The organism is Paracoccus sp. PARArs4 (assembly GCF_947311865.1).
GTDB classification, from domain to species: domain Bacteria; phylum Pseudomonadota; class Alphaproteobacteria; order Rhodobacterales; family Rhodobacteraceae; genus Paracoccus; species Paracoccus zeaxanthinifaciens.
The window spans coordinates 55,613-166,285 of record NZ_CAMZMW010000007.1 but is presented as its reverse complement, the minus strand read 5'-3'; the positions used below and the strand labels follow the sequence as shown (position 1 = coordinate 166,285).

The following is a 110,673-nucleotide window of genomic DNA, read 5'->3' as shown; positions in this document are numbered from 1 at the left end:
CGTCGATCTCGGCTTCCTTGGGCGCCTTCACGGCCTTCACCTTGCACTCGAAGGTGGCTTCCTTGCCGGCCAGGTGCGCAGCGCCGTATTCCTCGGGGAACTTGACGGTGACGGTGACGTCCTCATCGGCCTTCGCGCCGACCAGCTGGTCCTCGAAGCCGGGGATGAAGCTGTTGGAACCCAGGACCAGCGGATAGTCCTCGGCCTCGCCGCCTTCGAACGCTTCGCCGTCGACGAAGCCCTTGAAGTCGATGACGACCTGGTCGCCGTCCTTGGCCTTGCTGCCCTTGCGGCGGTCTTCGAAGTTCTGCGCCGACTTGGCCAGGTTCTCCAGCGCTTCGGTGATCGCGGCGTCCTCGGCCTCGACCTTGAGACGCTCGAGCTTCAGACCCGACAGGTCGATCTCGGGGATCTCGGGCAGTTTTTCATACGAGACGTTGACGACGACGTCGTCGCCCTCTTTCCAGGTCTCGCCGTTCTCCATCTCGACCGCGGGCTGGGTCGCGGGACGGTCGCCCGATTCCTCGAGATGCTTGCGCAGCGCGCCGTCGACGGCTTCCTGCATCGCATCGCCCAGCACGCGCTGGCCGAACTGCTTCTTCAGCATGGCCATCGGGACCTTGCCTTTGCGGAAGCCCTTCATCTCGACTTCGGGCTGTGCCTCTTTCAGCTTGGCGTCGACCGTCTCGGCCAGCTCGGCGGCGGGCAGGGTGAACTGATAGCCCCGCTTCAGACCTTCGTTCTGGGTTTCCTTGACCTGCATCATCGTCCTCATAGCAAGAAGGGCCACCGGACCCGGCGGCCTGAGAATTTGCGCCGTTCTAGTCGCCACGAACCGTCCCTGCAAGCAGATAGAGCGTGGCCCGCTGGAACAGCCCACGATCAGCGACTATGTTCCGCCCGAAACCACCGGAGAGCATCATGCCTGACACCACCCTTTCCGAACCGCGCCTGACCTCGCTTGCCCATGGCGGCGGCTGCGGGTGCAAGATCGCGCCGGGGGTCCTGTCGGGCCTGCTGCGGGGCAGTGCCGCCCTGCCCGTGCCCCCGGAATTGCTGGTTGGGATCGAGACCTCGGACGATGCCGCGGTCTACAGGCTGAACGATCAGCAGGCGCTGGTGGCGACGACCGACTTCTTCATGCCGGTCGTGGACGATCCGCATGATTTCGGCCGCATCGCGGCGACGAACGCGATCAGCGACGTCTATGCCATGGGCGCGACGCCGATCTTCGCGCTGGCGGTGGTGGGCATGCCGATCAACGCGATCTCGCATGACACGATCGGGCGGGTCCTCGATGGCGGCGCATCCATCTGCCGCGAGGCGGGCATTCCCATCGCGGGCGGCCACACCATCGATTCGGTCGAGCCGATCTATGGCCTCGTGGCGCTTGGGATCGTGCATCCCGACCGGATCGCCAAGAACGCCGCCGCGCGTCCGGGCGATGTCGTGATCCTGGGCAAGCCGCTTGGCGTGGGCTTCATGTCCGCCGCGCTGAAGAAGGGCCTGCTGGGCGAGGACGATTACGCCCGCATGATCGAGGTCACGACCAGGCTGAACCGCCCCGGACCGGATCTGGCCGCCCTGCCCGGCGTCCATGCAATGACCGACGTGACCGGCTTCGGCCTTGGCGGCCACACGCTGGAGATGGCGCGCGGGTCGGGCTGCGATATCCATCTGAACTGGCCCGCCGTTCCGCGCCTGCCGGGCATCGACGCGCTGATCGCGGCGGGCAACGTCACCGGCGCTTCGGGGCGGAACTGGGACAGCTATGGCAGCGGCGTGGTCCTGCCGGACGGCTTCGCGGATGCGGATCGCGCGCTGCTGACCGACCCGCAGACCAGCGGCGGCCTGATGGTCGCCTGCGCCCCCGAGGCCGCCGACGAGGTTCTGGCCGTCTTCGCCCGTCACGGCTTCGCGGATGCGACGGCCATCGGGCGCGTGGGCGAACGTTCGGACCAGCCGCGCGTCCGGCTGGACTGATCCGCGCCCCTGCGGTGAACCTCAGCCGAGGTTCACCAGCCTGTCCATGCGGCCCGCAAGCTCGTGGTTGTGGGTCGCGATCAACGCCGACAGCCCCGTTTCCCGCACCAGGTCCATCAGCACGCCGAACACCTTGTCCGAGGTTTCGGGATCGAGGTTGCCCGTAGGTTCGTCCGCCAGCAGCAGCGCGGGCGCATTGGCAAGCGCGCGGCAGAAGGCCACCCGCTGCTGTTCCCCGCCCGAAAGCTGCGCGGGACGGTGGTCCGCTCGATGCGACAGCCCCACCCGCGACAGCAGATCAGCCGCGCGCGCCTGCGCCTTCTTGGCCGACACGCCATCGGCCAGCTGCGGCAGGACGATGTTCTCGGCCGCGCTGAATTCGGGCAGCAGGTGGTGGAACTGGTAGACGAAGCCCAGCTGACGGCGGCGGGCCTCGGTCCGGGCGCGGTCGGGCAGGCCCGTCATGTCGCGCCCGTCCAGCCAGACCTTGCCGCGATCGGGCGTGTCCAGCAGCCCCGCGATATGCAGCAGCGTGGACTTGCCCGCACCCGAGGGCGCGACAAGGGCCACGACCTCGGCGCGGGCGACATGCAGGTCCAGCGCCGACAGCACCTCGACCGGCGCGGGGCCGTCCGCGTTATAGGTCTTGCCGATCCCCTCCAGCCGCAACACGTCATTCATAGCGCAGGGCCTCCACCGGGTTCATGCGCGCGGCACGGCGCGCGGGAAAGATCGTGACGACGAAGGACAGCGCCAGCGACAGACCCACCGCGCGGGCAAGATCCCATGCCCGCAATTCGGCGGGCAGGCGATAGATGCCGCGCACCTCGGGCTGCCACGCGCCGCCATTCGTCAGCGTGTTCAGCAGCGCCATGATGTTCTCGACGTTCAGCGCCAGCGCGACGCCCAGAACGACGCCCGCAAGCGTGCCGATGACGCCGGTGAAGGCTCCGCACAGGAAGAAGACCCGCAGCACCGACCCCTCGGTCAGGCCCATGGTGCGCAGGATGCCGATGTCGCGGCCCTTGTTCTTGACCAGCATGATCAGGCCGCTGGTGATGTTCATCGACGCAATCAGCACGAGCACCGACAGGATGACGAACATCACGTCATCCTCCATGTCCAGCGCGGACAGGAAACTGCCCGAGGCGTCGCGCCAGCTCCAGACCTGCGCGCCGACACCTGCGGCCTGCAGCAGCGGGACGGTCAGGTCGTCGACCTTCTCGGGGTCGGCGACGAAGACCTCGATCTCGTCGGCGACGCCCTCGCGGTTGAAATAGCTCTGGGCCTCGGCCAGCGGCATGTAGATGCGCGTCCGGTCGATGTCGTATCGGCCCGCGCTGAAGATATAGGTCACCTCGTAGGCCTTCACGCGCGGCGTCGTGCCGAATGCGGTGCGCGCGCCCTCGGGGGCGATCAGCCGGATGCGGTCGCCCACATCCAGCGCAAGCTCGCGCGCGATGCCCGCGCCGATCGCCACGCCATCGCCGAAGCGGGCGATATCCCCCTGCGAGGTTTCGGGGTCGGCGATGCTGGGAATGGCGGCCAGGTCCCCGTCCGAGATGCCGAACACCTCGGCCACGTTCGAGGCGTCGTTGGCGCTGGCCATCACCTGCCCCTTGACCACGGCGGCCGTCCGCTCGACCCCCGGCACCTCGGCCAGGCGGGCGGCCATTTCGGCGTAATCCTGGATCCGGCCCGCGCTGACATAGGTCTCGCCGGTGATCTCGTTCTCGATCCGGTTGGGGACCATGTAGACCGAGGTATGGGCATTCGCGCCCAGGATCGTGTCCACGAATTCGGCGCGGAAACCCGCCCGCACGGCCAGCGTCGCGATCAGCGCCATCACGCCAAGCGCGATGCCGATCAGGCTGATCCATGTCATGACGCTGACGCCGCCCTCGGCGCGTCTTGCGCGCAGGTAACGCCACGCGATCATGAATTCATAGCGTGAGAAGGGTCCCGTTCCGGCCATCGCTTCCGCCCGTTCCTTAAACTTCGGCGGACCCTGACCGCAGGGCGGGCGAATATCAAGCCGACATTGGCGTGAGTTGCCGTCTTGCGGCACCCGCGCGGCGGTGCCACAAACGCGGAATGCCGAAACCTACCACCGTCTTCACCTGCACTGCCTGCGGCGCGACCCACAAGAAATGGGCCGGACGCTGCGACGCCTGCGGCCAATGGAACACCATCGTCGAAGAGGCCCCCCTGTCGCAGGGACCGGGGCGCGGCCTGGGCGCGGTCAAGGGCCGTGCGATCCCGCTGTCGAACCTGCAGGCGCACGAGGCCCCGCCCCCGCGCATCAACGCGGGCATCGCGGAGCTGGACCGGGTGCTTGGCGGCGGGCTGGTACCCGGATCCGCCCTGCTGGTCGGCGGCGATCCCGGCATCGGCAAATCGACCCTGCTGCTGCAGGCGGCGGCCGCGTTCTCGAATGCGGGCAAGCACGCGATCTACATCTCGGGCGAGGAAGCCAGCGCGCAGGTCCGCATGCGCGCCCACCGGCTGGGCCTGGCCGAGGCACCGATGCGACTGGGCGCCGAGACGAACCTGCGCGACATCCTGACGACGCTGGACGCCGAGCGCCCCGATGTCGCGGTGATCGATTCGATCCAGACGCTGTGGTCGGACACGGTCGAGGCCGCGCCGGGCAGCGTCTCGCAGGTGCGGGCGTCCGCGCATGAACTGGTGACATTCGCCAAGCGGCGCGGCGTGGCCGTGATCCTTGTCGGCCACGTGACCAAGGAAGGCCAGATCGCAGGCCCCCGCGTGGTCGAGCACATGGTCGATACCGTCCTTTACTTCGAGGGAGAGCGCGGGCACCAGTTCCGCATCCTGCGCAGCGTCAAGAACCGCTTCGGCCCCGCCGGCGAGATCGGCGTCTTCGAGATGACCGGCTCGGGCCTGGCCGAGGTCACGAACCCCTCGGCGCTGTTCCTGTCCGAACGCGGCCAACCCGTCGCGGGCAGCGCCGTCTTCGCGGGGATCGAGGGCACGCGCCCCGTCCTGACCGAGGTGCAGGCGCTGGTCGCCCCCTCGACACTGGCAAGTCCCCGCCGAACGGTCGTCGGGCTGGACAGCGGGCGGGTCAGCACGATCCTTGCCGTTCTCGAGGCGCGCTGCGGGATTCCCTTCGCGGGTCTCGATGTTTTCCTGAACGTTGCCGGGGGGATGAAGGTCGTCGAACCGGCGGCCGACCTGGCCATCGCGGCGGCCCTTCTGTCCGCGCGCGAGGACAGCGCCCTGCCCGCCGATGCGGTGCTTTTCGGCGAAATCAGCCTGTCGGGCGCGCTACGTCCCGTCGCTCAGGCCGAAAATCGGTTGAAAGAAGCGCAGAAACTTGGTTTCACACAAGCGATTTTGCCCGACGCCACGAAGGTCGAGGGTAACGACAACGAACGTGGCGGGATGGGTTTCCGAAGGATCGCGGACCTGACCGGCTTCGTGGGCGAGGTCTTCGGCGCCGGCTGAACCGCCTGCAACAAGATGAACAACCGGCGCGAGGACAGTTAATATGGACGGTTTCACGATCATCGACGCGGTGGTGGCCGGCGTCATCATCCTTTCGGCGATCCTGGCGTGGTCGCGCGGCTTCGTGCGCGAATCGCTGGCGATCCTCGGCTGGATCGCCGCGGCCATCCTGGCGTTCCTGTTCGCGCCCGCCGTGCGCCCGATGATCGCCCAGATCCCGGTCCTGGACCGCTTCATGGGCGACAGCTGCGAGCTGGCGACCATCGCGGGCTTCGCCGTGGTCTTCGCGCTGGCGCTGGTGGTCTTCTCGATCATCACGCCGCTCTTTTCCTCGGTCGTGCAGCGTTCGGCGCTTGGCGGGGTGGATCAGGGCATGGGCTTCCTGTTCGGCGTGGCGCGCGGCATCCTGCTGGTGGCGATCGCCTTCATCATCCACGACCGCGTGATGACCAGCCAGGAACTGGCCATCGTCGAGGAGAGCCGCTCGGCCCAGGTGTTCGAGCGCATGCGCGGTTCGATGGACGAGCAACTGCCCGAGGATGCGCCCGGCTGGATCGTCACCCGCTATGAGCAGATGGTCCGCGCCTGCACCGCCGACGCGCCCGCACCTGCCGCCACGGCACCCGCATCGAACTGATTTTTCGGCAGCCTGCACGGGTTGCGACGGAAAGATGACGAAAAAACGCCCTCGCCTCTCGGCGGGGGCGTGACTTTATGGGATGATGGCACTACACCACCCGCGACAGCCCCCAGCCATCAGGACGTGCCGATGCAACCCTTTCTGGCCCATCCCTTCGATTCCGATCGCCTGCATGAAGAATGTGGGATCTTCGGGGCGATAGGTGTCGCCGATGCCTCGAACTTCGTCGCGCTCGGCCTGCATGCTCTTCAGCATCGCGGGCAGGAAGCGGGCGGAATCGTGGCCTTCCACCCGGAATACGGTTTCAACAGCGCGCATCGCTTCGGCTATGTCCGCGACAACTTCACGAAGCCCGACGTGATGGAGACCCTGCCCGGCCAGCTTGGCATCGGGCATGTGCGCTACTCGACCGCCGGGACCAAGGCCGCGACCGCGATCCGCGACGTGCAGCCCTTCTTCGGCGAATTCTCGATGGGCGGTTGCGCCATCGCGCATAACGGCAACATCACGAACGCCGCCGCCCTGCGCCGCGAACTGATCGAACGCGGCAGCATCTTCCAGTCCAGCAGCGACAGCGAATGCATCATCCACCTGATGGCGCGTTCGATCCAGCGCAACATCCCCGAACGGATGAAGGACGCCCTGCGCCGGGTCGAGGGCGCGTTCAGCGTCATCGCCATGACCCGCACCAAGCTGATCGGCGTGCGCGACCCCCTGGGCGTGCGCCCGCTGGTGCTGGGCCGCGTGGGCGAGGACGGCTATGTCCTGGCATCCGAAACCTGTGCGCTGGACATCATCGGCGCCGAGTTCGTCCGCGAGATCGACCCCGGCGAGATGGTCGTCATCTCGAAGGGCGAGGTCGAAAGCTCTCGTCCCTTCGGTCCCTCGACCGGGCGTTTCTGCATCTTCGAGCATGTCTATTTCTCGCGTCCCGATTCGATCATCGGCGGTCGCTCGGTCTATGAGACCCGCCGCCAGATCGGCGTGGAACTGGCGCGCGAAGCCCCGATCGAGGCCGACCTGGTCTGCCCCGTCCCCGACAGCGGCACGCCCGCGGCCATCGGCTTTGCGCAGGAATCGGGCATTCCCTATGGAATGGGGATCATCCGCAACCAGTATATGGGCCGGACCTTCATCGAGCCGACGGACCAGATCCGCAACATGGGCGTCCGCCTGAAGCTGAACGTGAACCGCGCGCTGATCGCGGGCAAGCGCGTCGTGCTGGTCGATGACAGCGTCGTGCGCGGCACCACCAGCCGCAAGATCAAGGACATGATCCTGGATGCCGGGGCGGCCGAGGTGCATTTCCGCATCGCTTCGCCCCCCACCGCATGGCCCTGCTTCTATGGCGTCGACACCCCCGACCGCGAGAAGCTTCTGGCCGCGAACATGTCCCCCGAGGAGATGCGCGACTGGATCGGCGTGGACAGCCTGTCCTTCGTCTCGCTCGACGGGCTCTATCGCGCCGTGGGCGAGGCAGAGGGCCGGAACGCGAAATGTCCGCAATATTGCGATGCGTGCTTTTCGGGCGATTACCCGGTCGCGCCCTTCGACCAGCTGGAGCGCGGTTTCGCGATGAAGCCCGGTTCGGAAACCGCGAAGAAGGTCGCGGCAGAGTAACTCAGCCTACGATCCGCTCCAGCGGGTCGTAATGGGCGGCGGTGCTGTCCCAGATCAGATCGATCAGGCTGTCGGGCTTGTAGCGCAGGCCCGACAGTTCATCCCGATCGACCCACCGGAAACGGTTCACCACACCTTCGGGATCGTCCAGAACGACATCCGCGCCGCCCGACAGGACGGCGCGGAAATGCAGCTCTATCTGGTGAAAGCCGCTGGCGGGATCGTGGAATTCGTTCACGAGGAAGGGCGGACCGATGACGACCCGCAGGCCGGTTTCCTCGTGGATCTCGCGCGCAAGGTTCTCGGTCAGGGACTGGCCACGTTCGACCCCGCCGCCGGGCAGGCACCACAGGTCGGACCTCTCACCCGGATAGGCGTTGACCATCAGGACCCGGCCCTCGTGCAGGATCGCGGCGCGAACCGCGATACGGGGCCGGGCTTGGGTCATTGCGTGATCCGGTTGGCATGCCCCATCTTGCGGCCCGGACGCGGATCGCCCTTGCCATAGAGATGCAGCTGCACCTTCGGTTCGGCCAGCAGCGCCGGCACGCGGTCCAGATCGTCGCCGATCAGGTTCTCCATCACCACGTCGGCATGGCGCTTGCCATCGCCAAGCGGCAGCCCCGCGACGGCGCGGATATGCTGCTCGAACTGATCGACGGCGCATCCCGCCTGCGTCCAATGGCCGGAATTGTGGACCCTCGGCGCGATCTCGTTGACGATCAGCCCGTCGGGGGTCACGAACAGCTCGACCCCCAGGACCCCGACGTAATCCAGCGCATTCGCGATCTGCGCGGCCATCAGGACCGCATCGGTCGTCACGCTGGCCGGTTGGCCGCAGGGGATGGTGGTCGTGCGCAGGATGCCGCCCTCGTGGACGTTCAGGCCCGGATCGAAGGCCGCGACCTGCCCGTCCGCGCCGCGCGCGATGATCACGCTGATCTCGGCGCTGAAATCGACGAAGCCTTCCAGGACCGACGGTGCGCCGGTCCATTCGGCGGGACCGTCACCGATCCGCACCTGCCCCTTGCCGTCGTACCCCATGCGCCGGGTCTTCAGGATCGAGGGGCGACCGATCCGGTCGATCGCGGCGGCAAGTTCGCCTTCATCCTCGACATTGGCGAAGGGCGCGGTGCGCAGGCCGATCTGCTGCAGGAAGGTCTTCTCGGTCAGGCGATCCTGCGACACGGCAAGCGCGCGCCGGTTGGGCCGGATCGGGCGCAGGCTTTCCAGCAGGTCCAGCGCCGAGGTGGGCACGTTCTCGAATTCATAGGTGATGACATCCACGGATTCCGCGAATGCCCGCAGCGCGGCCTCGTCCTCGTAGGGGGCCTGCGTCACTTGCCACGCGACATCGCCCGCGATGCTGTGGCCGGGTTCGTAGATGTGGCAGCGAAGCCCCAGGCGGCTGGCCGCGACCGACAGCATGCGACCCAGCTGGCCGCCGCCGAGGATGCCGATGGTGCGGATCTCAGTCATCGGAAGGCTCCTCGGGGATCGAGGCCGACAGCGCGTCGCGCCAGGCATCCAGCCGCGCGGCAAGATCGGCGTCGGACACGGCAAGGATCCCCGCCGCCATCAGGCCCGCATTCGCGGCACCCGCCGACCCGATCGCCATCGTGGCAACCGGAAAGCCCTTCGGCATCTGAAGGATGGAATAGAGCGAATCTACGCCCGACAGCGCGCGCGTCTGGACCGGCACGCCGATCACCGGCACGCGCGTCTTGCTGGCCATCATGCCCGGCAGATGCGCCGCGCCGCCTGCGCCCGCGATGATGACCCGAAGGCCGCGCGCGACGGCGGTCTTGCCGTAATCCCACAGCCGGTCGGGGGTGCGATGGGCGCTGACGATCTTCGTCTCGTAGGGGATCGCAAGCTCGTCCAGGATGGCCGCGGCCTCGCGCATCGTCGACCAGTCCGACTGGCTGCCCATGATAATTCCGACCGGTGTATCCATCGCCATTTCCCCGTGCGTTAGCCTGTGCACGCCATAGCGCGTGAGGCCCCTGCCCGCAATCAGGCGATGATGTCGGGGGTCAGTTCGTCTTCCAGCCGCGCGATGCGGTCCTTCAGCACCAGCTTCTGCTTCTTCAGCCGCTGAAGCGTCAGCGTGTTCGCCGTCCCCTGCCCCTGCAGCGCCGAGATCGCCTCGTCCAGATCCCGATGTTCGAAGCGCAGCGCCGCAAGGCGGGCGCGGACGATCTCTTCGTGGTTCATGGAGTGCTGCATGTTCATCGGGCGTCTCGGGGCTTGCTGGATGCTGTTCCGCCCGATCATACCGCTTTGCCGCCCGCCTGTTAACAGTTCTTGCACGATCTGCGGAAGAAACAGCGCGGACTTGCGCGGATGGGTTCCTGCACACATATTGAAACCTGAAGGGGTTGCCGCTTCGGGACCCCGGACGACCAGTCGCTTAACCTTCGAAGGGCTGACATGACCAAGATCTCACTGGGCTCGCATCCCTATCTGCTGGGCTTCGACCAGCTGGAACGCATGGCGGAACGCGCCGCCAAGGGGGCCGAGGGCTATCCGCCCTACAATATCGAACATATCGCGCCGGACGGCTTCCGCATCACGCTGGCCGTGGCCGGTTTCGCCGATGACGACCTGTCGGTCACGACCGAGGATCGGCAGCTGGTCATTCGCGGTCGCATGCCCGAAAGCGACGGCGAACGCGTCTTCCTGCACCGTGGCATCGCCTCGCGCGCGTTTCAGCGCAGCTTCGTCCTGGCGGACGGGGTCGAGGTCGTCGGCGCCGCGATGGAGAACGGGCTGCTGAACGTGGACCTGAAGCGCGTCCAGCCCGAGCAGGTCGTCCAGAACATTCCGATCAGCCGCAAGTAAGGGGGTCACGATGAACCACGAATATGATTTCGGCGATACGAAGCAGACCGTCTATGTGCGCGAAGTCGCGCCCGAAACGCTGCCGGACGATGTCCGGGAACAGATCGGCGATGTCGCGACCATGTACGCGGTCCACGACACCGATGGCGAAAGGCTGGCGCTGGTTTCGGACCGCCGCATGGCCTTCACGCTGGCCCGCCAGAACGAGCTGAGCCCGGTCAGCGTTCACTGATCCGTTTCGGGCGCGTATCGCATGAAGGCGAATGCGCGTCCGTCGGGCGACCAGCAGGGCACGTTGATGCTGCCCTGCCCGCCGAACAGGTCGAACAGCTTGCGCCTGCCCGATCCGTCCGGTGCCATCCGCCAGATGGACACGTCCAGGTCCCTCGGGTGCCCCAGGGTTCCCGGAGGATAGGACAGGTAGATCACGTGCCCTCCGCAGGGCGAGGGATGGGGGAACCAGTTCACCCGCTCGTCCCGGAACACGGGGGCGGCGTCGGTTCCGTCGAGGCGCATCCGCCAGATCTGCGCATGCCCCGTGGCGTCCGAATTGAACCAGATCCAGTTTCCGCAGGCTGAGAAATCGGGCCCGTCGTGATGTCCCGCCCAGTCCGTCAGCACCGTTTCGGTTTTGCCATCATGCACCGCGATCCGGACGACGCGATCGCCGCCCCGGACGCAGGCATATGCAAGATGCTGCCCATGCGCACCGTGCCACCAGCTGGGCCGCGGCTGGGGCAGCGTCGTCAGCCCGTCAGGGCCGAACACATGCATCCCTGCTCCCGTCCCGTCATGGGCCGAGAAGACGATCCGTCCATCGGGCAGAAAGCCATGATCGTTGTTGCACCGCTCGGCGCTGCCTGTCTCGATGGCGGTCAGACCATTGGCGTCGGCGCGCCACAGACGACCCTCGCCATTCACCAGGAACCAGCCGTCGGGATGCCAGTTCGGTGCCTCGATCAGGCGGTCGCTGCGCAGCACGACATGCGTCCGACCCGTTTCGATATCGCAGACCTCCAGCGAGGAACGCCAGCTCATGTCCGGCGTCCGCGAAGGGCGATGGCCCGCAGCCCCAGGATCGTCAGGATCGCCGCGAACACCACGATCTGATAGCCGAGCGCGTGGTGCATCGCCTCGGAATAGCCCTGCGCCTGCAGCCTGACGAAGAACAGCCCCGAGATGATCGCGATGCCGATTGCCGCGCCGACCTGCTGAAGCGCCTGCATCGTCCCCGTCGCGGCACCTGCGATGCGGCCCGGAACATCGCGCAGGACCAGCTGGAACAGAGGAGAGATCGCAAGCCCCATCCCCAGCCCGTTGACGGCCAGAGGCGGCGCGAAGGTCCAGATCTGCAACCCCTCGGGCGGCTGGCCGGTCATCATGCGGAACCAGGTCATCCCGCACAGAAGGATGGCGGCCCCGGTGGCGATGCGCCACGGGATGCCCTTCGTCCCGAAGCGCCCCGTGATCCAGCTGCCGGTCATCACCCCAAGCGGGAACGGAGCGGTGGCCAGTCCGGATTCCAGCGGCGTGAACCCGAACCCGGTCTGCAGATAGATCGCGAAGACCAGGAACATGCCCGGAATTGCCGAGAAATGCAGCATCACGATGCTGATGCCCGACAGGAACCCGCGATCATGCAGCAGCGACACCGGCAGCAGTTGCGCCTGGCCCCGACGCTCCAGCCCGATCTGGCGGCGCAGGAACAGCGCCCCCACCGGCAGCGCCGAGACGAGGGCTGCGATGGACCAGGCGGGCCAGCCCAGCAGCGGCCCCTCGATCACGGGCAGCACGACCAGCGTGATCGTCAGACCGAACAGCAGAACGCCCGGCCAGTCGATGCGCATGGTGCGATCCGGGTTCAGGCGCGGGATCAGGCGCATCCCGGCCAGCACGACGACGATGCCGAACGGCAGGTTCACCAGGAAGATCGGCCGCCAGTCCAGCCCGCCCATGTCGAAGGTGATCAGCACGCCGCCAAGAAGCGGTCCCGTCACCGCGCCGAGACTGATGATGACGCCCGCCAGCGCGAAGGCCCGGGCCTTTTCCTCGGGGCGGAAGATGACATGCATGATCGCCATGACCTGCGGCACCATCATCGCCCCGCCTATCCCCTGCAGGGCGCGCGATGCGATCAGAACCTCGACATTCGGGGCAAGCCCGCAGAACGCCGATGCCAGCGTGAACAGCGACACGCCCGACAGGAAGAGCCGCCTGCGACCCAGCTTGTCGCCGAAGCGCCCGCAGGGCAGCAGCCCGACCGCGAAGGTCAGCACATAGGCCGCCGAGATCCACTCGATCTGCGTTTCGGACGCCTGCAGGCTGTCGCGGATCGAGGGCAGCGCGACATTCACGATGCTGACATCGATCAGGTTCATGAAATTGCCCATCAGCAGCAGCACGGTGGCGGCCCATGGGTTCGGCGTGGTCTGCGTTTCGGTCGTCATGCGCCTCGGTTCCGTGGATGAGCGTGGGCAACCCGCCCCGCGCGGAAGGGTTCCCCCGCGACGAAAAAGGCCCCGGCGATTGCCGGGGCCCCTTTCTTGGTCACGCGTGGATCACGACAGGCCGATCAGGCCCATGCCTTCCAGCTTCAGCAGCACCTGATGCGCTGCGCCGTCGACGTCGATATCGGTCGTGTCGACGACCAGCTCGGGGTTCTGCGGTTCCTCGTAGGGATCCGAGATGCCGGTGAACTCCTTGATCTTGCCTTCGCGGGCAAGCTTGTAGAGCCCCTTGCGGTCACGACGCTCGCATTCCTCCAGCGGGGTCGAGATGTGGATCTCGACGAAGGCGCCGCCGGCCTCGACCATCTCGCGCACGGCGCGGCGGGTCGCGGTATAGGGGGCGATCGGCGCGCAGATCGCGATGCCGCCGTTCTTCGTGATCTCGGACGCGACATAGCCGATGCGCTTGATGTTGATGTCGCGGTGCTCCTTCGAGAAGCCCAGTTCCGACGACAGGTGCTTGCGCACCACGTCACCGTCCAGCAGCGACACGGGACGACCGCCCATCTCCATCAGCTTGACCATCAGCGCGTTGGCGACGGTCGACTTGCCCGAACCCGACAGGCCGGTGAAGAACACCGTGAAGCCCTGCTGGGCACGCGGAGGCGAGGTGCGGCGCAGCTGCTTCACGACCTCGGGGAAGCTGAACCATTCCGGGATGTCCAGGCCTTCGCGCAGACGGCGGCGCAGCTCGGTGCCGCTGATGTTGAGGACGGTCACGCCTTCCTCGATCTCGTCGGCGGGCTCGTACTGGGCGCGCTCCTGCACATAGACCATGTGCTTGAAGTCGACCATCTCGACGCCGATCTCGTCCTGGTGCTTGCGATACAGGTCCTGCGCGTCATAGGGGCCGTAGAAATCGTCGCCGGCGCTGTTCTTGCCGGGGCCTGCGTGGTCGCGACCGACGATGAAGTGCGTCGCGCCGTGGTTGCGGCGGATCAGGCCGTGCCAGACGGCCTCGCGCGGGCCGGCCATGCGCATCGCAAGGTTCAGCAGCGACAGCGTGGTGGTGGCCTGCGGGTACTTGTCCAGCACCGCCTCGTAGCAGCGGACGCGGGTGAAGTGGTCCACGTCGCCCGGCTTGGTCATGCCGACGACCGGGTGGATCATCAGGTTGGCCTGGGCTTCCTTGGCTGCGCGGAAGGTCAGTTCCTGGTGCGCACGGTGCAGCGGGTTGCGGGTCTGGAAGACCACGACGCGCTGCCAGCCCAGCTTCTTGAACTGCGCGCGCAGTTCGTTCGGCGTGTTGCGGCGGGCGCGGAAATCGTAATGCGTCGGCGCCTGCAGACCCTTGATCGGGCCGCCCAGATAGACCGGGCCCGCGACGTTGTGCAGGTAGTTGACGGCCGGGTGTGCCAGATCATCCGCACCAAAGACCTTCTCGGCTTCCAGCGCCTTGTTCGGGACCCATTTGTCGGTCAGCGACATGATCGCCAGGATCACGCCTTCCTGGTCGCGCAGCGCGATGTCGGTGCCGGGCGCGACGCCCTCGGCGAACTTCTCGCTGACATCCAGCGTGATCGGCATCGGCCACAGCTCACCCGAGGTCAGGCGCATGTCGCTGACGACGCCGTCGTAATCGGCCTCGGTCAGGAAACCCTTAAGCGGGTTGAAGCCGCCGTTCATCAGCAGTTCCAGATCGCAGATCTGGCGCGGGGTCAGGTCCCAGCTGGGCATGTTGCCGGCTTCGTCCTTGAGGGCGGCGGCGGCGTCAGCCGAGACATAGAGCTCGGGGATCGGGGTCTGGTTGGGATGCGTCATATCTCGGGCTCGGGTGGTTGCGGATGAATACGAAGCCGCGCGGCCACCGGATGACCACGCAACGCATTCGTCCCATAGCCGTCGGAAAACCGATATTCAAGTCTGGGAAAACGCCTTGGCGGATTCTTGGCGCCCTGATGCCGATGGGGCACAAGACGCCATGAAAAAGGGCAGGACGCGAACGCCCTGCCCCATTGTTCCGGCCCCCTGGACTGGTCAGCTTATCTCGGCCACCAGGTTCTCGGGGGCAACCTCGACCTCGCCCTGCGCGGCCAGGAAATGCTCGGCATCCAGGGCGGCCATGCAGCCCATCCCGGCGCTGGTCACGGCCTGGCGATAGACGTGATCCGTCAGGTCGCCCGCGGCGAAGACGCCGGGGATCGAGGTGCGGGTCGTGCCAGGCTCGACCTGGACATAGCCGCCATTGTGCAGCTCCAGCTGGTCGGCCACCAGTTCCGACGACGGCGCGTGGCCGATCGCCACGAAGACGCCATCCGCCGCGACCTCGCGCGTCGATCCGTCCTTGGTCGAGGTCAGCGTGGCGGCGTTGACGCCCATAGGATCCTCGGCGCCATGCACCTCGGTCAGCTCGTGGTCCCAGATCACCTCGACCTTGGGGTTCTTGAACAGGCGGTCCTGCAGGATCTTCTCGGCACGCAGGCTGTCGCGGCGATGGACAAGCGTCACCTTGCTGGCGAACTTGGTCAGGAACAGCGCCTCCTCGACGGCGGTGTTACCGCCGCCGATCACCAGCACCTCGCGGTTGCGATAGAAGAAGCCGTCGCAGGTCGCGCAGGCGCTGACGCCGAAGCCCTTAAACTTCTCCTCGGAGGGAAGGCCCAGCCAGCGGGCCTGCGCGCCGGTCGCAAGGATGACCGCATCGGCGGTCACGACGCGGCCGCTGTCGCAGGTCGCCGTGAAGGGACGCTTCTGCAGGTCCAGTTCGGTCACCAGGTCGGTCACGATTTCGGCACCCATCGCGCGGGCGTGCTCTTCCATCTTCACCATCAGCTCGGGGCCCTGGATCTCGGTCTCGCCGGGCCAGTTCTCGACTTCGGTGGTGATCGTCAGCTGCCCGCCGGGCTGCATCCCCTGGATCAGCATCGGCTCCAGCATCGCGCGCGATGCATAGACGGCGGCGGTATAGCCTGCCGGACCCGATCCGACGATCAAAACTTTCACATGGCTGCGTTCGGTCATCTTGCGCCTCATTCCCGCTTTGTGCATGAGGTAGTCCCTCCGGAGCGTAACTGCAACGCATCCCGGACCTGCCGCATTTTCAGAAAGAATGTTGCGCGGACCGGCTGCCCATTGTAGTTTCCGGCAACGCCTGAATTGAATACAAGAAAGAGCAGCATGGCCGGCGCCAAACTGGACGACATCGACCGCAAGATCCTGGCCGAACTACAGGCCGACGGCCGAATGACCAATGTCGAACTGGCGCGCCGCGTCGGCATTTCCGCCCCTCCCTGCCTGCGCCGCGTCCGCGCGCTGGAAGAGCTGGGCTATATCCGCGGCTATCACGCGGATATCGACGCGCGCGAACTGGGATTCGAGGTGCAGGTCTTCGCGATGGTCCGCCTGGCCCAGCAATCCGAACGCGACCTCTCGGCCTTCGAGGCCTGCGTCCAGAACTGGCCGCTGGTCCGCGAATGTCACATGCTGAACGGCGAGATCGACTTCATCCTGAAATGCGTCTCGCCGGACCTGTCGACCTTCCAGCGCTTCCTGACGGAAAAGCTGACGGCGGCGCCGAATGTCGCAAGCGTCAAGACCTCGCTGGTGATCCGCGGTGCCAAGGACGAACCCTCGGTCCCGTTCGAGGTGGTCGAGGAACGGATCCGCGAAGCGGGCTGAGGCGATGCCTCAGCCAAGCGCGATGGCCGAGATCAGCCGCCCGTAATCGGCCTGCCCTTCATGGGTGGAACGGCGATAGCTGAAGAACCTGTCCTGATCGGCATAGGTGCAGTGGCGCGACCATTCGGCTGTCGCGCCCGCCTGTCGCAGGCGCATCAGTCCGAAGGCGGGCAGATCGAACATCGGCCTGCCGTTCGGACCGCCCGCGAAGAAGCGTTCGCTGTCTGGATCGAGGGACAGGAACTCGTCCATGAACTCGTCCCCCACCTCGTAATTCGCCTGCGAGATCGTCGGTCCGATCACCGCGCGGATATGGGTCGCACCAAGGGCGCGCATCGCCTCCACCGTGGATTCGATCACGCCGCCGATGGCCCCGCGCCAGCCTGCATGGCAGGCACCGATCACGCCCGCATCGGCATCCGCCAGCAGGATCGGCTGGCAATCCGCCGTCAGCACCGCCAGCGCCACGTCGCGACGCGCGGTCACGATTCCGTCCGCCTGGACATCGCGCGTAGCGACCGGATCGGCCGCATCGTCCAGCGTGACCACGTCCGGCGAATGCACCTGCTTTACGGTCGCAAGCCCCGCTTCCGGCACGCCCATCGCCTGCGCGACGCGGGCGCGGTTCACCTGCACCATCTCGGACTGGTCGGAGGATCGCCTGCCGCAATTGAGGCCCGCGAACAGGCCCGACGACGCGCCCCCCTTGCGGGTGAAGAAGCCGTGGCGCGTGCCTTCCAGCAGCGGGTGGGTCAGGATTTCAAGCGTGGTCTGCATGTCACTCCAGCGGGGTAAAGCCGGGGACCGCGGGTGCCCCCTTCGGCCAGATCGCGATTGCCTTGAACAGGTGACCCATTTCCTGCGGGTCGGTCAAGCGGTGAAGCGCGGCGGCGGCCCCGGCGTCGCCCGCGCGGGTCAGGGCATTTGCGCGGGCCTCGATTCCCAGCAGCTGCAGCCAGTCGCCCTGGTGGATCGGTCGAGACACCTGCGCGCCCGCGTCCAGCGCGGCGGCGGCCAACGGCGCGAAATCGACATGGGCGGTCAGGTCGGCCAGGCCGGGATTGGCCAGCGGATCCTCGGGGGCATGGTCGCGCAGCGCCTGGAAGCTGTCGCCATACCCGTTCCAGCCGCCGTAATCGACGATGATCGCGGCGCCGCCATGCGCGGCGATGCGGGAGGCGATGCTGCGGATCGCAGCCACGCCTTCGGGGCATTCCTCGACGATATCTCCGGGGCGGCCCTTGCGGCCAAGCGGGACCACAGGCCCCAGTCCCATCGCAAGGGTGCCAACGTCGGACAGGCCGACCAGCCTTTCGTGCCAGCCGTCAGCGCCCATCTGGTACTGCCGGATGGGCAGCGCATCGATGAACTCATTTGCCATCAGGAACAACGGGATGGCAGGCAAATCCTCGACGCTGTCGAGATGCGTGGCCTTAGGCACGCGCTGCGCTTGGACCTTGCGCAGATGGGCCGAGGCCTCGATCAACGCGACCTGGGCAGCCTCGGACATGCCGGGGGCCAGCCGGATCGCGCGCAGCATGTCGGCCATCAGCGTGCCGCGCCCAGGGCCGGGCTCGGCCAAGGTGAACGGCGCGGGGCTGCCCTGGTCCATCCAGGCCTGCGCAAGGGCAAGGCCGCAAAGCTCTCCGAAGATCTGGTGGATCTCGGGGGCGGTGGTGAAATCGCCCGCCCGACCGAAGGGATCGCGGGTGGCGTAATATCCGTGACGGCCGTCCAGAAGACAGATGCGCATGTATTCCGGCAGCGGCATCGGCCCCGTCGCGCGGATGCGCATCGCGATCTGTTCGGCCAGCGGCGTCATGCGGCGACGGGGGGGCGCGACCGCGCCCACAGGATCAGCGCCAGGCCGATCACCACCATCGGCAGCGACAGCACCTGCCCCATCGTCAGGCCGATCACCGGCCCGCCGATCACATGGCCAAGCGGATTGTCGGGCGTGATGAACTGCGCATCGGCCACGCGGAACAGCTCGACGAAGATGCGCGCCAGGCCATAGCCCAGCAGGAACACGCCGAAGGCGGTGCCCGGACGGCGCAGCGCGCCCATGCGGACCAGCCCCCACAGGATCAGGCCCAGCAGCAGGCCCTCAAGCCCTGCCTCGTACAGCTGGCTGGGGTGGCGCGCGCAAAGCCCCTCGATCCCAGGGCAGGACTGCGCGGCCTGCCCCGGAAAGATCACGCCCCAGGGCAGATCGGTCGGACGGCCCCACAGCTCGGCGTTGATGAAATTCGCGACCCGCCCGAAGAACAGCCCGATCGGCGCGACGACCGCCATCGCATCCGCGATGCGCATGACGGGAATGCCGTTGCGGCGGGCATAGATCCATGTCGCAAGGATGACGCCCGCGAAGCCTCCATGGAAGCTCATCCCGCCTTGCCAGACCTGAAGGATCTGGCCCGGATTCGCCATGTAGTATGCAGGCTCGTAGAACAGCACGAAGCCCAGCCTGCCGCCCAGGATCACGCCCAGGATCACCCAGGTCAGCAGATCGTCCACCTTGTCGGCCTGCATCGGCGGAGTGCCGCCCCAGATCGCGGGCCTGCGCATCATGGCGACGATCAGCTGCCAGCCCAGGATCAGCCCCGCGATATAGGCCAGCGCGTACCAGCGCAGTGAGAACGAGAAACCGCCAAGCTGGATCGTGAAGATCTCGGGCGAGATGTCGGGAAAGGGGATCATGTGGCCTCGGGATCGAAGGGGCGGTGCAATTCGGCGCGCACGCTAGTGTCGCAGCAGGGCATGTCAACATTGAACCCCGCCACGATGGCGGCCATATAGGGCCAAAGCCAATACAGGGAACTTGACGCCCATGACCACCCAGAACCGCTTCTTCGACGACATGTCCAAGCTGATGACGAACGCCATGGGCGTGGCGCAGGGCGCCCGCTCCGAGGCCGAGACCGCCATGAAGGGCTGGATCGACCGCTGGCTGGCCGAACGCGATTTCGTGACGCGCGAGGAATTCGAGGCCGTCCGCGAGATGGCGATCAAGGCCCGCACCGAGAATGCCGAGCTGAAGGCACGGCTGGACGCGCTGGAAGGCAAGCCCGAGGCCTAAGGCGCGATCCGGTCCTGCAGCGCGCCTGCACGGTCGAACAGCAGCACCTCGCCCGCGTCGGTGACGACGACGATCCAGTCGCGGGCGAAGGTGACGGCGGCAGGTGCGGCCCCTTCGGGCAGCGCGATGTCGTCGGGCAGTTCGGGCAGCGCAGGCTGGTTCAGCCGCACCCACAGCATCGCGACGACCGCGATCATTCCCAATCCCATGACCAGCGTCAGCCCCGTGACCAGCGCCTTCAGCCAGCGCAGCTCGGGGACGGCTTTCGCCGCGTCCTTCCAATCGGTATCCTCGTCCCTCATGTCGCACCTTGATGTCATCATTCCGGCAAACCCGCCCGAGCGGCTTGATAAGGCGCTTGCCGTCGCGGTGCCAGAGGAAGCCGCCCTGTCGCGGTCGCGCCTTGCCCGCCTGATCGCCGGCGGTGCCGTCAGCGGCCCCGAAGGCGTCGTCACCGATCTCAAGGCCCGCGTCTCCGAGGGGCAGGTCTTCCGCATCGCCATCGAACCCGCGCAAGAGGTCGAGACCCGGCCCGAGGCCATCCCGCTTGTCGTCGTCCACGAGGACGATGACCTGATCGTGATCGACAAGCCCGCCGGAATGGTCGTCCACCCCGCCCCCGGCAGCCCCTCGGGCACGCTGGTCAACGCGCTGCTGGCGCATTGCGGCGAATCGCTGTCGGGCATCGGAGGAGAGAAGCGCCCCGGCATCGTGCACCGCATCGACAAGGACACCTCGGGGTTGCTGGTCGTCGCGAAATCGGATCGCGCGCATCACGGCCTTGCCGCCCAGTTCGAGGCGCATACCGCCAGCCGCCGTTATCTGGCGCTGGCGCATGGCATCATCGACCCCGCCGATCCGCGCCTGCGCGGCACCCGCGGCACGAATTTCGAGGATGGCGCCGTCCTCAAGATCACCACCGGCCTTGCCCGCCACCCTTCCGACCGGCAGAAGCAGGCGGTCTATTTCGACAAGGGCCGCCACGCCGTCACCCGGGCGCGCCTGCTGGAGGCCTTCGGCACCCCGCCCACGGCGATGCTGGTCGAATGTCGGCTGGAAACCGGGCGCACCCACCAGATCCGCGTCCACATGGCCCATGCCGGCCTGGGGCTGATCGGCGATCCGGTCTATGGCGGTGCGCGCAAGGCATCGACCAAGGCGCTTGGCCCCGCCGCCGCCGAGGTTGCGGCATTCCGTCGCCAGGCGCTGCACGCGGCGCATCTGGGGTTCACCCATCCGGTGGACGGTCGGCAGATGGCCTTCGACAGCCCGCTTCCCGATGATATGCAACGACTTCTTGAGGCGCTGCGCCAGACATCTTGACGCGGATGTGAGCGATCCCCAGATGACATCCCCTGCCGCAGGCGTCAGAATTGACCCCATGCGGCTGCCCGCCACGGACCGGTCCTGCGGAACCGGCGGGTTTCGCATGGCGTTCGACGGTCTCTGGGAAAGGCAAGCATCATGGCAAATTATGGCAACCTTCCGGCCCCGAGTCCCGAACAGGGCCTGAACCGCTATCTTCAGGAGATCCGCAAGTTCCCCCTGCTGGAACCCGAAGAGGAATACATGCTGGCCAAGGCATGGGCCGATCACGAGGACAGCGAATCCGCGCACAGGCTGGTGACCAGCCACCTGCGGCTGGCCGCCAAGATCGCGATGGGCTATCGCGGCTATGGCCTTCCGCAGGCCGAGGTCATCTCGGAGGCGAATGTCGGCCTGATGCAGGCGGTCAAGCGCTTCGATCCCGAGAAGGGCTTCCGCCTTGCGACCTATGCGATGTGGTGGATCCGCGCCTCGATCCAGGAATACATCCTGCGGTCCTGGTCGCTGGTGAAGATGGGCACGACCAGCGCGCAGAAGAAGCTGTTCTTCAACCTGCGCAAGGCGAAATCCCGCATCGGCGCGCTGGAAGACGGCGATCTGCGCCCCGAGAACGTCGCCCAGATCGCGAACGATCTGAACGTGACCGAACAGGAAGTCATCGACATGAACCGCCGCCTGTCGGGCGGTGACGCGTCGTTGAACGCCCAGGTCGGCGCCAGCGATGGCGACAGTTCGGCCCAGTGGCAGGACTGGCTGGAGGACGAGGACGCCAACCAGGCCGACGCCTATGCCGAGAGCGAGGAGCTGGACACGCGCCGCCAGATGCTGATCGCCGCGATGGACGTGCTGAACGACCGCGAGAAGGACGTGCTGATGGAGCGTCGCCTGCGCGACGATCCCATGACGCTGGAAGACCTGTCGGGCCGCTACAATGTCAGCCGCGAACGCATTCGCCAGATCGAGGTCCGCGCCTTCGAGAAGCTGCAGGAGCGCATGCGCGTCCTTGCGCGCGAAAAGGGCATGCGCATCGCCGAGACGATGGACTGACACGCCCGATTGACGCGGCTGGCGGCAACGCTATGGTCGGCACTGTGACCTTCAGTTCCAGAGCCGACCTTCGACCATGACTGCCTTGACGGAATTCCAGCGGCTCGAGGCGCAGGGATCGTGGCGTGCCACGAATGCGAAGGACGCGCGCGACGTGATCGTGTCCCTTGGCGAAGCGACGCTGACGCTGATGGAGCCTACGACCGACCGTCCGCTGACCCATTGGTCGCTGCCTGCGGTGACGCGGCTGAACCCGGGCAAGCTGCCCGCATCCTATACCCCCTCATCGGTCGATCGCGACGAGACGGTCGAGATCGACGATCCGCTGATGATCGAGGCGATCGAGCGCGTGCAGCGGGCAATCGCCAATCACCGCTCTCGTCCCGGAAGGCTGCGGGGCGCGCTGCTGCTGATCATGGCCATCATCGGGATCGGCGTGGCGGGGGCGATGTGGCTGCCCGACGCGCTGATCCGGCACGCCGCCCGCATCGCGCCCCCCGCGCAGGCACAGGCGGTCGGCATGGCGGTGCTGCACGACCTGTCGCGCAGCGGCGGCGCGGTCTGCCGCCGCAAGACCGGCCAGCAGGTTCTGGATTGGCTGGCCCCCCGGCTTCTGGGCGAGAACGCGCAGATCTTCGTCATCCCCGGCCCGCTGAACGGCGCGCGCCGCCTGCCCGGCGACATCTATGTCATGGGCGAGGACATGCTGCTTGCCAGCAACGGCCCCGAGGCGGCCGCCGGGCATCTTCTTGCCGCGCAGCAGGCGCAGAACCCCGAGCCGGTTACGCTGGACGCGCTGCGCCATGCGGGGCTTCTGACCAGCCTGCGCATGATGACCATCGGCACCGTCCCCGAGGGCTCGGTTCCCGGCTATGGCGCCGAGATCCTTGCCGAGCCGCTGCCGCGCCCCGATTTCGATGGTCTGCCGCAGGTCTTCGCCGCCAAGGGCGTCCCGACCACCCCCTATGCCCGATCCATCGACCCGACCGGCGCCAGCGTCATGTCGCTGATCCAGAACGATCCCGCACCCGCCAGAAGCATTCTGACGGATGAGCAATGGCTGGCATTGCAGCAGATCTGCGCGGGCTGATCCCCCTAGACGAACTGTTCGCGCAGCAGCCGTTCGTCCAGACCGTGCCCGTTGTCGAACAGCAGGCGGTGGGCGATGGTTGGCACGCTCTCGATATCGACCTTGATCACGTCGCGGACCGAACGGCTGTCGGCATCCGCCATGACGGGTCGGCGGGCGGGGTTCAGGACCTCGACCGTGACGCGGGCGGCCTTGGGGATCAGCGCGCCGCGCCAGCGACGCGGACGGAAGGGGGCGATGGCCGTCAGGGCCAGAACCTCGGACCCGATGGGCAGGATCGGACCATGCGCGGAATAGTTGTAGGCCGTCGAACCGGCAGGGGTCGAGACCAGCGCGCCGTCGCAGACCAGCTCCTCCATCCGAAGGCGGCCATCGACATGGATGCGCAGCTTGGCGGCCTGCGGACCCTGGCGCAGCAGGCTGACCTCGTTGATGGCAAGCTCCTCGTGGCAGATGCCGTCCCCGCAGGTCGCGCGCATCCGCAGGGGGTTGATCACCGTCTCCTCGGCCGCGGCAAGGCGTTCGTGCAGCCCTTCCTCGGAGAAGTTGTTCATCAGGAAGCCCACCGTGCCGCGGTTCATCCCATAGACCGGCAGGTTCCGCCCCTTCATCGCGTGCAACGTCTGCAGCATGAAACCGTCCCCGCCAAGTGCCACGACGACATCAGCCTCGGGCAGCGGAACCGAGCCATAGCGTGCTTCCAGCCGTTCATGGGCCATCAGCGCGGCCTCGGCCTGGCTGGCGGTGAAATGGATCTTCCGCGTCATCTGCCCGTCTTGTCCCCCGGTTCGCAGTGGCGAAGCATCGGACGGCATCTTCGCGATGACAACCCCTGTCGAGGTCGCCCCCTGCGCATGGCGGGTCGTTTTGTCACTTTCCGCAACGCGAACCTTGCGCTAGAACGCGCCCCATCTGCAGCCCACAGCCATAAAGGACGCGCGACATGAACGCCCCGACCCGCGACACTGGCTTCTTCACCGAAACGCTTGAAACCCGCGACCCCGAGATCGCCCGCGCCATCACCCAGGAACTGGGCCGCCAGCGCGACGAGATCGAGCTGATCGCATCGGAAAACATCGTCAGCCGCGCCGTCATGGAGGCTCAGGGCTCGGTCCTGACCAACAAATACGCCGAGGGTTACCCGGGCAAGCGCTACTATGGCGGTTGCCAGTTCGTCGACATCGCCGAGAACCTGGCGATCGAACGCGCCAAGGAACTGTTCGGCTGCGAATATGCCAACGTCCAGCCCAACAGCGGCAGCCAGATGAACCAGGCCGTATTCCTGGCGCTGCTGCAGCCGGGCGACACCTTCATGGGCCTGGACCTGAACTCGGGCGGTCACCTGACCCACGGTTCGCCCGTGAACATGTCGGGCAAGTGGTTCAACGTCGTCAGCTATGGCGTGCGCCAGCAGGACCAGATGCTGGACATGGACGCCATCGCCGAGGCCGCGCGCCAGCACAAGCCGAAGCTGATCGTCGCGGGCGGCACCGCCTACAGCCGCGTCTGGGACTGGGCCGCCTTCCGCGCCATCGCGGACGAGGTCGGCGCATACCTGATGGTGGACATGGCCCACATCGCGGGTCTGGTCGCGGGCGGTCAGCACCCCTCGCCCCTGCCCCATGCGCATGTCGTCACCTCGACCACGCACAAGTCGCTGCGCGGCCCGCGCGGTGGTCTGATCCTGACGAACGACGCCGACATCGCCAAGAAGATCAACAGCGCCGTCTTCCCCGGTCTGCAGGGCGGTCCGCTGATGCATGTGATCGCCGCCAAGGCCGTCGCCTTCGGCGAGGCCCTGCGCCCCGAGTTCAAGGACTATGCCGCGCAGGTCGTCAAGAACGCCGCCGCCATGGCGGATGAGCTGATGAAGGGCGGGATCGACATCGTCTCGGGTGGCACCGACAACCACCTGTGCCTGGCCGACCTGCGTCCGAAGGGCGTGACCGGCAAGGCGACCGAGGCCGCCCTGGGCCGCGCGCACATCACCTGCAACAAGAACGGCGTGCCCTTCGACCCTGAAAAGCCCTTCGTGACCTCGGGCATCCGCCTGGGCGCACCGGCTGGCACCACCCGCGGCTTCGCCGAGCCCGAGTTCCGCCAGATCGCCCGCTGGATCGTCGAGGTCGTGGACGGCCTTGCCGCCAATGGCGAGGAAGGCAATGCCGCGGTCGAGGAAAAGGTGCGCAACGAAGTGACCGAGCTTTGCGCGCGCTTCCCGCTGTACCAGGGCATGTGATCTTCGGAAGATGACGAAAGGCCCGCCGCGTTCCGCGCGGCGGGCCTTTTCATGTCCGCCTCAGCTCTGCCAGCTTGGGGCGCGCTTGTCGAAGAAGGCCGTGATCCCCTCGACCGCCTCGGGGTCTTCCCACGTGGCGACAAGCCGGTCGATGCTGTCCTCGATCACCTGCGCGTCGATGCGCGGCCCAAGCGCGCGGCATTGCGCCTTGGCGGCAGCGACCGCGCGCGGGGCGGCCAGAAGATAGGGCGCGATCTCGGCCTCGACCGCCGCGTCCAGATCCCCGGCAGGCAGCACACGCGTCGCAAGGTTCAGGTCCCGCGCCTCGGCCGCGTCGAACAGCCGCCCCGAGAAATAGACCCGCCGCGCGCGATCCTCGCCCATGCGGGCCATGACATAGGGGCCGATGGTGGCGGGGATCAGGCCCAGCTTCACCTCGGTCAGGCCGAAGCGCGCCTGGTCCGCGACCAGCGCCACGTCGCTGACCGCCATCATCCCGACCCCGCCGCCGAAGGCATTGCCGTGCACACGCGCGATCAGCGGCTTGGGCAGCAGGTTCAGCGCCGACAGCATTCCCGCCAGCGCATGGGCGCCGGCGCGTCGCGTGGCGGCATCCGCGTCGATCTGCTGGCGCATCCACGCCAGATCGCCGCCTGCGCAGAAGCTGGGCCCCTCGGCGGCCAGCACGACCACGCGGACGCTGTCATCGGCGGCCAGCGCGGTCGCGGCCTCGGTCAGTTCGTCCAGCATCTGCCGCGACAGGGCATTGTGCTTCTCGGGGCGGGCCAGCCACAGGGTCGCAACGCCGCGGTCGTCGTGCTGGATACGGATCGTCTCAGGCATGCTCTGCCCCCCTCATGCCGCGCGCAAGGGCGGCAGCCTCGTTCAGGATTGCCGGGTCCAGCCCGGTGTCGTGGCCCAGTTCGGCCAGCCTTGCGGCGACGGCCTCGGTCGCGACATTGCCCGCCGCGCCGGGCGCATAGGGGCAGCCGCCCAGCCCGCCCACTGCCGCGTCGAAGACCCGCAGCCCGCGTTCCAGGCTGACCTCGATATTCTGCAGCGCAAGGCCGCCGGTGTCGTGGTAATGGCCCGCCAGCCGTTCGGGCGGTGCGACGGACAGCACCGAGGCCAGCATCGCGTCGATCCGTTCGGGGGTGCCGCGCCCCACCGTGTCGCCCAGGCTGATCTCGTGACAGCCCATCGCGATCAGTTCGTCCACGACGCGGGCCACCGCGCCCGGATCCGTCGGCCCGTCGAAGGGACAGTCGGTCACCATGCTGACATAGCCGCGCAGGGGGATGCCGTCCGCGCGTGCGGCCTCGGCCACGGGACGGAACCGCGCAAGGCTCTCGTCGATCGAGGCGTTGAGGTTGGCGCGGCTGAACCCCTCGGACGCGCTGGCGAAGATCGCGACCGCATCGGCCCGCGCCTGCCGCGCCGCGTCATAGCCCTGCATGTTCGGTGTCAGCACGGCATAGGACACGCCCGGCTGCCGCCTGATGCCCGCAAGCACCTGCGCCGCATCGGCCATCTGCGGCACCCATTTGTGGCTGACGAAGCTGGTCACCTCGATCCGGCGGAAGCCCGCGCGCGACAGCGTATCCACCAGCGCGATCTTGTCCTGCGCGGGGATCAGGCGCTTCTCGTTCTGCAGCCCGTCGCGCGGGCCCATCTCGAATATCTCGACGGGATCAGCCATCGGCATCCTCCAGCCGGATCAGCGGGGCGCCGGCCTCGACCTGCTGGCCCTCGGTCGCCAGAACCTCGGCCACGATGCCGTCGCGGGCGGCGGTCAGGGTGTGTTCCATCTTCATCGCCTCGAGGATGGCAAGCCGGTCGCCCGCCGCGACCGCCTGCCCCGCCGACACGTGGATCGCGCGGACCAGCCCTGGCATCGGCGATCGCGTCAGCCCGTCGCCGCCATCGGCGGCCCCCTGTCGGTCCAGCGGGTCCTCGGCCATCAGGATCAGCGTCGCCTGACCGAAGACGCCGATGCCCCCGTCGAAATGGCGGATCGCATCGGGACGGGCCGCGCCATCGACCAGCCAGCGGCCACCGGCGCGGGTGACGTCACGGGCGGTGCCGTCGATGGTGACACGCGCATGATCGCGGGCCAGAACCTCCAGCACTGCCTCGCCGCCCTGCCAGCCGATACGGCGGCGCAGGGGCTGCCACAGCGTCGCGCCCCATTCCGCGTCCGGCAGATCCAGGCCCGCAAGCCCGATCACGGCGAGCGCAATCGCCGCGGCATCCGCATCGCAGGGCGCGGTCAGCGCATCCAGATCGCGCTCGATCAGGCCGGTATCGACATCCCCAGCCCGAAAGCCCGCGTGACGCGTCAGCGCGATCAGGAAATCGAGATTCGTGACCGAGCCCGCAACCTCGGTCCGGGTCAGCGCGCGATCCAGCGATTGCATCGCGGCCGCACGGGTCGGGCCGTGGGTGACGACCTTGGCGATCATCGGATCGTACCACGGGCTGATCCGGTCGCCGGTCCGCACGCCTGTCTCGATCCGCGCGCCTGCGGGGAAGTCCAGATGCGCAAGCTGACCCGTCGCGGGCAGGAAGCCCGCCGGGACATCCTCGGCATAGAGCCGGGCCTCGAAGGCATGGCCGCGGATCGACAGATCGGACTGGCGGGCGGGCAGATCCTCGCCGCTGGCGACGCGCAGCTGCCATTCGACCAGGTCCACGCCGGTGATCGCCTCGGTTACGGGGTGCTCGACCTGAAGGCGGGTGTTCATCTCCATGAACCAGAACCCATCGGGGCGCAGACCGTCGCTGCCATCCACGATGAACTCGATCGTGCCCGCCCCCTTGTAGCCGATGGCCTCGGCGGCGCGGACGGCGGCGTCGCCCATGGCCTGTCGCATCTCGGGGGTCATGCCGGGGGCCGGTGCTTCCTCGATCACCTTCTGGTGGCGGCGCTGCAGGGAACAGTCGCGTTCGAACAGATGCACGGCGCGGATGCCGTCCCCGAAGACCTGCACCTCGATATGGCGGGGCTGCAGGACGTATTTCTCGATCAGGACGGCGGGGTTGCCGAAGGCGCCCTTCGCTTCGGACTGGGCGGATCGCAGCGCGTCGGCGAAACCCTCGGGGGCATCGACTCGGCGCATGCCCTTGCCACCGCCGCCCGCAACCGCCTTGATCAGCACCGGATAACCGATGTCGCCCGCCTGCTGCGCCAGATGCGCCGCGTCCTGTTCCGCCCCGTGATAGCCGGGAACGACCGGCACGCCCGCCTTCTCCATCAGCGCCTTGGCGGCATCCTTCAGGCCCATCGCGCGGATCGCATCGGCGGACGGACCGATGAAGACCAGCCCCGCCGCCTGCACCGCATCGACGAAATCGGGGTTCTCTGACAGGAAGCCGTATCCGGGATGGATGCCCTGCGCGCCGGTCGCCAGGGCGGCCTCGATGATGGCATCCCCGCGAAGATAGCTGTCGGCGGGTGCGGGACCGCCGATATGGACGGCCTCGTCGGCCATGGCGACATGGCGGGCATCGCGGTCGGCATCGGAAAAGACGGCGACGGTCGCGACGCCCATCCGGCGGCAGGTGTCGATGACGCGGCAGGCGATCTCGCCCCGGTTCGCGATCAGGATCTTGTCGAACATGGCGGCCTCACATCCGGAACAGGCCGAAGCGCGTCGGCTCGATTGGGGCATTCAGGCTGGCACGCAGGGACAGGGCCAGCACGTCGCGGGTCTTGCGCGGATCGACGATGCCGTCGTCCCACAGCCGCGCCGAGGCATAGAGCGGGTGCGACTGGCGATCGAACATCTCGATGGTGGGGCGCTTGAACTCGGCCTCTTCCTCGGGGGACCAGGTGCCGCCCTGCCGCTCGATCCCGTCGCGCTTGACGGTCGCAAGGACGCCCGCGGCCTGTTCGCCGCCCATGACGCTGATGCGGCTGTTGGGCCAGGTCCACAGGAAGCGCGGCGAATAGGCCCGCCCCGCCATGCCGTAATTGCCCGCGCCGAAGCTGCCGCCGACCAGCATGGTGATCTTGGGCACGTTGGTCGTGGCGACGGCGGTGACCATCTTGGCACCGTGGCGGGCGATGCCCTCGTTCTCGTATTTGCGGCCGACCATGAAGCCGGTGATGTTCTGCAGGAACACCAGCGGGATGCCGCGCTGGCTGCACAGTTCGACGAAATGCGCGCCCTTCTGCGCGGCCTCGGAGAACAGCACGCCGTTATTCGCGACGATGCCGACCGGGCAGCCCTTCACATGCGCGAAGCCCGTCACCAGCGTTTCCCCGAAGCGCGCCTTGAACTCGTCGAAGCGGCTGCCGTCGACGGTCCGCGCGATCACCTCGCGGATGTCATAGGGGGTGCGCAGGTCAGCGGGAACGACGCCCAGAATCTCGTCGGGGTCATAGGCCGGATCCTCGGGGGATTGCCAGTTCACCGTGTCGGGCATCCGGCGGTTGAGGCTGGCGATGGCGCGGCGGGCCTGGGCCAGCGCATGGGCGTCATCCTCGGCCAGGTAATCCGCGACGCCCGACAGGCGGGTATGCACGTCGCCCCCGCCCAGATCCTCGGAGGACACGACCTCGCCCGTCGCGGCCTTGACCAGCGGCGGACCGGCCAGGAAGATCGTGCCCTGATCGCGCACGATGATCGTCACGTCGGACATGGCGGGCACATAGGCGCCGCCTGCCGTGCAGGAGCCCATCACGACGGCGATCTGGGGAATGCCCTTCGCGCTCATCCTGGCCTGGTTGTAGAAGATGCGCCCGAAATGGTCGCGGTCGGGAAAGACCTCGTCCTGGTTGGGCAGGTTCGCGCCGCCGCTGTCGACCAGGTAGACGCAGGGCAGATGGCATTCCTCGGCAATTTCCTGCGCGCGAAGGTGCTTCTTGACGGTCAGCGGGTAATAGGTGCCGCCCTTCACCGTCGCGTCGTTCGCCACGACCATCACGTCCTGGCCGTGGACGCGCCCGACGCCCGCGATCACGCCCGCGCAGGGGGCCGCGCCGTCATACATCCCGTGCGCCGCGACGCCGCCGATCTCAAGGAAGGGGCTGCCGGGGTCCAGCAGGTTCGCGACACGTTCGCGCGGGGGCATCTTGCCCCGCCCGACATGGCGTTCCTGCGCCTTGGGACCGCCGCCCGCGGCGGCCAGGCGCGCGGCCTCGGCGGTCTGTTCGATCAGGGCAAGATGCGCCTTGCGGTTGGCCTCGAACGTCTCCGAGCCGGTCAGGGCGTTGCTGTTCAACTTCATGGGCGTTCTCCGATCGGGCGTCAGTTCGGCTGCATGTCGCGCAGCTGCAGGGTCCGGATGGCGGTGTGGCGCAACTGGCAATCGGCGGCGGCGATCGCCCGCATCGAACCGCCGTTGTGGATGTCATAGGCCATGGTGCAATCCGCATCGCGCAGCGCGATCCATGCACGCTGCGCGTCCAGCAGCGTATCGGCCTGCGCGGGGCGTGCATCGCGCAAGGCGTTGTATTCGTCGTTCAGAAGATCGTCCCAGGCGGCGGCCTCGGCCATCAAGCACTGGCTGATGGCAAGGGTCGTGTCGGGCTGGGAATGGGCCCGCTGGCAGGCCTGCGCGGCCAGGCCGATGCAGTCGGGCGCGACATCCCCATGCGCAGCGCCGTCACGGCAGGACGCCACCGAAGCCGCATCCACCGGCACCGTCTGCGACAGCGCGGGCAGCGGCATCAGGGCCAGGATCAACGCAAGCGTCCTCATTCGGCCTCGGCCAGCTTGCGCAGCTCGCGGCGCATCACCTTGCCCGTCACGGTCATCGGCAGCGTCTCCATGAAGGCGATCTCTCGGGGATAGGAATGTGCCGCGCTCAGGCGCTTGGCATGGTCCTGCAATTCGGCGGCCAGCGCGTCCGAGGCCGCATACCCGTCACGCAGGACGACATAGGCCTTGACCAGTTGCGTGCGCGTCGGACAGGGCTTGCCCACGACGCCCGCCTGCGCGACGGCGGGGTGGCGCAGCAGGCAGTCCTCGATCTCGGACGGGCCGATGCGATAGCCGGCGCTGGTGATCACGTCGTCGTCGCGCCCGACAAAGCGGATATAGCCGTCCTCGATCACGCCGCGATCGCCGGTCAGCATCCAGTCGCCGCAGAACTTCTCGGCGGTGGCATCCGGACGGTTCCAGTATTCGAGCATCATGCTGCCCGCACCGCGCCGGATGGCGATGTCGCCCTCGGACCGGACGGGGGTGCCGTCATCGTTCACGACCGCGATGTCGAAGCCCGGCACGGCACGTCCGATCGCGCCGGGGCGCACCGGGAACAGGCACGAGGCCGAGGTGGCGACCATGTTGCATTCGGTCTGGCCGTAGAATTCGTTGATGGTCAGGCCCAGAGCCTCGCGGCCCCAGTCCAGCATCTCGGCGCCCAGAGTCTCGCCCCCCGACGCGACGCTGCGAAGGCCACCGATGCGGATGCCCGACGCCTTTAGCATCTTCAGTGCGGTCGGCGGGAAGAACACGTTGCGGATGCCGCATTCCGCGATCATGCCCGCGACGGCCTGCGGATCGAACTTGCCCGCACGCGCGGCCACCAGCGGCACGCCAAGCGCCAGCGCGGGCATCGCCACGTCGAACAACCCGCCGATCCAGGCCCAATCCGCGGGCGTCCAGATCATGTCGTTCGGCTGGCCCAGCAGATCATGGCTGAGACAGACCCCCGGCAGATGCCCCGTCAGGCAGCGATGCCCGTGCAGCGCCCCCTTGGGCGCGCCGGTCGTCCCCGAGGTATAGATCAGCACGGCCGGGTCGTTCGGCCCCGTATCGACCGAGGCGAACCGCCCGGCATCCGGCACGCCGTCCTCGGGGACGATGACGTTCAGGTCGGGGAAGTCGCGCAGCATCTCGCGCCCCTCGGGGTCGGCGATGACGGTGCGCACGCCCGCATCGCGCAGGCGCAGGGCCAGTGCATCGGGGCCGAACAGCTTGAACAGCGGGACCGAGATCGCGCCCGATTTCCAGATCGCCAGATGGGCGGCGGCGGTCCAGGCCGATTGCGTGCGCAGGACGCCCACGCGATCGCCGCGACCTGCCGCCAGCAGATGCGCCAGATCGTCGGTCATGGCCGTCAGCCGCCCGAAATTCACGCGTGCGGGCGTCGCCCCGTATTCCAGGATCGCCAGCCGCGAGGCCGGATGCGACAGGCACTGGTCGGCCATGTTCAGCCGCGCCGGAAAGTCCCAACGGAACCCCTCACGCATGGCCTGCCAATCGGGGATGCCGCTGAAATCCATCAGACGAGGCCCATGAGTTCCCGGCCGATCAGCATCCGGCGGATCTCGCTGGTGCCTGCGCCGATCTCCATCAGCTTGGCGTCGCGGAACAGGCGGCTGACCACGCTGTCGTTAAGGAAGCCCGCCCCACCGAGCGCCTGCACCGCCTGATGCGCCTGCACCATCGCCTGTTCGCTGGCATAGAGGACCGCACCCGCCGCGTCCTGCCGCGTCACGCGGCCCGTGTCGCAGGCGCGCGCGACCTCGTAGACATAGGCGCGGGCGGTGTTCAGGGCGACATACATGTCCGCGATCTTGCCCTGCATCAGCTGGAAGGACCCGACCGGCTGGCCGAACTGCTTGCGTTCCGCGACATAGGGCAGCACCTGGTCCAGGCACGCGGCCATGATGCCGGTGCCGATGCCCGACAGCACGACGCGTTCGTAATCAAGCCCCGACATCAGGACGCGGACGCCGCGCCCCTCCTCGCCCAGAACGTTCTCGAAGGGGATCTCGCAATCCTCGAAGATCAGCTCGCCCGTGTTCGATCCGCGCATGCCCATCTTGTCGAAATGCGGTCCGGTGCTGAAACCCTTCATGCCACGTTCGACGATGAAGGCGGTGATGCCCTTGCTGCCCGCATCGGGGTCGGTCTTGGCATAGACGACCAGCGTATCGGCATCGGGGGCGTTGGTGATCCAATACTTGTTGCCGTTCAGCACATAGCGGTCGTTCTTCTTGTCCGCCCGCAGCTTCATGCCGACCACGTCGCTGCCCGCGCCCTCCTCGGACATGGCCAGCGCGCCGACCGCCTTGCCGCTGCACAGGTCCGGCAGATAGCGCGCGCGCTGTTCGTCGGTGCCGTTCAGCTTGATCTGGTTCACGCACAGGTTCGAATGCGCGCCATAGGACAGGCTGACGGACGCGCTGGCCCGCGCGATCTCCTCGGTCGCGATGACATGCGCAAGATAGCCCATGCCGCTGCCGCCATGTTCCTCGGCGACGGTGATGCCCAGAAGGCCCAGCTCGCCCATCTCGGTCCACAGGTCGTTCGGAAAGGCGTTGGTGCGGTCGACCTCGGCGGCGATCGGCGCGACGCGGTCCTGCGACCAGCGGTGCACCATCTCGCGCAGCGCATTCACGTCTTCGCCCAGATCGAATTCCATCCCCCGCGTGAACATGGCGGGCCCTCCCAAGCCGTTATTGAACACTTGTTCATTTCCTACAGCGCCACCCCTCGCCGCGTCAAGTCCAAGGCTGCGCCCGTCGGGATATTCCGTCAAGCGGGCTTGCCAAGCCCGGACCGCGACGACAGACAGGCCGAAAGGAGATCACTCGATGCGACTGGCCATCATTCGACATGCACCCCCGCTGCACGGCGGCAGGCTGGCGGGACGCCGCGACGTGGACGCCGATTGCACGGACGACGCGGCCTTTGCCACAATGCGCGCGGCGGTCGCCCGACGGATGGCGGGTGCCGCGACCGTCAGCAGCCCCGCGCTGCGCTGCGTCAAGACCGCGACGACGCTTGGGCTGTCGCACCGCACCGACGAGACGCTGTGGGAACAGGATTACGGCGCGTGGGAAGGGCTGCCCTTCGACCAGCTGCCCGATCTGGGCGCCCTGCCCCCCGCCCAGCTGGCCCGTCACCGCCCCGAGGGCGGAGAGAGCTTCGACGACATGTGCGCCCGCGTCCAGCCTGCGTTGCGAGCGCTGAGCGGCGATACCGTGGTCGTCGCGCATGCGGGCACGGTGCGTTCGGCGCTGGCGATGGTTGTCGGGCCGTCGGCCCTGTCGTTTCGCGTCGCGCCCCTGTCCCTGACCATCCTGACGCGCCACGGCGACGACTGGGCGGTCGAGCTGTCGAACCTGACAGCATGAGCGCGCTGGCCGCGATCGCCCTGCTGATCGACGTCGCGATCGGCTGGCCGGATGCCGCGCTTCGGCGGATCGGGCACCCGGTGATCTGGCTGGGGCGCCTGATCTCGGCGCTGGACGACCGCCTGAACAGGGGGCCGCACCGGCACGCCAAGGGGGCGCTGGCCGTCGCGCTGACCGTGCTGGCGGCAGCCCTTCCGGCAATGGTGCTGCAATCGCTGCTGGGGCCTTGGGTCGCAGCGGTTCTTGCATGGCCGCTGGTCGCCTCGCGGTCGCTTCACGATCACGTCGCGGCGGTCATGCGGCCGCTGGCGCAGGGCGATCTGGCCACGGCGCGGCACACGACCTCGATGATCGTCGGGCGCGACGTCACCCGCGCCGACGAGCCGACGCTGGCGCGCGCCGCGACCGAGAGCCTGGCCGAGAACGCAAGCGACGGCGTGATCGCGCCCCTGTTCTGGGCGGCGGTCGCGGGTCTGCCTGGGATCGCGGCCTACAAGGCGATCAACACGCTGGATTCGATGATCGGGCACAGGACGCCGCGCCATGAACGCTTCGGTTGCGTGGCCGCGCGGCTGGACGATCTGGTGAACCTGATCCCCGCGCGGCTGACGGCGCTGCTGTTCGTCGCGGTGTCCGGCAAGGGCGGGCGGATCGTGCTGCGGGACGCGGGCAAGCACCGCTCGCCCAATGCCGGCTGGCCCGAGGCCGCGATGGCCGGCGCGCTCGGGGTGCGCCTGTCGGGGCCGCGCGTCTATGCCGACCGCATCGCGGAAGAGCCATGGCTGAACGAGGCGGCCCGCGACCCGCAGGCCGAGGATCTGGCGCGAGCCCTGCGCATCTATCGCAGGGCCGTCGCTTTGGCCGGGGTGCTGCTGATCCTTCTGGCGATCAGCTGACGGCGACGCGCAGCTTGGACAGCTGTGCGGGGCCGGTCGTGGTCAGGAAGGCCACGTCCGTCGCATCGCGCCCGACCGCGATCACGGCCAGCCTGTCCGCATCGGACATTCCCGTCGGATCGACCAGGTGCCACGCGCCGTCCAGGAACACCTCGACCACGGCATGGAAATCCTGCGGGTTCACCTCGGAGCCATAGGCGCTGACGATGCGCGCCGGGATCTGCATGGCGCGGCACATCGCGATCATCAGGTGGGCATAGTCGCGGCAGACCCCGCGCCGGTCGAGGAAGCTGTCCCCTGCCGTCGTCTCGGTCGTGCTGACGCCGGGGACGTATTCCATGTTGCGCTGGATCCAGTTCTCGATCGCCTTGACCAGCGCCCCGCCGGTCAGGCCCGCGAAACGGGTCGAGGTGAAATGCAGGAACCGCTCGACCTCGCAATATCGCGACGGCATCAGGTAACGCAGCGCCTCGGCGGGCAGCGCGACCAGCGGCGTCGCGGGAAGCGAGGCCAGCGCGACGCGGGGCCGGTCCACCGAAACCTCGGCGCGCAGGCGGCAGCTGAGACGGTCGTCGACATCCACGATCAGGCGTTCGCCGATGCCCTCGTCCGCGTCGCGGCGCACGATCAACGAGGGGGAACCGAACTCGACCTCGCAATTCTCGACGGTCTGGCCCGCGGTCGAGGCGGGCTCGATCATCAGGATGGCCGTGCCCGGCAGCGACAGCCGATAGTCGAGCGTGACGTCGATCACCATGCGCATCGCGCAGCTCCTTCCGAAACGGTGGGAAAGGCGGCCAGATGGACCCGAAGGCCCGGCATGTCAATGGGTCGCGACAGGCTCGGGGCGGATGACCGCGCGGAACATCGCGCCGCCCAGATCCGAGCGGCCATGTTCCAGCCGCCCCTGCATCTGCTGGACATAGGTCAGGCAGATCTGCATTCCCAGCCCGTCCTGCGCGGCGGGGTCGAACCCCTCGGGCAGACCGGGGCCATTGTCGCAGACCTTCATGGACAATCCGTCGCCCACCAGGTCGAGGCAGATCACCACGCGCGCCCGCCGGTGGCCACCGGAATGCTTGACCGCATTGCCCACCAGCTCGGCCAGCACCTGCCCGATGCCCGCGGCCTGCGTCGCGCTGACCCGCAGGGTCGAGGCGGGCGTGTGCCCCATTTCCACCCGCGCGTTCAGCGCCTGCCCCAGATCGCTGGCAAGCGCGCCGACATAGTCGATCAGCGGCAGGTCCGGCGCACCGGGATCCAGATGCAGCTGGTCATGGACACGCGCCAGCGTCGCGATCCGCGTGGCGGCATCCGTCAGCGCTTGCCCTGATGCGTCGTCGCGATGCCTGCGCGCCTGCATCCGCAACAGGCCCATCACGGCGGCAAAGCTGTTCTTCACCCTGTGGTCGATCTCTCCCAGCAGCAGCTTCTGGCGGCGCAGCGCGTCCTCCTTGGCGGCGACCTCGGCGCGCAGCGCCTCTCGGGCGCCGACCAGCTCGGATATGTCGCGAGAGGTCACGAGGATGTTGTCGATGCCGTGCGTGCCCCTGATCGGGGCCGCGGTCACGTGCCACCACCGCGGCTTGCCCAGGGCGGTCGGGCAGAACGCCTCGAAGATGCGGGTCTCGCCATGCAGGGCGGCCTCGATCGCGCCCTCCAGAAGGGAATGCGATTCGGCAGGCCAGAGCGACGGCCAGGGACGGTCCGCCACCGCGCCGAACTCGGCGATCTCCATCGCGCACATGCCGTTGCGGTTCATGAAGACCAGACGGCCATGGCGGTCGAGGATCTTGATGCAGTCGGGCGAGCTGTCGAGGACCGAGAGCGCAAACCCGCCCTCGACCCCCGCAAGAAGGTCGCGCGCCGCGTGATTGGCTTCGAGCATGTTCATTGGGGGGCGTCTTTCATGACCGCCGCGCAGGATCGCCACAGGCGTCCATTGGGGATCGCAGCCGAGGGGACGACCTGTCAAGGCAATTCCCCCCGGCAAAAAAAGATCAATCCCGCAAAGGTTGTGTCCGGGACAGATCGGACGCCTGTGCGGACAGGCCGCGCGCAAGGGGCAGAAGATCGGCCTGAAGCGCATGATAGATATCGGGTTTTCCCGCGAACTGCGTCACCTGCGGACGGTCGTCGGGGCCGATCTCGGGGAACCATCCGCCGTGGTCTTGGTCGATGAACCGCTCGGCGGCGAATTGCCACATCCGGCGATACCAGGCTTCGGTCTGATCGGTCGGATCGACCTTCTGCAGGGCCGCCAGCGCGCCGATCGCCTCGGTCACGGGCCACCAGTAGCGGTCGGCGATGTCCACCGCGCCATCCATCTGCAGCGTATAGGCAAGCCCGCCCTGCGCGGGGTTCCAGGCATCGGCCAGCGCGGTATCGACCAGCGCACGCGCCTGGGCGACGGCATCCCCCGCCGGGCGACCTGCGGCATCCCACCATTGCAGCAGCAGGCGGGCCATCTCGAAGCTGTGGCCGGGGGTCGTGCCTGCCGGACGGAACATCGGATCGCCGGCATAGGCGGTGTCCGGGCTCCAATCCTCGTGGTAATGCTCGGGGATGCGCCAGCCATGCGATGCGGCCTGCCCCGCGATGAAGAAACGCAGGATCCGGCCCGCACGGTCCAGGAAGACCGCCTCGCCCGTGGCCTCGTGCGCGGCCAGAAGCGCCTCGACCCCGTGCATGTTCGCGTTCATCCCGCGATAGCCGGAAAAGACCTGCCAGTCGCGCGTGAACTCGTCGGGGAACAGCCCGGCCCCGTCGTCCCAATAGTGGCGGTCCAGAACCTCGGTGATGTCGGTCAGCAGGCGGTCGGCATCGGGATGCCCCGCCAGCTTCGCGCTGGATGCCGCCAGCAGCACGAAGACATGGCCATAGGCCAGCTTCGGGCGGTCCATCGGGATGCCGTCGTCCAGCCCCCACAGGTAACCGCCATGCTGCGCGTCGCGGTGATGCGACCAGAGGAAATCCATGCCCCTGTCGATGATCCCGGCGCGGTCGGGCCGCCCCGCCAGCAAGGCCAGCGCATAGGAATGGACCAGCCGCGTCGTCGTATGGATCTCCTGCACCTGCGATGCCTGGGGGGCACCTTTCAGATCCAGGACATGGAACCCTGCCCCCTGGCGGGCCGAGCGGTCGAAGAAATCCAGCGCGCGTTTCGCGTCATGGACCAGGAAGGCGCGGTGCATCGCATCCTCCAGCCAGGGTGCGGTCGCATTGGGGTCGCCTACTTGCATCACGTGATCCTCAGCGGCGCTTCAGGGCATCGGCAAGGGCCGCGCCGAATGCGCCCTGCTCGGGTTTCGGGGCCGGGCCGCGCTGCGGCTTCGGGGCATGGGCGGGCTTGCCGCCGCGTTGAGCCTTGGGCGCATCGCCGCCATCCTTGCGCATCGACAGGCCGATGCGCTTGCGCGGGACGTCCACCTCGGTCACGCGGACCTTGACCACGTCGCCCGCCTTGACCACCTCGTGCGGGTCCTTGACGAAGCGGTCGGCCAGCTGGCTGACATGGACCAGGCCGTCCTGATGCACCCCGATATCGACGAAGGCGCCGAAGGCTGCGACATTGGTCACGGTACCTTCCAGCATCATGCCGGGGCGCAGGTCGGTGATCTCCTCGACCCCGTCGGCAAAGCTGGCGGTCACGAAGGCGGGGCGCGGGTCGCGGCCCGGCTTTTCCAGTTCCGCAAGGATGTCGCGGATGGTCGGCAAGCCGAAATCGGTCGTCACGAAATCCTCGGGGCGCAGGCTGGCCACGGCCTTGGCGTCGCCCATCAGCTGGCGCAGGTCGCGGCCGCAGGCCTTCACGATGCCGCGTGCTACGCCATAGGCCTCGGGGTGGACGGCGGACGCGTCCAGCGGCTCTTCGCCGTCGCGGATGCGAAGGAAGCCGGCGCATTGCTCGAACGCGCGCGGCCCGAGACCCGCGACCTTCTTCAGCGCCTTGCGCGACGGGAAGGCGCCGGTCGCATCGCGATGGGCCACGATGTTCTGCGCCAGCGACGGACCCAGGCCCGCGACATGCGCCAGAAGCGGGGCCGAGGCCGTGTTCAGATCGACGCCGACCGCGTTCACCGCATCCTCGACCACGGCCTCCAGCGCCTTGGACAGGTGGCGCTGATCCACGTCGTGCTGATATTGCCCGACGCCGATGGACTGGGGCGGCACCTTGACCAGCTCGGCCAGCGGGTCCTGAAGCCTGCGCGCGATCGACACCGCGCCGCGCAGCGACACGTCGAGGCCCGGAAACTCTTTCGCGGCCAGTTCCGAGGCGGAATAGACCGAGGCACCGGCTTCGGACACGACCACCTTGGTCGGCGCCTTCGCGCCCTTGGGCAGGCGTTTGAGGATATCCGCGACCATGCGCTCGGTCTCTCGGCTGGCGGTGCCGTTGCCGATGGCGATCAGTTCGACCCCGTGACGCGCGATGAGGGCGCTCAGCGCAGCCTCGGACCCGCGGAGGTCGTTCTTCGGCTGGAAGGGATAGATCGTGGTCGTGTCCAGCAGCTTACCCGTGGCATCGACCACGGCGACCTTGACGCCGGTGCGGATGCCCGGATCCAGCCCGATGGTCGTCTTGGCCCCGGCGGGCGCGGCCAGCAGCAGATCGCGCAGGTTGCGGCCGAAGACGCGGATGGCCTCTTCATGGGCGCGGCGGCGCAGTTCGGTCAGCAGGTCGATATACATGCCGTTCGACAGCTTCACGCGCCAGCACCAGCCCGCGACGCCGCGCAGCCAGTCGGCACCCGGCCCCTGCCCGACCGGACCCAGCCCGCGCGCGACGATCCCCTCGGCCCGCGCGACGCCGGTCTCGGCATCGGGGGCGATGTCGATGGTGACGATCTCCTCCTTGGCGGCGCGCAGGATCGCCAGCGCACGGTGGCCGGGGATGTCGGACCATTTCTCGGCATGGTCGAAATAGTCGGCGAACTTGGCGCCCGCCTCTTCCTTGCCCGGCACCACGCGGGCGGCGATGCGCCCTTCGCGGCGCATGAAATCGCGCAAGGGGCCAAGCACCTCGGCGTTCTCGGACAGCTCCTCGACCAGGATGTCGCGGGCCCCGTCCAGCGCGGCCTTGGTCGTCTCGACATTGGCATTCAGGAAGCCCCCCGCCAGCGATGCCGGATCGGCCGAGGGCGCGTTGCGGATCGCCGCCAGCAGCGGCTCCAGCCCGTTCTCGCGCGCGATCGCGGCCTTGGTGCGGCGCTTGGGCTTGTAGGGAAGATAGATGTCCTCGAGCGCGGCCTTGGTGTCGGCGGCGGCGATCCGGCGGGCCAGATCGTCGGTCAGCTTGCCCTGCTCGCGGATGCTCGAGGTGATGGCCGTGCGGCGGGACTCCATCTCTCGCAGATAGGTCAGGCGTTCGGACAGCGTGCGCAGCTGCGTGTCGTCCAGACCGCCCGTCGCCTCCTTGCGGTACCGTGCGACGAAGGGGACGGTCGCGCCGCCATCCAGCAGTTCCGTCGCGGCCTGAACCTGCTGGGGACTTGCCCCGATCTCGGTCGCGATCTGGCGGGCGATGCGCGGGTTGGCGTCCATGGTCTGTCCCCTTCTGGTAGTCCGGCGATCTGTCTAGCCCTTGGCCGCGCCGTCGCCAAGCGGGGTATCGACCTGCAGTTCGGACAGCTGCAGCACCTCGGCCTCGATCGTCTTGCCCGCGACGCTGCCGCGCACGGCATCGCGCAGCGCGGGACTGCGCCTCAGCAGCCTGCGGAAGTCGATCTCGTCCAGGACCAGCAGCGTCGTCGGCGTGATCGCACGCACCTCGGTCCGGCGCAGGCGGCTGGTCAGCACGCCCAGCTGGCCGAACATCTCGCCCCGGCCCAGTCGCGTCACCTGGCCCGCGACCTCCTGCTCGACCGCGCCCGAGGCCACGAAGAACACCGACCGCGCGGGCTGATCCTTGCGGGTGATCACATGGCCCGCATTGACATAGCGGGTCCGCAGCGCACGGCTGAGGCGGCGCAGCTCGGATTCGTCCAGGTCCGAGAACAGCGGAAAGACCCGCACGAGGTCGTTCTTGCGCAGCGCCAGGTCCAGTGAGGGGCGCATCTCGGCGCGGGCGCGGCGGCGCGTGATCTCGGCCATCAGCTCGGTATGGACCTCGGTGCCGATCAGCCCGTCCTCGCGCATGGCGTTGTATTCGCGTTCTTCCAGGCGAAGGGCAGTGCGGCGGATGAAGCGGCGTTCCAGCTCTTCGTAGTACCCCGGATATTGCAGGCGCAGACCGTCCAGCGCGGTCTCGACGGCCTCGATCCGGCGGTTCAGCAGCTCGTGCAGCAGGTCGGCCACGCGGCGACCGTGGATGCGGCGGATGCGCCGGTCGATGAAGCCGTGCAGGTCGCGCAGGATCAGGCGCTTGGCCAGCAGCGTCTCGAAGCGGTCGGCGGTCAGGTTCGCCAGCGGCCCCGAAACGCCAAGGCGGCTGTGCAGGAAGGCGGCAAGGCGGAAGTTCGGCCCATAGCGCAGCGCCCCGCGCGAGGCGCGCTGATACCCGTGCCGCCCGCCGGACCGTGCGCCCTCGATCAGGCGGTCCACGTCGAACAGCGCCTGTTCCGACAGCCGGGCCGAGATCGCGCGTTCGCGGACGCGCTGCAGGATCATCTCGCGTTCGTGGCCCGCAAGGGCGATCAGGCCCAGGGTGATGCGGTCGCGGTCCAGGATCTCGACGGTGCCGTCGGCCTCGGCCCGGTCCACGGCGGCATCCAGCCGTTCGGCAAAGCGCTTGGCCTCGGACCGCACGGTCTCGCGCGTCAGCTCGTAATTCTCGGTCGTGCCCTGCAGATCCTCGCGCACGCTTTGCAGGGCGACGGCGACGACCTGATCCGACAGCGCCCTGTCCAGCGGCGACAGCTTGTCCAGGCCCAGCAGGCGGATCACCGCCCGCAGGGTCGTCCCCTGCACGATCAGCGTGAACAGCGCGAAGCCCGTCGCAAGGATACCGACGAGGCGCTTCGTCTCCACAGGGACGCGCAGGTTCTCGGTCACCGCCAGCGCCAGCGCCAGCGTGACGGCGCCGCGCAATCCGCCCCACATGATGGCATAGCGATAGGGCCGCTGGATCTTGGGCGACAGCTTCAGCCCCGTCAGCAGCGGCAGCAGCAGGAACAGGATCGCCGCGCGCGCCACGAAGGCCGCCAGCACCACCACGCCCACCAGGAACAGGTCGGTCAGCTGCACGTCGTCCAGCAGACGTGGGATCAGCAGCGCCGCCAGGATGAAGATCAGCGCGCCGGCCCAATGCGACAGCAGCGACCACACCTCTTTCATGTTGGTCCAGAAGGCGGGCGCCAGCCGCCCCGGTCCCATGAAGTTCAGCGTCAGGCCCGCCACCACGACGCCGATCACGCCGGACGCGCCCAGCAGCTGTTCCGCACCCAGATAGGCCAGATACGGCACAGCGACCGAGATCGAGATCTGTGCCGTCTCGAACCGCCAGAACATGCCCATCAGCGCAAGGCCCAGCCGCGCGGTCAGCCAGCCCGCGCCCATCCCGCCCAGGATCAGCTGGGGGAACCCTTCCAGCGCCTCGGACAGGCTGGGGTTCGGGACGCCCAGCATGACATAGGACATGAACAGGCCGAACAGCGCGATGGCCGCGGCGTCGTTCAGCAGGCTCTCGCCCTCGATGATGCGGGCAAGGCGCTTGGGTGCCGAGATCGAGCGGAAGATGCTGACCACCGCCGAGGGGTCCGTGGTCGAGACGATCGAGCCGATCAGCAGGCCCACCATCAGCGGCAGCCCCCCGATCCAGGACAGCGCGTAGCCGATCGTCAGCGTGGCCACCACGACCGCGACCACCGCCAGCGTCAGGATCGGCACCCAGTCGTCCAGCATGCGCCTGATGTTCATCTCCAGCGTGGCCTGGAAAATCAGGATCGGCAGGAAGACATAGATGAAGACGCTGGACCGGATCGGCAGGGACAGGATGCTCTCGGCTACCGCGTTGAAGCTGTCGGTCAGCTCGGTCCGCAGCAGGAAGGTCGCGCCGCCACCGATCAGGATGCCGATACCCGCCAGGATCACGCTGAACGGCAAGGCAAGCCGCGCGGCCAAAGGCTCGGCGGCGGCGATCAAGACGAACAGGAACCCGGTGAAGGTGGTCAGCAGCACGATATCCATGCCGTTGGAATACCGCCATTTCTGGGGGGTGGGAAGTCGGCGGGCGCGATATGTGCCTTAGTTTTCGCGGTTGACGTGAAGTTGACCGCGCGGCGGCGCGCTTGAAACGCGGCGGCGGCGTTCACAATTCGGAACCCGTGCCCGAATGGGCAGACGAAAACATTGAACAACCGAAAGGAGGGCTGCATGTCCTCGATGTTCGAGCCGCTTGATCTTGGCGGCATTTCCCTGCGCAACCGCGTCGTCATGGCCCCCCTGACGCGGTCGCGTTCCGGGCAGGATCGCATCCCCAACGACATGATGGTCGAGTACTACCGCCAGCGCGCGGGCGCAGGCATGATCATCACCGAAGCCACCAGCGTGATGCCCATGGGCGTCGGCTACGAGGCGACGCCAGGCATCTGGAACGACGCACAGGTCGAGGGTTGGTCCAAGATCACCGAGGCTGTCCACGAGCAGGGCGGCAAGATCGTCCTGCAGCTGTGGCATGTCGGGCGCATCTCGGACCCCAGCCTGCTGGGTGGCGAAACGCCGGTCGCACCCTCGGCGATCCAGCCCGACGGGCATGTCAGCCTGCTGCGCCCCAAGCGCCCCTATGTGACGCCCCGCGCGCTGGAGACCGACGAGGTTCCGGCCATCGTCGAAGCCTATCGCAAAGGGGCCGAAAATGCTCTGCGCGCAGGCTTCGACGGCGTCGAGATTCACGCCGCAAACGGTTATCTTATCGACCAATTCCTGCAGGACAGCACCAATACGCGGTCGGATCGCTATGGTGGCTCGATCGAGAACCGGATGCGCTTCCTGAACGAGATCGCGGATGCGGCGATCGACGTCTGGGGTGCGGATCGCGTGGGTGTGCACCTGGCACCGCGCGCGGATGGGCATGACATGGGCGACAGCGACCGGCACGCGCTGTTCACCGCCGTCGCACGCAGCATGAGGGACAAGGGGATCGCCTTCCTGTGCCTGCGCGAACATGTGGCCGAGGACAGCCTGATGCCCGCGATCCGCGAAGCCTTCGGCGGTCCGGTCATCGCGAACGAAGGGCTGACCCCTGAGCTGGCGGCGCAGCTGCTGGCCGAGGATCGCGCCGATGCGGTGGCCTTCGGTCGCGACTTCATCGCGACGCCCGACCTGCCGCATCGTCTGGCGAACGGGCTTGCCCTGAACGAGCAGGACCCCTCGACCTTCTATGCGGGCGGCCCCGAGGGCTATGTCGATTACCCGACCGCATCGCAAGTCGCAGCCGAGTGAGATGAAGAAACCCCGCCGGATCGCCGGCGGGGTTTTTCAGGTCCGATCCTCAGCCGCCATTGGCGCTGGAAAAGTCCACCGGCCCCGCACTTGGGACCAGGCTGACCGTGATGATGTCGTCGGCATCCAGATGGCGGCGAACCAGATCCTTCCGCTGCAGCACGTCGCCCGCGCGTCGCTCGACCGTTTCGTAGGGGGTGGCCGGACGCTCGTCCACCAGCGCGGGGCCGTTGCCGCCCTGAACCGTGGCCAGCGCGGGGGCTGCCGACAGGATGACGGTGGCCGCGATGGCGGCGAAATTGCGGATGCTCATGACATTCTCCAGTGTCTTCAACTCATTTGCGGGCTGCACTACGCGCAGATGAATCCAGACGTTTCACCGCTCTCGCTTCTGTGAAGGGCCGCGATGAACGGGTGATCGGAGGTCATGAAAAAGGGGTGGCCCGGCAGGACCACCCCAAGACACTTGCGTATCCGAAAAAACGGATCAGCAGCTGTAATACATCTGGTACTCGACCGGATGCGGCGTGTGTTCGTAGGCGTAGACCTCTTCCCACTTCAGCGCCATGTAGCCTTCCAGCTGGTCGCGGGTGAACACGTCACCTGCCAGCAGGAAGTCCATGTCCTTCTCCAGCTCTTCCAGCGCTTCGCGCAGGCTGCCGCAGACGGTCGGGATCTCGGCCAGTTCTTCCGGCGGCAGATCGTACAGATCCTTGTCCGAAGCGGCGCCCGGATCGATCTTGTTCTTGATGCCGTCCAGACCGGCCATCATCAGTGCCGCGAAGCACAGATACGGGTTGGCCGAGGGATCCGGGAAGCGGGCTTCGACGCGCTTCGCCTTGGGCGATTCCGTCCACGGAATACGGACGCAGCCCGAACGGTTGCGTGCCGAGTACGCGCGCAGCACGGGGGCCTCGAAGCCCGGGATCAGACGCTTGTAGCTGTTGGTCGACGGGTTCGTCAGGGCGTTCAGCGCCTTGGCGTGCTTCAGGATGCCGCCGATGAAGTACAGGGCCTCCTGCGACAGGTCGGCATACTTGTCGCCTGCGAACAGCGGCTTGCCGTCCTTCCAGATCGACATGTTGACGTGCATCCCCGAGCCGTTGTCGCCCTTCATGGGCTTCGGCATGAAGGTCGCCGACTTGCCATAGGCATGCGCGACGTTGTGGATGACGTACTTGTACTTCTGCAGGTTGTCGGCCTGCTCGGTCAGCGATCCAAAGATCAGGCCCAGCTCGTGCTGCGCGCTGGCAACCTCGTGGTGGTGCTTGTCGACCTTCATGCCCATGCGCTTCATGGTCGACAGCATCTCGCCGCGGATGTCCTGGCCGGCGTCGATCGGGTTGACCGGGAAGTAGCCGCCCTTGTGACCGGCGCGGTGACCCTGGTTGCCCATCTCGTATTCGGTGTCGGTGTTCCACGCGGCGTCAAGCGCGTCGATCGAGAACGCGACCTTCTGCGGCGTGACCGAGAAGCGCACGTCATCGAACAGGAAGAACTCGGCCTCGGGGCCGAAATAGGCCGCATCGCCGATGCCCGACGACTTCAGATAGGCCTCGGCCTTCAGCGCGGTCCCGCGCGGGTCGCGGCTGTAGGCTTCGCCGGTGTCCGGCTCGACCACGTTGCAGTGCACGCATAGCGTCTTCTCGGCATAGAACGGGTCCAGGTAGACCGAGCTCACGTCCGGGATCAGCTTCATGTCGGACTGGTCGATCGACTTCCAGCCCGCGATCGAGCTGCCGTCGAACATGAAGCCTTCCTCGAAGAAGTCGGCGTCGACCAGGTCGCGGTCCAGCGTGACGTGCTGCAGCTTGCCCTTGGGATCGGTGAAACGCACGTCGACATAGGCGACGTCCTCGTCCTCGATCAGCTTGAGAACATCCTTGATTTCCATCTCTTCCCTTTCTTCGTATGTGCGACCCGGCGGCAGGGCGGCCGGGCGCGGAAGTCTGTAGTTCGGTTCCTTGCCGCGATCAGACGGCGTCGTCTCCCGTTTCGCCGGTACGGATGCGGATCGCCTGCTCGACCGGCAGGACGAAGATCTTACCGTCGCCGATCTTCTCGGTGCGCGCCGCACCGACGATGGCCTCGACCGCGGCTTCGACCTGATCGTCCGGCAGGACCATCTCGATCTTCACCTTCGGCAGGAAGTCGACGACATATTCGGCGCCGCGATACAGTTCGGTGTGACCCTTCTGACGCCCGAAGCCCTTGACTTCGGTCACGGAAAGACCCTGGACGCCGACCTCTTGCAGCGCTTCCTTCACATCGTCCAACTTGAACGGCTTGATGATCGCCTCGATCTTCTTCATCGCAATTGATCCTTCCTCGCGGCTTGCCTGAAGTCTGATTGGCGCGTTTGATCACAGGCGTAAATGCAGCAGCGGGTTCTGAACAGTGCGGAAGCGTTCTGCCCGGTGAAACTGCCGAAAATTAGATCACGCAGCACAATTAATAGGCATTATCCATGCTGGACGGCACCGAAATCCTCACCTCCGCCCAAATGCGCGCCATCGAATCCGACGCAATGCGCAGTGGCGATGTCAGCGGGGACGAATTGATGGAACGCGCGGGTCGGGCGGTCGCGGGTCGGATCCGGCTGCGATGGCCGCGGCCAGGCCGCGTCACCGTGCTGGCCGGACCGGGAAACAACGGCGGCGACGGCTTCGTCGTGGCGCGGCTGCTGCAGATGGCGGGCTGGCAGGTGCGTGTCATGTGCGACGCGCCGAAACCGTCGACGGCGCTGCGGCGGTGGCAGGCGATCGGCGCCACCCTGCCCTTCGATCCCGACGCCCTGGACCCCAGGGATCTGCTGGTCGACGCACTGTTCGGCACCGGGCTGACCCGCGCGCCCGAGGGCGTCTTTGCGACCCTGATCCGCAAGGTTCGCGATTTCCCCGATATTGTCGCCATCGACGCGCCAAGCGGGCTGTGCATGGACAGTGGCCGCGTGCTTGGCGATCACGCGCCCCGTGCCGCGATGACCGTGGCCTTTCACCGACCCAAACCCGGACATCTGCTCGCCGATGGTCCCGCCCATTGCGGCGCACTGTTCGTCGAGGATATCGGCCTTGCCGCGACAGGGCCTTCCTGCGGCCTGCTGCTGCGGGGCCGCAGCGCCCGGACGTCCCACTGGCTGCGCAAGGAAGGCGCGGGCGCGGCGCATAAATACGGCCACGGCTCGGCGCTGGTCATCGCGGGGGCGGCGGCGGGCGCGGCGCGGCTGACCGCCCGCGCGGCCCTGAGGGTCGGCGCGGGCCTTGTCACCATCTGCCCTGCCCGCGATGCGATGGCGGATCACGCCGGCCCGCCGGATGCCCTGATGCGTAAGCCCTTGGAGGATGCCGCCGACCTGCGCGACCTGCTGGACGGGCGTGTCGGCGCCGTGGCGCTTGGCCCGGGGGCGGGCATCGAGAGGGCCGCGGCGCTTCTGCCCGCGCTGCTGGAATCGAACGTCCCCTGCGTGCTGGACGCCGATGCGCTGACCGCCCTGTCTCGCGAAGGCGCCCCTGCCCCCCATCCGCGCTGCATCCTGACCCCGCATATGGGAGAGTTCGCCCGCCTCTGCCCCGACCTGGCCGAGAGGTTGAAGCAGGCCCCCGAACGCGGTCCCGCATTCTCGAAACTGGATGCCACCCAACTGGCGGCCAGGCGCCTGAACGCCACCGTGCTGCTCAAGGGGCCGGACACGGTGATCGCCGCGCCCGATGGCCGAGTCGGGGTCCATTCGGACTTTGCGCTGCCCTGGCTGGCGACGGCGGGCGCGGGTGATGCGCTGGCGGGCATCGTCATCGGTCTGGCTGCGCGCGGGCTGGACCCGTTCGAGGCCGCAAGCCTTGGCGCGCAGCTGCATGCCGATGCGGCCCGCCATTTCGGCCCCGGCATGATCGCGGACGACATTCCGGAAATGCTGCCCCATGTGATCCGCTGATGCAGATTACCCCTCGCGCCCGCCCGAAGGCTTTGCTAAAGCAGCCGCCGGAGCGGGTGTGGCGGAACTGGTAGACGCACCAGATTTAGGTTCTGGCGCCTTTGGCGTGGGGGTTCGAGTCCCTTCACCCGCACCATCTTCCCGACGAAACGCGTCCGGCGTCCTGCCCGACCATTTCAGGAATGCGCGATGAAACGCGCTTGGTTCGGCATAGCCCAGCCGCGATGCGATCTCGGCCACCGGCAGATGCGGGCCGCGAAGCAAGCTGCGCGCCAGGCCGAAGCGGATATCGTCGCGGATCATCGCAAGGCTCTGCCCCTCTGACGCCAGCCGACGCCGCAGCGTCGCCGCCGATATCCCGAAGCCATGCGCGATCCCCGCCGCGTCGGGCCAGTCGGCAGGATCGGCATCGCGCAGCATCATGCGCAGACGCGCCGACAGGCCCTGATCGTGCTGATACCTGAGGAGCAGGTTCGCCGGCGCCTGCTGCAGGAACCCCCGCAACTGGGCCGCGTCCCGGATCACCGGAAGCGCCAGGTGCCGCGCGTCGAAGGCCAGCACCGTCGTGCCCTGACCGAACCGGACCGGAGCGCCGAAGAATTGCTGATAGTCGGCGCGGTTCAACGGCGCCTCGCAGGACAAATCCACCTGCGACAGAGGCAGCCTGCGGCCGACCAGCCAGCACATCAGACCAAGGATGATCAGCCAGTAGGTCCGCGCGGCAAAGGCACCGACGGGTCCGCGGGCATCCTCCAGCAGAATCCGCGCTTGGCCGTTCGCGATCAGAAGCCGCCCCTGCGGATCGGTCAGCATCATCCCCATGAACCGCAGCGCACGACGCATCGCGCGCCCCAGATCGGGCGCATCCAGCACGGCATGCGCCATCATCGCGAAGGCCCCCGGCGGCATGGGGCGTGCGCCCATTCCGAAGAACTCGCACCCTGTCCGCTGCGCAAGGTCGCGCCAGAGCGCGCCGTATTCCGATGCGGTGACGGGCCCGATGCGCGTGGGCTGGGCTTGCCCCGCCGCCACCAGCGCATCGCGCACGAACCCTTCCGAGATGATATGCTGATCCATGGCCCGCCATTGCAAAACCGATCACCGATCCTGTCGCGTGGTGGCATTGTTTGCAATGCACCCAAGGCTAGGATGGCGCGAAGGATCTAAGGGGGGAGAGACATGCAAATCGAGGGACGGGTCTTTGTCGTCACGGGCGCCGCATCGGGTCTGGGGGCGGCCTCGGCGCGGATGCTGGCCGAGGGCGGCGCGCAGGTCGTGCTGGCCGATCTGGCGGAGCCGAAGGACGCGCCTGAAGGCGCGGTCCATGCGGCCTGCGATGTGACCGACGCGACCGCTGCGCAGGCGGCCATCGCCCTGGCGACCGACCGCTTCGGCAGGCTGGACGGTCTTGTCAACTGCGCGGGCATCGCGCCGGGCGAACGGATGCTGGGCCGCGACGGGCCGCATGGCCTGGACAGCTTTGCCCGTGCGGTCACGATCAACCTGATCGGCAGCTTCAACATGGCCCGCCTTGCAGCCGAGGCGATGGCCCGGAACGAGCCCGTCCAGGGCGAGCGGGGCGTGATCGTCAACACGGCCTCGATCGCGGCGCAGGACGGACAGATCGGACAGGTCGCCTATGCGGCCAGCAAGGCGGGCGTGGCGGGCATGACGCTGCCGATGGCCCGCGACCTTGCGCGCCACGGCATCCGCGTCATGACCATCGCGCCCGGCATCTTCCGCACACCGATGCTGGAGGGCTTGCCGCAGGACGTGCAGGACAGCCTGGGCGCGGCCGTGCCCTTCCCCTCGCGGCTGGGCGAGCCGTCGGAATACGCGGCACTGTTGCACCACATCATCGCGAACCCCATGCTGAACGGAGAGGTCATCCGCCTCGACGGCGCATTGCGCATGGCCCCCAAGTGAAGGAGCGTTTCATGGACCCCATCGTCATCACCGGCGCGATGCGCACCCCGATGGGGGCATTCCAGGGCGATCTTGCCGCTATGGATGCCCCGACCCTTGGCGCGGCTGCGATCCGCGCCGCGCTGAACGGCCTGTCGCCCGACATGGTGGACGAGGTGCTGATGGGCTGCGTCCTGCCTGCGGGCCAGGGCCAGGCACCCGCACGTCAGGCGGCGCTTGGCGCCGGACTGCCGCTGTCGGCGGGCGCGACCACCATCAACAAGATGTGCGGATCGGGCATGAAGGCCGCGATGCTGGGCCATGACCTGATCGCCGCGGGATCGGCGGGCATCGTCGTCGCCGGCGGGATGGAGAGCATGTCGAACGCCCCCTATCTGCTGCCCAAGGCGCGGTCGGGAATGCGGATGGGCCATGACCGTGTGCTGGACCACATGTTCCTCGACGGCTTGGAGGACGCCTATGACAAGGGCCGCCTGATGGGCACCTTCGCCGAGGATTGCGCCGGCGATCACGGTTTCACCCGTGAGGCGCAGGACGACTATGCGTTGACCAGCCTGGCCCGCGCGCAGGATGCCATCGCCAGCGGTGCCTTCGCCGCCGAAATCGCGCCCGTGACCGTCACGGCACGCAAGGTGCAGACCACCGTCGATACCGACGAGATGCCCGGCAAGGCCCGCCCCGAGAAGATCCCGCATCTGAAGCCCGCTTTCCGTGACGGTGGCACGGTCACGGCGGCGAACAGCTCGTCGATCTCGGACGGGGCGGCGGCGCTGGTGATGATGCGCCAGTCGCAGGCCGAGAAGCTGGGCCTGACGCCCATCGCGCGGATCATCGGCCACGCGACCCATGCCGACCGTCCCGGCCTGTTCCCGACGGCCCCCATCGGCGCGATGCGCAAGCTGCTGAACCGAACGGACACCCGCCTTGGCGATTACGACCTGTTCGAGGTGAACGAGGCCTTTGCCGTCGTCGCCATGATCGCGATGAAGGAACTTGGCCTGCCCCACGATGCCACGAACATCAACGGCGGGGCCTGCGCGCTTGGGCATCCCATCGGCGCGTCCGGGGCGCGGATCATGGTCACGCTGCTGAACGCGATGGCCGCACGGGGCGCGACGCGCGGGGCCGCATCCGTCTGCATCGGCGGGGGCGAGGCGACGGCCATCGCGCTGGAACGGCTGAGCTAATTCATTTGCGCGAATCCGCGTTTTTCGTGCACCATGGGGGAACCGGAAACGGCCACGCCTGTTGTGGTTGCGTCGACCTGTCTTCGGGCCATGCCCGTGACGCGATGTGGCAGGCGCATGGGGCGTTGCCGATCCGGTCGCATGACTGACGCAACGAAGGCACCGATGACGCCCACGCAGCAATTCCCCCTACGCGATCTGGTCGAGATCAGGCTGGCGCAGATCTCGGGCCAGTTCGGTGCGATCTCGACCCCGCTTGGCGCGGCCATGAGCGATGCCGCCCTGTCCCCCGGCAAACGCTTTCGCGCCGTGCTGATGCTGATGGTCGCCGAAAGCTCGGGCGGGGTCTGCGATGCGATGGTCGATGCCGCATGCGCGGTCGAGATGGTCCATGCCGCATCCCTGATCTTCGACGACATGCCCTGCATGGACGATGCCAGGACCCGTCGCGGTCAGCCCGCCACCCATGTCGCCCATGGCGAGGGGCGCGCGGTGCTTGCGGGCATCGCCCTGATCACCGAGGCGATGCGCATCCTGGGCGAGGCCCGCGGCGCGACGCCGGATCAGCGCGCGAGGCTGGTCGCATCCATGTCGCGCGCGATGGGACCGGTGGGGCTGTGCGCGGGGCAGGATCTGGACCTGCACGCCCCCAAGGACGCCGCCGGAATCGAACGTGAACAGGACCTCAAGACCGGCGTGCTGTTCGTCGCGGGCCTCGAGATGCTGTCGATCATCAAGGGCTTGGACAAGGCCGAGACCGAGCAGCTCATGGCCTTCGGGCGTCAGCTTGGGCGGGTCTTCCAGTCCTATGACGACCTGCTGGACGTGATCGGCGACAAGGCCAGCACCGGCAAGGATACGGGGCGCGACACTGCCGCCCCCGGCCCCAAGCGCGGCCTGATGGCGGTCGGACAGATGGGCGACGTGGCGCAGCATTACCGCGCCAGCCGTGCGCAACTGGACGAACTGATGCGCACCCGGCTGTTCCGCGGCGGGCAGATCGCGGACCTGCTGGCCCGCGTCCTGCCGCATGACATCCGCCGCAGCGCCTAGGCGCGCGGTCGGGTCCACAGGCTGTCGCGGCTGATTTCACCGCCGCGCAGGCGCGATGCGGCCGCGTCCACGCCTCCGCGCGCCAGAAGCCCGATCTTGGCAGCCTTCGACGTGCTGATCCGCTGGCGATAGGCCTCGGGGCCGCCCTGCCGGATGCGCGTCCCGATCGCGCGATAGATGCGCAGCGCGGCGGCGATCGACCATGCGCAGCGCGGCGGCAGATGCGGAAGCCCCTGCCGCGCCGAGGCATAGTAAGGCTCGGCGGCGTCAAGCAGGCGGATGATGACGGAATAGAGCGCATCCGAAGGCACCGGACCCTGAATCGTCGCCCCCGCCTCGGCCAGCCAGTCGGCGGGCAGATAACAGCGCCCGATGGCAGCATCGTCGATCACGTCGCGGGCGATGTTCGTCAGCTGGAACGCAAGGCCCAGATCGCAGGCGCGATCCAGCACCGCATCGTCCTGCACGCCCATCACGCGCGCCATCATCACGCCCACGACCCCCGCGACGTGATAGGAATATTCCAGCACGTCATCCAGGCTGCGGTATTCGCGATCCGCGACATCCATCGCGAAGCCCTCGATCAGGTCCATCGGCCAAAGGTCCGGGAAATCGTGCCGCCGGGCGACCTGGCGCAGCGCCGCGAAGGGCGGCGACATCGGGCCGTCCTCGTGCAGCGCGGCCAGCGTGCCGGCGCGCAGCGCGTCCAGCCGCGCCTGCGGATCGCCGCCCGCCTCGGGGGCCGATCCCATCACCTGCCCGTCGATCACGTCATCCGCATGCCTGCACCAGGCATAGAGCATGACCGTATCCTCGCGGATGCCGGGCGGCATCAGCTTCGCCGCCTGCGCGAAGCTTTGCGAACCCTGCGCGATGGCCGCTTCGGAAGTCGCCGTCAGATCGGTCATGCGACGGCCAGGTCCGACAGCATCACCTGCGCGGTGGCCTTGGCGCTGCCCACGACGCCCGGAATGCCCGCACCCGGATGCGTGCCCGCCCCCACGATATAGAAGTTCGGGATCGCGCGGTCGCGGTTATGCGGGCGGAACCAGGCGGATTGCGTCAGGATCGGCTCGACCGAGAAGGCACTGCCGTGATGGGCCGACAGTTCCGTGCGGAAATCGGCGGGGCTGAAGATGCGGCTGACCGTCAGGTTCTTGCGCAGGTCGGGGATGGCGCGGCGCTCCAGTTCGTCGAAGATACGCTCGGCATAGGCCGGGGCCTCGGTTTCCCAATCGACATCGGCGCGGCCCAGATGCGGAACGGGCGCAAGGACGTAATGCGTGGACATCCCCTCGGGGGCCAGGCTGGGATCGGTGACGCAGGGCGAATGCAGATACATCGAGAAATCGTCCGGCAGGCGCGGCCCGTTAAAGATCTCGTTCACCAGCCCCTTGTAGCGCGGACCGAAGATGACGCTGTGATGGGCCAGGTTTTCGGGGCGCTTCGACAGGCCGAAATGCAGCACGAACAGCGACATCGACCAGCGCTGCCGGTTCAGGATCGCGGCCTTGGTACGCCCGCGGCGGGTATGGCCCAGCAGGTCGCGATAGCTGTGCATCACGTCGCCGTTGCTGGCGACCGTATCCGCGCGCAACTGCCGCCCGTCCAGCAGCGTGACGCCCTTGGCGCGGTCGCCCTCGGTGTCGATCCGCGTCACGCGAGCGTTCAGCAGCAGCGTGCCGCCGAGACGCTCGAACAGGGCGACCATGCCCGCGACCAGCTGATTGGTGCCGCCCTTGGCGAACCACACGCCGCCGCGCCGTTCCAGCGCGTGGATCAGCGCATAGATCGAACTGGTCGAGAACGGGTTCCCGCCGACCAGCAGCGTGTGGAACGAGAAGGCCTGCCGCAGATGCGGGTCCTGGATGAAGCGCGCCACCATGCTGTGGACCGAGCGGTATGCCTGCAGGCGCATCAGCGCGGGCGCCGCGTTCAGCATCTGGCCAAGCTTCAGGAAGGGCGTGGTGCCCAGCTTCAGATATCCCTCGCGATAGACCTCCTCGGCGTAGTCGTGAAAGCGGCGATAGCCATCGACATCGGCGGGATTGAAGGAGGCGATCTGGCGGATCAGCTCGTCGTCGTCGTTCACGTATTCGAAGCTGCGACCGTCCGCCCATGTCAGCCGGTAGAAGGGCGAAACCGGCAGCAGCGTCACGTCCCGCTCCATCGGTTGGCCGCTGAGGGCCCACAGCTCGCGCAGGCTGTCGGGGTCGGTGACGACCGTCGGGCCTGCATCGAAGACGTGGCCCTGATCGTTCCAGACATAGGCGCGGCCGCCGGGCTTGTCGCGGGCCTCGACGATGGTGGTCGCAATTCCGGCCGATTGCAGGCGGATGGCAAGCGCGAGCCCGCCGAAACCTGCGCCGATGACGATGGCGGAACTCATGCTCTCTCCTGCAGCAGGGGTCGTTCGGGCAGGCAGCGGACGGCCTGCGACAGCGGAATGGGCGGGCGTCCGGTGACGATGCGCAGCCGGTCGGCCCATGTCAGGCGCCCGGCATAGAAGCGTTCGATCAGCGGTTGTGGCAGGCGGTAGAACCGCTGCAGCAGTCGATAGCGACGGTCGGGCGGGCAGCCGCGGAACAGCATCCGGTTCAGCAGCCGCAGAAAGCGGTCGCGATCTGCGCGATCGATCGCCCAGCCGCGCACCGCGCGACGGGCGGATGCGGTCGTCAGGTCGCGCGCCGCGATGGCATCCGCAACCTGCGCCGCATAGGGCAGCGAATATCCGGTGACGGGGTGGAACAGCCCTGCCCCCAGCCCGACCGGCACCGCCCCCTGCGCGTGATCGCGCCAGAAGCCTATGGCATCATGGGCCAGCGCGATGGGCAGGATGCCCCTTTCGCGCCGCATCTCCTGCCCGGTCCAGCCCCGCTTGGCGGCATAGTCCAGCGACGCCTGCGCCAGCGCGCCATCGTCCAGATCGCCGCCGTCGCTGTAGCGCGTATCCTCGATCAGGATGCGGGTGGGACTGAAGGGCAGCAGATAGATGAAGCGGTACCCGTCCATCTGCGGGACGGTCGCGTCCATGATCATCGGGCGCTCGACGCCATGGGGGGCGTCGGTCTCGATCTCGACGCCCACGAATTTCTGGAAACCCACGGTCAGGTGCGGGGTCTCGACGGCACCGCGGGCGTCGATCACGCAGGCGGCCTCGATCCGCGAGCCGTCGGCCAGCGTCGCGCCGGTATCGTCCAGCGTCGCGACATGCGTATTCCACCGCAGATCGACACCTTGCAGCAGCCCGACCAGCGCGCCGGCCTCGATCGAGCCGTAGCCCGTCGTCAGGCGGCGCGAATGGTCGGGAAACGCGACCTCCTGATCTGCCCATTCGCCGCGACGAATGGGCGACAGGCGCGCCAGCCATTCGGGCGACAGATCCGTCTCGTGGCAGGACCAGGTGTGCTGATCCGAGGGGCCGTGCCGCGCGTCCAGCATCACGATGCGCGCATCCGGTCTGCGGTCGCGGACGGCAAGCGCGATCAGCGCACCGGACAGCCCCGCGCCCGCGATCAGCAGATCATGGCTCATGCGTTGCGATCCGCCCCTTCGCGGTCCTTCAGCAGCGCGCCCGAGCGTTTCAGCTCAGCCTTGAGGCTGTCGACCGAGGGCGCCCAGATGAAGCCGAAGCTGACGCAGTTCTCACGGCCATGGACCGCGTGATGCATCCGGTGCGCCTGGTAGACGCGGCGAAGATAGCCGCGCTTGGGGACATAGCGGAACGGCCAGCGCCCATGCACCAGGCCGTCATGCAAGAAATAGTAGATCAGCCCATAGCAGGTGACCCCCACCGCCAGCCACCAGGCCAGGTCCGACCCCATCGCACCGATCGCGAACAGCACGATCGAGATTACCGCGAAGACGACGCCATAGAGGTCGTTCTTTTCCAGCGCGTGGTCGTGATCCTCGTCGTGGTGCGATTTGTGCCAGCCCCAGCCCAGGGGGCCATGCATGATCCAGCGATGGACGGAGTATGCCGTCAGCTCCATCGCGGCGACGGTCAGGATGACGGTCAGGATTGCGGCCCAAGTGCTCATGCCGGCCCCTTGCTTGATATGACAGGGGACAGGCTACGCTGCCGCGCGGTGCATGACCAGCCCATCGGGGTGCGACCAAAGGGCATCGCGTGACATCTGCGTTCAGGGCTCATGGGCGGATCATCCGTGACATTCGCCGCCGAACGCAACAGGCACGCCCTGCGTTCCGTCGAAAGAAATATTAATGTTTTCCGGAAGATGGTCGGGGCGAGAGGATTCGAACCTCCGACCTACGGTACCCAAAACCGTCGCGCTACCAGGCTGCGCTACGCCCCGACTGCGGAAGGCTTTAGCCGATTGTTCCGGCAAGGGAAAGACCTAGTCGCAGGCCAGGACCGCATTGTCGCCCATGCCCGGATGCGCCATCGGCTGACCGGGCTTGAGGCCAAGGCGATCCGCTTCTCCGCCCGCGATCTCGAGGACGAACAGCCGGTCGGGGTCCGGATCGCCGACCGGCGCGCCCGGAATGGGCGTCTCGTCCAGCGGGCGCGCATTGCGGTGGATGTGGCGGATAACGCCGGTTTCGTCCGCGAAGACCATGTCCAGCGGGATCAGCGTATTGCGCATCCAGAAGGACACCGGCTGGGGCGATTCGTAAATGAACAACATTCCGGTGCCTGCAGGCAGCTCCTTGCGGAACATCAGGCCCTTCGCGCGTTCCTCGGGGCTGTCCGCGACCTCGACCCGAAACCCGAGTGTTTCCGCACCGGTATCGACAACAAGACTGCCGGGGGCGCATTCCACCGCCGCCGCGGCGGCGGGCATCAGGACCGCAAGAAGCGCTGCGGCCTTACTCGGCCACATGGGCAAGATAGGATTGATCGGCGCCGAGATCCTGCTGACCCTGCGCATCCTCGTTCCGGTCATGCAGTGCCAGGTCCCATGCCGCGATCTGCGCGGCCATCAGCCCGCGCGGACCCTCGACGACACGGAGGCAGATCGCCTCGCCGATCACGAGGTCCGAGAAACCGGAGTGACGCAGCACCTCGATATGGATGAACACGTCCTCGGGGTGGCCGAAGATGTTGGCGAAGCCGAAGCCCTTGGCCTTGTCGAACCACTTGACGCGGGCCGGACGCAGCGGCAGCGCGTCCAGATGCTCGATCACCTCGGCATCCAGATCGGCGATGGGGGGCTGGCCGTCGCTCTCGGGCGGTTCGATCGACAGAACCTCGGCGGCCTGGACGCCGCGCTGCGTGTCCTGGACCTTGACGGTCACGCGGGACTGGTCCGCGACCGAGCTGCGGCCGAAGTTGCGCAGGACATTCGCATGCAGCAAAATGTCCGCCCCACCTTCGCTGTTGAGGATGAAACCGTAACCTTTGGCGGGGTCGAACCACTTCACCAAACCAGTCACCAGCTTCATGCCGCTGTCTTCTGTCATCGCTTTCCCACAGTCACTATTGAACCAATCAAGATACAGAGAATATTCGCAGTATTAACTCTCCACAACAACATACCCGCCGGAGATAGCGCTTGTCCTCCTATATTTAACGATAGTGGCGTGATGTCGCCGATCGTCACGGACACAATCGATTGATTTCCCACTCGGATTGCCCGTTTCTTGTCCACACAAATCGGTCATGAAGCCGGAACGCGCCATCCGCCCAGAACTCGATCTGGGTCGGGCGAATCCTGAAACCTCCCCAGAAGGGCGGCCGCTCGGGCTGCGTTCCGTGGCGCAGACCGGCCTTGGCGACATCGGCCATCAGGCTGGTGCGGCTGTCCAGCGGGCGCGACTGCCGCGAGGCCCAGGCACCCAGCCTGCTCTGCAGGGCGCGGCTGCCATAGTATTCGTCGGCCTGCGGACCCTCTTCGCGTTCGACATGGCCGCGCACGCGGATCTGGCGGCGCAGCGACTTCCAGTGCATCACGAAGGCCGCCTGCGCATTCTCGGCCAGTTGCAGGCCCTTCGCGCTTTCGTAGTTGGTGTAGAAGACGAAGCTGCCATCCGCCCCCTGCCCGTCCACGTCCTTCAGCAGGACCATCCGCACATCGGGCATTCCCGTGGCGTCAGAGGTCGCAAGGGCGATGGCGTTGGGGTCGTTCGGCTCGGACTGCTCGGCCTCGTGCAGCCAGGAACGGACGATCTCGAAGGGGTCGTCGCCCGCGAATATTCCGCCTCGGTCGGTCATGGCGCTGGTCCTTGTGCTTGATGCGGCAGGGCAGTTGGCCTAATCACCGCTGATACTGGGTTGAAAGCGCGGGGGACATTACATGTCAAGCGATCACAAGGGCGGCCTGATGGCCGGCAAGCGCGGCCTCATCATGGGGCTTGCCAACGACAAGTCGATTGCCTGGGGCATCGCCAGGGCGCTTGCATCCGAGGGGGCCGAGCTTGCCTTCAGCTATCAGGGTGAATCGCTCAAGAAGCGCGTCGACCCGCTGGCAGCCCAGCTGGGCTCGGATACCGTGCTGCCCTGCGACGTGTCGGACGGCGAGTCGATCGACCAGCTGTTCGCGGCCCTGTCCGAGAAATGGGGCAAGATCGACTTCCTCGTCCACGCCATCGGCTTCTCGGACAAGGAACAGCTGCGCGGCCGCTATGCCGAGACCACGCGCGAGAACTTCCTGATGACGATGGATATTTCCGTCTACAGCTTCACCGCCGTCGCACGTCGCGCCGCCGCGATGATGACGGATGGCGGCTCGATGCTGACGCTGACCTATTACGGTGCCGAACGCGTGATGCCGCATTACAACGTCATGGGCGTCGCCAAGGCCGCGCTCGAGGCGTCCGTCCGCTACCTGGCCGAGGATTTCGGCAAGGACGACATCCGCGTGAACGCGATCAGCGCAGGCCCGATCAAGACGCTGGCGGCATCGGGCATCGGCGATTTCCGCTACATCATGAAGTGGAACGAGCTGAACTCTCCGCTGCGTCGCAATGTCACGCAGGAAGACGTCGGGAACTCCGCGCTGTACCTGCTGTCGCGCCTGGGTTCGGGTGTCACCGGCGAGACGCATCACGTCGATGCGGGCTATCACGTGGTGGGGATGAAGGCCGTGGACGCGCCCGACATCGCCACGACCAAGAAGGACTGAGGACGGCGGGGCCATGCTGAATATCACGCTTGATCAGCTGGCCCTGTTCGTGGCCACCCTGACGGCCGCGATCCTGTCGCCGGGTCCCGGCGTGATCGCGGTCAGCCAGGGGGCATTCTCGCTTGGGCGCAGGTCGGCGCTGGCCTATGGCTGGGGGCTGGCGCTCGGGGCGTCGTTCTGGTGCCTCTTTGCGCTGCTGGGCCTGACGGCGCTGTTCCGCATCGCCCCCTGGACGCTGATCGCCATGAAGGTGGCGGGCGGTACCTACCTGATCCATATCGGGCTGAAGATGTGGCGCCATGCCGCCGATCCCCTGCCCGAGGGCGGAAATCCCGGCATGGGCTTTGCGGGCGGCATCGCGCTGAACATGTCGAACCCCAAGCCCGCGCTCTTCTACTCGGCCGTGCTGCTGTCGATCTTTCCCGCCCTCCTTGCCCCGATGGACAAGGGCGCGATCTACCTGACAGCCTTGTCGGTCGAGCTTTTCTTCTATACCGCGCTTGCATTGCTCATGGCGCTGCCGGTTCTCCGGAAACGCTATCACGCAGCCAAGTTCTGGATCGACCGCGGCGCGGGGCTGGCCATCGCCGCCCTCGGCGCCTCGCTGATCCTGCGTCACTGAGAAGGCCCCGCCGGCCAGAATTGAAGGAAGGGAACGATGAACGATCGCCTGCCCCACGAAAAAGGTTTTCACGTCAGCTGGGACCAGCTGCACCGCGACGCGCGCGCCCTGGCGTGGCGCCTTGACGGCAAGGACTGGCGCGCCGTCGTCGCGATCACCCGCGGCGGCCTTGTGCCCGCGATGATCGTCGCGCGCGAACTGGACATCCGCACGATCGACACGATCAGCGTGAAATCCTATCACAAGCAGGAACAGGGCGGTCTGAAGGTCCTGAAATCGCCCGATCCCGAACTGATGGGCGACGGCGAAGGCATCCTCGTCATCGACGACCTGGTCGATTCCGGGCGCACGCTGGAACTGGTCCGCCAGATGTATCCCAAGGCGCATCTTGGCACCGTCTATGCGAAGCCGAAGGGAAAACCGCAGGTTCACACTTATGTGACCGAGGTCAGCCAGGACACCTGGATCTTCTTCCCCTGGGACATGGCGCTGCAGTATGTGCAGCCTTTCCGGGGCGAAGACTGAGAATCACGGACCTTTCGACAAGGTTTCAGGGCACCGGCGGCTTTCCACCGGTGCCCTTTGTCATGGGAACCGTGCTTTCAGATTGTGCATTGTCCATTCATCCAACGTGGCAGCGTGCCACGCAGTCAAAAGGAGATTGACATGCGCAACATTCTGATGACGACCGCCCTGGTCCTGCCGATCGGCTTCGGTGCCGCATACGCTCAGGATAGCATGGCAACCGAACCCGCCGCAGAAGACACGATGACCCAGACCGAGCCGATGGCCACCGACCCGGCGAACGACCCGGCTGGCGAAGACGCGATGGCTGCGGACGCCGAGGCCGATGCCGCCGCAGCCGAGCAGGAAGCAGCCGCAGCCGAGGCCGCCGAGATGGTCGAGGTCGAGCAGGCCCAGAACGAGCTGCGCCTCGACTGGATCACCGGCACGAACGTCACCTCGCCCGAAGGCGACGATATCGGCGCGATCAACGACCTGATCATCGACGGCGACACCGGCGAGATGAAGGCCGCGATCATCGGTGTCGGCGGCTTCCTCGGCATCGGCGAGAAGCAGATCGCCCTGCCCTGGACCGACCTGACGGTCAACTCGGACGCGCAGGAGATCACCGCGACGCTGACGCAGGAACAGGCCGACGCCGCGCCGGAATACGTCTTCCGCGATCAGGCCGCAGCCGAGGCCGAAACCACCGACGCCATGAGCGGCGACGAGGCTGCCGACCCGATGGCCGCTGATCCGATGGCCGCCGAGGGCGAGGATCCGATGGCCGAGCCGACCGCCCCGATGGACGGCGAGAACATGGAGCCTGGCGACATGGAGGCCGGTGACACCGAGGCCAACATGGAAGAAGCCGAGAGCGACATGACGGGCAACGATCCGAACGCGCCCGAGACCACTCCGGCGAACTGATCTGCCTTGGACCGATCCAAGACAAGGCGGCCCCATCGGGCCGCCTTTTTCATGTCAGCCGTTGCCGCGCACGAAGCGGGCCGCACCTTCGGCGGCGCGTTGCAGCGCGCGGCTCTTGTTCACCGTCTCCTGGAACTCGGCCTCGGGGTCGCTGTCATAGACGACGCCGCCGCCCGCCTGGATATACAGGCTGTCATCCTTGATGACGCCGGTGCGCAGGGCGATGCACATGTCCATCTCGCCATTGGCGGCGAAATAGCCGACCGCGCCGCCATAGACGCCGCGCTTCTCGGGCTCCAGCTCGTCGATGATCTCCATCGCGCGGACCTTCGGGGCGCCCGAGACCGTGCCCGCAGGCAGGCCGGCCAGCAGCGCCGACAGCGCATCCTCGCCCTCGCGCAGCTCACCCACCACGTTCGAGACGATATGCATGACGTGGCTGTAACGCTCGATCACGAATTTCTCGGTCGGGCGGACGGTGCCCGGGCGGGCGACGCGCCCCACGTCGTTGCGACCCAGGTCCAGCAGCATCAGATGTTCGGCCAGTTCCTTCTGGTCCGACAGCAGATCCTCTTCCAGCGCCCGATCCTCGGCCTCGTCGGCACCGCGCGGACGCGTGCCCGCGATGGGACGGATCGTCACCTCTCCCTCTCGCAGGCGCACGAGGATCTCGGGGCTGGCACCGACGATGTGGAAGCCGTCCATGTTCAGGTAGAACATGAAGGGCGACGGGTTCGTCCGGCGCAGGCTGCGATAGAGCGCGAAGGGCGGCAGCGGAAAGTCCATCTTCCAGCGCTGCGACGGGACGACCTGGAAGATGTCCCCCGCTCGGATGTATTCCTTGGCCTTCTCGACCGCGCCCAGGTAATCGGCCTTCGCGAAGTTCGACACGGGCTCGCCGATCTGGCGGTCCTCGCCCAAGGCGCGCGGTTCCGAGGGCTGACGGTCTAGCGACCGCAGCGCCTCCATCACGCGCTCGGCGGCGCGGGCATAGGCGGCGCGGGCATTGTCATCGCCGTCATGCCACGCGGGTGCGCAGAGCGTCACCTCGCCCTTGACCCCGTCCAGCACCGCCACCACGGACGGGCGCATCAGGATCGCGTCGGGCAGATCCAGCGGATCGGGGTTCACGTCGGGCAGGTTCTCGACCAGCCGGATCATGTCGTAACCCAGGTACCCGAACAGCCCCGCCGCGACCGGGGGCACGCCGTCCGGCATGTTCTCGATCCGGCTTTCGGCGATCAGCGCGCGTAGGCTGCCCAGAGCGTGGCGCGGATCGTCCTCGAACTGGTCCGAGAAGCGGGCCTGCCGATTGATGCGCGCCTTGCCGTCGCGGCACTGCCACACCAGGTCGGGCTTCATCCCCACGATCGAGTACCTGCCACGAACCTCGCCGCCGGTCACGGATTCCAGCATGAAGCTCTGGGGTCCGGCCTCGGCCAGTTTCAGCATCAGGCTGACGGGCGTGTCCAGGTCGGCCGCAAGGCTGATCGTGACAAGCTGGTTGCGGCCGGCATTCCACTCGGCCTCGAAGGCCGAAAACTCGGGATGGATCTGCATCACTGCACCTGGGAATTGACGGATTCGACGGCCTGCTGGTTGACCGTCACATCCAGGTTGCGCTGCACGTGGCGCGCATAGAAGTCGAAGATATCGCCCTGCAGCGACTGGTTCAGTCGCGCACTCAGCGCGTCGCGGATGCCTGCGGCGTTGTCGTCGGAGAGGTCGGCCTCGGTCACCTGGTCCAGCCGCACGAGGAAGACGCGATCGCCCGCATCGACGACCTCGGTCTCTCCGGTCTCGTCCAGATCGAATGCCTGCGTCAGGATCTGCTGCGGCAGATCGCCAAGATAGGCGTCGCGCGACAGGTCGGTCTCGGCGGTCCAGTCCAGCGCGGCGTCCTGAAGGGCCGGCTGGGCGGGTTCGGCATCGACCGATGCGGGCGCGTCATCCGACATTTCCTGAAGGCGCAGGTCCGATGCCCGCGCCAGCAGCTGGCGGTGCATCTCGGACTGGCGCCAGTCGGCCTCGACCTCGTCGCGGACCTCCTCGAAGGGGATCAGCGAGGGCGGGACGATCTCGTCAAGGCGGGCCGCGAAGACGCCGCCATCGGCCAGCTCGTGCAGTTCGGGGAAATCGCTTGCGGTGATCTGTGCGGCAACCTCGCGGAAGCCGTCATAGCCTGCGATGCTGCCGCCCTCGGGCTGCAGCTCGGCGGTCCAGTCGATCTGGCCCAGCTCCATCTCGGTATCCTCGGCGATCTCCTCCAGCGGGACGCCGCCGGCCAGAAGATCCTCGTAATCCGGGCTGCGGGTCGCGATCTGGCGCGCGGCGCGGTCGATGGCGGCCTCGGTGCGCAGATCCTCCTGCGCCTGCTCGAACGGGATGTCGATCGGGTCGAGGATCGCGTTCACCTGGAACAGCGCCGGGCCAAGATCGGTCTGCAGCGGGCCTGCGACGCCCGTGTCCTGCAGCGCGAAGACCTCGGGGCCGTTCGCGCCAAGCTGGGCCTCGGTCACCTCGCCCATATCTGCATCCTCGGCGGTCAGGCCGCGTGCCACCACGAAGCTGTCGAAATCGGCCTCTCCTGCCTCGATCTGCGCAAGCGCGGCATCCGCCTCGTCTTGCGAGGGGAAGACGAGGCGGCTGACGATGCGACGCTCGGGCTGCTGGTATTCGTCGATATGCTGTTCATAGGTCGCGCGCAGGGCGTCCTCGTCCAGTTCGACCTCGGGGGCCAGCCGGTCGGGCGTGACCCAGGCATAGGTCAGCTTGCGCGTCTCGGGGGCGGTGAAGCGGTCGGCATTGGCCTGGTGCCAGGCGCGCAGCGTCTCGTCGTCGGGGGTCGCCAGGCCTTCGGTCAGATCGGCCTCGGTCAGTTCGACCCAGGACAGGTCGCGGGTCTGCAGGATCCAGCGCGCGGTCTGATCGACCATCGCATCGGGTGCCGCGACGCCGCCCACGACGGCACGCTGCAGGATCAGGCGGGCCTCGTCCTCGCGGATCTGTTCCTCGAAGCTGCTCTCGGTATAGCCCTCGCGCTGGAGGACCTGGCCATAGGCGGTGCGGTCGAAATCGCCGTTCGGCCCCTGGAAGGCGCCCAGCCCGCGGATCGCCTGCGCGACCTGGCTGTCGCCGACCGACACGCCGATGCGGCCCGCCTCTTCGGCCAGGGCCGCGGCCGAGACCAGCTGCTGGACGACCGATTGCGGCACGCCCATCTCGCGGGCCTGCGCCATGGTGATGCGCTGGCCGCTTTGCTGGGAAATCGCGTTGATCTGCGCCTGAAGGGCACGACCGTAATCCTGGGCGGTGATGTCGGTATCGCCGACCTTGCCCAGGCGGGTGGACCCGCCCGAGAAGCTGGTGACGCCGAAGCCGCCCAGCCCCATCACCATCAGACCCATCAGGATCCAGACGATGGACGATTTCCCCTTGGTGCGCAGATTGGGCATGGTCGGCATTCCTCGTGGTCTTGTCGCTGCTGTCTTTAGGACGCGGGCACGTCAGCCACAAGTGCGGCCAGCCGGTCGGCCAGGATCCCGATCCCGTCCACGTCGACATTGGCGAAGGCGATGCGCAGATGGCGCGGGCCCTGCGGGTCGTCATCCGGGGCGAACATGGTGCCCGGCAGCGCAAGGACACCGGCCTCGGCGACCATGCGGCGGGCCAGCTCGTTCGAGGGCTCGTCGAAGGGATGTTCCAGCCACGCGAAATAGGCGCCCGCGCTTTTCAGCGTCCAGCCGGGGATCGCGCCCAGCATGTCGATCGTGGCGGCACGGCGCGCAAGGATCTCGGCCCGTTCGCCCTGCACCCAGTCGCCAAGGTTTCGCATCCCCCACAGTGCCGCGATCTGGCCCAGCTGATTGGGGCAGATCGCGACGGTGTCGAGAAACTTCTCGACCTCGACCATGAAGTCGGCATCCGCGATCAGTGCGCCGACCCGGTGGCCCGTCAGGCGGTAGGTCTTCGAGAAACTGTAGAGCTGCACGACACGGCCGCCATCGCGGGCGCGAAGGTCGTGGACCGGACCGGGACGCGAATCGAAATCGCGATAGGTCTCGTCCACGATCAGCGTCAGGCCCGCGCGACTGGCCACGTCATGGAAAGCCGCGACCAGCCCCTGCGGATATTCCGCGCCGGTGGGGTTGTTGGGCGTGACCAGCACGATGGCGCGCGTGCGCTCGGTGATCAGGCGCGTGGCCTCGTCGGGGTCGGGCAGCATCCCTTCGCGGCAGGGCAAGGGGACGGCGCGGACGCCTGCCATGTCCAGCCACATCTTGTGGTTGAAATACCACGGCGTCGGCAGGATCACCTCGTCCCCCGGACCGGCAAGGGCCGCGATCGCGGCGCAGAACGCCTGGTTGCAGCCCTGCGTGATCGCGACCTGCGATGCGTCCAGCGCGACCCCGGGCAGCGAGAACGCATCCGCGACCGCCTGCCGCAATTCCGGATCGCCCATCACCGGACCGTAAAGATGCGCCTCGGGCATGTTCAGCGCGGCATCCGCGATGACGCGGCGCAGCGCCTCGGGCGGGGGCGCGACGGGGGCGGCCTGGCTGACATTGATCAGCGGGCGTTCGGGGGTGAAGCTGACGCCGTCCAGCCAGCGGCGGGCCTCCATCACGGGCGGCACAAAGGTCTGGGTCAGGGCGGGATTGAGGGGGCGCATCAGCGTTGTTCCATTCCGGGCAGGTCAGAGAGATCGGGAAGCGACAGGTCCAGCGCGGGCGACGGCAGCGCGGGCGGCTGGGCGGTGTCGCCCGTTGCAGGGCGTTCGGGCAGACTGTCGGGCGCGGCGCCCTGCTGGGGGCGCGGGGCCGCGGCGTCGGTGCGCGTGGCCTGCGGCGCTGCGGGCAGGTCCAGCTGCGGGGCGATCTCGGCGCTGTCGGGGCGGGACTGGACCGGCCCGTCGGGCTGCCCCTGGGTCTGCGGGCGGGCGTTGTCGACGGGTGCGCGGACGGGCGCGGGCTCGGCCACGGGCGCGCGCACCGCCATCGGCTCGGACTGACGGGATGTCTCGGCGACGGGCGCCGGAAGACGCGGCGCGACATCGCCGCCGCGTCCGAACTCGGACCCGACCGGCAGGCCGACCTCGTCGGCGACGGGGGCGTCGGGATCGCGGGGCGCAGGCTCGGGCGTGGCGGCCGGTGCAGGGTCGGGCTGTTCAGGGGCCGGTCGGTCCAGCGGCGCTGCCAGCGACAGCGCGACCAGCCCCGCCACGCCGATCAGCGCACCGTGAAACGCCCCTTTTCCGAAACCCGTCGCCATTCCGCCCTGCCTTCGCTTCGGTCCGAACCCCCGATGGGGCCGTCCCTGCCTGTCATCACGCACGTTTTCCGGGCCGTCGGTCTTGACCCCCGGTCGCGCTTTGCCACATCTATAGCCGACGCCGAAGCAGGGGGAAACCGCCCCTGCGACCCACTGCACGACCCAAAGCCCACAGGTGGCCCGACATGATCCTTCTGATCGACAATTACGACAGCTTCACCTGGAACCTGGTCCATTACATGGGCGAGGCCGGGGCCGAGGTCGTCGTGCGCCGCAACGACCAGATCACCGTCGAGGAGGCGCTGGCCATGAACGCGGACGGGATCGTCATCTCGCCCGGGCCCTGCGATCCGGCGCAGGCGGGCATCTGCATCGACCTGATCCGCGCCGCGGCCGAACGCGAGATCCCGCTGTTCGGCGTCTGCCTGGGCCACCAGGCCATCGGCGAGGCCTTTGGCGGCAAGGTCGTCCGCGCCAACCGCATTCTGCATGGCAAGGTCGATGCGATCAGCCATGACGGCACCGGCGTCTTCGCGGGCCTGCCCTCGCCCATGAACGCGACGCGCTATCACTCGCTGACGGTCGAACCCGAAAGCCTGCCGAACAGCTTGCGCGTCACCGCGACCTCGGATGACGGGACGATCATGGGGCTGATCCACGAGGCGCTGCCCATCGAGGGCGTGCAGTTCCACCCCGAATCGATCGCATCCGAAAACGGGCACGAGATGATCCGCAACTTCCTGCGCCGCTGCGAAGCCGCGAAGGAAGCGGCATGACCGATATCCGGCCGCTGATCGGCATCGCCGCGACCCGCCCCCTGACCGGCCCCGAGGCCGAGCAGGCATTCTCGATCCTGTTCGACGGCGCGGCCACCCCCGCCCAGATCGGCGGGCTGCTGATGGCTCTGCGCGTCCGAGGCGAAACCGTGGACGAGATCGCCGCCGCCGCGCGCGCCATGCGCGCCCGCATGAACCGCATCACGACGCCCGCAGGCGCGATGGACATCGTCGGCACCGGGGGCGACGGCAAGGGCACGCTGAACATCTCGACCGCGACCGCCTTCGTCGTGGCGGGCGCGGGCGTTCCCGTCGCCAAGCACGGCAACCGGAACCTGTCGTCGAAATCGGGCGCGGCGGATGCGCTGACCCAGATGGGCATCAACGTCATGGGCGGCCCAACGGTCGCGCAGGACGCGCTGAACCGCGCGGGCATCTGCTTCATGATGGCGCCCATGCACCACCCCGCCATGCGCCATGTCGGCCCGCCCCGGACCGAGCTTGGGACCCGGACCGTCTTCAACCTGCTGGGACCGTTGACCAATCCAGGATCGGTGCGGCGGCAGCTGACCGGTGCCTTCAGCGCCGACTGGATCCGCCCCATGGCCGAGGTGCTGCGCGATCTGGGCAGCGACGCGGCCTGGCTGGTCCATGGCGGCGACGGCACGGACGAGCTGTCGATCGCGGAACCCAGCAAGGTCTGCGAGCTGAAGGACGGCCGCATCGCCGAATTCACGATCACCCCCGAGGATGCCGGCCTGCCCCGTCACCCCTTCGAAGCCATCGTCGGAGGAGAGCCTGCCTATAACGCCGCCGCTTTCCGCAGGCTGTTGGACGGCGAGACCGGCGCCTATCGCGACGCGGTGCTGCTGAACGCGGCTGCCGCGCTGCTCGTGGCAGGCAAGGTGGAGGATCTGCGCGCGGGTGCCGCGATGGCCGCGACCGCCATCGACAGCGGCGCCGCCAAGGCGCGGCTTGCGGCCCTGTCCGACGTGACGGGCGCACCGGAAACGTGAGACCGCCCGCGCCTTGGGCCGACCTGCCCTTCTTCGACGACCCGTGGCCCGCGATCCGCGATCGCCTCCCGGACGATTTCCTGCCGGGACCCGATCGCGTCTTTGCCGCGCTCGAGGGACTGCCGCCGCAGGATGTCCGCGTCGTGATCCTGGGCCAGGACCCTTATCCCACGCCGGGCCATGCGAACGGGCTTGCCTTCTCGGTCACGCCGGAAACGGCGCTGCCGCGATCGCTGGCCAATATCTATCGCGAGATGGCCGATGACCTTGGCGACCGCCCGCATGACGGCGACCTGTCGCACTGGGCGGCCCAGGGCGTGCTGCTGCTGAACACCTCGCTCAGCGTGCTGCCCGGGCAGGCGGGCGTCCATGCGAAATGGGGCTGGGACGGCCTTGCGCGGCAGGCCGTGGCCTTGGCGCAGTCGCATCGCCCCGTGGCGTTCATCCTTTGGGGGGCGCATGCGCAGAAGGCGCTGAAGGGTATGCCCCGCGACGTCGATCTGCTGATCGAGACCGCGCACCCCTCGCCCCTGTCGGCACGACGGGGATTTTTCGGCAGCCGCCCCTTCAGCCGAGTCAACGACTGGCTGACCGCGCGGGACGAACCTGCCATAGACTGGATCGGAACCGGGGGACTTTTCGCACCCTCGCAGGAAGGATAGAAGACGGCCATGGATATTCTGGACAAGATCAAGGCCTACAAGCTGCAAGAGATCGCCGCCGCCAAGGCCGCCCGCCCGCTGGCCGAGGTAGAGGCCGCCGCACGTGCCGCCTCGCCTGTGCGCGGTTTCGCGGATGCGCTGACGGAAAAGGCGAAGACCGGCCCTGCGCTGATCGCCGAGATCAAGAAGGCCAGCCCGTCCAAGGGCCTGATCCGGCCCGATTTCGATCCCCCCGCGCTGGCCCGCGCCTATCAGGCCGGTGGTGCCGCCTGCCTGTCGGTGCTGACCGACGGTCCCAGCTTCCAGGGCGCGCCCGAGTTCCTGACCGCCGCGCGCGACGCCTGCGACCTGCCCGCGCTGCGCAAGGATTTCCTTTATGACACCTACCAGGTGGCCGAGGCCCGCGCCTGGGGTGCCGATTGCATCCTGATCATCATGGCATCCGTCGACGACGCCCTGGCCGCCGAGCTGGAGGATGCCGCGATCCATTGGGGCATGGACGCCCTGATCGAGGTGCACAATGCCGAAGAACTGGATCGCGCGCTGCGCCTGAAGTCACCCATGATCGGGATAAACAACCGCAATCTCAAGACCTTCGACGTGACACTTGATGTGACGCGCGAACTGGCGCCGCGCATACCCGCGGATCGCGACGTGGTCTGCGAGAGCGGGCTGTTCACGCCCGCCGACCTTGGCGCGATGATGGAGGTGGGCGCTCGCCGCTTCCTCATCGGCGAAAGCATGATGCGGCAGGACGATGTCGCCGCCGCGACCCGCGCCATCCTGGACGTACCGGCATGAGCCTGACGCATTTCGACGCGCAGGGTCAGGCCCACATGGTCGATGTGTCCGACAAGGACGAGACTCGGCGCGAGGCTGTCGCCACCGGCCATGTCGTCATGTCCGCCGAAACGCTGGCGCTTGCCAAGGGTGGCGCGGCCAAGGGCGACGTGATGGGCGTGGCACGGCTGGCCGGTATCATGGGGGCCAAGCGCACCTCGGACCTGATCCCGCTGTGCCATCCGCTGCCGATCTCGAAGGTGACGCTGGACCTTGTGCCCGACGACGCGCTGCCCGGCATCCGCGTCACCGCGACCGTCCGGACCACCGGGCGCACCGGCGTCGAGATGGAGGCCCTGACCGCCGTCAGCACCGCCTGCCTGACCGTCTATGACATGCTGAAGGCCGCCGAGAAGTCGATGCGGATCGAGGGCATCCGCCTGCTGCAGAAATCCGGCGGCAAGTCGGGCGATTACGAGGCCGCGCCGTGATCTCGGTCGACGAGGCGCTGGTCAAGGTCCTTGCGCTGGCGACCGCGCCTCGGCCCGAAACGGTGACGCTTGCGCAGGCGCGCGGGCGGGTCCTGCTGGAACCCGCAGTCGCGAGACTGACGCAGCCGCCCTTCGACGCCTCCGCGATGGACGGCTATGCGATGCGCGCCGAAGACATTGCCCTGCCGTTGCGGGTCGTCGGGACCAGCGCTGCGGGCCATCCGTGGCAGGGCGAGGCCGCTCATGGGACCGCCATCCGCATCTTTACCGGCGCGCCCGTCCCGCAAGGCTTCGATCATGTCGAGCTGCAGGAGAACGTCTTGCGCGAGGGCGACACGATCCGTGTCGAGACCCGGTCCCGCGGCAGCAACATCCGCGCCCGCGGCAACGACTTTTCCAAGGGCGACGCGATTGCCCCCGGCAGGGTTCTGAACGCTGCCGATATCGGCCTGCTTGCAGCGATGAACATCCCCGAAGTGACGGTCGCCGCACGCCCCCGCGTCGCCATCCTTGCAGGCGGCGACGAGCTGGTCCGACCCGGAGAGGATGTCGGCACGGGTCAGATCGTCAGCTCGAACGATCTTGCCATCGCGGCCCTTGTCGAGGAGGCAGGCGGAACGCCCCAGATCCTGCCCATCGCGCGCGACACCGAGGAAAGCCTGCACGCAGCCTTTCGCGCGGCCGAGGGTGCCGACCTTCTGGTAACAATTGGCGGGGCCTCGGTCGGCGATCACGATTTGATCGGCAAGGTCGCAGCCGAAGCGGGAATGACACGCGCCTTCTACAAGATCGCCATGCGGCCGGGCAAACCCCTGATGGCAGGCAGCATGGGGCAATTGGCGATGTTGGGCCTGCCAGGAAACCCTGTTTCTGCAATGGTTTGTGGGATGATATTCGTGCAACCTCTGATCAGGAAGATGCAGGGATCTGCCGATGTCGCGCGTACGGAAACGGCCCGGCTGGGTGTGGATCTGGGCCCCGAGGGCCCGCGCCAGCACTACCTCCGGGCGCGGCTTGCGACCGTGGACGGCGCGCTGACGGTGACCCCCTTTGCCGATCAGGACTCGGCACGCCTTTCGATCATGGCCGAGGCGGACGCTCTGCTGCTGCGCCCCGCGCATGATCCGGAAAGGGCGCAGGGAAGCCAGGTCCAAGTCGTCAGGATCAACCGTTAACTCTTTGTTCACCCTGCGATGTTGTTCTGATTGACGCGATTCGCGGGCTGAGCTAGAACAATAACGGAACATAGATGACGAGGGCGGGCATGCTCACCAAAAAGCAGATCCAACTGCTGGAATTCATCCAACGGCGCATGTTGCGCGACGGCGTCCCGCCATCATTCGACGAGATGAAGGATGCACTGGACCTGCGGTCCAAGTCCGGCATCCATCGGCTGGTCACCGCACTGGAGGAACGCGGCTTCATCCGCCGCCTTCCGCACCGCGCCCGCGCGCTCGAGGTGCTGCGCCTTCCCGACGCCCTCGCGCATCTGAGCGAAGCCGAAGCGTCGTCGGATCAGGCGTCGGGCGGTTTCACCCCTCGCGTCATCTCGAATACCCGTCCGCCGCGCCCTCGCGGTGCCTTGACGGTCGTCGACAGCCCCGCCGTGCAACTGCCGTTGATGGGCCGCATCGCGGCAGGCGTTCCGATCGAGGCCATTTCCGAGATCTCGCATCACGTGGCCGTTCCGGGCACGATGCTTGCCGGCCGCGAACATCACTATGCGCTGGAGGTCACCGGCGATTCGATGATCGAGGCCGGGATCAATGACGGCGATGTCGTGGTAATCCGCGAACAAGACACGGCCGAGAATGGCGATATCATCGTCGCCCTCATCGACGATCAGGAGGCGACGTTGAAACGTTATCGCCGCCGCGGCTCGATGATCGCGCTCGAAGCCGCGAACCCCGCATACGAGACCCGCATGCTGCCCGAGAATCGGGTCCGCATCCAGGGACGGCTGGTGGGCCTCATCCGCAGCTATTGACCGGTTACAGGGTCAGGAAGCCGGGGCCGGCGCGTTTCAGAAGCTCGTCGGCCAGATCCTGACCCATCGCTGCACCATCGCCGATCGCGCCTTCGCGCGTGGCTGCGTGAACCTCGCTTCCATCGGGACGCAGGATTTCACCGCGCACGATCAGGCGGTCGCCATCCAGATCGGCAAGACCGGCAATCGGAGTCTCGCAAGAACCATCAAGGCGTGCAAGGAACGCCCGTTCCGCACGCAGACGATCTGCCGTCTCGACGTGGTTGATCGGCGCAAGAAGCGCCGCAACCGCATCGTCACCCTTGCGACGTTCGATCCCGATGGCGCCCTGCCCGACGGCTGGCAGCATTTCGTCCGGATCGACAGCGCCGCGCGCCACGCCGATCATGTCCATGCGGCGCAGACCGGCCATGGCAAGGAATGTCGCTTCGGCTACGCCATCTTCCAGCTTCTTCAGGCGCGTCTGCACGTTGCCCCGGAACTCCACCAGCTGCAGGTCGGGGCGACGATGCGCCAGCTGCGCACGACGGCGCAGGCTGGACGATCCCACGACGACCCCCTTCGGCAGCGAGGCGATGCTGTCGTACTTCAGGCTGACGAAGGCATCGCGCACGTCGTTTCGCGGCAGCAGGCAGTCGATCACCAACCCATCGGGCTGCAGCGTCGGCATGTCCTTCATCGAGTGCACGGCGATGTCGATCCCGCCCTCGGTCAGGGCCTCCTCGATCTCGCGCGTGAACAACCCCTTCCCGCCGATCTCGCGCAGCGCGCGGTCGGTGATGCGGTCGCCCGTGGTCTTGATGACGACGATCTCGAACGCATCGACCGTCAGGCCATGCGCGGCCATCAGACGGTCGCGCGTCTCGTACGCCTGCGCAAGCGCAAGGATCGATCCGCGGGTTCCGATCTTAAGGGGGCGGGTGGGGTCGGGCATCGTGTTCATGCCGCTGGCATAGCTGCCGGGGCGCGGGTTGACAACGGGCTGCCCGTGACCTTGATGGCGAGCAGGAGGCCATATGACCAAACTTCTGCTGCGCGCCCTTCGGGGCGAGACCCTTCACACCCCGCCGATCTGGATGATGCGCCAGGCCGGTCGCTATCTGCCCGAATACCGCGCGACGCGTGCGCAGGCGGGCGACTTCCTGTCGCTGTGCTACAACCCGGAATTGGCGGCCGAGGTCACGCTGCAACCGATCAGGCGCTTTGGCTTCGACGCGGCAATCCTCTTTGCCGATATTCTGCTTGTGCCACAGGCGCTTGGCGCCGATCTGTGGTTCGTGACGGGCGAAGGGCCGCGCCTGTCGACGATCACCTCGGCGGAACAAGTCGCGCAGCTGAAACCCGTGGACGAGATCCACGAACGCCTGAACCCGATCTATGAGACGGTGCGCATCCTGTCGCGGGAACTGCCCAAGGAGACCGCGTTGATCGGCTTTGCCGGCGCGCCTTGGACGGTTGCCACCTACATGGTTGCGGGTCGCGGCACCAAGGACCAGGGGCCCGCCCATGCTTTCAAGGATGCGGATCGCGTGGCGTTCAGCGCCCTCATCGACCGGATCACCGATGCGACGGTCGAATACCTGTCGCGGCAGATCGACGCGGGGGCCGAAGTGGTCAAGCTGTTCGACAGCTGGGCGGGCAGCCTCAAGGGGCGCGATTTCGACGATTTCGCCGTGACACCGGCCAAGCGGATCATCGCGGCGCTGAAGGAGCGGCATCCCGGCGTTCCCGTCATCGCCTTCCCGCGCGAGGCTGGCGACCGCTATGTCGGGTTCGCGGCGGCGACCGGTGCGGATTGTGTGGCGACCGACAATTCGGTCTCGGCCGAATGGGTTGCCGCCAATGTCCAGCCCGAGATCTGCGTGCAGGGCAACATGGCCCCCCAGCACATGGTCACCGGCGGCCCCGAACTGGTCGCCGAGGCGCAGCGCATCACGCGTGCCTTGCGCAACGGTCCGCACGTGTTCAATCTGGGCCACGGGATCACGCCCGACGCGGATCCCAACAATGTCGCCCGGATGATCGACGCGGTGCGCAGCGCCTAGCGCGCGACGGCACCCGCGAATCCCGCGCTGCGCAGGGCGGCCAGAGCCGCCGCCAGAGACGCACGATCCGCAAAGGGGCCCGCAAGGACGATGCGCGGGCCCTTGTCGCCATTCGGTCTGATCTGCGCCGTGGGATGCCCCTGCGCGGCGATGCGGCGCAGGGCGGCATCCGCGCCTGCATCCTCGAATGCCCCCACCTGCACATATCGGGCACCGGCAGCGATCAGGTCGCCGGGTGGGCGCGGCCGTGCTGCAGGTGGCTCTGGTGTTGCCTGCTTGGGCGGTGCGGGTCGCTTCGGCCTGACGGCGGGCGAAGGCGCTGGCGCGGGTTCGGGGGTCGCTGCAACGGGCTTCGGCACCGACATTCCGGGGCATAGCCCAAGCCCCACCACCGCGTCGGGATCCGGGCGATAGCCCATTCGGGCGCACAGATCCTGCGGGCCGGACAGCCCGGCCTTCTGGCGCAGGACCGGATCAATCGCGACGGCCCCCGCGATCGCCGTCTGCAACGGGTCGGGATGACGCGCAGGCGCAGGGGGCAGACGCTGTTCAGTCGGCTTGGGGCCCGCCGCGAATTCCTCGGGGCGCAGTCCTTCGGTCAACTTCTCGACCAGGACAGCCTCGGCATCGGGTTCGGGGGCGGCCACGCGTGTCGCCGCAATGCTGGGCGGAAAGCCGCAAAGGGCAGTGCCCGCACCGTCAAGCCGCGCGGTCCAGCCCGTATCTGCACGCTGGAACACGCAGCCCTGCGCGTCGATATACTGATCGCCCGCGAAACCTGCGGGCGGGGGCGGCGTCGGGGCGGCGCTTGCCACCCCGACAAGGCAAAGCCAGATCGAACCGTATCGCCAGACCGCCATCTTTCATCCCCGCTGCAATTCCCGCCCCTTCTAGCGGGGCAGGATTGAAGGCGGGGTTAACGACGGCCTTATTTCGTGCCGAACATCCGGTCGCCCGCATCGCCAAGACCCGGCACGACATAGCCATGCTCGTCCAGCCTCTCGTCCAGCGAGGCGGTATAGATCGGAACGTCGGGATGGGCCTCGCGCATGCGCTCAACGCCTTCCGGCGCGGCCAGCAGGCACAGGAAGCGCAGGTTCTTCGCGCCGCGTTCCTTCAGCATGTCGATGGCCGCGACCGAGCTGTTGCCCGTGGCCAGCATCGGATCGACCACGATGGTCATGCGGGCGTCCAGCTCGCGCGGGACCTTGCAGTAATATTCGACCGGCTTCAGCGTCTCCGGGTCGCGATACAGGCCCACGAAACCGACCCGCGCACCGGGGATCAGTTCCAGGATCCCGTCCAGCAGGCCATTGCCCGCACGCAGGATAGAGATGAGCGCAAGCTTCTTGCCCTCCAGCGTGGGGGCGTCCATCTCGCAGATGGGGGTCTGGACGCGGGTGGTCGTCAGCTCCAGCTCTCGCGTGACCTCGTAGGCCAGCAGCAGGCTGATTTCGCGCAGCAGGCGACGGAAACCGGCGGTCGACAGGTCCTTCTGGCGCATGACGGACAGCTTGTGCTGGACAAGCGGGTGGGTGACGACGGTCAGATGGGGTTGGGTCACGAGAACTCCTTTCGCAGGCGGGCGCGGGTATCGTCGTCGCAGAAGGCGGCGTCAATGGCCCAATGGGCGATGCGGTCGAATTCCGGCTCGGCGAAGTCGAAGACCCGGGCCAGCGCGTCGTATTCCTGCCGCATGGTGGTGTGGAAGAATGGCGGATCGTCCGTCGACACGGTCACGCGGACGCCGCGTTCGATCAACTTCGCAATGGGGTGGTCGCGCAGCCGGGAATAGACCCCGAGCGCGATGTTGGACCCCGGGCAGACCTCCAGCGTGATCCCATCCTCGGCCAGGCGGTCGACCAGCGCGTTGTCCTCGATCGCGCGGACGCCGTGGCCGATGCGCGTGCAGCCAAGCGACAGCGCGTCGCGGATGCTGTCGGGGCCGCCCCATTCGCCCGCGTGGCAGGTCAGACCCAGGCCCGCCTCTCGGGCGCAGTCGAAGGACCAGGCGTAATCGGTCGCGCGGCCCACGCCCTCGGCCCCGCCCATGCCGAAGCCGGTGACCCAGCCGCCCGCGGTCTCTGCCGCGCAGATCGCGGTGGTCTTGGACCGTTCGGGGCCGAAATGCCGGATCGAGGTCAGGATCGCGCGGCTGTCGATCCCCTGCCCGCGCATCTTCGCGGCCATCTCGGTCATCGCGTGCAGATACTCGCGCCAGGCGGCCAGGTCGCCGCCCCCGCAGAACTCGGGCGAGACGAACAGCTCGGCATAGATCACGCCGTTCTCGGCGCAGTTCTCCAGCACGACCTCCAGCAGGCGGGCATAATCCTCGGGTCCGCGGATCACGCTGGTCGCGGCCTCATAGACCTGCAGGAATTCGTCGAAGCCGCGATAGGCATAATTGCCCCGTTCGTCGAAGATGCCGCCCACATCCTCGGACTTGCGGGCGGCAAGGTCGCGCACGAAGGCGGGCGGGGCCGCGCCCTCCAGGTGCAGGTGCAGTTCCAGCTTCTTCACAGGAAGCTCCTTCCATGTTCGGGCGCGGGCAGGCCCAGATGCGCCATGACCGAGGCCCCGATATCGGCAAAGCCCACCTGCCCCACGGCGCGCGGCCCCACGCCGTGACCCAGCACGGGCACGCGTTCGCGGGTGTGATCGGTACCCCGCCATGTCGGGTCGTTGCCGTGATCGGCGGTGAAGATCGCAAGGTCGCCGGGGCGCAACACGTCGATCAGCTGGCCCGCAACGCCGTCGAACCACTCCAACTGCCGGGCATAGCCCGCAACGTCCCGCCTATGGCCGTAATTCGTGTCGAACTCGACGAAATTGGCGAAGGTCAGGCTGCCTTCCTCGGCCTCGGACCCCAGGCGGACCAGATGCCGCGCAAGATCCGCGTCGGATTTGCCCTTGTGCAGATGCGCGATGCCGCGATGGCTGAAGATGTCGCCGATCTTGCCGATGGCATGGGTCGCGCGCCCTGCCCCTGCGGCGATGTCCAGGATCGTCCGCGCGGGCGGCGCGATGGCGAAATCGCGGCGGTTCGGCGTGCGCTGGAAATTGCCCGGCGCATCGCCAAGGAAGGGTCGCGCGATGACGCGGCCGAGCCGCATCCGGTGCAGCATGGGGGCCAGCCCCTCGCACAGCGCGATCAGGCGGTCCAGCCCGAAGGCCTCCTCGTGCGCGGCGATCTGCAGCACGCTGTCGACCGAGGTATAGCAGATGGGCCGTCCCGTCCGCAGATGCTCGGCCCCGAAATCCTCGATCACCTGCGTGCCCGAGGCATGGCAATTCGCAAGGATGCCGTCCGTGCCCGCGATCTCGCAGATGCGGGCGGTCACCTCGGGGGGGAAGGCGGGGTTCGTGTCGGGGAAATAGTGCCAGTCCCAGGGAACGGGAACGCCCGCGATCTCCCAATGGCCCGAAGGCGTGTCCTTGCCGTTCGAGACCTCGGTCGCGGCACCCCACAGGCCCTGCGGTTCGCCACCCAGCCCCGGCGCGTCCAGCCCCGATGCCAGCCGCACGGCGGACCCGAGGCCCAGCCGCCCAAGGTTCGGCATCGCCAGCCCCTGCGCCTGCGCGATATGGCCGACAGTGTTCGCCCCGGTATCGGGCAGCCCCTCGTTGAAGAAGCGGTCGGCATCGGGCGCACCGCCGATGCCCACGCTGTCCATCACGATCAGGAAGGCGCGGCTCATGCGGTGATCCTTTCGCGGACGAGGGGTCCGGGTTCGCCGTCGCCCGCGCCATAGGCCGCCTGCACGGCGGCGATGGCGACCTCGGCCGCGGTGTCGTCGGCGGCGTGGACCATGGCAAGCGGACGGTCGGGGCCGATCTCCTCGCCCAGCTTCGCAAGGGCGGTCAGGCCGACGGCATGGTCGATCGCCTCGTCCTTGCGGACGCGACCGCCGCCAAGGGCCACGACGGCATGGCCGAGCGCGGTCACGTCGATATGTCCGACACGTCCTGCGGGTGCCGGAACCGGGCGGATGACGGGGGCCTGCGGCAGATGGGCATCGGGCCGCTCGACCAGATCGGCAGGACCGCCCTGGGCTGCGACCATCCGACCGAAGATCTCGGCCGCCGCGCCGCCATCCAGAAGCCCCTCCAGCGCATCCGCCGGACGCCCGGCAAGCGACAGGCATTCCGCAGCCAGCGCCAGCGCCAGGTCGCGCAGGGGGCCGCGTTCGCCCCGAAGCACGCGGATCGCCTCGTGCACCTCGACGGCATTGCCCGCCGAACGGGCCAGCGGCTGGTCCATGTCGGTGATCAGCGCCGAACAACGGCACCCCGCCCCGTTCGCGGTCGATACCAGCGCCTGCGCCAGCCGCTGCGCGCCGCCATCCTCGCGCATGAAGGCGCCGGAACCGGCCTTCACGTCCAGCACCAGCGCGTCGATCCCGGCCGCCAGCTTCTTCGACAGGATCGAGGCGGTGATCAGGTCGATGGATTCGACCGTCCCGCTTTCGTCGCGAATGGCATAGAGCCTGCGGTCCGCGGGCGCGACATCGCCGGTCGCCGCCACGATGGCGCAGCCGTCCTGCGCCACGATGCGGCGGAACGCGTCCTCGGGCTGGTCGCAGAGGAAGCCGGGGATGGCCTCCAGCTTGTCCAGCGTGCCGCCCGTATGGCCCAGCCCCCGCCCCGAGATCATCGGCACGAAGACCCCCGCAGCCGCCAGCAGCGGCGCAAGGATCAGGCTGGTCGTGTCCCCGATGCCCCCGGTCGAATGCTTGTCCACGACCGGACCCGGCAGATCCCAGTGCAGCACGTCGCCCGAATCGCGCATCGCGCGCGTCAGCGCCACGCGCCCAGCATCGCCCGTCCCGCGCGTCAGCACGGCCATCGCGAAGGCGCCCGCCTGCGCGTCGCTGACCGACCCGTCGGCCAGGCCCTGCGCGATCAGCGCGGCGCCCGGGCCGTCCAGTCCCCGCCCGTTTCGCAGGGACGCGATCACCGGCCTGGGGTCGGTCATGTGCGCGCCATGTGGCCCGCGTCGAATCGACCGGGCAGCAGGTCGCCGATGGTCGTGTGGAACACGACGCCATCCGTGGTCGCCAGCGTGACGGGCGTGTCGGCATCGCCGAACTCGGCCAGCTTCTGGCGGCAGCCGCCGCAGGGGGGCACGGGCGCGGGGCTGTCGGCGATGACGGCGACCTCGGTCAGGCGCGTCTGGCCGGCGGCGATCATGGCGGCGATGGCGCCGGCCTCGGCGCAGGTGCCCTCGGGATATGCGACGTTCTCGACATTGCAGCCCGCGTGGACGGACCCGTCGGCGCAGCGCACGGCGGCCCCCACCTTGAAGCGCGAATAGGGGGCGTATGCCCTTTCGCGCACGTCGCGCGCGGTATCGACCAGATCGTTGCTCATGCCGGGGCCTTCCTGAAAATCCTGCCCTCTTTTCTGCGCCCGCGTGCGGATGGGTGCAAGGCCGCTGTTCTTGGCCGTCGAAATGATTTAACGGTCAACCAATTCCGGAACCGGAGGCAGAAATGGAAGACCGCAGGCAGGACAAGGCGCGACAGGCAGCGCTGGATTATCACGAATTCCCGCGACCGGGTAAGCTGGAGATCCGCGCGACGAAGCCGCTTGCAAACGGGCGCGACCTCTCGCGCGCCTATTCGCCCGGCGTGGCCGAGGCCTGCGTCGAGATCAAGGCCGACCCCTCGACCGCCGCACGCTATACCAGCCGCGGCAACCTGGTCGCGGTGGTCAGCAACGGCACCGCGGTGCTGGGGCTTGGCAATATCGGCGCGCTGGCATCCAAGCCGGTGATGGAGGGCAAGGCCGTCCTCTTCAAGAAATTCGCCAATATCGACTGCTTCGACATCGAGGTGGACCAGCCCGACCCCGAGAAGCTGGCCGAGATCGTGTGCTCGCTGGAGCCGACCTTCGGGGCGATCAACCTGGAGGACATCAAGGCGCCGGACTGCTTCATCGTCGAGAAGATCTGCCGCGAGAAGATGAACATCCCCGTCTTCCACGACGACCAGCACGGCACCGCCATCGTCGTGGGCGCGGCAGCCACCAACGCGCTGCGCATCGCCGGCAAGAAGTTCGAGGATATCAAGATCGTGTCCACGGGCGGCGGGGCGGCGGGCATCGCCTGCCTCGACATGCTGCTGAAGCTGGGCGTCAAGCGTGAGAACGTCTGGCTGTGCGACATCCACGGCCTGGTCCACGAGGGCCGCCAGGAAGACATGAACCCGCAGAAGGCCGCCTATGCGCAGGCGACCGACAAGCGGACCCTGGACGAGGTGATCGACGGCGCGGACCTGTTCCTGGGCCTCTCCGGCCCCGGCGTCCTCAAGCCCGAGATGGTCGCCCGCATGGCGTCGCGCCCCATCATCTTCGCGCTGGCCAACCCCATGCCCGAGATCATGCCCGACCTTGCCCGCGAGGTCGCGCCCGACGCGATCATCGCCACCGGGCGCAGCGATTACCCGAACCAGGTCAACAACGTCCTGTGCTTCCCCTTCATCTTCCGCGGTGCGCTTGACGTGGGCGCGACCACGATCAACGACGAGATGAAGATCGCCTGCATCGAAGGCATCGCCGCACTGGCCCGCGCGACCACCGCGGCCGAGGCCGCCGCCGCCTATCGCGGCGAGACGCTGACCTTCGGCGCCGACTACCTGATCCCGAAGCCCTTCGACCCGCGCCTGGTCGGCATCGTCAGCACCGCCGTGGCCAAGGCCGCGATGGACAGCGGCGTCGCGACCCGCCCGCTCGAGGATGTGGCCGCCTACAAGCAGAAGCTCGACAGTTCGGTCTTCCGCTCGGCCATGATCATGCGCCCGGTCTTCGACGCCGCCGCGACCGCGACCCGTCGCATCGCCTTCGCCGAGGGCGAGGACGAGCGTGTCCTGCGCGCCGCGAACGCCATGCTGGAAGAGACCACGGACGTTCCCATCCTGATCGGCCGCCCCGAGGTCATCGCCATGCGCGCCGAACGCGCGGGCCTGCCCATCCGCCCCGAACGCGACTTCGAGATCGTGAACCCGGAGAACGATCCGCGCTATCGCGACTATTGGGAAACCTATCACACGCTGATGGCGCGCCAGGGCGTCAGCCCCGACATCGCGCGGGCGATCATGCGCACCAACACCACCGCGATCGGTGCCGTCATGGTCCACCGCGGAGAGGCCGACAGCCTGATCTGCGGCACCTTCGGGCAGTACAGCTGGCACCTGCGCTATGTCCGCGAGATCCTGGCCCGTGGCGGCCTGCGTCCGCAGGGCGCGCTGTCGATGATCATCCTCGAGGACGGTCCGCTGTTCATCGCGGACACGCAGGTCCACCAGGACCCGACGCCGGAACAGATCGCCGAGACCGTCTGCGGTGCCGCACGCCATGTCCGTCGCTTCGGCCTGACGCCCCGCGTCGCGCTGTGCAGCCATTCGCAGTTCGGCAACCTGGATAGCGACAGCGGCCGCAAGATGCGCGAGGCGATGGCCCTGCTGGACGCCCGAGAGCCGGACTTCATGTATGACGGCGAAATGCATGTGGACAGCGCGCTGGACCCCGACATCCGCAACCGCATCTTCCCCGGATCGCGGCTGGAGGGCGTGGCGAACATCCTGGTCTTCGGCAATGCCGACGCGGCCTCGGGCGTGCGCAACGCGCTGAAGATGAAGGCAGGCGGGCTCGAGGTCGGGCCGATCCTGATGGGCATGGGCAACCGCGCCCATATCGTGACTCCCTCGATCACGACGCGCGGCCTGCTGAACATGAGCGTGCTGGCCGGAACGCCGGTCGCCCATTACGGCTGATCTTTGCAAACATGCGGCGGCGGTCCTTCGGGGCCGCCGTTCGCTTTCGGCCTTTGCAAACCCAACTTCACGGTTTGCGAATGCATGGCGCTAACACGCTTGCCCGACGCCCCCTTTCCCGCGCTAGGATACCCGCAAGGGAGAGGGAGGAACTGCCATGTCGTATCGCGACATCCATGATGCGTGGAAGGCCGACCCCGAGGGGTTCTGGACCGCCGCCGCGCAGGCCATCGACTGGGATCACGCGCCGTCGGCCGCATTCTTCGACCAGGGTCCGGCGGGCGAATGGTTCGCCGACGGCATGGTCAACACCTGCTGGAACGCGGTGGACCGCCATGTCGCGGCGGGCCATGGCGACCGGATCGCGATCATCCATGACAGCCCGATCACGGGCAGCATCTCGCGGCTGACCTATGCGGAACTTCGGGACCGCACCGCGCGGCTGGCGGGCGCGCTGAGCGAACGCGGCGTCGGGTCGGGCGACCGCGTGATCATCTACATGCCGATGGTCCCCGAGGCGCTGGTCGCGATGCTGGCCTGCGCAAGGCTGGGCGCGATCCATTCGGTCGTGTTCGGCGGCTTCGCCTCTCACGAACTGGCGGTGCGGATCGACGACGCGCAACCGCGTGCGATCATCGCGGCGTCCTGCGGGATCGAACCGGGACGCATCGTGCCCTACAAGCCGCTTCTGGACCGCGCGATCGAACAGTCGCGGCACAAGCCCGAATTCTGCGTGATCCTGCAGCGCGAACAGGAACCCGCGTCCTTGATCGAGGGGCGCGACCTGGACTGGGACCGCATCACCCGCGATGCCGAACCCGCCGACTGCGTGCCGGTGGCGGGAAACCATCCGGCATACATCCTCTATACCTCGGGGACGACCGGTCAGCCGAAGGGCGTTGTGCGCCACACGGCGGGGCACCTCGTCGCCCTGGCCTGGAGCATGTCGAACATCTACGACATCGGGGCGGGCGACGTGTTCTGGGCGGCCTCGGACGTGGGCTGGGTCGTCGGTCACAGCTATATCTGCTATGGCCCGCTGATCGCGGGGGCCACGACCATCGTGTTCGAGGGCAAGCCCGTGGGCACCCCCGATGCGGGCACCTTCTGGCGGGTGATCGCGCAGCACGGGGTCAAGAGCTTCTTCACCGCGCCGACGGCGATCCGGGCCGTGCGTCGCGACGATCCCGAAGGGCGCATGATCCCCGGCCATGACATCTCGTGCCTGAAGGCCCTGTTCCTTGCGGGCGAACGCGCCGATCCCGACACCATCACCTGGGCCGAGCATCATCTGAAGATCCCCGTCATCGACCACTGGTGGCAGACCGAAACCGGCTGGGCCATCGCCGCGAACCCCCTGGGGATCGAGACCCTGCCCATCCGCAAGGGCAGCCCCGCCGTCGCGATGCCCGGATACGACGTGCAGGTGCTGGACGCAGAGGGGCAGCCGATGCCTGCGGGCGAACTGGGCGCCATCGCGATCCGCCTGCCCCTGCCCCCCGGCACGCTGCCGACGCTGTGGAATGCCGAGGCGCGCTTCCGCAAGGCCTATCTCGAACGCTTTCCGGGGTATTACGAGACCGGCGATGCGGGCTTTGTCGATGATGACGGATACCTGTTCATCATGGCGCGCACCGACGACGTCATCAACGTCGCGGGCCACCGCCTGTCGACCGGCGCGATGGAGGAAGTGCTGGGCGCCCACCCCGCCGTCGCGGAATGCGCGGTCATCGGGATCGCGGACGCGCTGAAGGGTCAGATCCCGCTTGGGCTTCTGTGTCTCAAGAAGGGCGTCACCACCCCGCCCGAGGATGTCGTGGCCGAGGCCATCGCCATGGTCCGCGACCGGATCGGCCCCGTCGCCTGCTTCAAGCTCGCCTGCATCGTGGACCGCCTGCCCAAGACGCGCTCGGGCAAGATCCTGCGCGCCGTCATGGCCAAGATCGCGGACGGGCACGAGGTGACGACCCCCGCGACCATCGACGATCCCGCCATCCTGACCGAGATCGAGGCCGCGCTGGCAGCCCTCGGATACCCGATGAAGGCCAGCGCATGAAGAAGGGGGCCGCGGCCCCCTTTTCCTTACCCGAAGCTGGCGCCCAGCCGTTCCATCAGCGGAACGAAATCCGGGAACGAGGTCATGATCGGTCCCGCATCGTCGATGCCGACGGGGTTCTGGGCATTCAGGCCCAGCACCATGAAGGACATCGCGATGCGGTGGTCCAGATGGGTCACCGCCTGCGCGCCGCCCGGAACGCTGCCGGTGCCGTGGACGGTCATGCTGTCCTTCGTCTCCTCGACCTTCACGCCGTTCGCCTCAAGGCCCCGGGCCATCGCGTCGATGCGGTCGCTTTCCTTCACGCGCAGCTCGGCCACGCCGTTCATCACGGTCGTCCCTTCGGCATAGGATGCGATCACCGACAGGATCGGGAATTCGTCGATCATGCTGGCGGCACGTTCGGCGGGGACGGTCACGCCCTTCAGGGGCGCATGGCGCACCAGCAGGTCGGCGACCGGCTCTCCGCCTTCCTCGCGCGGGTTCTCGAAGGTGATGTCGGCGCCCATTTCCAGCAGCGTCACGTACAGGCCGTCGCGCGTCGGGTTGCGGCTGACGCCCGGCACGCGGATCTCGGACCCCGGAACGATCAGGGCAGCCGCCACCGGGAAGGCCGCGCTGGAGGGATCGCGCGGCACGGCCACGTCCTGGGCGCGCAGCTCGGGGCGGCCCTGCAGGGTGATGACATGGCCGTCCGCCGTCGTCTCGGCCCGGATGTCGGCGCCGAAGCCCGCCAGCATGCGTTCGGAATGGTCGCGGGTGGGTTCGGACTCGATCACGACGGTTTCGCCGGGGACGTTCAGACCGGCCAGCAGGATCGCGGACTTGATCTGCGCGCTGGCGACCGGCGTGCGATAGGTGACGGGAACGGGATCGGCAGCGCCCTCGATGGTGATGGGCAGGCGCCCGCCCTCGCGTGCGGTGATGCGTGCGCCGAATTCCGCGATCGGGTCGGTCACGCGCGCCATGGGGCGGCGCGACAGGCTGGCATCGCCGGTGAAGGTCGCGGTGATCGGCGTGGTGGCGACCGCACCCATGATCAGGCGCACGCCCGTCCCGCTGTTGCCGCAGTCGATCACCCCCTCGGGCGAGGCGAAGCCGCCCACGCCCACGCCGTCCACCGTCCAGCTGCCCGGACCGTGGCGCGTGACGGTGGCGCCGAACGCCTCCATCGCCTTGGCGGTGTCCAGCACGTCCTGCCCTTCCAGAAGGCCCGTGATGCGCGTCTGCCCCACCGACATCGCGCCCAGGATCAGCGCGCGGTGGCTGATCGACTTGTCTCCGGGCACCTGCGCCTCACCCGACAGCGGGCCGCATTTGCCAGAGGTCATCGGACGGGGTTCGGCGGAATGGGACATGGGGCTACCTCGTGTTAACGCAAGCGCTTCTAGCGTGGGGCGCGCGGCGCTTCCACCACCTTCTTGCCGCGAGGGCGCGGGATTTCTAGAAGGGCCCAAACGGAAAGGACCCCGAATGCAGGAAATCGAACAGTTGCGCGCCCTGGGCGACGCCGACCGCGCCGCGAAGATGGCCGCCCGCCACAAGCGCGATCGCGAGACGCTTGGCATCGCGCCCGCCCAGCTGGAGCCGCTGGTGGCCGGATGGCGCGCGGCCCTGACCCCCGAGGAACGCGTGGCCCTTGCACGCACGCTGTGGGAAAGCGACATCCACGAGGCCCGCATCGCCGCCGCCAAGCTGCTGCTGCAGGCGCGGATGCGCCCGGATGACGATGCCTGGGCCGCGATCCTGGAATGGGCGCCCGCGGTGGATGCGCTGGACATCGCGGATGCGGTCGCGGCGGCAGGTCAGCGCCGCCTGGCGTCGGATCCGGCACGTCTTGGCGATCTGGAGCCGTTCATGGAATCGCGCAACCCGCTACAGCGGCGCCTGCTGATGACCATGACGAACCACTGGGCCAAGATGAACCACCCCAAGCCCGCCGATATCGCGATCCGCGACCGCGCGCTGGAATGGGCCGCGCATCTGCATCACGACAGCAACGGCGCGGTGCGCCAGGCGGTCGCGGCGCTGCTGTCCGATCTTGCACGCCACGACCCCGAACGGGCCGCAGCGTGGAAACCGGCCGAGAAGGTCGCCGAGGACCAGCCGGATCAGCCGGATCAGGACCCCGAGTAAACTTCCAGCGTCGGAAGATCCGTCAGGGACACGCCCAGCAACTGCAGCGCGGACAGGGAAACCTGGCTGCCGCTGCCGCCGGTCGTCAAGGGAATCAGCTCGACCTTGGCCGATTTGCCGTTCGCCGGATAGACGATGCGCCCCGGCGTGCGGGACTTGACCAGCGGGGTCTTCATCCACAGCCCTCCCTCGGTCGGGTTCCCGAGCGAGCCTACGGTCGTGCCCAGCTTCTTCTCCGACGCCTCGGCCGGAACCTCGGCTGCGGCGGCGCGCTGTTCGGGCGTCGTCGTGTCCAGCTGTGCGACCGTCGCGCGGGCCGCAGGACGCGGCGCCGGGGCGCGAGTGATCGCGGTGGCGGCGGACACCTGTTCTGCCGTGGCTGGGGTCGCTTCAGGCTTGGCGTCGGGCGCGCTTGCGCCGGTCTGCGTCATCTGCGCGCAGCCGGCCAGCATCACGCCAAGGCCAAGGACTGTCGCCATGGTTCCGATACGCATCAGGATCTCCTCATCAGGCTTGGCGGCCAGATTGCACGCGCCGCAGCGAAAGGTCCACCACCGCCACGATCACGCCCGCGCTTGTGAGCGGCGCGCCGCATGCCTAGATTGCACCGCATGAGCCAGATGCCGCATCCAGCCCCGCTGATCGACCCCTTCGCCCGCCCGATCTCGTACCTGCGGGTGTCGGTCACGGATCGCTGCGATTTCCGCTGCGTCTATTGCATGGCCGAGCATATGCAGTTCCTGCCCAAGGCCGAGCTGCTGACCCTAGAGGAACTGGACCGCCTGTGTTCCACCTTCGTCGGGATGGGCGTGCAGAAACTGCGGATCACCGGCGGCGAACCGCTGGTGCGTCGCGGCATCATGGGCTTCTTCCGCAACATGTCGCGCCACCTGGGCAACGGGCTGGAAGAACTGACCCTGACCACGAATGGCAGCCAGCTGGGCCGCTTCGCGCAAGAGCTGTTCGATTGCGGCGTCCGGCGCGTCAACGTCTCGCTGGATACGCTGGACGCGGGCAAGTTCGCGCAGATCACCCGGTGGGGCCGCCTGCCCCAGGTCCTGGACGGCATCCGCGCCGCCAGGGATGCGGGCCTGCGGGTCAAGCTGAACGTCGTGGCGCTGAAGGGCGTCAACGAGGACGAGCTGTTCGATATCACCCGCTGGTGCGCCGATGAAGGCCACGACCTGACCTTCATCGAGGTGATGCCCATGGGCGATCTGGGTGGCGAGGACCGGCTGGACCAGTACTGGCCCCTGTCCGACCTGCGCGCCCGCCTGGCCGAGCGCTACACCCTGACCGACCTGCCCGAACGCACCGGCGGCCCCGCCCGCTATGTCCGGCTGGAGGAGACCGGCCAGAAGATCGGCTTCATCACGCCTCTGACCCACAATTTCTGCGAAAGCTGCAACCGCGTGCGCCTGACCTGCACCGGAGAGCTGTTCATGTGCCTGGGCCAAGAGGACCGCGCCGACCTGCGCGCACCCCTGCGCGCCCATTCCGACGACGCCCCCCTCCGCGACGCGATCCGCAATGCGATCGCGCTGAAGCCCAAGGGCCACGATTTCGACTATTCCCGGCAATCCGTCGGCGGCCAGATGACCCGCCACATGAGCCATACGGGCGGCTAGTTGTTTGATCCTACGGTTTGATTGTGCGATCCTTTCTCAACAGCGGAAGGATGCCCTCTGGGACAAGTTCATCATGGAAGCGCCACGACCACGCACGCCGTCAGAGCAGCAATTGTGAGGGCGGCCCGCCACCGGTCCGAGGGCCTGCCCGAATGATCGCAAGCTTCGAGCGCGACGCTGAGCCGGAAGCTGGGGATCAATCCCAAGACGGTTGCAAAGTGGCGCAAACGGCAGGCGGTGGATGATCTCCAGACCGGCCCAAAGGAGCCACGTTCGACGGTCCTCACGGAGGCTGAGGAGGCGGCCATCGTCGCGTTTCGGCGCCACACGCTGCTCCCGCTCGATGGCGCTGCGCTTGCCTCTATGCCCTTCAGCCGACCATCCCACACCTGACACGCTCAGCATTGCATCGGTGTCTAAGCGAGTTCGGGGTTGTCGTTGAAAAGGGTATTCATAATGTTGATCGACCACTCGAGGCGGCCCGCGATGTGCCCACTGCGGCGATCCCGGCGCTTGAGCGGCTGGCAACGGTGCCAGGGGGGGGCGATCTCGTCCAGCGCATTCGCAGCCACCACCCCCGACGTGGCCGCTTTCCGCACTGCGCGTGACTACGCAGCATGGCTCGGCCTCACGCCGCGAGCACATTCCAGCGGCGTGAAGGAGAAGCTCGGACGAATATCCAAAGCCGGTAATCGATACCTGCGGAGGCTACTCTACCTCGGCGCCATGGCGCAGATCAGCGCGCGGCGAGGGTGTCGAGTGGGTTCGTCAGGACCGGCACCTGATTGGCTCGACCGAATGCTTGTCCGCAAGCCGGTGAAAGTGGTCGCCGTAGCGCTGGCCGACCGCATGGCCCGAACAATCTGGGCGCTGATTGCCCGTGGCGGCAGTTGCAGAGCCACCCCAGCCTGAAAATGTAAGAGACCAGCCGCGTCGGTATCGGACCGGCAAGGCTTTGAGATGGTGAGGCGCGAGTCGTGAGGTGATGGCAAAGCGCTGATTGAATAGCCCCATGTTTCGTGGACGCCTTTTTCGCTAACTTTGAGGCAAGGAGGCCATGATGGGCACGGGCAATTTCACTGACGACTTCAAGCGCGATGCTGTCGCGCAGATCACGGAACGGGGTTATCCGGCAAAGGAAGTTTCGGCACGGCTGGGTGTGAGCACGCACTCGCTCTATGCCTGGAAGCGCAAGTTCGCGAAGGCGGTGTCGGGTGACACGGAGAAGGACGCCGAGATCCGTCGGCTGAAGCGTGAGCTGGTCCGGGTGCCGGAGGAGCGCGACATCCTAAAAAAAGGCCACCGCGTATTTCGCCAAGGATGCAAAGTGAGTGGAGCCAGCGAGGCCCACCGGTTCGAGCCCGCTGGCGACGGCGTTCGTAGCCGAGCATCGGGGTCAGTTTTCGGTGCGGGCGATGTGCCGGTGCCTGCGTATCCAGCCGAGCGGGTTCTACGCGTGGCTGAAGACACCGCTGAGCCAGCGGGCGCAGGAAGACAGGCGCCAGACCGAACTGCTGCAGAAGGCTTGGGCCGAGAGTGGCAAGGTCTACGGCTACCGCAAGCTGCATGACGATCTGGTCGAACAGGGCGAAAGCATTTGTCCGAACCGCGTTTCCCGACTGGCGCAACAGGCGGGGATCAAGGCACAGATCGGCTACAAGCGCCGCCCCGGCAGCTATGGCGGCAAGCCGTCGGTCGTGGTCGACAACACCCTCGACCGGCAGTTTGATGTCGAGGTTCCGGACAAGGTTTGGGTAACCGACATCACCTACATCCGGACGCAAGAGGGGTTCGCTTACCTTGCGGTGGTCATCGACCTGTATTCCCGGCGCGTGGTCGGCTGGTCGATGCAAAGCAGACAGACGACAGATGTCGTCCTGCAGGCCCTGCTCATGGCCGTCTGGCGGCGCAAGCCGAAGAACAAGGTGCTGATCCATTCAGATCAGGGCAGTCAGTTCACCAGCGTGCATTGGGCTGCGTTCCTGCGCGCCCACAATCTTGAGCATTCGATGAGCCGCCGCGGCAACTGCCATGACAACGCCGTTGCCGAGAGCTTCTTCAACCTGCTCAAGCGCGAGCGGATCAGGCGCAGAACCTGCCGGACACGCGAAGACGCAAGGCAGGACGTGTTCGATTACATCGAGATGTTCTACAAACCGAAACGCAAACATGCGAGGAATGGGATGTTGTCGCCCGCCGAGTTCGAGCGGCAGCAGAAGATCAGACGTGAAGGCGTCTAAGAAACTCGGGGCTATTCATAAAACTTGCCTTCAGCGGTCTGCACTTCGGCGATGTCCATGTGGATCGAGCCAATGTCCACCACTGCTCCGAGGGCAATGGCGAGGGCCGATCGGATAGCGTTTGAACTTCGACCGCCTCGGTTTGTCGCCCTCGATGTCGGGCAGGCGTGAGATGCCATGCCGCTGTAGACACCGATGCAATGCTGAGCGTGTCAGGCGTGGGATGGTCGGCTGAAGGGCATAGAGGCAAGCGCAGCGCCATCGAGCGGGAGCAGCGTGTGGCGCCGAAACGCGACGATGGCCGCCTCCTCAGCCTCCGTGAGGACCGTCGAACGTGGCTCCTTTGGGCCGGTCTTGAGATCATCCACCGTCTGCCGTTTGCGCCACTTTGCAACTGTCCTGGGATTGATCCCAGCTTCCGGCTCAGCGTCGCGCTCGAAGCTTGCGATCATTCGGGCAGGCCCTCGGACCGGTGGCGGGCCGCCCTCACTATTGCTGCTCTGACGGCGTGCGTGGTCGTGGCGCTTCCATGATGAACTTGTCCCAGAGGGCATCCTTCCGCTGTTGGGAAAGGATCGCACAATCAAACCGTAGGATCAAACAACTACGCGGCTTTTAACCATGCCTTAACCATCCGGCCTTACCATTCCCCGAAACCCTGGGGAACAGAATGGTCGCCACCGCCTATACCGTCGCCTTCGAAGGCGTCGATGCCCGCCTGGTAGAGGTGCAGTGCTCCGTTGCGGCGGGTCTGCCGGGCTTCTCGATCGTGGGCCTGCCCAACAAGGCGGTGTCCGAGGCGAAGGAGCGTGTGCGTGCGGCCTTTGGCGCCATGTCCATCGCCCTGCCCAGCAAGCGGCTGACGGTGAACCTCTCGCCTGCGGACCTGCCGAAGGAGGGGTCGCATTTCGACCTGCCCATCGCGCTGGCGATCCTGGCCGCGCTGAAGATCGTCCCCCCCGAGGATGTCGCGCGCTGCGTTTCCCTGGGCGAGCTGTCGCTGGACGGACGGCTGGTCCCCGTGGCGGGCGCCCTGCCCGCAGCCGTCGCCGCGTCCGAGGATGACCGCAGCCTGATCTGTCCCGCCGCCTGCGGCCCCGAGGCGGCATGGATCCAGACCGTTCCCGTCTTCGGCGCAACGACGCTGCGATCCGTCGTCGATCATCTGAGCGACCGCAAACCCCTTTCCCCCTCTCAGCCGGGGATGCTGCGAGAGGACCCGACACGCGGATGCCTGTCCGAGGTGCGCGGCCAGGAACGCGCCAAGCGCGCGTTGGAGATCGCCGCTGCAGGGCGTCACCACCTGCTGATGGTCGGCCCGCCCGGCGCGGGCAAGTCGATGCTGGCATCGCGTCTTCCGGGCCTCATGCCCCCGCTGACCCCGTCCGAGGCGCTGGCCACATCCATGATCCATTCCGTCGCGGGCATCCTGCCTGCGGGCGGCATCTCTCGTCAGCCGCCGTTCCAGGAACCGCATCACACCGCGTCCCCGGCGGCCATCGTGGGCGGCGGGCGGTCCGCACGGCCCGGCCAGATCAGCCTTGCCCATCACGGCGTCCTGTTCATGGACGAGCTGCCCGAATATCCCCGCCAGGTGCTGGAGAGCCTGCGCCAACCCATCGAGACGGGCGAGGTCATGGTCGCCCGCGCCGCCCGTCACGTCAGCTATCCCTGCCGGTTCCTGCTGGTGGCCGCCGCCAATCCCTGCCGCTGCGGGCATCTGGCGGATGCCGCGCGGGCCTGTCCCAAGGCCGCGACCTGCGGGCAGGATTACCTCTCGCGCATCTCCGGCCCGCTGATGGACCGCTTCGACCTGCGGATCGAGGTTCCCGCGACGCGGATCGAGGATCTGGAAGGCGGCGCGGATGGCGACAGTTCGGTCGTGATCGCGGATCGGGTCGCGCAGGCGCGGCAGGTCCAGGCGGAACGCTATGCCGCCGAGCCGGGCGTCTCGGTCAATGCCGAGGCCACCGGCGCGATCCTGGAACAGGTCGCGCGCCCCGATGCCGAGGGTCAGGCGCTGATCCGCAGGGCCGCCGACCGGCTGGGGCTGACGGCGCGCGGATACCACCGCATCCTGCGCACCGCGCGCACCATCGCGGATCTGGACGGCGCCGAGGCCGTCCGCACCCCGCATCTGGCCGAGGCCATCAGCTATCGCCTGCCATTCGCGGCAGGCTGAGGGCTCAGCGTTCGGACAGGCGACGCTCGATCGCCTCCCAGATCGCGGCGGATGCGTTGATCCCGTCGAAACGCTCCAGCTCTTGCAGCCCGGTCGGAGAGGTCACGTTGATCTCGGTCAGCCAGCCGTCGATCACGTCGATGCCGGTGAAGATCAGGCCCTTCTCGCGCAGGGTCGGGCCGATGATCTTGCAGATCTCGTATTCGCGCTCGGTCAGGCCGATCTTCTCGGCGCGGCCGCCGACATGCATGTTGGAACGTGCCTCGCCCTCTTGCGGGACGCGGTTGATCGCGCCGACGGGCTCGCCGTCGACCAGGATGATCCGCTTGTCGCCCTTGACCACGGCGGGCAGGTATTTCTGCGCGATCATCGGTTCGCGGTTGATGCCGGCAAAGGTCTCCAGCAGCGAGGACAGGTTCGGATCGCCGGGCTTGAGGTGGAACACGCCCGCGCCCCCGTTGCCATAGAGCGGCTTGACGATGATCTCTCCATGGCGTTCGCGGAAGGCGCGGAAGGCGGCCGGATCGCGCGCGATCATGGTCGGCGGGGTCAGGTCGGGGAAGTCCAGGACCATCAGCTTCTCGGGGCAGTTGCGCACCCAGAACGGGTCGTTCACGACCAGCGTCTTCGGATGCACCCGGTCCAGAAGGTGGGTCGAGGTGACATAGGCCATGTCGAAGGGTGGGTCCTGCCGCAGCCAGACCACGTCGAACTCGGTCACGTCCACCTCGGCCCATTCGCCGAAGGTCACGTGATCGCCCTGCTTGCGGCGCAGCGTGATCGGGCGACCGCGCGCGATCACGCGCCCCTGGTCATAGCGCAGTTGGTCGGCGGTGTACTGGAACAGACGGTGCCCGCGGGCCTCGGCCTCGAGGCCGATGCGGAAGGTGCTGTCGGCATCGATCGACACGGCCTCGACCGGGTCCATCTGAAGGGCGACGTAAAGGCTCATGCTGCGCTCCTGATCATTCGGGGTGACATTTGGCGCTCGGGCGGGCGGGATGCAAGATTGCGGGGTCAGAAACCCGCGAACGCGTCGGGAAGGATCGCGACGCGGCCCGTGGCATCGACCAGCGCCGCGTCGAAGCGCATCTCGGTCGCAAGCGGCCTGCCGGTGGCGGCCAGGTATTCCTCGGCGGCGCCCATGATGCGGCCGGCCTGTGCGGGTCGGATGCGTTCGGCGGCGGCGTCATGGGTCGCGGCGGACTTGACCTCGACGAAGATCAGGGTCGCGTCCGCCCGCAGGATCAGGTCGATCTCTCCGCTGCGCCCGCGCCAGCGGCGGGCCAGCAGTTCGGCCCCCTGCGCGCGATATTCGCGCAGCACCGCATCCTCGGCCATGGCGCCCGACAGGTTCGCGGTCGTCCCGCGGGCCGCGCGCATCATTCGTCGCGCGACAGGGCCAGCGCGCGCTGATAGACGTCGCGCTTGGCCATCCCCAGGCTGTCGGCAACCTCCTTGGCGGCGTCCTTGACGGACATGCGGCCCATGCGGTCGCGCAGGGCGTCGTCCAGCGTCTCCTCGCTGATCTCGACCTCGCCGGGGCGGTCGATCAGCATCACGACCTCGCCCTTGAGGCTGTCCATGCGCGGATCCTGTGAAAGGTCGCTGGCCGTGCCGCGGATGACCTCCTCGAACTTCTTGGTCAGTTCGCGGGCGATGACGATGGCGCGGTCGGGATCCTGCAAGGCCAGCTCGGCCAGGGTGCGCGACACGCGGCGCGGGCTTTCGTAGAGGATCAGCGTCGCGTCGGTCGCCAGCCATGTCCGCAGCCATGTCCGACGCGCAGCCTCGGTCGAGGGCGGGAAGCCCAGGAACAGGAACCGGTCCGAGGGCAGCCCCGACAGGCTGAGCGCGGCCAGCGCGGCGGAAGGCCCGGGCAGCGCATGGACCCGCGCACCGGCCTCGGTCGCGTCCAGCGCCAGGCGGTATCCGGGATCGGCCACCAGCGGCGTCCCCGCGTCGGAACAATAGGCGACGCTTGCGCCTTCCTTCAGCGCGCCGATCAACGCTGGACGCGCGCGCGCGCCGTTATGGTCGTGATAGGCGATCAGCCGCCTGCCGCGCAGGGGGATGCCGTGGATCTCCATCAGGTGGCGCAGCACGCGCGTATCCTCGGCCGCAAGGATGTCGGCGCTGTTCAGCACGTCCAGCGCACGCAGGGTGATGTCGCGCGCAGCCCCGATGGGCGTCGCGACAAGGTGCAGGCCGGGGTCGATGCGCGCGGCCTCGATCCGGGCGGCGATGGGGCGGGCGCCTTCGGGCTGGGCTGAACGTTCCATGACATCTTTCCTTCGTCTTGGCCCCGCGTGGGTGCCGTGCCGTTGCCATCGGCACGCACCGGACATAGTCTGCGCCCGAGGACTTGCAAAACCAATAGTTCAACGGGGGAAGTTTCACATGTTCGCATCCACCACAAGCCGGACCGCCACGGGTGGGCTGCGCAGGGGCCTGACCCGCGCGGGCGCCGTGATCTCGGCCCTGTTCCTTGCCGCCTGCGAACCCGGCGCGATGACCGAACAGGCATCCGGCCCCGAAACCGGCCAGCTGATCGACCCTTCGCAGCCGGTGCGCGTGGCGCTGCTGGCCCCTGCGGGCACCGGCTCGGCCGATCTGGAATGGCTGGCGCGCAGCCTCAAGAACTCGGCCCGGATGGCGGCGGCGGATGCGCAGGGCGCCTCGATCGACCTGCGCATCTACGACACCGGCGCCTCGACCGAGGCCGCGGTGGCGCAGGCGAATGCCGCCGTCGATGCCGGCGCGCAGATCATCCTCGGCCCGCTGTTCGCCGAGGGTGCGAACGCGGTCGGCAACGCGATGGCCCCGCGCAACGTGAACGTCCTGACATTCTCGAACAACACGCAGGTCGCGGGTGGGAACGTCTTCATCCTGGGCAACAGCTTCGAGAACATCGCGGACCGCCTGGTCGGCTATGGCGTCAAGCAGGGCAAGCGCAACGTCCTGATCGTCGCCGAGGATGACGTCGCGGGCCAGCTGGGCGGTGCCGCGATCGAGACCGCCGCCGCGCGCAACGGCGCACGCATCGCGGGCCGGATCAACCATCCGGTTTCGGTGACCGGGATCGACGCCATCGTCCCGCGCGTGACCGAGGCCGCGAAATCGGGCAACGTGGATTCGGTCTTCATGACCGCGAACCACCAGGCCGTCCTGCCCTATCTGACCCAGCAGCTGGCCGATGCGGGCGTGCGTTCGCCCGCGACCCAGATGATGGGCCTGACCCGTTGGGACCAGCCCGCCAGCCGCCTTTCGGAGGCCCAGTTGGCCGAGGGCTGGTTCGCGATCCCCGACCAGGGCCTGATGCGCCAGTTCGAGGCCCGCTATGCCCAGACCCATGGCGAACAGCCCCATCCGCTGGCCTCGCTGTCCTATGACGGCGTGGCGGCCATCGCGTCGCTTGCACGCAGCGGGCGGCGCAATGCGCTGACCTCGACCTCGCTGACGCAGCGCGCGGGCTTTGCGGGCGTGGGCGGCATCTTCCGGCTGAAGGGCGACCGGACCATCCAGCGCGGCCTGTCGGTCGCGACCATCCGCAACGGCCAGCTGGTCGTGCTGGACCCCGCCCCGCAGACCGCGCGCGGCTTCGGGTCGTAACAACAGGACCAGACCGCCAAGATGACAGCCAAGCCCGACGCAGACGACGCCCCGGTTCCGACCGGGGCGTCCGACCTGTTCGACACCCCGACCGTCCTGTCCCGGCTGGATGCCGAGCTGGCGGATGTTTCCGAACCCAAGCAGATCCGCGCCCGCACGGTCGCGCTTCTGAGCCAGCTGCGCCAGGACGGCATGGCCCTGGTCGAGGCGGGCTTCCTGTCCCACCCCCGCGCCGCCCGAGAGACCGTGCGCGCCACGGCCGAACTGACCGACGTGATCGTCACTGCCGTCCACCACGTCGCGACGACGCACCTGCACCCCCTGCACACCCCCTCCGAGGCCGAGAAGCTGGCGATCCTTGCGGTCGGCGGTTATGGCCGCGCCGAGATGGCGCCCCAGTCCGACGTGGACCTGCTGTTCCTGACCCCCTGGAAGATCACCGCCTGGGCCGAGAGCGTGGTCGAATCCATGCTCTACATGCTGTGGGACCTGAAGCTGAAGATCGGCCATTCGATCCGCAGCGTGGACGACTGCCTGCGGCTGGGCGAAGGCGACATGACCATCCGCACCTCGCTGGTGGAACACCGCCTGGTGACCGGTCACGCCCCCCTGGCCGAGGAACTGCGCCACCGCCTGTGGTCCGAGCTGTTCGAGCGCACCATCCCCGAATTCATCGAGGCCAAGCTGGACGAACGCGCCGCGCGCCACACGCGCCAGGGCGGCCAGCGATACGTCCTCGAACCCAACGTCAAGGAGGGCAAGGGCGGCCTGCGCGACCTTCAGACCCTGTACTGGATCGCGAAATACATCCACCGCGTCGATCGCGCGGTCGAGCTGGTCGATCTGGGCGTCTTCTCGCGCGATGAGCATCTGGCGTTCTGGCAGGCCGAGGATTTCCTCTGGGCCGTGCGCTGCCACCTGCACCTGATCGCGGGCCGTCCGGTCGATGTGCTGTCCTTCGACATGCAGGTCGAGGTCGCCCGCCGCATGGGCTATGCCGACACCGCCGCGCGTCGGGGCGTCGAGTATTTCATGCAGGACTATTTCCGCCACGCGACCGGGGTGGGCGAGCTGACGCGCGTCTTCCTGACGGCGCTTGAAAACCAGCATGTCCGCACCGCGCCGATCTTCGGCAGGCTGTTCCGCAGGCGCCGCAAGATGCGCGCGGGCTTTGCCGACGTGCAGGGCCGCATCTCGTTCTCGACCGAGGCCGAGTTCCTGTCGGATCCGCTGAACCTGCTGCGCCTGTTCGAGGAGGCGCTGCGCACCGGCACCCTGATCCATCCCGACGCGATGCGCCTCGTGGCCGCGAACCTGCATCTGCTGGACGAGAAGGTGCAGGCCGACCCCGAGGCCATCTCGATCTTCATGGACATGCTGCTGAAGCACGGGAACCCCGAACGCGCCCTGCGCCGCATGAACGAGCTGGGCGTGCTGGCCGCATTCATCCCGGAATTCGAGCCGGTCGTGGCGATGATGCAGTTCAACGTCTATCACCACTATACCGTGGACGAACATTCGATCCAATGCGTCGCGGCCCTGGCCCAGATCGAGCGGGGCGAGCAGATCGAGGATCTGCCCCTGTCGTCCGAGATCATCGACGCAGGCGTGAACCGCCGCGTGCTGTACCTGGCCACGCTGCTGCACGACATCGGCAAGGGCCGGAATGAAGATCACTCGATCCTGGGCGCGCGCATCGCGCGCAGGGTCGCGGCGCGCTTCGGGTTCCAGCAGGACGATATCGACACGGTGGAATGGCTGGTGCGCAACCACCTGCTGATGTCCGACGTGGCGCAGAAGCGCGACATCGCCGACCCCCGCACGCTGCGCGATTTCGCCAAGGCGGTGAAGACGCGCAGGCGGCTGGACCTGCTTCTGGTGCTGACGGTCTGCGACATCCGCGGCGTCGGACCGGGGACCTGGAACAACTGGAAGGCCGCCCTGCTGCGCACGCTGCACCGCGAGACCGCGGCCGCGCTGGAAAACGGGCTGGAGGAGCTGAACCGCGACAAGCGCCTGGCCGAGGCCAAGCGTTCGCTCAAGCACATGCTGCTGGCCAAGGGCTGGGAGGCGAAGGCCATCCGCGCCGAGGCCGCCCGCCATTACGACGCCTATTGGCCGGGCCTGCCCACCCAGACCCACGCCGTCTTCGCCGAGCTGCTGCGCGAGGTCGGCCCGGACGAGATCCGCATCGACCTGCAGGCCGATGCCGACCGCGACGCGACCCGCGCGGCCTTCGTGCTGGCCGACCATCCGGGCATCTTCTCGCGGCTGGCGGGGGCCTTGACCCTGACCGGGGCGAATGTCGTCGATGCGCGGACCTATACCACGCGCGACGGGTATGCCACGGCGGTCTTCTGGGTGCAGGATGCCGACGGCCACCCCTTCGCCGAGGATCGTCTGCCCAAGCTGCGCCAGACCATCCTGCGCACCCTGATGGGCGAGATCGTCGCCCGCGAGGCATTCGCCAGCCGCGACAAGCCCAAGAAGCGCAACCGGGAATTCAAGTTCCCGACCCATGTCACCTTCGACAACGAAGGCAGCGACATCTATACCATCATCGAGGTCGATACCCGCGACCGTCCGGGACTTCTGTACGACCTGACGCGGACGCTGGCGTCGAACCACATCCAGATCGTCAGCGCGGTGATCGCCACCTATGGCGCGCAGGTCGTCGACAGCTTCTACGTCAAGGACATGTTCGGCCTGAAGCTGCACAGCGCGTCCAAGCGGGACGCCCTGGAAAAGAGACTGCGCGCCGCGATCATCGACGGCGTGAAACGGGCAGAGGCACCGAATACATGAAGACCGGACTTGTGCGCGGATTCCTGGCCGTGGGAATCTGGACGCTGATCTCGCGCGCGTCGGGCTTCGTGCGCGACATCCTGATGGCCGCATGGCTGGGCACCGGCGCGATGGCCGAGGCCTTCCTGATCGCGCTGTCGCTGCCCAACATGTTCCGCCGCTTCTTCGCCGAGGGCGCGTTCAACACCGCCTTCATCCCGATGTTCTCGAAGAAGCTCGAGGATCGGGACGAGGCGCAGCGCTTCGCGCAGCAGGCGTTCTCGGGGCTGTTCGCCGTGGTGCTGGTCCTGTCGGCGGTGGCGATGATCCTGATGCCGGGCCTCGTCTGGCTGATGGCGTCGGGGTTCCAGGGGGATGAGCGTTTCGACTTGGCGGTCGAATACGGGCGCATCACCTTCCCCTATATCCTGCTGATCTCGATGGCCTCGATGATCTCGGGGGTGCTGAACGCGAACGGGCGGTTCACGGCGGCGGCGGCCGCGCCCGTGCTGCTGAACCTGCTGTTCATCGTGGCGATGTATCTTGGCCGCTGGCAGGGCTGGGACCTGGGCCTGACGCTGGCATGGGCGACGCCCGTCACCGGCATCGCGCAGCTGGCGCTGGTCTGGTGGGACGCGCACCGGACGGGCTGGACCTTCCGCCCCCGCCGCCCGCGCATGACCCCCGAGATGCGCCACCTGGTCGCCGTCGCCCTGCCCGCCGCCTTCGCCGGTGGCGTGGTGCAGATCAACCTGCTGATCGGCCGCCAGGTGGGCTCGCGGTTCGAGGGCGCGATCGGCTGGCTGTCCTATTCCGACCGGCTGTACCAGCTGCCGCTTGGCGTGGTCGGCGCGGCGGTCGCGGTCGTCCTGCTGCCCGAACTGGCGCGCAGGCTGCGCGCGGGCGATCACGCGGGCGGCCAGCAGGCGTTTTCCCGCGCGACCGAGTTCGGGCTGTTCCTCACCCTGCCCTCGGCCTTCGCGATTGCGGTGATCGCGGACCCGATGGTCTCGACCCTGTTCGAACGTGGTGCCTTCAGCGCCTTCGACACGCAGCAGACCGCGGCGGCGCTGGTCGTCTATGCCCTTGGCCTGCCCGCCTTCGTGCTGCAGAAGATCCTGCAACCGCTGTATTTCGCGCGCGAGGATACGCGCACTCCCTTCCGCTTCGCGCTGTTTTCCATGGTTGTGAACGCGGCGGTGGCCTTCGGCCTGATGCCGCTGGTGGGCTTCCTTGCGGCGGCACTGGGCACGACCATCGCGGCCTGGGTCATGGTGGGGCAGTTGTGGTGGGGCACCCGCGCGATGGGCCAGGCGGCCCGCGCGGACGCCAAGCTGGTCCGCGCCTTCCCCCGCCTTCTGGCCGCATCGGCGCTGATGGCGGGGGCGCTGTGGGTCATGCGCGCCTGGCTGGAAGCGGGTTCCCTGGGGCGCGCGGCGTCGCTTGCGATCCTGGTGTTCGGCGGCGCCGCGATCTATTTCGCGCTGGCCTTCGTCATCGGGGGCTATCGCCCGTCCGAGCTGAAGGCCGCGGTCCGGCGGGGTTAACGCCGCCGGATCTGCCGCAGGGCGCGGGCCATGCCGCCATCGACCAGCGCGAAGCTGAGCGCGAAGCCGGTGGCAAAGCCCGCGACCTCGGCGATCCAACCGAGGCCCGCGCCCCCGAAGACCAGCCCGAATGCCAGCTGGAAAACCAGAAGCATGCCGATCAGCGAAAATGCCCGCATCCGGTTGGCGTTCACCGCGGCCAGCTTGGTCCACAGCAGGAAGGTGAACGCCCCCACGAGGCCATAGACCGCGGGATAGCCCCCGATCAGCGGCGCGTTCTGCAGCCCCAACGCCGCCAGCAGCAGCGAATAGATGACCGCCCCCCCGATGGCCGAACCGAAGAACAGCGCCACGACCGCCGCCGGGCGGAAGTTCCGCGCGACCAGGTTGCCAAGCGCCAGCGTGAAGACCGCGACGAACAGCGCATGCGTCAACGAGGCATGCACGAAGGCATAGCTGAACAGCCGGTAGAACTCGGACGGGGCCTGCTGCAGGAATTGCGGTGCGCGCTGGATCAGCTCGGGCGGCAGGGCGGCCATGCGGATGGCGGTCAGGCGCAGGCCCACCCCCTCGGCACCGCCGATCAGGCCGATGCCGCCAAGCGCGAAGATCGCCTCGGTCGCGATGACGGGCAGGGTCAGCAGCCAGATCACCGGCGGCAAGGGGTTCAGCGGGGATTCGGTCAGTCCGGGACGCATTGAATTTCCTTGAAGGTTGCGGAAGGCCCGGCCAACCGCTAAGCCAGCGGCCAGGAAATTCCAAGGCAGGCCGGTCATGTCCGAACCCCAAAACAGCACCTTCCGCCCGCGCATCTTCTCGGGGATCCAGCCCTCGGGCGGGCTGACGCTCGGAAACTATCTTGGCGCGCTCAAGCGTTTCGCGGCCCTGCAGGGCAGCGAGGCCGAGACGATCTATTGCGTGGTGGACCTGCACGCCATCACGGTCTGGCAGGAACCCGAGCAGCTGCGGATGCGCATCCGCGAGGCTGCCGCGGCCTTCATGGCGGCGGGCGTCGATCCGGCGAAATCGGTCCTGTTCAACCAGAGCCAGGTCAGCGCGCATGCCGAAATGGCGTGGCTGTTCAACACGGTGGCTCGCGTCGGCTGGATGTACCGGATGACGCAGTTCAAGGACAAGGCGGGCAAGAACAGCGAGAACGCCTCGCTCGGGCTTCTGGCCTATCCGGCGCTGATGGCGGCCGACATCCTGACCTACCAGGCGACGGCGGTTCCCGTGGGCGAGGATCAGAAGCAGCACCTGGAGCTGACGCGAGACATCGCCGCCAAGTTCAACCACGACTACAAGGTCGATCACTTCCCCATCACCCAGCCGCTGATCGAGGGCGTGGCCACGCGCGTCATGTCGCTGCGTGACGGGTCGAAGAAGATGTCGAAATCCGACCCCTCGGATGCCAGCCGGATCAACCTGACCGACGATGCGGATGCCATCGCGCAGAAGATCCGCAAGGCGCGGACCGATGCGGACCCCCTGCCCGGTTCGGCGGACGGGCTGAAGGACCGCCCCGAGGCGCGCAACCTGGTCAACATCTATGCCGCCCTGTCGGACGAGACGGTCGACCAGGTGCTGGCCCGGTTCGAGGGTCAGGGCTTCGGCGCCTTCAAGCCCGCCCTGGCCGAGGTCGCCGTCGCGTCCATGGCGCCGATCACCAAGGCGATGTCGGATTACATGGCCGACCCGGCCGAGATCGACCGCGTTCTGGCCGACGGTGCCGACCGGGCCGAGGCCATCGCGCGTCCGATCCTGGACCGCACCAAGGACATCATGGGCCTTTTGCGCACGCGCTGAAGGCCCGCGGGTCGCGACCGCTCAGCGGATCGTGGCCCGCCCCCGCCCCTCTCTCTTCGAGGCATAGAGCGCCTCGTCGGTCTGGTGCAGCAGATCGACCATGTCCTCGGTGTCGCCGGGACGCCAGATCACAACCCCGAGGCTTGCCGAAACGCGCAGCTCGCCCAGTTCGGGCGGCGACAGCGCCCTGATCGAGCCGATCAGCCGGTCCGCGATCCGCCCGATATCGCCGTGATTCGTCATGCGCCGCAGGATCAGCACGAATTCGTCGCCACCGATCCGCGCGGCGATATCGACCTTGCGCACGATGCCGCGCAGCACGACGCCGACATGGCGCAACAGCTCGTCCCCCGCCTTGTGGCCCAACCGGTCGTTCACCTGCTTGAAGTGGTCCAGATCCAGATGCACCAGCGCGAAGGCGCATTCCTCGGGGGACATGCCGACCTCGTGCGGGCGCTTCAACGCGGCCTGCAGCGCAAGCTCCAACCCCCGGCGGTTCCCGAGGCCCGTCAGCGGATCCGTCTGCGCCTGCTGGATCGCGGCCTCTCGCGAGCGGGCCAGCTGGCTGTTGAAGCGCGCAAGCTCGCGCAGGACGCCAAGATTGGCCTCTTGCAGGAACAGGAACTCCATCGCCAGCTCCGAGGGCGCGAAATCGTCGTCCGTCAGGCCTGCCCTGCGGATCGCGGCCTTCAGATCCGCCCCGAAACCAAGGTTCAGAAGCATCGCCCCGCCCGCAAGCTCGACCGCATGGCCGCGCAGGACAAGGTCGTCGATCCCCGCGATGCGCAGGAACAGACGCTCGCCCGAGGCGACGGCATCGCTGCAGATCGCCAGCAGCGGACGGGTCTTGTCGCCACGCGCGGGCAGCAGCAGGTCCAGCCCCTGGGCCAGTTGTGGCGCGATCTTGGCCAGGGTCGGTCCGACCGACAGGACCGCCCCGTCGCGCGACACGACCAGATGCATCGGCAGCAGCGCCCCGAGCGAGGGCGCGGGCATCATCACCGGCATGTTCATCGCACCACCTCGGACGATGCGACATCGAGCGAGAAGTCGCGGGCCTGCGCGAAGGACGTGTCCCAGACATCGACCCGGATCAGCGCCCCCTCGGTCGAGATGAGGCAGAGCGCGCCGTAATCGTCGGCCATCCCCCGCACGATGCCGATCAGCAGATGCCGCCAGGCCGCATCCGGCGGCGACATGGTCAGAAAGATAGAATGACCGACGGCTTCGACCTGGATCGCCGGCAGATGCAGGTTCGGCAGCACTAGATGCGCGCGGCCGGGCATCTCTTCGAGCCGCAGAAGGAAGTCGGTGAAATCACGCCCCGAGAAGCGCAGTAGGCGGCGGATGGCCTCGATCCGGGTCATCCATGCGCCCAGATCCTCCAGCATCTCGACCGTCGGCTTGACCAGCCGGAACGCGGCACGGTCCAGCATCCGCATGCCGTGGACGCGCCCCGGAACCGGGTCGTTCTCCTCGGTCGTGGCCAGTTCGTCGGTGATCGTCCCGACAAGCCCCTCACCATAGGTCGCGCGAAGAAACTCCTCGACCGTGCGATTGATCAATGTGTCCATGCCCACCTCTTTTGGGCACAGCATTACCGCGCGCGGGTTAAGAAAAGGAAAAGCTCAGTCGGCTTCCCAGCCATAGCTTCCCGGCCCCGAAAGAACGGTGCGGGCGGCCATGATGTCGCGCGGATCGCGCCCGATCCCTTCGGCGATCTCGAGCAGGCGGTCGTCCTGTTCGACGATGTAATCCAGCAGAAACACCGCGATCTCGGGGCGCGAGGCGACCTGGCGCAGCGCCGAGGGTTCCAGCCCGCTGGTGCCAAGAAAGCCCGCAAGCTGTTCGGGGCGTTCGGCCAGCGCCAGAAGAATGTCCGTGGCAAGTTCCTGCGCGCCTTGCTGCGAAATGGCCATGTGCCGGTCCCCGATATGCGTCGATTGGTGAGGCGCGTGATGCGCGGAAATGATTTCTTAAGCTTTTCGGCGCAGAACATGAAGCAAGTTAGGCAAGATTTTCAGGATCCAGAGATGACAGCACGCATCCTTGTGGCGGACGGATCGGCGACCGCACGCATCACGTTGAAGGTGCGTCTGGGTTCGGCCTGCCACGGGGTCGCGACCGCAGGCACCAGCGCCGAGGTTCTTGGCCTGCTGTCCCGCGGCTCGGTCGATCTGCTGATCCTGAACGGACCGCTTGCCGACATGAGCGCGGCCGCGGCATGCCAGTTGTTGCGCAGAACGCCGGCGACGGCGACCACGTCGATCGTCGTCATGGTGACCGGGCGCGAACGTCTGGCGGCGCTGTGCGCGGGGGCGACGGCAACGCTGGACCCCGCGGTCGAGGACGAGATCCTGCTGGCCCAGATCCGCCGTCTTCTGTCCGAATCGCAGCAGGAAGGTCCGGTGGGCTTCGGCATGGCCGAGCTTCGGGCGCGCCCGAATTCCTGCGATGCGTCCTATGCGATCGTCACGGACGCCGGATCGCGCAACAGTCACGCGATCGCGCTGGACCTTGGCGCGGGCGAGGTGCTGGCAGACCCCTTCGCGGATGCGGGCGCGGCGGATGCCTCGGCCATCGCGCTGGACGGGCTGCTGGCACGCAAGTCGCGCAAGGACCGCAAGCGGGCAGAGACGCAGCGCCAGCTGGAGGAGGCAATCAAGGACCCGCTGACCGGTCTGTTTAATCGCCGCTATGCCGAACCGCGCATGCTGCAGATCGCGCGGAACGCCGCGCAGTCGGGGACTGGCTTCGCGATCCTTGCGCTGGATCTCGACCACTTCAAGTCGATCAACGACCAGCTGGGCCATGCGGCAGGCGATGCCGTTCTGGCCGAGGGGATCCGCGCCGCGATCTGTGGCCAGCCGGTCCGCATAGGCGGGACACGGCAGATCGGCGTCAGCGCCTCGATCGGCGTCAGCCACGCGCATCCCCACGCGGCGCAGGATGCGGCCGGTGTCGTCACGGGCGTGATGCAGCGGGCGGATCTTGCGCTGATGGCGGCGAAGAAGGCCGGGCGGAACCGTGTCATCGCGTCGCATCCCGAACGCGCGGCCTGACGGAACCCGGACTGGTAAAGCGGGCGGCCAGGGCCTAGGTTCTTAGGACATCCCACGGAGGTGCCAGGCATGGAAAGCACTGCGACATATCAGGATCGGCCCACGGGCCAGGCGATGACGCGCGGCGCCAAGCTGCGTTGCCCTGCCTGCGGCGAGGGACGGATGTTCACGAGCTATCTCAAGGTCGCGGACCACTGCCCCGATTGCGGCGAGGCGCTTCACCATCAGCGCGCCGACGATGGGCCGGCCTATCTGACGATCCTGCTGGTCTCGCACATCGCCGCGCCGATCCTGCTGGCATCCTATGTCGCGTGGCGCCCAAGCGCGATCACCATGCTGGTCGTCTTCAGCCTGGGAACGATCGTGTCGTCGCTGGTCCTGCTGCCGATCATCAAGGGCGGCTTTGTCGGCCTGCAATGGGCGCGGCGGATGCACGGGTTCGGCGAATGACCGACGCGCCCATCCGCCCCGCCGCGACCGTGCTGCTGCTGCGCCGGGACGGGTCCGAGCCGCGCGTCCTGATGGGGATGCGGGGTGCGAAGGCCGTGTTCATGCCGTCGAAATACGTCTTCCCCGGCGGTGCGGTCGATGCGACCGACGACGCGATCCCGCTTGCGTCCGGCCTTGGCCCTACCTGCGCCGCCCGACTGCGGGCCGAGGGTCAGAACCCCGACGCCATCGCGGCAGCAGCCCTGCGCGAACTGGTCGAGGAAACCGGCCTCATGATCGGACGCCCCGGCGCGCAGGCCACCACCCTTCCGGGATACGCGGATGCGGGCCTTCTGCCCGACGCCTCTGCGCTGACCTATTTCTTCCGCGCCATCACCCCACCCGGCAGGCCGCGCCGCTTCGACGCGCATTTCTTCCTTGCCGATGCGAACCGGCTGAGCGGCGATCCCGACGATTTCGGCGCCGCCTGCGACGAGCTTTCGCACCTGCACTGGGTCGCCCTGTCCGAGGCGCGGCAACTGGACCTGCCCTTCATCACCGAGGTGGTCCTGGCCGAACTGGCCTCGGTCGCGCGAGGGCTCGGCCCGGACGAGGCCATTCCCGGCCCGGCGACGGTTCCCTTCTTCGACAACCGGGGAACCGCCCCCGCCTTTCGCCAGATCGCCTAGCGTCCGGTAAAGCTCGGCTTGCGCTTCTGAAGGAACGCCCCGACCCCTTCGGTGAAGTCGCGGCTGTGCCCGGCCTTGCCCTGCAACTGCGCCTCGAGCGCGAGCTGTTCTTCCAGGTCGTTCCCGAAGCTTGCCGAAACCGCCTGCCTGATCGACAGGTAAGCGCCCGTCGGCCCCTCGGACAGCTGGCGCGCGCGGTTGGCGACGACGGCCTCGAATTCCTCGTCGGGGACGGCCTGCCAGATCATGCCCCAATCGACCGCCTGCTGCGCCGAAACCGGTTCCGCGAACAGCATCGCGCCCATCGCACGCGCATGGCCAATCGCACGCGGGATATACCACGTGCCCCCCGCGTCGGGGATGAGGCCGATCCGCGTGAAGGCCTGGATGAAGCTGGCCGAGTTCGCGGCGATCACCACGTCGCAGACCAGCGCGACATTCGCGCCCGCCCCCGCGGCCACGCCGTTCACGGCGGCGATGACGGGCACCGCGCAGCCGGTGATCGCGCGCAACATCGGCTCGTATTCCTCGCGCAGCGTCCTTTCCAGGTCGATCGCGGCACCGGCATCCGTCAGGTCCTGCCCCGAGCAGAAGCCGCGCCCCTCGCCCGTCAGCACGACGCAGCGCACGCCCTCGGGCAGATCGCTCAGCGCGGCCGTGATCTCCTGGCGCATCGTCGCGTTCAGCGCGTTCATCATCTCGGGCCGGTTCATGACGACACGCAGGACGGCGTCCTGGTGTTCAACCCGAATGGTCTGGAATTCCATCTGTTCCCCCCTTGGTTCAGGGGGATCATGGGCGCAAACCACGCCCCGCGAAAGCGCGACCCCGCGTCAGTCGCCGCGCATCAGATCGTCCAGCCGGCGACGCTCGGCCTCGTCCAGGTCGTCGGGCATCGGCTGGGCGCGGTCGCGCCCACGCAGAAAGCGCCAGGCGGCGAAGGCCACGATCAGCGCCATGATCGGCCCCGCCAGCCACAAGACAAGGTTCGCACCCGTCGCGCGGGGACTGAACAGCACGAACTCTCCAAAGCGGTCTACAACGTTGTCGACCACCTGCGCGTCACTGTCGCCCGCGACAAGCCGCTCGCGCACATAGAGCCGCAGATCCCGGCTGATCGCGGCGTTCGAATCGTCGATATTCTCGCCCTGGCAGACCGGGCAGCGCAGATCGCGAGAGATCGCCCTTGCCCGTTCCTCCAGTCGCGGGTCGTCCAGAACCTCGTCGGGCTGGACGGCCATCGCCGGACCGGCAAGCAACAGCAACAGAAGCAGCGCCCTCATGCGGATGCCCTCCGGGCGGCGGCGGCCACGCGATAGCGACGGTCGGACAGGCTGATCAGGCCGCCAAGCGCCATCAGGATCGCCCCGCCCCAGATCCAGTTCGCGAAGGGCTTGATATAGGACCGGACGGCCCAGCCGCCCTCGGGCTGTTCGTTCCCGATGACGACATAGAGGTCGCGGAAGAAGCCATAGTCGATCCCGGCCTCGGTCGTGGGCATGCCCTGCACCGGATAGACGCGCTTCTCGGGTCGCAGCGTGGCGACGCGGGAACCGCCGCGCGACACCTCGATCACGGCCATCTGCGACAGGTAGTTCGGGCCGCGAACCTGATCAACCTGTCGAAGCGTCAACTGATAGGACCCGAGCGCGAAGGGCTCGTCGATCCTGGCAACGCGGATATCCTCGACCTCCCACGCCTGGATCAGGGCGACGGCGATGAAGGTGACGCCCAGACCCGCATGCGCGACGGCCTTGCCCCAGTCGGCGCGCGGCAGGCGGAACAGCCGCCGCCAACCCGAATTACCGGTGCGCTGCCACAGATCCACCGCGGATCCGGCGATCAGCCACGACCCGAGCGCCGCCCCGATCACCGCCAGCGCCGAATGCCCGGTGGACAGCGCGAAGACCAGCGCCGCGACCGCAGCCGACAGGACCGCGGCCCCGCGCAACGGGCGCAGGGTGCGTGCGATCCGCGCCCGCTTCCACGGCATGATTGCCCCGAGGGGCAACGCGATGGCCAGAACGATCATGAAGGGCGTGAACGCCTTGTCGAAGAAGGGCGGCCCGACGGACAGGACGCGGCCCCAGACCAGTTCCGCGACAAGGGGCCAGATCGTGCCGATGAAGACGACGAAAGCGCTGACGGCCAGCAGCACGTTGTTCAGCACCAGCGCCCCTTCGCGCGACAGGGGCGAGAAGACGCCCTTGGCCGTCATCTGCGAGGCACGCGCCGCAAACAGCGTCAGCGCACCGCCGATGAACAGGACCAGGATGCCCAGGATGAAGACCCCGCGCTGCGGGTCGCTGGCAAAGCTGTGAACCGAGGTGATGACCCCCGACCGCACGATGAACGTCCCGATGAGCGAGAAGCCGAAGGCCATGATCGCCAGCAGGATCGTCCAGCTCTTCAGCGCCTCTCGCTTCTCGACGACGATGGCGGAATGCAGCAGCGCCGCCGACAGCAGCCATGGCATGAAGCTTGCATTCTCGACCGGGTCCCAGAACCAGAAGCCGCCCCAGCCCAGCTCGTAATAGGCCCACCAGGACCCGAGCGCGATGCCGATGGTCAGGAACACCCATGCCGCCAGCGTCCAGGGACGCACCCACCGCGCCCATGCGGCATCGACGCGCCCCTCGATCAGCGCGGCGACGGCGAAGCTGAACGCCATCGAAAGCCCGACATAGCCCAGATATAGGAACGGCGGATGGAAGGCGAGGCCCGGGTCCTGCAACAGCGGGTTCAGGTCGCGCCCGTCGAAAGGCGGATCGCCCAAGCGCCAGAACGGGTTCGACGTGAAGATGATGAAGGCGAGGAACGCCACGCTGATCGCGCCCTGCACTGACAGCACCCTTGCGCGCAGCCGTGGCGGCAGGTTCGGACCGAAGATAGCCGCCGCCGCCCCGAACAGCGCCAGGATCAGCACCCACAGCAGCATCGACCCCTCGTGGTTCCCCCAGACGCCGCTGATCTTGTACAGCATCGGCTTCGAGCTGTGAGAGTTCTCGTAGACCAGCCGAAGCGAGAAGTCCGAGGTGACGAACGCGACGGTCAGCGCGGTAAAGCTTGCCGCCAGCAGCAGAAGCTGCACGATCGCCGCCGGTCGCGCCGTGTCCGCGACACCGGCCCAGCCGCGCGAAAGCCCCAGCATCGGCACCGTGCATTGAAAGATCGCGACCATGAACGCCATGATCAGCGACAGGTGGCCAAGCTCTGCGGTCATTCGACGGGTCCCCTTCTCGCGCCCGGGGACCATAGTTGCGGCGCGTCGCCTGCGAAAGACCCTGCGGCGACGCGCCCCGGTCACTTTCCTTGCGACCGCGCCCAATCGCGCAGCGCGGCGTTGTCGGCAAAATCGTCGATGGGCGCGACGAAGGGCTGCGGTTCGGGGGTTCCGGCGGTCGCAGGCACGGACCAGCCGCGATTGCGGAAGTGGTGTGCCTCTCGTGCGCCGAAATAGAACCCGACGATCGCGCCCATCAGCCACCAGAGCGGCTCGGGGACGGTCTGAAGCCCCTGCATCCGCAGCCCGAAGCCCGCAGGCTCGATCATGGCATAGATGAACAGGCCCATCGTCCCCAGTGCCAGCAAGGGGCGCGGAAGGCGGTTCAGCGCGTTGACGAAACCGT

The 110,673-nt window shown here is 67.6% G+C and carries 105 protein-coding genes, 2 tRNA genes and 5 pseudogenes (2 of these 112 only partly in view); 47 read left to right on the top strand and 65 right to left on the bottom strand.

Annotated features, from left to right (window positions below; translation table 11 throughout):
• Positions 1–763: the 5' portion of a trigger factor gene (tig, locus tag QMZ16_RS08040; protein WP_282602840.1), read on the bottom strand. The gene continues 572 nt to the left of window position 1, outside the view; only the first 763 of its 1,335 coding nucleotides appear in the window; it begins with the start codon at positions 761–763; the stop codon falls past the left edge of the window.
• A gap of 158 nt (positions 764–921) precedes the next feature.
• Between tig and selD the strand changes: the two genes are divergently transcribed.
• Entirely contained in the window at positions 922–1,983 is a 1,062-nt protein-coding gene (gene selD / locus QMZ16_RS08035; protein ID WP_282602839.1) for a selenide, water dikinase SelD, read from the top strand.
• Between the two features lie 21 nt (positions 1,984–2,004).
• Here selD and QMZ16_RS08030 read toward each other — a convergent pair whose 3' ends face one another.
• Positions 2,005–2,664 carry an ABC transporter ATP-binding protein gene (locus QMZ16_RS08030; RefSeq protein ID WP_022707957.1) on the bottom strand — a complete coding sequence of 220 codons (660 nt, stop codon included), beginning with the start codon at positions 2,662–2,664 and terminating at the stop codon, positions 2,005–2,007.
• On the bottom strand, positions 2,657–3,958 hold the full coding sequence (locus QMZ16_RS08025; protein ID WP_022707958.1) for a lipoprotein-releasing ABC transporter permease subunit: 1,302 nt from the start codon (positions 3,956–3,958) through the stop codon (positions 2,657–2,659). Before QMZ16_RS08025 ends, QMZ16_RS08030 begins: the two co-directional genes overlap by 8 nt.
• A 119-nt stretch (positions 3,959–4,077) precedes the next feature.
• On the opposite strand from QMZ16_RS08025, the gene radA reads away from it, so the two are divergent.
• The 3 genes from radA to purF all read left to right on the top strand — a co-directional run bounded on the left by radA (position 4,078) and on the right by purF (position 7,714).
• On the top strand, positions 4,078–5,454 hold the full coding sequence (gene radA, locus QMZ16_RS08020) for a DNA repair protein RadA (RefSeq protein ID WP_282602838.1): 1,377 nt from the start codon (positions 4,078–4,080) through the stop codon (positions 5,452–5,454).
• Between the two features lie 43 nt (positions 5,455–5,497).
• The gene (locus tag QMZ16_RS08015; RefSeq protein WP_022707960.1) at positions 5,498–6,091 is read left to right on the top strand and encodes a CvpA family protein; all 594 of its coding nucleotides are present in this window, start codon (positions 5,498–5,500) and stop codon (positions 6,089–6,091) included.
• A gap of 132 nt (positions 6,092–6,223) precedes the next feature.
• The gene (purF, locus tag QMZ16_RS08010; protein WP_022707961.1) at positions 6,224–7,714 is read left to right on the top strand and encodes an amidophosphoribosyltransferase; all 1,491 of its coding nucleotides are present in this window, start codon (positions 6,224–6,226) and stop codon (positions 7,712–7,714) included.
• A gap of 1 nt (position 7,715) precedes the next feature.
• On the opposite strand, the gene QMZ16_RS08005 is transcribed toward purF, so the two are convergent.
• From QMZ16_RS08005 to QMZ16_RS07990, 4 genes are read right to left on the bottom strand one after another with little or no spacing between them, the layout of a single operon-like run.
• On the bottom strand, positions 7,716–8,162 hold the full coding sequence (locus QMZ16_RS08005) for an NUDIX hydrolase (protein ID WP_282602837.1): 447 nt from the start codon (positions 8,160–8,162) through the stop codon (positions 7,716–7,718).
• Positions 8,159–9,193: a 5-(carboxyamino)imidazole ribonucleotide synthase gene (locus tag QMZ16_RS08000; RefSeq protein WP_282602836.1), complete on the bottom strand. Its 1,035-nt coding sequence runs from the start codon at positions 9,191–9,193 to the stop codon at positions 8,159–8,161. The genes QMZ16_RS08005 and QMZ16_RS08000 overlap by 4 nt, the downstream gene beginning before the upstream one ends.
• The gene (gene purE, locus QMZ16_RS07995) at positions 9,186–9,671 is read right to left on the bottom strand and encodes a 5-(carboxyamino)imidazole ribonucleotide mutase (RefSeq protein WP_028725927.1); all 486 of its coding nucleotides are present in this window, start codon (positions 9,669–9,671) and stop codon (positions 9,186–9,188) included. The genes QMZ16_RS08000 and purE overlap by 8 nt, the downstream gene beginning before the upstream one ends.
• Positions 9,672–9,730: 59 nt before the next feature.
• Positions 9,731–9,949 carry a DUF465 domain-containing protein gene (locus tag QMZ16_RS07990; protein ID WP_022707965.1) on the bottom strand — a complete coding sequence of 73 codons (219 nt, stop codon included), beginning with the start codon at positions 9,947–9,949 and terminating at the stop codon, positions 9,731–9,733.
• Between the two features lie 198 nt (positions 9,950–10,147).
• Here QMZ16_RS07990 and QMZ16_RS07985 point away from each other — a divergent pair, with 198 nt between their 5' ends.
• The gene (locus QMZ16_RS07985; protein ID WP_022707966.1) at positions 10,148–10,558 is read left to right on the top strand and encodes an Hsp20 family protein; all 411 of its coding nucleotides are present in this window, start codon (positions 10,148–10,150) and stop codon (positions 10,556–10,558) included.
• Positions 10,559–10,568: 10 nt separating this feature from the next.
• Positions 10,569–10,790, top strand: a complete 222-nt coding sequence (locus tag QMZ16_RS07980) for a DUF1150 family protein (protein ID WP_022707967.1) — start codon at positions 10,569–10,571, stop codon at positions 10,788–10,790.
• Here the strand turns inward: QMZ16_RS07980 and QMZ16_RS07975 are convergent.
• The 4 genes from QMZ16_RS07975 to trxB all read right to left on the bottom strand — a co-directional run bounded on the left by QMZ16_RS07975 (position 10,784) and on the right by trxB (position 16,038).
• Positions 10,784–11,596 carry a hypothetical protein gene (locus tag QMZ16_RS07975; RefSeq protein WP_282602835.1) on the bottom strand — a complete coding sequence of 271 codons (813 nt, stop codon included), beginning with the start codon at positions 11,594–11,596 and terminating at the stop codon, positions 10,784–10,786. The two genes, QMZ16_RS07980 and QMZ16_RS07975, sit on opposite strands and share 7 nt — an antisense overlap.
• Positions 11,593–13,005, bottom strand: a complete 1,413-nt coding sequence (locus QMZ16_RS07970) for an MFS transporter (RefSeq protein ID WP_282602834.1) — start codon at positions 13,003–13,005, stop codon at positions 11,593–11,595. The genes QMZ16_RS07975 and QMZ16_RS07970 overlap by 4 nt, the downstream gene beginning before the upstream one ends.
• Positions 13,006–13,116: 111 nt before the next feature.
• Positions 13,117–14,826, bottom strand: coding sequence for a bifunctional sulfate adenylyltransferase/adenylylsulfate kinase (locus QMZ16_RS07965; protein WP_022707970.1), 1,710 nt, complete (start codon positions 14,824–14,826; stop codon positions 13,117–13,119).
• 216 nt (positions 14,827–15,042) lie between these two features.
• Complete coding sequence (gene trxB / locus QMZ16_RS07960; protein ID WP_282602833.1) at positions 15,043–16,038, bottom strand: thioredoxin-disulfide reductase; 996 nt, start codon at positions 16,036–16,038, stop codon at positions 15,043–15,045.
• A gap of 144 nt (positions 16,039–16,182) precedes the next feature.
• On the opposite strand from trxB, the gene QMZ16_RS07955 reads away from it, so the two are divergent.
• Positions 16,183–16,683, top strand: coding sequence for an Lrp/AsnC family transcriptional regulator (locus QMZ16_RS07955; RefSeq protein ID WP_022707972.1), 501 nt, complete (start codon positions 16,183–16,185; stop codon positions 16,681–16,683).
• A 9-nt stretch (positions 16,684–16,692) separates the two neighbouring features.
• Here the strand turns inward: QMZ16_RS07955 and pgeF are convergent, their stop codons facing one another.
• Genes pgeF through lgt form a run of 3 tightly spaced genes read right to left on the bottom strand, consistent with a single transcriptional unit; the run spans position 16,693 to position 19,383 of the window.
• Positions 16,693–17,460, bottom strand: a complete 768-nt coding sequence (gene pgeF, locus QMZ16_RS07950) for a peptidoglycan editing factor PgeF (RefSeq protein WP_282602832.1) — start codon at positions 17,458–17,460, stop codon at positions 16,693–16,695.
• Position 17,461: 1 nt separating this feature from the next.
• Complete coding sequence (locus tag QMZ16_RS07945; RefSeq protein ID WP_282602831.1) at positions 17,462–18,505, bottom strand: SAM-dependent methyltransferase; 1,044 nt, start codon at positions 18,503–18,505, stop codon at positions 17,462–17,464.
• Positions 18,502–19,383, bottom strand: coding sequence for a prolipoprotein diacylglyceryl transferase (gene lgt, locus QMZ16_RS07940; RefSeq protein WP_282602830.1), 882 nt, complete (start codon positions 19,381–19,383; stop codon positions 18,502–18,504). The genes QMZ16_RS07945 and lgt overlap by 4 nt, the downstream gene beginning before the upstream one ends.
• Before the next feature lie 130 nt (positions 19,384–19,513).
• Here lgt and QMZ16_RS07935 point away from each other — a divergent pair, with 130 nt between their 5' ends.
• Positions 19,514–19,762: an accessory factor UbiK family protein gene (locus QMZ16_RS07935; RefSeq protein ID WP_282602829.1), complete on the top strand. Its 249-nt coding sequence runs from the start codon at positions 19,514–19,516 to the stop codon at positions 19,760–19,762.
• Here QMZ16_RS07935 and QMZ16_RS07930 read toward each other — a convergent pair.
• On the bottom strand, positions 19,759–20,064 hold the full coding sequence (locus QMZ16_RS07930) for a DUF6476 family protein (protein ID WP_022707977.1): 306 nt from the start codon (positions 20,062–20,064) through the stop codon (positions 19,759–19,761). The two genes, QMZ16_RS07935 and QMZ16_RS07930, sit on opposite strands and share 4 nt — an antisense overlap.
• On the opposite strand from QMZ16_RS07930, the gene QMZ16_RS07925 reads away from it, so the two are divergent.
• From QMZ16_RS07925 to QMZ16_RS07915, 3 genes are all read left to right on the top strand, one after another.
• Complete coding sequence (locus tag QMZ16_RS07925) at positions 20,063–21,085, top strand: RluA family pseudouridine synthase (protein WP_282602828.1); 1,023 nt, start codon at positions 20,063–20,065, stop codon at positions 21,083–21,085. The genes QMZ16_RS07930 and QMZ16_RS07925 overlap by 2 nt on opposite strands.
• A gap of 141 nt (positions 21,086–21,226) precedes the next feature.
• Positions 21,227–22,135 carry an RNA polymerase sigma factor RpoH gene (rpoH, locus tag QMZ16_RS07920; protein WP_022707979.1) on the top strand — a complete coding sequence of 303 codons (909 nt, stop codon included), beginning with the start codon at positions 21,227–21,229 and terminating at the stop codon, positions 22,133–22,135.
• A gap of 76 nt (positions 22,136–22,211) precedes the next feature.
• Entirely contained in the window at positions 22,212–23,225 is a 1,014-nt protein-coding gene (locus tag QMZ16_RS07915) for a hypothetical protein (protein ID WP_282602827.1), read from the top strand.
• A 5-nt stretch (positions 23,226–23,230) separates the two neighbouring features.
• On the opposite strand, the gene QMZ16_RS07910 is transcribed toward QMZ16_RS07915, so the two are convergent.
• Positions 23,231–23,992 (bottom strand): NAD kinase, encoded by a 762-nt coding sequence (locus QMZ16_RS07910; protein WP_282602826.1) that lies wholly within the window; start codon positions 23,990–23,992, stop codon positions 23,231–23,233.
• 176 nt (positions 23,993–24,168) lie between these two features.
• Between QMZ16_RS07910 and glyA the strand changes: the two genes are divergently transcribed.
• Positions 24,169–25,464 (top strand): serine hydroxymethyltransferase, encoded by a 1,296-nt coding sequence (gene glyA, locus QMZ16_RS07905; RefSeq protein ID WP_022707982.1) that lies wholly within the window; start codon positions 24,169–24,171, stop codon positions 25,462–25,464.
• 60 nt (positions 25,465–25,524) lie between these two features.
• Here glyA and QMZ16_RS07900 read toward each other — a convergent pair whose 3' ends face one another.
• The 7 genes from QMZ16_RS07900 to QMZ16_RS07870 are packed head-to-tail and all read right to left on the bottom strand — an operon-like array spanning position 25,525 to position 33,858.
• On the bottom strand, positions 25,525–26,307 hold the full coding sequence (locus QMZ16_RS07900) for a crotonase/enoyl-CoA hydratase family protein (protein ID WP_282602825.1): 783 nt from the start codon (positions 26,305–26,307) through the stop codon (positions 25,525–25,527).
• Complete coding sequence (locus QMZ16_RS07895) at positions 26,300–27,163, bottom strand: hydroxymethylglutaryl-CoA lyase (RefSeq protein ID WP_282602824.1); 864 nt, start codon at positions 27,161–27,163, stop codon at positions 26,300–26,302. The genes QMZ16_RS07900 and QMZ16_RS07895 overlap by 8 nt, the downstream gene beginning before the upstream one ends.
• The gene (locus tag QMZ16_RS07890) at positions 27,156–29,084 is read right to left on the bottom strand and encodes an acetyl/propionyl/methylcrotonyl-CoA carboxylase subunit alpha (protein ID WP_282602823.1); all 1,929 of its coding nucleotides are present in this window, start codon (positions 29,082–29,084) and stop codon (positions 27,156–27,158) included. The genes QMZ16_RS07895 and QMZ16_RS07890 overlap by 8 nt, the downstream gene beginning before the upstream one ends.
• A 7-nt stretch (positions 29,085–29,091) precedes the next feature.
• Positions 29,092–30,696: a carboxyl transferase domain-containing protein gene (locus QMZ16_RS07885; protein ID WP_282602822.1), complete on the bottom strand. Its 1,605-nt coding sequence runs from the start codon at positions 30,694–30,696 to the stop codon at positions 29,092–29,094.
• A gap of 20 nt (positions 30,697–30,716) precedes the next feature.
• On the bottom strand, positions 30,717–31,169 hold the full coding sequence (locus tag QMZ16_RS07880) for a lysozyme inhibitor LprI family protein (RefSeq protein WP_282602821.1): 453 nt from the start codon (positions 31,167–31,169) through the stop codon (positions 30,717–30,719).
• On the bottom strand, positions 31,166–32,698 hold the full coding sequence (locus QMZ16_RS07875) for an AMP-binding protein (RefSeq protein WP_282602820.1): 1,533 nt from the start codon (positions 32,696–32,698) through the stop codon (positions 31,166–31,168). The genes QMZ16_RS07880 and QMZ16_RS07875 overlap by 4 nt, the downstream gene beginning before the upstream one ends.
• Positions 32,698–33,858 carry an isovaleryl-CoA dehydrogenase gene (locus QMZ16_RS07870; protein WP_282602819.1) on the bottom strand — a complete coding sequence of 387 codons (1,161 nt, stop codon included), beginning with the start codon at positions 33,856–33,858 and terminating at the stop codon, positions 32,698–32,700. The genes QMZ16_RS07875 and QMZ16_RS07870 overlap by 1 nt, the downstream gene beginning before the upstream one ends.
• A 157-nt stretch (positions 33,859–34,015) precedes the next feature.
• Here QMZ16_RS07870 and QMZ16_RS07865 point away from each other — a divergent pair, with 157 nt between their 5' ends.
• The gene (locus QMZ16_RS07865) at positions 34,016–34,558 is read left to right on the top strand and encodes a histidine phosphatase family protein (protein ID WP_282602818.1); all 543 of its coding nucleotides are present in this window, start codon (positions 34,016–34,018) and stop codon (positions 34,556–34,558) included.
• Complete coding sequence (cbiB, locus tag QMZ16_RS07860) at positions 34,555–35,454, top strand: adenosylcobinamide-phosphate synthase CbiB (RefSeq protein WP_282602817.1); 900 nt, start codon at positions 34,555–34,557, stop codon at positions 35,452–35,454. Before QMZ16_RS07865 ends, cbiB begins: the two co-directional genes overlap by 4 nt.
• On the opposite strand, the gene QMZ16_RS07855 is transcribed toward cbiB, so the two are convergent.
• The 5 genes from QMZ16_RS07855 to QMZ16_RS07835 all read right to left on the bottom strand — a co-directional run bounded on the left by QMZ16_RS07855 (position 35,447) and on the right by QMZ16_RS07835 (position 43,581).
• Positions 35,447–36,217, bottom strand: coding sequence for a transglutaminase family protein (locus tag QMZ16_RS07855; protein ID WP_282602816.1), 771 nt, complete (start codon positions 36,215–36,217; stop codon positions 35,447–35,449). The genes cbiB and QMZ16_RS07855 overlap by 8 nt on opposite strands.
• A 60-nt stretch (positions 36,218–36,277) precedes the next feature.
• Entirely contained in the window at positions 36,278–37,348 is a 1,071-nt protein-coding gene (locus QMZ16_RS07850) for a PAS domain-containing protein (RefSeq protein ID WP_282602815.1), read from the bottom strand.
• 106 nt (positions 37,349–37,454) lie between these two features.
• Positions 37,455–38,696, bottom strand: coding sequence for an AGE family epimerase/isomerase (locus QMZ16_RS07845; RefSeq protein ID WP_282602814.1), 1,242 nt, complete (start codon positions 38,694–38,696; stop codon positions 37,455–37,457).
• A 10-nt stretch (positions 38,697–38,706) separates the two neighbouring features.
• Entirely contained in the window at positions 38,707–40,998 is a 2,292-nt protein-coding gene (locus QMZ16_RS07840; protein ID WP_282602813.1) for a Tex family protein, read from the bottom strand.
• A 33-nt stretch (positions 40,999–41,031) separates the two neighbouring features.
• Positions 41,032–43,581 carry a cation:proton antiporter gene (locus QMZ16_RS07835; protein WP_022707994.1) on the bottom strand — a complete coding sequence of 850 codons (2,550 nt, stop codon included), beginning with the start codon at positions 43,579–43,581 and terminating at the stop codon, positions 41,032–41,034.
• A 186-nt stretch (positions 43,582–43,767) separates the two neighbouring features.
• Here QMZ16_RS07835 and QMZ16_RS07830 point away from each other — a divergent pair, with 186 nt between their 5' ends.
• Positions 43,768–44,835, top strand: coding sequence for an alkene reductase (locus QMZ16_RS07830; protein WP_282602812.1), 1,068 nt, complete (start codon positions 43,768–43,770; stop codon positions 44,833–44,835).
• A 49-nt stretch (positions 44,836–44,884) separates the two neighbouring features.
• Here the strand turns inward: QMZ16_RS07830 and QMZ16_RS07825 are convergent, their stop codons facing one another.
• The 3 genes from QMZ16_RS07825 to QMZ16_RS07815 form a co-directional block, all read right to left on the bottom strand.
• Positions 44,885–45,148, bottom strand: a complete 264-nt coding sequence (locus QMZ16_RS07825; RefSeq protein WP_282602811.1) for a hypothetical protein — start codon at positions 45,146–45,148, stop codon at positions 44,885–44,887.
• Positions 45,149–45,322: 174 nt separating this feature from the next.
• On the bottom strand, positions 45,323–46,729 hold the full coding sequence (gene glnA, locus QMZ16_RS07820; RefSeq protein ID WP_282602810.1) for a type I glutamate--ammonia ligase: 1,407 nt from the start codon (positions 46,727–46,729) through the stop codon (positions 45,323–45,325).
• A gap of 79 nt (positions 46,730–46,808) precedes the next feature.
• The gene (locus QMZ16_RS07815; RefSeq protein WP_022707998.1) at positions 46,809–47,147 is read right to left on the bottom strand and encodes a P-II family nitrogen regulator; all 339 of its coding nucleotides are present in this window, start codon (positions 47,145–47,147) and stop codon (positions 46,809–46,811) included.
• A 155-nt stretch (positions 47,148–47,302) separates the two neighbouring features.
• Here QMZ16_RS07815 and QMZ16_RS07810 point away from each other — a divergent pair, with 155 nt between their 5' ends.
• Together QMZ16_RS07810 and QMZ16_RS07805 are read left to right on the top strand one after the other, a co-directional pair.
• Entirely contained in the window at positions 47,303–48,766 is a 1,464-nt protein-coding gene (locus QMZ16_RS07810; RefSeq protein ID WP_282602809.1) for an NAD(P)H-hydrate dehydratase, read from the top strand.
• 52 nt (positions 48,767–48,818) lie between these two features.
• Positions 48,819–48,902 (top strand) — tRNA-Leu (locus tag QMZ16_RS07805).
• A gap of 65 nt (positions 48,903–48,967) precedes the next feature.
• On the opposite strand, the pseudogene QMZ16_RS07800 reads toward QMZ16_RS07805, so the two are convergent.
• Positions 48,968–49,843, bottom strand: a pseudogene (locus QMZ16_RS07800) (AraC family transcriptional regulator); the annotation flags it as partial.
• 102 nt (positions 49,844–49,945) lie between these two features.
• On the opposite strand from QMZ16_RS07800, the gene QMZ16_RS07795 reads away from it, so the two are divergent.
• The 3 genes from QMZ16_RS07795 to QMZ16_RS07785 all read left to right on the top strand — a co-directional run bounded on the left by QMZ16_RS07795 (position 49,946) and on the right by QMZ16_RS07785 (position 52,932).
• Positions 49,946–50,692: an SDR family NAD(P)-dependent oxidoreductase gene (locus QMZ16_RS07795; RefSeq protein WP_282602808.1), complete on the top strand. Its 747-nt coding sequence runs from the start codon at positions 49,946–49,948 to the stop codon at positions 50,690–50,692.
• A gap of 11 nt (positions 50,693–50,703) precedes the next feature.
• On the top strand, positions 50,704–51,879 hold the full coding sequence (locus QMZ16_RS07790) for an acetyl-CoA C-acyltransferase (protein WP_282602807.1): 1,176 nt from the start codon (positions 50,704–50,706) through the stop codon (positions 51,877–51,879).
• A gap of 165 nt (positions 51,880–52,044) precedes the next feature.
• Positions 52,045–52,932: a polyprenyl synthetase family protein gene (locus QMZ16_RS07785; RefSeq protein WP_282602806.1), complete on the top strand. Its 888-nt coding sequence runs from the start codon at positions 52,045–52,047 to the stop codon at positions 52,930–52,932.
• On the opposite strand, the gene QMZ16_RS07780 is transcribed toward QMZ16_RS07785, so the two are convergent.
• The 8 genes from QMZ16_RS07780 to pdxH form a co-directional block, all read right to left on the bottom strand.
• Positions 52,929–53,840 (bottom strand): phytoene/squalene synthase family protein, encoded by a 912-nt coding sequence (locus tag QMZ16_RS07780; protein WP_282602805.1) that lies wholly within the window; start codon positions 53,838–53,840, stop codon positions 52,929–52,931. The two genes, QMZ16_RS07785 and QMZ16_RS07780, sit on opposite strands and share 4 nt — an antisense overlap.
• Positions 53,837–55,321 (bottom strand): phytoene desaturase, encoded by a 1,485-nt coding sequence (locus QMZ16_RS07775; RefSeq protein WP_282602804.1) that lies wholly within the window; start codon positions 55,319–55,321, stop codon positions 53,837–53,839. The genes QMZ16_RS07780 and QMZ16_RS07775 overlap by 4 nt, the downstream gene beginning before the upstream one ends.
• Positions 55,318–56,466 (bottom strand): lycopene beta-cyclase CrtY, encoded by a 1,149-nt coding sequence (gene crtY / locus QMZ16_RS07770; RefSeq protein WP_282602803.1) that lies wholly within the window; start codon positions 56,464–56,466, stop codon positions 55,318–55,320. The genes QMZ16_RS07775 and crtY overlap by 4 nt, the downstream gene beginning before the upstream one ends.
• Positions 56,463–56,972: a sterol desaturase family protein gene (locus QMZ16_RS07765; protein WP_282602802.1), complete on the bottom strand. Its 510-nt coding sequence runs from the start codon at positions 56,970–56,972 to the stop codon at positions 56,463–56,465. Before QMZ16_RS07765 ends, crtY begins: the two co-directional genes overlap by 4 nt.
• Before the next feature lie 199 nt (positions 56,973–57,171).
• Positions 57,172–57,248, bottom strand: a tRNA-Pro gene (locus tag QMZ16_RS07760).
• Positions 57,249–57,290: 42 nt separating this feature from the next.
• Positions 57,291–57,737 carry a DUF192 domain-containing protein gene (locus tag QMZ16_RS07755; RefSeq protein ID WP_282602801.1) on the bottom strand — a complete coding sequence of 149 codons (447 nt, stop codon included), beginning with the start codon at positions 57,735–57,737 and terminating at the stop codon, positions 57,291–57,293.
• 25 nt (positions 57,738–57,762) lie between these two features.
• Entirely contained in the window at positions 57,763–58,338 is a 576-nt protein-coding gene (locus tag QMZ16_RS07750; protein WP_282602800.1) for a cold shock domain-containing protein, read from the bottom strand.
• 154 nt (positions 58,339–58,492) lie between these two features.
• Complete coding sequence (gene pdxH / locus QMZ16_RS07745) at positions 58,493–59,107, bottom strand: pyridoxamine 5'-phosphate oxidase (RefSeq protein WP_282602799.1); 615 nt, start codon at positions 59,105–59,107, stop codon at positions 58,493–58,495.
• Between the two features lie 82 nt (positions 59,108–59,189).
• On the opposite strand from pdxH, the gene fabI reads away from it, so the two are divergent.
• The 4 genes from fabI to QMZ16_RS07725 all read left to right on the top strand — a co-directional run bounded on the left by fabI (position 59,190) and on the right by QMZ16_RS07725 (position 62,073).
• On the top strand, positions 59,190–60,017 hold the full coding sequence (fabI, locus tag QMZ16_RS07740) for an enoyl-ACP reductase FabI (RefSeq protein ID WP_282602798.1): 828 nt from the start codon (positions 59,190–59,192) through the stop codon (positions 60,015–60,017).
• A gap of 13 nt (positions 60,018–60,030) precedes the next feature.
• Positions 60,031–60,639 carry a LysE family translocator gene (locus QMZ16_RS07735; RefSeq protein ID WP_282602797.1) on the top strand — a complete coding sequence of 203 codons (609 nt, stop codon included), beginning with the start codon at positions 60,031–60,033 and terminating at the stop codon, positions 60,637–60,639.
• Between the two features lie 36 nt (positions 60,640–60,675).
• Positions 60,676–61,164 carry a xanthine phosphoribosyltransferase gene (gpt, locus tag QMZ16_RS07730; RefSeq protein WP_022708009.1) on the top strand — a complete coding sequence of 163 codons (489 nt, stop codon included), beginning with the start codon at positions 60,676–60,678 and terminating at the stop codon, positions 61,162–61,164.
• A gap of 141 nt (positions 61,165–61,305) precedes the next feature.
• Entirely contained in the window at positions 61,306–62,073 is a 768-nt protein-coding gene (locus QMZ16_RS07725; RefSeq protein ID WP_282602796.1) for a PRC-barrel domain-containing protein, read from the top strand.
• 54 nt (positions 62,074–62,127) lie between these two features.
• On the opposite strand, the gene trpE is transcribed toward QMZ16_RS07725, so the two are convergent.
• From trpE to QMZ16_RS07705, 4 genes are read right to left on the bottom strand one after another with little or no spacing between them, the layout of a single operon-like run.
• On the bottom strand, positions 62,128–63,633 hold the full coding sequence (trpE, locus tag QMZ16_RS07720) for an anthranilate synthase component I (protein ID WP_282602795.1): 1,506 nt from the start codon (positions 63,631–63,633) through the stop codon (positions 62,128–62,130).
• Complete coding sequence (locus QMZ16_RS07715) at positions 63,633–65,528, bottom strand: SurA N-terminal domain-containing protein (RefSeq protein WP_282602794.1); 1,896 nt, start codon at positions 65,526–65,528, stop codon at positions 63,633–63,635. The genes trpE and QMZ16_RS07715 overlap by 1 nt, the downstream gene beginning before the upstream one ends.
• Before the next feature lie 35 nt (positions 65,529–65,563).
• On the bottom strand, positions 65,564–66,748 hold the full coding sequence (locus QMZ16_RS07710) for an aminotransferase (protein ID WP_282602853.1): 1,185 nt from the start codon (positions 66,746–66,748) through the stop codon (positions 65,564–65,566).
• Positions 66,745–67,344, bottom strand: coding sequence for a hypothetical protein (locus QMZ16_RS07705; RefSeq protein WP_282602793.1), 600 nt, complete (start codon positions 67,342–67,344; stop codon positions 66,745–66,747). Before QMZ16_RS07705 ends, QMZ16_RS07710 begins: the two co-directional genes overlap by 4 nt.
• 185 nt (positions 67,345–67,529) lie before the next feature.
• On the opposite strand from QMZ16_RS07705, the gene QMZ16_RS07700 reads away from it, so the two are divergent.
• The 7 genes from QMZ16_RS07700 (at position 67,530) to lexA (ending at position 73,056) form a co-directional block, all read left to right on the top strand.
• On the top strand, positions 67,530–68,120 hold the full coding sequence (locus tag QMZ16_RS07700) for an aminodeoxychorismate/anthranilate synthase component II (protein ID WP_282602792.1): 591 nt from the start codon (positions 67,530–67,532) through the stop codon (positions 68,118–68,120).
• Positions 68,117–69,136, top strand: coding sequence for an anthranilate phosphoribosyltransferase (gene trpD / locus QMZ16_RS07695; RefSeq protein ID WP_282602791.1), 1,020 nt, complete (start codon positions 68,117–68,119; stop codon positions 69,134–69,136). The genes QMZ16_RS07700 and trpD overlap by 4 nt, the downstream gene beginning before the upstream one ends.
• A complete protein-coding gene (locus QMZ16_RS07690; protein ID WP_282602790.1) occupies positions 69,133–69,798 on the top strand; it encodes a uracil-DNA glycosylase in 666 nt (221 codons plus the stop codon). Before trpD ends, QMZ16_RS07690 begins: the two co-directional genes overlap by 4 nt.
• A gap of 9 nt (positions 69,799–69,807) precedes the next feature.
• A complete protein-coding gene (trpC, locus tag QMZ16_RS07685) occupies positions 69,808–70,599 on the top strand; it encodes an indole-3-glycerol phosphate synthase TrpC (protein WP_282602789.1) in 792 nt (263 codons plus the stop codon).
• Positions 70,596–71,069: a cyclic pyranopterin monophosphate synthase MoaC gene (gene moaC, locus QMZ16_RS07680; protein ID WP_282602788.1), complete on the top strand. Its 474-nt coding sequence runs from the start codon at positions 70,596–70,598 to the stop codon at positions 71,067–71,069. The genes trpC and moaC overlap by 4 nt, the downstream gene beginning before the upstream one ends.
• The gene (gene glp, locus QMZ16_RS07675; protein ID WP_282602787.1) at positions 71,066–72,244 is read left to right on the top strand and encodes a gephyrin-like molybdotransferase Glp; all 1,179 of its coding nucleotides are present in this window, start codon (positions 71,066–71,068) and stop codon (positions 72,242–72,244) included. Before moaC ends, glp begins: the two co-directional genes overlap by 4 nt.
• Positions 72,245–72,333: 89 nt before the next feature.
• A complete protein-coding gene (gene lexA, locus QMZ16_RS07670; RefSeq protein ID WP_282602786.1) occupies positions 72,334–73,056 on the top strand; it encodes a transcriptional repressor LexA in 723 nt (240 codons plus the stop codon).
• 4 nt (positions 73,057–73,060) lie between these two features.
• On the opposite strand, the gene hemC is transcribed toward lexA, so the two are convergent.
• Positions 73,061–73,990, bottom strand: coding sequence for a hydroxymethylbilane synthase (gene hemC / locus QMZ16_RS07665; protein ID WP_282602785.1), 930 nt, complete (start codon positions 73,988–73,990; stop codon positions 73,061–73,063).
• Positions 73,991–74,072: 82 nt separating this feature from the next.
• Between hemC and hemE the strand changes: the two genes are divergently transcribed.
• Entirely contained in the window at positions 74,073–75,101 is a 1,029-nt protein-coding gene (hemE, locus tag QMZ16_RS07660) for a uroporphyrinogen decarboxylase (protein WP_282602784.1), read from the top strand.
• On the opposite strand, the gene QMZ16_RS07655 is transcribed toward hemE, so the two are convergent.
• The 6 genes from QMZ16_RS07655 to QMZ16_RS07630 all read right to left on the bottom strand — a co-directional run bounded on the left by QMZ16_RS07655 (position 75,098) and on the right by QMZ16_RS07630 (position 80,471).
• Positions 75,098–75,961: an SPOR domain-containing protein gene (locus QMZ16_RS07655; protein ID WP_282602783.1), complete on the bottom strand. Its 864-nt coding sequence runs from the start codon at positions 75,959–75,961 to the stop codon at positions 75,098–75,100. The genes hemE and QMZ16_RS07655 overlap by 4 nt on opposite strands.
• Before the next feature lie 68 nt (positions 75,962–76,029).
• Positions 76,030–76,665: a uracil phosphoribosyltransferase gene (upp, locus tag QMZ16_RS07650; RefSeq protein ID WP_282602782.1), complete on the bottom strand. Its 636-nt coding sequence runs from the start codon at positions 76,663–76,665 to the stop codon at positions 76,030–76,032.
• Positions 76,662–77,621 (bottom strand): adenosine deaminase, encoded by a 960-nt coding sequence (locus QMZ16_RS07645; RefSeq protein WP_282602781.1) that lies wholly within the window; start codon positions 77,619–77,621, stop codon positions 76,662–76,664. Before QMZ16_RS07645 ends, upp begins: the two co-directional genes overlap by 4 nt.
• On the bottom strand, positions 77,618–78,799 hold the full coding sequence (locus tag QMZ16_RS07640; protein WP_282602780.1) for a phosphopentomutase: 1,182 nt from the start codon (positions 78,797–78,799) through the stop codon (positions 77,618–77,620). The genes QMZ16_RS07645 and QMZ16_RS07640 overlap by 4 nt, the downstream gene beginning before the upstream one ends.
• Positions 78,796–80,076, bottom strand: a complete 1,281-nt coding sequence (locus QMZ16_RS07635) for a thymidine phosphorylase (protein ID WP_282602779.1) — start codon at positions 80,074–80,076, stop codon at positions 78,796–78,798. The genes QMZ16_RS07640 and QMZ16_RS07635 overlap by 4 nt, the downstream gene beginning before the upstream one ends.
• Entirely contained in the window at positions 80,073–80,471 is a 399-nt protein-coding gene (locus QMZ16_RS07630) for a cytidine deaminase (protein WP_022708029.1), read from the bottom strand. The genes QMZ16_RS07635 and QMZ16_RS07630 overlap by 4 nt, the downstream gene beginning before the upstream one ends.
• Positions 80,472–80,593: 122 nt before the next feature.
• On the opposite strand from QMZ16_RS07630, the gene QMZ16_RS07625 reads away from it, so the two are divergent.
• Positions 80,594–82,873 carry an NADP-dependent malic enzyme gene (locus QMZ16_RS07625; RefSeq protein ID WP_282602778.1) on the top strand — a complete coding sequence of 760 codons (2,280 nt, stop codon included), beginning with the start codon at positions 80,594–80,596 and terminating at the stop codon, positions 82,871–82,873.
• A 157-nt stretch (positions 82,874–83,030) separates the two neighbouring features.
• Complete coding sequence (locus tag QMZ16_RS07620; protein ID WP_282602777.1) at positions 83,031–84,929, top strand: propionyl-CoA synthetase; 1,899 nt, start codon at positions 83,031–83,033, stop codon at positions 84,927–84,929.
• A 26-nt stretch (positions 84,930–84,955) separates the two neighbouring features.
• Here the strand turns inward: QMZ16_RS07620 and aroA are convergent, their stop codons facing one another.
• Complete coding sequence (aroA, locus tag QMZ16_RS07615) at positions 84,956–86,287, bottom strand: 3-phosphoshikimate 1-carboxyvinyltransferase (protein WP_282602776.1); 1,332 nt, start codon at positions 86,285–86,287, stop codon at positions 84,956–84,958.
• Positions 86,288–86,402: 115 nt separating this feature from the next.
• On the opposite strand from aroA, the gene QMZ16_RS07610 reads away from it, so the two are divergent.
• Positions 86,403–87,065 (top strand): DNA alkylation repair protein, encoded by a 663-nt coding sequence (locus QMZ16_RS07610; protein WP_282602775.1) that lies wholly within the window; start codon positions 86,403–86,405, stop codon positions 87,063–87,065.
• On the opposite strand, the gene QMZ16_RS07605 is transcribed toward QMZ16_RS07610, so the two are convergent.
• Complete coding sequence (locus tag QMZ16_RS07605; protein ID WP_282602774.1) at positions 87,050–87,559, bottom strand: hypothetical protein; 510 nt, start codon at positions 87,557–87,559, stop codon at positions 87,050–87,052. The genes QMZ16_RS07610 and QMZ16_RS07605 overlap by 16 nt on opposite strands.
• 126 nt (positions 87,560–87,685) lie before the next feature.
• On the opposite strand from QMZ16_RS07605, the gene moaA reads away from it, so the two are divergent.
• From moaA to QMZ16_RS07585, 4 genes and pseudogenes are all read left to right on the top strand, one after another.
• Positions 87,686–88,693: a GTP 3',8-cyclase MoaA gene (gene moaA, locus QMZ16_RS07600; RefSeq protein ID WP_282602773.1), complete on the top strand. Its 1,008-nt coding sequence runs from the start codon at positions 87,686–87,688 to the stop codon at positions 88,691–88,693.
• Positions 88,694–88,750: 57 nt separating this feature from the next.
• Positions 88,751–89,112 (top strand): annotated as a pseudogene (locus tag QMZ16_RS07595) (hypothetical protein); the annotation flags it as partial.
• Between the two features lie 96 nt (positions 89,113–89,208).
• Positions 89,209–89,605 (top strand): annotated as a pseudogene (locus QMZ16_RS07590) (transposase); the annotation flags it as partial.
• A gap of 148 nt (positions 89,606–89,753) precedes the next feature.
• Positions 89,754–90,933 (top strand): annotated as a pseudogene (locus QMZ16_RS07585) (IS3 family transposase).
• Between the two features lie 17 nt (positions 90,934–90,950).
• On the opposite strand, the pseudogene QMZ16_RS07580 reads toward QMZ16_RS07585, so the two are convergent.
• Positions 90,951–91,393 (bottom strand): annotated as a pseudogene (locus QMZ16_RS07580) (hypothetical protein); the annotation flags it as partial.
• A 210-nt stretch (positions 91,394–91,603) separates the two neighbouring features.
• On the opposite strand from QMZ16_RS07580, the gene QMZ16_RS07575 reads away from it, so the two are divergent.
• The gene (locus QMZ16_RS07575; RefSeq protein ID WP_282602772.1) at positions 91,604–93,115 is read left to right on the top strand and encodes a YifB family Mg chelatase-like AAA ATPase; all 1,512 of its coding nucleotides are present in this window, start codon (positions 91,604–91,606) and stop codon (positions 93,113–93,115) included.
• A gap of 4 nt (positions 93,116–93,119) precedes the next feature.
• On the opposite strand, the gene gshB is transcribed toward QMZ16_RS07575, so the two are convergent.
• From gshB to rsmI, 3 genes are all read right to left on the bottom strand, one after another.
• Positions 93,120–94,067, bottom strand: a complete 948-nt coding sequence (gene gshB, locus QMZ16_RS07570) for a glutathione synthase (RefSeq protein ID WP_022706634.1) — start codon at positions 94,065–94,067, stop codon at positions 93,120–93,122.
• A 65-nt stretch (positions 94,068–94,132) separates the two neighbouring features.
• Positions 94,133–94,501, bottom strand: coding sequence for a YraN family protein (locus QMZ16_RS07565; protein WP_282602771.1), 369 nt, complete (start codon positions 94,499–94,501; stop codon positions 94,133–94,135).
• Complete coding sequence (gene rsmI / locus QMZ16_RS07560; RefSeq protein WP_282602770.1) at positions 94,498–95,397, bottom strand: 16S rRNA (cytidine(1402)-2'-O)-methyltransferase; 900 nt, start codon at positions 95,395–95,397, stop codon at positions 94,498–94,500. The genes QMZ16_RS07565 and rsmI overlap by 4 nt, the downstream gene beginning before the upstream one ends.
• Positions 95,398–95,515: 118 nt before the next feature.
• Here rsmI and QMZ16_RS07555 point away from each other — a divergent pair, with 118 nt between their 5' ends.
• Genes QMZ16_RS07555 through murJ form a run of 3 tightly spaced genes read left to right on the top strand, consistent with a single transcriptional unit; the run spans position 95,516 to position 101,058 of the window.
• Positions 95,516–96,727 carry a penicillin-binding protein activator gene (locus QMZ16_RS07555; protein WP_282602769.1) on the top strand — a complete coding sequence of 404 codons (1,212 nt, stop codon included), beginning with the start codon at positions 95,516–95,518 and terminating at the stop codon, positions 96,725–96,727.
• A gap of 21 nt (positions 96,728–96,748) precedes the next feature.
• Positions 96,749–99,532, top strand: a complete 2,784-nt coding sequence (locus tag QMZ16_RS07550; protein WP_282602768.1) for a [protein-PII] uridylyltransferase — start codon at positions 96,749–96,751, stop codon at positions 99,530–99,532.
• Positions 99,529–101,058, top strand: a complete 1,530-nt coding sequence (gene murJ, locus QMZ16_RS07545; RefSeq protein ID WP_282602767.1) for a murein biosynthesis integral membrane protein MurJ — start codon at positions 99,529–99,531, stop codon at positions 101,056–101,058. Before QMZ16_RS07550 ends, murJ begins: the two co-directional genes overlap by 4 nt.
• Here the strand turns inward: murJ and QMZ16_RS07540 are convergent.
• Entirely contained in the window at positions 101,055–101,756 is a 702-nt protein-coding gene (locus QMZ16_RS07540) for a rhomboid family intramembrane serine protease (RefSeq protein WP_282602766.1), read from the bottom strand. The two genes, murJ and QMZ16_RS07540, sit on opposite strands and share 4 nt — an antisense overlap.
• Before the next feature lie 76 nt (positions 101,757–101,832).
• Here QMZ16_RS07540 and trpS point away from each other — a divergent pair, with 76 nt between their 5' ends.
• Positions 101,833–102,864 (top strand): tryptophan--tRNA ligase, encoded by a 1,032-nt coding sequence (gene trpS / locus QMZ16_RS07535; RefSeq protein ID WP_282602765.1) that lies wholly within the window; start codon positions 101,833–101,835, stop codon positions 102,862–102,864.
• Between the two features lie 21 nt (positions 102,865–102,885).
• Here trpS and QMZ16_RS07530 read toward each other — a convergent pair whose 3' ends face one another.
• Genes QMZ16_RS07530 through QMZ16_RS07520 form a run of 3 tightly spaced genes read right to left on the bottom strand, consistent with a single transcriptional unit; the run spans position 102,886 to position 104,783 of the window.
• On the bottom strand, positions 102,886–103,878 hold the full coding sequence (locus tag QMZ16_RS07530; RefSeq protein ID WP_282602764.1) for a GGDEF domain-containing protein: 993 nt from the start codon (positions 103,876–103,878) through the stop codon (positions 102,886–102,888).
• Complete coding sequence (locus QMZ16_RS07525; RefSeq protein WP_282602763.1) at positions 103,875–104,438, bottom strand: heme NO-binding domain-containing protein; 564 nt, start codon at positions 104,436–104,438, stop codon at positions 103,875–103,877. The genes QMZ16_RS07530 and QMZ16_RS07525 overlap by 4 nt, the downstream gene beginning before the upstream one ends.
• Positions 104,439–104,492: 54 nt before the next feature.
• Positions 104,493–104,783, bottom strand: coding sequence for a DUF3572 domain-containing protein (locus QMZ16_RS07520; RefSeq protein WP_282602762.1), 291 nt, complete (start codon positions 104,781–104,783; stop codon positions 104,493–104,495).
• A 114-nt stretch (positions 104,784–104,897) separates the two neighbouring features.
• On the opposite strand from QMZ16_RS07520, the gene QMZ16_RS07515 reads away from it, so the two are divergent.
• The 3 genes from QMZ16_RS07515 (at position 104,898) to QMZ16_RS07505 (ending at position 107,044) form a co-directional block, all read left to right on the top strand.
• Complete coding sequence (locus QMZ16_RS07515) at positions 104,898–105,926, top strand: diguanylate cyclase (protein WP_282602761.1); 1,029 nt, start codon at positions 104,898–104,900, stop codon at positions 105,924–105,926.
• A 69-nt stretch (positions 105,927–105,995) separates the two neighbouring features.
• Positions 105,996–106,376, top strand: a complete 381-nt coding sequence (locus QMZ16_RS07510; protein ID WP_282602760.1) for a DUF983 domain-containing protein — start codon at positions 105,996–105,998, stop codon at positions 106,374–106,376.
• A complete protein-coding gene (locus tag QMZ16_RS07505) occupies positions 106,373–107,044 on the top strand; it encodes an NUDIX hydrolase (RefSeq protein ID WP_282602759.1) in 672 nt (223 codons plus the stop codon). The genes QMZ16_RS07510 and QMZ16_RS07505 overlap by 4 nt, the downstream gene beginning before the upstream one ends.
• Here QMZ16_RS07505 and QMZ16_RS07500 read toward each other — a convergent pair.
• The 4 genes from QMZ16_RS07500 to QMZ16_RS07485 form a co-directional block, all read right to left on the bottom strand.
• Positions 107,041–107,811 carry an enoyl-CoA hydratase-related protein gene (locus QMZ16_RS07500; protein WP_282602758.1) on the bottom strand — a complete coding sequence of 257 codons (771 nt, stop codon included), beginning with the start codon at positions 107,809–107,811 and terminating at the stop codon, positions 107,041–107,043. The two genes, QMZ16_RS07505 and QMZ16_RS07500, sit on opposite strands and share 4 nt — an antisense overlap.
• A 66-nt stretch (positions 107,812–107,877) precedes the next feature.
• Positions 107,878–108,327, bottom strand: coding sequence for a cytochrome c-type biogenesis protein (locus QMZ16_RS07495; RefSeq protein ID WP_282602757.1), 450 nt, complete (start codon positions 108,325–108,327; stop codon positions 107,878–107,880).
• A complete protein-coding gene (locus tag QMZ16_RS07490; protein WP_282602756.1) occupies positions 108,324–110,267 on the bottom strand; it encodes a heme lyase CcmF/NrfE family subunit in 1,944 nt (647 codons plus the stop codon). Before QMZ16_RS07490 ends, QMZ16_RS07495 begins: the two co-directional genes overlap by 4 nt.
• A gap of 80 nt (positions 110,268–110,347) precedes the next feature.
• Positions 110,348–110,673 carry the 3' portion of a holin family protein gene (locus tag QMZ16_RS07485; RefSeq protein ID WP_282602755.1) on the bottom strand. 187 nt of this gene lie beyond the right edge of the window, so 326 of the gene's 513 nt are visible here — the last part of the coding sequence; its start codon lies beyond the right edge, outside the window; the stop codon is at positions 110,348–110,350.

Coding starts and splice junctions, on each gene's coding strand:
- selD (WP_282602839.1), top strand. CDS start 922: ATGCCTGACACCACCCTTTCCGAACCGCGCCTGACCTCGCTTGCCCAT.
- QMZ16_RS08030 (WP_022707957.1), bottom strand. CDS start 2,664: ATGAATGACGTGTTGCGGCTGGAGGGGATCGGCAAGACCTATAACGCG.
- QMZ16_RS08025 (WP_022707958.1), bottom strand. CDS start 3,958: ATGGCCGGAACGGGACCCTTCTCACGCTATGAATTCATGATCGCGTGG.
- radA (WP_282602838.1), top strand. CDS start 4,078: ATGCCGAAACCTACCACCGTCTTCACCTGCACTGCCTGCGGCGCGACC.
- QMZ16_RS08015 (WP_022707960.1), top strand. CDS start 5,498: ATGGACGGTTTCACGATCATCGACGCGGTGGTGGCCGGCGTCATCATC.
- purF (WP_022707961.1), top strand. CDS start 6,224: ATGCAACCCTTTCTGGCCCATCCCTTCGATTCCGATCGCCTGCATGAA.
- QMZ16_RS08005 (WP_282602837.1), bottom strand. CDS start 8,162: ATGACCCAAGCCCGGCCCCGTATCGCGGTTCGCGCCGCGATCCTGCAC.
- QMZ16_RS08000 (WP_282602836.1), bottom strand. CDS start 9,193: ATGACTGAGATCCGCACCATCGGCATCCTCGGCGGCGGCCAGCTGGGT.
- purE (WP_028725927.1), bottom strand. CDS start 9,671: ATGGATACACCGGTCGGAATTATCATGGGCAGCCAGTCGGACTGGTCG.
- QMZ16_RS07990 (WP_022707965.1), bottom strand. CDS start 9,949: ATGAACATGCAGCACTCCATGAACCACGAAGAGATCGTCCGCGCCCGC.
- QMZ16_RS07985 (WP_022707966.1), top strand. CDS start 10,148: ATGACCAAGATCTCACTGGGCTCGCATCCCTATCTGCTGGGCTTCGAC.
- QMZ16_RS07980 (WP_022707967.1), top strand. CDS start 10,569: ATGAACCACGAATATGATTTCGGCGATACGAAGCAGACCGTCTATGTG.
- QMZ16_RS07975 (WP_282602835.1), bottom strand. CDS start 11,596: ATGAGCTGGCGTTCCTCGCTGGAGGTCTGCGATATCGAAACGGGTCGG.
- QMZ16_RS07970 (WP_282602834.1), bottom strand. CDS start 13,005: ATGACGACCGAAACGCAGACCACGCCGAACCCATGGGCCGCCACCGTG.
- QMZ16_RS07965 (WP_022707970.1), bottom strand. CDS start 14,826: ATGACGCATCCCAACCAGACCCCGATCCCCGAGCTCTATGTCTCGGCT.
- trxB (WP_282602833.1), bottom strand. CDS start 16,038: ATGAGGCGCAAGATGACCGAACGCAGCCATGTGAAAGTTTTGATCGTC.
- QMZ16_RS07955 (WP_022707972.1), top strand. CDS start 16,183: ATGGCCGGCGCCAAACTGGACGACATCGACCGCAAGATCCTGGCCGAA.
- pgeF (WP_282602832.1), bottom strand. CDS start 17,460: ATGCAGACCACGCTTGAAATCCTGACCCACCCGCTGCTGGAAGGCACG.
- QMZ16_RS07945 (WP_282602831.1), bottom strand. CDS start 18,505: ATGACGCCGCTGGCCGAACAGATCGCGATGCGCATCCGCGCGACGGGG.
- lgt (WP_282602830.1), bottom strand. CDS start 19,383: ATGATCCCCTTTCCCGACATCTCGCCCGAGATCTTCACGATCCAGCTT.
- QMZ16_RS07935 (WP_282602829.1), top strand. CDS start 19,514: ATGACCACCCAGAACCGCTTCTTCGACGACATGTCCAAGCTGATGACG.
- QMZ16_RS07925 (WP_282602828.1), top strand. CDS start 20,063: ATGTCGCACCTTGATGTCATCATTCCGGCAAACCCGCCCGAGCGGCTT.
- QMZ16_RS07930 (WP_022707977.1), bottom strand. CDS start 20,064: ATGAGGGACGAGGATACCGATTGGAAGGACGCGGCGAAAGCCGTCCCC.
- rpoH (WP_022707979.1), top strand. CDS start 21,227: ATGGCAAATTATGGCAACCTTCCGGCCCCGAGTCCCGAACAGGGCCTG.
- QMZ16_RS07915 (WP_282602827.1), top strand. CDS start 22,212: ATGACTGCCTTGACGGAATTCCAGCGGCTCGAGGCGCAGGGATCGTGG.
- QMZ16_RS07910 (WP_282602826.1), bottom strand. CDS start 23,992: ATGACGCGGAAGATCCATTTCACCGCCAGCCAGGCCGAGGCCGCGCTG.
- glyA (WP_022707982.1), top strand. CDS start 24,169: ATGAACGCCCCGACCCGCGACACTGGCTTCTTCACCGAAACGCTTGAA.
- QMZ16_RS07900 (WP_282602825.1), bottom strand. CDS start 26,307: ATGCCTGAGACGATCCGTATCCAGCACGACGACCGCGGCGTTGCGACC.
- QMZ16_RS07895 (WP_282602824.1), bottom strand. CDS start 27,163: ATGGCTGATCCCGTCGAGATATTCGAGATGGGCCCGCGCGACGGGCTG.
- QMZ16_RS07890 (WP_282602823.1), bottom strand. CDS start 29,084: ATGTTCGACAAGATCCTGATCGCGAACCGGGGCGAGATCGCCTGCCGC.
- QMZ16_RS07885 (WP_282602822.1), bottom strand. CDS start 30,696: ATGAAGTTGAACAGCAACGCCCTGACCGGCTCGGAGACGTTCGAGGCC.
- QMZ16_RS07880 (WP_282602821.1), bottom strand. CDS start 31,169: ATGAGGACGCTTGCGTTGATCCTGGCCCTGATGCCGCTGCCCGCGCTG.
- QMZ16_RS07875 (WP_282602820.1), bottom strand. CDS start 32,698: ATGGATTTCAGCGGCATCCCCGATTGGCAGGCCATGCGTGAGGGGTTC.
- QMZ16_RS07870 (WP_282602819.1), bottom strand. CDS start 33,858: ATGTTCACGCGGGGGATGGAATTCGATCTGGGCGAAGACGTGAATGCG.
- QMZ16_RS07865 (WP_282602818.1), top strand. CDS start 34,016: ATGCGACTGGCCATCATTCGACATGCACCCCCGCTGCACGGCGGCAGG.
- cbiB (WP_282602817.1), top strand. CDS start 34,555: ATGAGCGCGCTGGCCGCGATCGCCCTGCTGATCGACGTCGCGATCGGC.
- QMZ16_RS07855 (WP_282602816.1), bottom strand. CDS start 36,217: ATGCGCATGGTGATCGACGTCACGCTCGACTATCGGCTGTCGCTGCCG.
- QMZ16_RS07850 (WP_282602815.1), bottom strand. CDS start 37,348: ATGAACATGCTCGAAGCCAATCACGCGGCGCGCGACCTTCTTGCGGGG.
- QMZ16_RS07845 (WP_282602814.1), bottom strand. CDS start 38,696: ATGCAAGTAGGCGACCCCAATGCGACCGCACCCTGGCTGGAGGATGCG.
- QMZ16_RS07840 (WP_282602813.1), bottom strand. CDS start 40,998: ATGGACGCCAACCCGCGCATCGCCCGCCAGATCGCGACCGAGATCGGG.
- QMZ16_RS07835 (WP_022707994.1), bottom strand. CDS start 43,581: ATGGATATCGTGCTGCTGACCACCTTCACCGGGTTCCTGTTCGTCTTG.
- QMZ16_RS07830 (WP_282602812.1), top strand. CDS start 43,768: ATGTCCTCGATGTTCGAGCCGCTTGATCTTGGCGGCATTTCCCTGCGC.
- QMZ16_RS07825 (WP_282602811.1), bottom strand. CDS start 45,148: ATGAGCATCCGCAATTTCGCCGCCATCGCGGCCACCGTCATCCTGTCG.
- glnA (WP_282602810.1), bottom strand. CDS start 46,729: ATGGAAATCAAGGATGTTCTCAAGCTGATCGAGGACGAGGACGTCGCC.
- QMZ16_RS07815 (WP_022707998.1), bottom strand. CDS start 47,147: ATGAAGAAGATCGAGGCGATCATCAAGCCGTTCAAGTTGGACGATGTG.
- QMZ16_RS07810 (WP_282602809.1), top strand. CDS start 47,303: ATGCTGGACGGCACCGAAATCCTCACCTCCGCCCAAATGCGCGCCATC.
- QMZ16_RS07795 (WP_282602808.1), top strand. CDS start 49,946: ATGCAAATCGAGGGACGGGTCTTTGTCGTCACGGGCGCCGCATCGGGT.
- QMZ16_RS07790 (WP_282602807.1), top strand. CDS start 50,704: ATGGACCCCATCGTCATCACCGGCGCGATGCGCACCCCGATGGGGGCA.
- QMZ16_RS07785 (WP_282602806.1), top strand. CDS start 52,045: ATGACGCCCACGCAGCAATTCCCCCTACGCGATCTGGTCGAGATCAGG.
- QMZ16_RS07780 (WP_282602805.1), bottom strand. CDS start 53,840: ATGACCGATCTGACGGCGACTTCCGAAGCGGCCATCGCGCAGGGTTCG.
- QMZ16_RS07775 (WP_282602804.1), bottom strand. CDS start 55,321: ATGAGTTCCGCCATCGTCATCGGCGCAGGTTTCGGCGGGCTCGCGCTT.
- crtY (WP_282602803.1), bottom strand. CDS start 56,466: ATGAGCCATGATCTGCTGATCGCGGGCGCGGGGCTGTCCGGTGCGCTG.
- QMZ16_RS07765 (WP_282602802.1), bottom strand. CDS start 56,972: ATGAGCACTTGGGCCGCAATCCTGACCGTCATCCTGACCGTCGCCGCG.
- QMZ16_RS07755 (WP_282602801.1), bottom strand. CDS start 57,737: ATGCCCGCCGCCGCGGCGGCGGTGGAATGCGCCCCCGGCAGTCTTGTT.
- QMZ16_RS07750 (WP_282602800.1), bottom strand. CDS start 58,338: ATGAAGCTGGTGACTGGTTTGGTGAAGTGGTTCGACCCCGCCAAAGGT.
- pdxH (WP_282602799.1), bottom strand. CDS start 59,107: ATGACCGACCGAGGCGGAATATTCGCGGGCGACGACCCCTTCGAGATC.
- fabI (WP_282602798.1), top strand. CDS start 59,190: ATGTCAAGCGATCACAAGGGCGGCCTGATGGCCGGCAAGCGCGGCCTC.
- QMZ16_RS07735 (WP_282602797.1), top strand. CDS start 60,031: ATGCTGAATATCACGCTTGATCAGCTGGCCCTGTTCGTGGCCACCCTG.
- gpt (WP_022708009.1), top strand. CDS start 60,676: ATGAACGATCGCCTGCCCCACGAAAAAGGTTTTCACGTCAGCTGGGAC.
- QMZ16_RS07725 (WP_282602796.1), top strand. CDS start 61,306: ATGCGCAACATTCTGATGACGACCGCCCTGGTCCTGCCGATCGGCTTC.
- trpE (WP_282602795.1), bottom strand. CDS start 63,633: ATGCAGATCCATCCCGAGTTTTCGGCCTTCGAGGCCGAGTGGAATGCC.
- QMZ16_RS07715 (WP_282602794.1), bottom strand. CDS start 65,528: ATGCCCAATCTGCGCACCAAGGGGAAATCGTCCATCGTCTGGATCCTG.
- QMZ16_RS07705 (WP_282602793.1), bottom strand. CDS start 67,344: ATGGCGACGGGTTTCGGAAAAGGGGCGTTTCACGGTGCGCTGATCGGC.
- QMZ16_RS07700 (WP_282602792.1), top strand. CDS start 67,530: ATGATCCTTCTGATCGACAATTACGACAGCTTCACCTGGAACCTGGTC.
- trpD (WP_282602791.1), top strand. CDS start 68,117: ATGACCGATATCCGGCCGCTGATCGGCATCGCCGCGACCCGCCCCCTG.
- trpC (WP_282602789.1), top strand. CDS start 69,808: ATGGATATTCTGGACAAGATCAAGGCCTACAAGCTGCAAGAGATCGCC.
- moaC (WP_282602788.1), top strand. CDS start 70,596: ATGAGCCTGACGCATTTCGACGCGCAGGGTCAGGCCCACATGGTCGAT.
- lexA (WP_282602786.1), top strand. CDS start 72,334: ATGCTCACCAAAAAGCAGATCCAACTGCTGGAATTCATCCAACGGCGC.
- hemC (WP_282602785.1), bottom strand. CDS start 73,990: ATGCCCGACCCCACCCGCCCCCTTAAGATCGGAACCCGCGGATCGATC.
- hemE (WP_282602784.1), top strand. CDS start 74,073: ATGACCAAACTTCTGCTGCGCGCCCTTCGGGGCGAGACCCTTCACACC.
- QMZ16_RS07655 (WP_282602783.1), bottom strand. CDS start 75,961: ATGGCGGTCTGGCGATACGGTTCGATCTGGCTTTGCCTTGTCGGGGTG.
- QMZ16_RS07640 (WP_282602780.1), bottom strand. CDS start 78,799: ATGAGCCGCGCCTTCCTGATCGTGATGGACAGCGTGGGCATCGGCGGT.
- QMZ16_RS07635 (WP_282602779.1), bottom strand. CDS start 80,076: ATGACCGACCCCAGGCCGGTGATCGCGTCCCTGCGAAACGGGCGGGGA.
- QMZ16_RS07630 (WP_022708029.1), bottom strand. CDS start 80,471: ATGAGCAACGATCTGGTCGATACCGCGCGCGACGTGCGCGAAAGGGCA.
- QMZ16_RS07625 (WP_282602778.1), top strand. CDS start 80,594: ATGGAAGACCGCAGGCAGGACAAGGCGCGACAGGCAGCGCTGGATTAT.
- QMZ16_RS07620 (WP_282602777.1), top strand. CDS start 83,031: ATGTCGTATCGCGACATCCATGATGCGTGGAAGGCCGACCCCGAGGGG.
- aroA (WP_282602776.1), bottom strand. CDS start 86,287: ATGTCCCATTCCGCCGAACCCCGTCCGATGACCTCTGGCAAATGCGGC.
- QMZ16_RS07610 (WP_282602775.1), top strand. CDS start 86,403: ATGCAGGAAATCGAACAGTTGCGCGCCCTGGGCGACGCCGACCGCGCC.
- QMZ16_RS07605 (WP_282602774.1), bottom strand. CDS start 87,559: ATGCGTATCGGAACCATGGCGACAGTCCTTGGCCTTGGCGTGATGCTG.
- moaA (WP_282602773.1), top strand. CDS start 87,686: ATGCCGCATCCAGCCCCGCTGATCGACCCCTTCGCCCGCCCGATCTCG.
- QMZ16_RS07575 (WP_282602772.1), top strand. CDS start 91,604: ATGGTCGCCACCGCCTATACCGTCGCCTTCGAAGGCGTCGATGCCCGC.
- gshB (WP_022706634.1), bottom strand. CDS start 94,067: ATGAGCCTTTACGTCGCCCTTCAGATGGACCCGGTCGAGGCCGTGTCG.
- QMZ16_RS07565 (WP_282602771.1), bottom strand. CDS start 94,501: ATGATGCGCGCGGCCCGCGGGACGACCGCGAACCTGTCGGGCGCCATG.
- rsmI (WP_282602770.1), bottom strand. CDS start 95,397: ATGGAACGTTCAGCCCAGCCCGAAGGCGCCCGCCCCATCGCCGCCCGG.
- QMZ16_RS07555 (WP_282602769.1), top strand. CDS start 95,516: ATGTTCGCATCCACCACAAGCCGGACCGCCACGGGTGGGCTGCGCAGG.
- QMZ16_RS07550 (WP_282602768.1), top strand. CDS start 96,749: ATGACAGCCAAGCCCGACGCAGACGACGCCCCGGTTCCGACCGGGGCG.
- murJ (WP_282602767.1), top strand. CDS start 99,529: ATGAAGACCGGACTTGTGCGCGGATTCCTGGCCGTGGGAATCTGGACG.
- QMZ16_RS07540 (WP_282602766.1), bottom strand. CDS start 101,756: ATGCGTCCCGGACTGACCGAATCCCCGCTGAACCCCTTGCCGCCGGTG.
- trpS (WP_282602765.1), top strand. CDS start 101,833: ATGTCCGAACCCCAAAACAGCACCTTCCGCCCGCGCATCTTCTCGGGG.
- QMZ16_RS07530 (WP_282602764.1), bottom strand. CDS start 103,878: ATGAACATGCCGGTGATGATGCCCGCGCCCTCGCTCGGGGCGCTGCTG.
- QMZ16_RS07525 (WP_282602763.1), bottom strand. CDS start 104,438: ATGGACACATTGATCAATCGCACGGTCGAGGAGTTTCTTCGCGCGACC.
- QMZ16_RS07520 (WP_282602762.1), bottom strand. CDS start 104,783: ATGGCCATTTCGCAGCAAGGCGCGCAGGAACTTGCCACGGACATTCTT.
- QMZ16_RS07515 (WP_282602761.1), top strand. CDS start 104,898: ATGACAGCACGCATCCTTGTGGCGGACGGATCGGCGACCGCACGCATC.
- QMZ16_RS07510 (WP_282602760.1), top strand. CDS start 105,996: ATGGAAAGCACTGCGACATATCAGGATCGGCCCACGGGCCAGGCGATG.
- QMZ16_RS07505 (WP_282602759.1), top strand. CDS start 106,373: ATGACCGACGCGCCCATCCGCCCCGCCGCGACCGTGCTGCTGCTGCGC.
- QMZ16_RS07500 (WP_282602758.1), bottom strand. CDS start 107,811: ATGGAATTCCAGACCATTCGGGTTGAACACCAGGACGCCGTCCTGCGT.
- QMZ16_RS07495 (WP_282602757.1), bottom strand. CDS start 108,327: ATGAGGGCGCTGCTTCTGTTGCTGTTGCTTGCCGGTCCGGCGATGGCC.
- QMZ16_RS07490 (WP_282602756.1), bottom strand. CDS start 110,267: ATGACCGCAGAGCTTGGCCACCTGTCGCTGATCATGGCGTTCATGGTC.